Origin of the sequence: Chromatium okenii, from assembly GCF_002958735.1 — a bacterium.
Lineage (GTDB): Bacteria > Pseudomonadota > Gammaproteobacteria > Chromatiales > Chromatiaceae > Chromatium > Chromatium okenii_A.
In genome coordinates this window covers 760,001-875,343 of the sequence record NZ_PPGH01000037.1, presented here as the reverse complement: position 1 = coordinate 875,343, position 115,343 = coordinate 760,001, and the positions used below count along the sequence as shown (strand labels likewise).

Here is a 115,343-nt window from a genome sequence, read left to right as displayed (position 1 = left end):
ATCATTGAGCGCGTGACCAAAATACAGCTCCGCTTGCAGCCGTTTCTCAATCGTCCACACCGCGCCCACGCCGATTGACCACAGATCGCCGTCGCGTTCCGAATAATGACCGTGATCCCACGCATTGCCGACATCGGTAAAGACTGCGAGTTGCAGCAGTTGTTTGGCAGCAAAAAACTTGACACCTTCCCAAATGGGATGCCGCACTTCTGCTGAGGCGGTGTAACCGTTATCGCCAACCAGTTGATTTTCCCGATAACCGCGCACCGAGCCGGCACCGCCAATCGAAAATTGTTCCAGCGCCAGCAGCCGTTCACCCGCCAATTGCAGACTGCCGCGCACGATCATTTGCGTTCCGTGCTGGGTCAATTGCCGGACGTATTGCCCTTGACCGAGCCAAGCGAGAAAGCGGCTGTCGGGCGTGTTGCCAGCGTGAATCGTGGCATCCAGCGCGTCCATCCCGTAGCTGAACACCGAGCGCAGCGCAAACGCCTGTTGCGTCAATCGCCGCGAATACTCCTGAGATAGCCGCAGCGCGGTGACTTGGCTTGCGCCGTTGACCACGCCTTCCGAAAACGAAAAGGGCTCGCCGAGCAGATGCGTGGTGTTCTCGGCGTGACTGAGTTGCGCACCGAGCCGCAAAGTGCTTTGCAACGTGTGCCAGAGTGGATGCGACACGTCCACCATCAGCCGTTCGGTGGCGCTGTCAATCGCCAAATCCGCCAGCGGTTCCTCAATCAACGACGCATCGTTGCGTTCATAACGCAGCGCCAGCCGCGTGTCTCGCGCCGTCAATGGCAATGACCAACTGATGCTGCCCTCGCGCCCGTCGCCCTCGTAACCGTGACCAAGATTGAGATCAAGCGCGTCGCCGAAGCCGGTCAAATTGCGCACCGTGCCGGTCAGATAAGCGCGTTCTGCGCCGGTGCTGGGCGGGCGATGGTTATCGGTGCGCAGCGCCACATCCCACGCTCGGGCGCGAGTGACGGCGAGATCAAGCACGGCGCTGGCTGGCGCGGCACCCGGCAGCAGCGTCCCTTTCAATTGGGCAATGAGCGGGTCTTGCAGCAGCAGTTGGAAATGGTCTTGTAATTTCAAGCGGTTAAACGGCGCAGTCGGATCGGGCTGGAGGCGTTTGGTGAGATAAGACGGGCGCAATCGCTCCTGTCCGCTGACGCGAATCTCGGTGAGTTGTCCGGGGATGATCTGGAAAATGAGCACGCCGTCAGCGAGAGTTTGATTGGGTTTGATCACAACGCCGCTGTTGATAAAGCCTTGATCGACATAGTGTTTCGTTAAGCGATACCGCAGCTCCTCGACATCCGCCAGCGTCACCCGTTGACCGATGGCTGGCGCGACGATGGCGTTCAGTTCGGTTTGCGGCAGCGCTGCGCCGCCCTCGAATTGAACTTGGTTGAGGAGAAATCCCCCCTGCCCCCCTTTTTCTAAGGGGGGAGTTGAAAAGCCCCCCTTTAGCAAAGGGGGGTTGGGGGATTTAGATTTTCCACTGCCCCGCTGGTCGCCAGTGGCAACCACAGCAGCGCCAGCCAGATAACGCATAACTGTTTGTTCATTAAAGTGATCCTCGCGGCAAAGGGCGGATTATTCGGGCGCGTGATTCAAAATCCGATCCAATCGTGCTCCGCCCAGCGAGACGGCGACCGGGGCGCTGGAATCGACGGGGACGCCGCCGTTGCCGCGATCAATCAGCGAGCTGGCGAGTGAGCCGTTCACCATGCGGCAAATATCGGCAAGCAAATCATTGGGATCGCCAAACGGCGCAGACGGCGGCACGACACTGGCGCTGATGTCGAGATTGAGCGCGAGGATGTTGATATTGCCCTGCTCGCCGCCGGGCGCGGCAGCTTGAATGATGTTGCGATTGTTGCCAGCGATAAAGGTTTGGCGTTCATTGCCACCGACGGCGAGCAGCCGCTGGCTGGCAATTAGCGTGTCGGAATTGACGCGAATATCGCCGCCTTTTGCGCCAGTGCCGCCGGTATTGGCTTGGATAAAACCGCCTTCGAGAATGAGATATTTGGGGTTCAAAAGAATATCACCACCATTGCCAGTATTCGCAGAAGTGGTGATTTGACTATTGCGAAGCCACAAATAACCGCTATCAATTTGAATGGCGCTGGCAGGAACATTGCTGCTGCTTTCAGAAGTGATGAAGCTGTTATTTAATTTGAGTTGGTTGGCGGTGACGTGAATGAAACCGTCGGCGCGAGCAGTAGATGGATCGGGTAGGGTTTGCAATGCAGCAATACTAATTTGTGCGCTGTTGTTAATAGTTAATTCATCAGCAATAACGTTGATATTACCGACATTGCCGGTTGCTGATTCGAGAGCGCGACTAGAAATTAGGCTATTCGTGCCATCAAGCAGCAAATCACCAACATGAAGAGTAACGGTTCCGGCATCACCAACCGCCCAAGCATTGGTTGAAATCGCCGCGCCATTGCGCACCTCTAATAGACCGTCAATGTTCAACGTGACGGTTCCCGCATTACCAATTGAGGTGGAATACGCATCGCTATAAATGGTGGTGATCGAGTCAGTCGCACCGCCACCATCTAATTGCGCTTCTTTTGCGATAATTAAGACATCTCCGGCTTCACCAGTGCTCCAAGTACTGGTTGAAATTTTTGCACCGTTGAATACTTTCAATAAACCGTTAACGTTTAAATTCACGGCTCCGGCATTGCCGGCTGAACCGATATTAGCGCTGCTCATCACTGCACTGAATTGACCATCAAGGCGCAATTCGTCGGCTTGTACCGTCACCGTTCCTGCATTACCTGTTCCACCAAAAATACTACTACTGATTTCTGCTCCATTCAGTATTTCTAATAAACCATCAATGTCTAAACTGACTGTTCCGGCGTTTCCATTTGAACCAAATTCCGCAGTACTACCAATACCGATTAAATGACTTAAGTTACCATCAGCATCAAGTCGCATTGACTTGGATTTTACAACAATAGAGCCAGCGTTACCAACAGAATAAGTACTGGTGCCAATTGCTGCGCCGTTAAGCACTTCAATTGATCTGTTAATCGTCAAATTAATTGACCCGGCTTGACCTGTTGATCCGGGGTAAGCCGCACTGTTCATTCCGGTAAACCAGTCAGGTTTTTCAGTACCATCAACCCGCAAATTTTCAACCATTACGTTAATGGTTCCAGCGTTACCTGCGCCCATTGAGAAGGTTGTGATTGCTGCACCATCAAATACTTCGAGCAATCCAGACAGCGTTAAATTAATAGTGCCCGCATTACCATTGGAACCGGGATAAGCGTTGCTTGTAATACCAGAACAATAGCCAAATGAATGACAACCCCCAATTCGTGCATTTTTAGCGGATATAAATAAAGAACCAGAATTGCTATCTGAAAAAGTGCCACTTAAAATTAACGCACCATTGAGCACTTCTAATAAACCATCAACTGCCACGATCATGTCTCCAGCTTGACCGGTGGAGCCGATTCCGGCGGCAGTTCCTAAAAAAGCCTGAACGCCATCTAATGATAAATTACCAGCCCGTACAGTAAATACACCAGCATTACCTGATCCAACTGTTGAACTTGATAGACTGCCGCTATTTAGCACAGACAACGTATTAGTAACAGTCACACTGAGATTTCCGGCGTTACCGCTTGCATTAGGTGTGACTTCAGTAGCAATTCCGGCGATGAACTCTGCACCACGATAAAAGATATTCACTCCTTCACCATCCATTAAAAGTTCATTCGCATTTACAACGACCATACCGCCATTGCCAGCACCAAAAGTTGAGCTTTCAATTCCAACAGCTCCGCGCATTTCAAGCATTCCATCAACCGTAATTGATACTCCGCCCGCCGCGCCGGTTGCCTCCGGTTCAACTTCACTCATTACTCCAGTTAGCGTTTCTGCGCCATCTTGACGAATCGTTAAATCGCCAGCGTGTACGCGCACACCGCCAGATGCTCCATTTGCAAAACTATTACCTTGAACACGAGTAGCGGACAGTGTGAGCGCGTTAGCAATTGATAAATCAACACCGCCAATTGGATTTGCAGCGCCTTGATTATCTGCTGCGAGCGTGGATTCAATTAAATCCGCACTTCCCGCCCGTACCACCACCGCTCCGCCACCATCGCCGCTCGTTTCAATCCGCGCATTTTTTACCGTCACCTTGCCGCTGCCCGGCGTCGCCGAAGGTTGATTAACGGCAACTGCTTTGCCCGTTTTGCCAACAGATTCAATGCGAATTGTTCCGCCCGGCGCAGTCATTTTTGCTGGTTTATCAACGCTGCCAGTGATCGTGACATCGCCACCGCTCAACGTCATTTGCTTGCCAGCTTTAACGCTCAACTGGCTGCCGTTGACGGTCAGCTTCGCCGGTTGCGGCGACAGAAAACCGAACGATTCGGGCGCAGCAACCGTCAACGAACTACTCGCCGAATCGCGGGCGCTGTAACGGCTGCCGTCAGAAAAGCGCACCTCGTCGGCAGTGCTGAGATGCAGCGCAGCGGGCACGTCAACGCTGGCATTTGCGCCCATCACCACGCCGGACGGATTGATGAGATAGACATCCGCCTTGCCGACTTTCGAGCGCAACTGCCCGTCAATGTTGGAAGTTTTGCCGCCGGTGACACGGCTGATGACGTTTTGGATTTTATCGGGGCCGGTAAAGGTCGCGCTGTGACCGGTTGGAATATCAAACTGCTGAAAACTATGAAATAAATTGCTGCCGCGAGTGCTGCCGAGTTCTGCACCGATTTGCATGTCTGCACCGGTGAGCGTTTGACGCGGCCCGACGGAGCCGTCGGTGGTGATTTGAGCGAGACAAATTGAAGTGCTGAACAACGCGATACCGAATGAAACAACGCATAACTGTTTGTTCATTAACGTGATCCTCGCGGCAAAGGGCGGATTATTCGGGCGCGTGATTCAAAATCCGATCCAGTCGTGCCCCGCCCAGCGAGACGGCGACCGGGGCGCTGGGATCGGCAGGAACGCCGCCGTTACCGCGATCAATCAGCGAGCTGGCGAGCGGCCCATTCAAAGTCTGGCAAATATCGGCAAATAAATCATCAAGATCGCCAAACGGCGCAGCCGGCGGCACCACGCTTGCGCTGATGTCGAGATTGAGCGCGAGGATGTTGATATTGCCCTGCTCACCGCCGGGCGCGGCGGCTTGAATGATGTTGCGTCCGCCAGCAGTGAAGGTTTGGCGTTCATTGCCACCGACGGCGAGCAAGCGTTGGCTGGCAATTAGCGTGTCGGAATTGATGCGAATATCGCCGCCGCGAGCGCCGCTGGCAGCAGTGTTGGCTTGAATAAATCCGTTCTGCAAAATGAGATTGTTTGGCGTGAGCACGATGTCGCCGCCGTCGCCGTTTTGACCTTCGGCGGAGGTGGTGATTTGACTATCGCGCAGCCAGAGAATGTCGCCGTTGATGGTGATTAAGCCGGCGTTGGCGGCGAGAGATTCGGTGGTAATGCGGCTGGCGGCATTCAAACGCAGGTCGGCTGCGTTGATTTGAATCGCAGCAGCAGGGACGTTGCCGGTGCTTTGGGCGGTGATGGTACTGGCGTTGAGTGCGAGCGAGTCGGCGTTAATTTGAATGCGCCGATCCAGCGGTAATGTCGGATCGGCGACGGTTTGCAGCGCGGCGATGCTAATTAGTGCGTTGTCGGTGAGAGTGATGGTATTGGCGGCGATGTTGAGATTGCCAACTCGTCCGCGAGCGGATTCGAGAGCGCGGCTGGAAATCAAGCTGTTAGCGCCTTCAACTCGCAGGTCGCCAGCTTTTACGGTGACAGTTCCGGCATCGCCAATTGCCCACGCATTGGTTGAAATCGCAGCGGCATTGCGCACTTCTAACGACCCGTCTGTGAAAATCGCCTGATTCTGATCCAAGTAGTATTCTGTCGCAGGGCGTCTACCTTGGTCGCCGAAATTTTTCGTAGCGACTTTAAGAACACTGAATTCACTGAGTTTTTCTTTGTTGCTCTTAATGAGCTTACGGATCATGCGCGGATCAGCGAACCCAAGTCGTTTGGCTAGGTCGATGTCACGAATGCGGAGTTCGCCGTTGATTGGCGTGAGGGTGAGAGTGTTGTTAGTTTCCATGACGGATAACCTCTTAGATGTCAAGACCCGAGAGATTGTAGACCTGTTTTTTGAAGCGTTCAGGTTCCTTCTGTTGCCAGTTTTTCAACGCTTGCACCGGTGACACATGTCCAAGGGCTTTTTGGGGTATCTGATGGTTATACATCTGCACATAATGGTGCAGCGTTTTTTCTAAATTCTTTGCAGAATCAAAGCGCGTCGTCGCCACCACCTCGGCAATCCGTCCGTTAAATCGCTCGACCATTCCGTTCGTTTGCGGATGCGAGGGCGGAATTAGGCGATGCTCAATCTGGTGTTCTTTACAAACTAAATCAAAGCGATGGCGACCAGTCGGTTCGCGTTCGCCGGTAGCGCAGAAACGATCCGTAAACTCCTTGCCGTTATCGGTCAATACCTTTTCCATCTTAAACGCGGCAGCAGCGATCACTTGCTGGAGAAACGCACTGGCGTTGGCAGCAGTTTTCTGAGCAAAAACCTTGGCATAGACCCAGCGCGTTGCCCGATCAATGGCGACAAAAAGATAGCGATGGGCTTGTTCATCCGGCATCTTAGGGAGGTATTTAATATCAATGTGGATAAAACCGGGCGCGTAATCTTTGAACTTTTTAGGTGGTTTTTTCGCACCTTCTTCTTTTGGAATCAATTCCTTAAGGTTAGAGACGTGGTGGCGACGTAAACAACGCTGTAGCCCTGAGCGCGACACCTCAGGGTTAAAACAGGTGCGCAGCACGACCAGCAAGTCATCGATGGGTAGCAACAACGTCGTGCGTAACTCCACTGCGATCAATTCTTCCAATGGTTTCAAAGTGGTATGCAGATGATGTGGACAATGAGACGCATCGTCAGTGGTCTGGCGGTAACGCCATTTGCGCACCGTCGCTCGATTCAGATGATATTCGCGGGCGAGTTCACGCTCAGATTTAGTGGAATGTTGCAGTTCACGCCGGATCGCGGGAGTTGTGCGAGCATTTTTGTGTAAATTCAAGTTCATAGCATCAATTCTCCTCTGAGTGCCCAACCGATTGGGGATGTAGGGCGCGGTGGTGAATGTCCGTGATGACGCCTTGCAAAGCCTCTCGTGCTAAAAACAGAGGGTAGCTGCGTTGCGGAATATAATCATACGGTTCCTGACACTTAGATTTGTTTCGACGCAATAGTTTGTCCAGATCGACTCGGACGGCAGGGAGGATCGAAACGGCTCTAAGTTACCGCGTGGCTATTACTGATAGCTCAGATATTTACCACACTCCCAGCGATTAAAAAATCTTGAAACCGTTGGGTATAAAAAACCGCATGTCTGACGAGTGCGGAATCCGCTTAGAGAGGTTTCGATTCCTCTTGCAAAAAATAAAAACACAGATAGAGCAGTGGCGTCAAGCAATTATTATTAACCGTGATTTAAATGCCGCTTGTGAATATAGCGCAATTCAAAACAATGCTTTTTGTGAATCATTCTTTGATGCCAACGCTGCCTTTTTGAAATTCAAACCGCCAGCAGCAAGATCGGGATAACGTGGGCGTTCGCTGCCATTCAATAATCCTTCAATCGTGAGGATTTGCAAGCGAGGATAACGTTGATCTGAGAATGCTGGCGTTTCATAAAAACCCGTTCCAGTCGCTTCAATTAACATCGGTTTTGTGGGCGGAGCGAGCGTGATAAATAAACCAATTGCTGCCTGTTCGCGGGTGACGACATGCGCCAAATCACGAATCATGGCAACACTGACATTTTCGCCACCTTTTACGGATACAACAATTTTATTCACGCTTTGCTTGTCATCCTGAAAAAAGATCAACCCGTCAATACCACCATCAGCACCTTTTTTCTTACCTTGAAATGGCTGCGCATTTACCAATGAACACGCCCACCATTGGAATTGATATTTATCGCGGGCAGCAAGATTACGCGCTCCCTCAAGGTCTTTTGGTGTGCCCTGAACATCAAAAGTAATGCTGGGAAAACTGTCACGCAATCGCTTTTCAATCAACGTGATTGCTAAATGCGTGATGTCAATTCCAATCCATTGCCGATTGAGACCATGCGCAGCATGAATTGCCGTACCGCAACCACAAAACGGATCAAGAATGACATCGCCTTCATTGCTGCTGGCGCGAATGATCCGCTCCAATAATGCCAGCGGTTTTTGTGTTGGATAACCCAACCGTTCTCCACCAGCAGGATTGATGTCATCCCAATTATTTTGTAATGGAACGCCGGGCATTTCATCAAGATAACGCTTATAAGCCGGCACTGTATTTGGTTTTGTTTGCACAATGCGTCCTTGTGCAATCAGTTGATCCATATTTTCTTTTGAATAGCGCCAACAACGTATTACACCCATCACCTCATAACTGGGATGACCTGTTGCTGCGCCACCGGGACCGGTTAAATTATCCAAGCGATAAACGCGCCCTGTTTCTGCTTCAATGTGACGATATGAGCGTTTAAGATAGTCTTCGCTATACGGCGTAAACAGCCAGTTCCATGTCCATTCGTTGGATTTTGTATAAAAATAAATCACATCACGAATGTTGCCATATTGTTTGCGTCCTTGTTTCGCGTCGCTATGCGCACTGGAGCGTTTCCAACTAATTTCGGTGCGGAAATTACCTTTTCCAAAGACTGCATCCAATAAGATTTTCAAATAGTGCGACGCAGTCGGATCACAATGTAAATAAAGCGAGCCAGTGGGTTTTAAGACGCGATGCAGTTCTAATAAACGGCTTGCCATCATAATGAGATATGCCATCATGTCATTGCTGCCGAGAAGTTTGCGCATTGCACCTAATAACTCAGTGACATTGGCATTCGATTGGAGAAGAATATCCGCCATTTCATGCTCGGCTTGTTCGCCCCAATGCCAAGTGTCTGTAAAGGCTTCAATCTGCGCGTGGCTATCGTGACTTTTTGGCGATTTGAATAACACATTATAATTAGCATTGGAATTAAACGGCGGATCAAGATAAATGAGATCAACCGATTCAGTTTCCAAATGCTCACGCAAAATGTTGAGATTATCGCCAAAATAAAGGGTATTCATTATTAATAGGCTCAGAGTTCAAAACGGCAATTGAAAGGCGTTCAATTTGTCCACCACAGCCCAGCGCCACAGCCCGGCGTTTCCTCAATTTCAATTCCATCGAGCGCAGGCAAAACGCTGGCAATTTCTCGCCGAATCCAGTGCGCCAATTCAATAGGATCGGCATTTGTTAATTGCGGCAATTGATCGGCCGATGATGATCGAGCTGGCGATAAACCGGCGTAAACAAGGTTTTAACGTCGCCATAATCGACCGTCCAACCCAGCACTGCATCCAACGGCGCACTGAGCAACAGCCGCAACAAATAACTGTGACCGTGCAACCGTCGCCGACCGTCGCCAGCCGGCGCATCGGGAAATTGCACTGCACTTTCAAAGCGTTGCTCTTTCCAAATGCGGAATTGTTGCCCGTCATAATGACAACCGGCGGTCGCGGTTTCGCACACCGTCACGCGGCGCAGCGTCGGCAATTGCGGCGCGAATCGTTGCCACAGCCACTGCGCCAGCAATTCGCTGGTCGGATTTTCTAAACCGGAAATGTCGTTGAGACAGGCGTGATGCAGTTCGGCGTGAAGCGGCTGCCACAGCGCATCAAGGTTATTGAACAAATCCCCCCAACCCCCTTTGCTAAAGGGGGGCTTTTCAATCTCTTTGCGAAAAGGGGGCTTTTCTCTTCCTCCCCCCTTTGAAAAAGGGGGTGCGGGGGGATTTCTCAACATGCACAATCACTTCAAAACCATGACCGTGCATTCGTCCGCATTGATGCCCAGCCGGAACGTTTGGCAACGATGCGCTGCTTCAAAGCGCCAGCGTCGCCACAATTCAATTTCCCCGCGCTCGCTCACCACCGCGCCTTGATCGGCAGTGCTGTCCACGCCGAGCTGCACCAGACCGGGCAGCGCCAGCCGCTCGCGCAGCCACATCGCCAACGCTGCATCATTCGGCAATGGCATGATTTCATTCAAATCGCAGTAATTCAGTGCGGCGACCTGCTCGGTCAACGCGGCGCTTAATTGCCCAGTCGCTGCGCCCGCAAATTGCGCCCAATCGGCTGGCAACTGCGCCCGCAGTCGCGCTGTAAAACTGTGACCATGCCGCCGTCGCGCCGGATGTCCGTCGGGCAAATTCGGCAATTGCCGCGCAGCGTGAAAAGTGGCATTCGCAAAATAAAATAGCTTGTCAGTCATCAACTTATCTCAAAAAGCAGCGGTTAACAGTGGATCGGAAACACCGGCTTCGGCAAATCCGCGAGCGCGGAGTAAACAGGAATCGCACTGTCCGCACGGGCGACCAGCGGGATCGGGATCGTAGCAACTGCACGTCAATCCATAATCAACGCCCAGCGCCATGCCTCGGCGAATGATGTCGGCTTTGCTCAACTCGAGCAGCGGCGCATGAACGCGAAAATGTGCTCGCCCTTCCACTGCCGCTGCCGTGGCTAAATTGGCCATTTGCTCAAACGCAGCGAGATACGCCGGGCGACAGTCGGGATAACCGGAATAATCCAGCGCGTTCACGCCGATAAAAATCGCCTCTGCGCCAAGCACTTCCGCCCACGCCAGCGCGAACGATAGAAAGACCGTATTCCGCGCTGGAACATAAGTGATGGGAATTCCGCTGCTCATCGCTGCCGTGTCGCGTCCTTTCGGCACGGTTAAATCAGCAGTCAATGCCGAACCGCCAAACCGCCGCAAATCAATTTCGGCGATGACATGTTCCGCCACGCCCTGCGCCGCAGCGACGCGACTCGCCGCAGCGAGTTCAATCACGTGCCGCTGCCCGTAGCGAAACGACAACGCATAAGGTGTGAAACCTTCCGTTTTAGCGATTGCCAGCGTCGTCGCTGAATCCAAGCCACCGCTCAAGAGCACGACTGCGCTCGTCTGTTTTCCGCGTGGTGTTTGCGCCACAATTAAATCCTTCCTAACCAAGTTATTCATGCTAAAAAATCAATGACTATCAAAACGATTCGCGTTTGGGATCTGCCCACGCGCCTCACCCACTGGCTGCTGTTTTTACTGGTGACGGCAGCGATGGTGACCGGATTATCCGGCGGCAATCTGATGGAATGGCACGGGCGCATTGGGCTGGGCATTTTAGGACTGCTGACTTCCGCCTGATCTGGGGCGTCATCGGTTCGACTTACGCCCGATTCCACCAATTCGTGCGCGGCCCGCAGCCATTCGCGCCTATCTGCGCGGCGACTGGCGCGGCGTTGGTCACAATCCACTCGGCGCATTATCGGTGCTGGCGCTGCTCGGTGCGCTGCTGCTGCAAACTGCCAGCGGCTTAATTGCCAACGACGACATCGCATTTAATGGACCGTTATATCCGCTCGTGACCTCGGCACTCAGTGGACAAGCCAGCGCCCTGCATCGAGAATTTTTCTGGTTGATCAGCGGCTTGGTTGGATTGCATCTCGGCGCGGTGCTGTTTTATACGCTGGGACGCGGCACATCGCTGATTCGTCCGATGTTGACTGGCTGCGTTGTGGTTGACGATTCGGCAGTACCAGCAGCGACTGGTGGCGGATGGTTGGCGTTGATTATCGCCATTGCTGGCGCGGCGCTGGTGGTGTGGCTGGCGAGTGGCGGAATGTTGACTGCTGCGCCGGTGCACAGCGTACCGAGCTGGTAAACACACAACAAAAAGGCCGCCCGCGTGGGCGACCTTCACAAGCAAAATCAAGCACTTTTTCGATCAATCGTCATCGTTGGCGCGAAACTTCTCGTGACAGTTTTTGCACGTTTTGCCGAGATCACCGAATGCGGTTTGCACTGCATCCTTGTCGCCTTCCGCCGCCACTTCAGCGAGGTTTTCTGCTGCATCGACGAACTCACGAGCAAGGCGTACTACTTCTTCGCCATTCTCTGGTTTGAATAGTTCTGGCTTGGCAAGAGTTTTATGTCCACCGACAGCTTGATCTGTGCCGGGTCCAAATAATGCGCTCATGCCGGAATTGGCAATGGCAGCAATTACATTGGCAGCATTGGCAACCTGATCTTGGTTGAATTCACCTTGCAGATTGCCTTTGATTTTGATCATGTTCCACGCCATGAAGCTGTAACCAGCCTGACGAAATTCAATCTGATCTTCGGGTTTGAGATCAGCAAATGCGGGAGTCACGAGCATGTAAGTCAAAACGCCGATAGCGGTACTGGCAAGCACTCGATTCATGGAAAAAACTCTCTGGTGATGATTTGATAAGGAGCCACAAGATTAGGGCAATCTGCGAGCGCATCAAAGGACTATCGCTTGAAAATTCCCACAACCACTGGGCGGGCTGCCGATGAATAAGGCTTTAGCACTCGTCGTCGATGACGAGGTCGATATTCTTGATCTGCTCAAGATCACGCTCAAAAGAATGGAAGTGCAGGCGTTGACTGCATCGACGCTGCCGAAGCGCGGCAGCAATTGGAGCGTAATCGGTTTGATTTATGTTTAACCGATATGAACCTGAGCGACGGTTCGGGGCTGGAACTGATTCGTACATCAGCGAGCACCATCCGCAGCTTCCGGTGGCGATGATTACCGCGCACGGCAACATGGAATCGGCAGTGCTGGCGATGAAAGCGGGCGCGTTCGATTTCGTCGCCAAACCCGTTGATTTGCATTGTTGCGGCGATTAGTCGGCTCGGCGCTCAAATTGCGCGGACGCAGCGGCGCGAGTGATGGCGAAGTGCAACTGCTCGGCGATTCTCCGCGATGGAGCAAATTCGGCGGTTAATCAACAAGCTGGCGCGGCATCAAGCGCCAGTGTTCATCACCGGCGAAAGCGGCACCGGTAAAGAATTGGCGGCGCGACTCATTCACGCGCAAGGTCCGCGCAGTGAAGGGCGTTTTGTCGCAGTCAATTGCGGCGCGATTCCGTCGGAATTGGTGGAAAGCGAATTGTTCGGGCATAAAAAAGGCAGCTTCACCGGCGCGATTGGCGACAAAGAAGGCTTGTTTCAGGCTGCCGAGGGCGGAACGCTGTTTCTCGACGAAGTAGCGGATTTACCGCTGCTGGCGCAGGTCAAACTGCTGCGGGCGATTCAGGAAAAGCGGGTGCGTCCGATTGGAACCCAGCGCGAAGTGCCGGTTGATGTGCGGATTATCAGCGCCAGCCACCGCGATCTGAACGTTGAAGTGGAGCAAGGGCGATTTCGGCAAGATTTGTTTTATCGCATCAATGTCATCGAGTTACGAATGCCGGCGCTGCGCGAACGTCCGCAAGATATTCCGCTGCTCGCCGCACAGATTCTGCGCCGACTCGCGCCCGCACCGGATGGCGAAACAGCAGCATTGACATTGACATCCGCTGCGATTGCCGCGCTGCAACAGCAATCGTTTCACGGCAACGTGCGCGAATTGGAAAATATCTTGGAGCGAGCAATTGCGCTCGGTGACGGCGATCTGATTGATATTGATGATCTTTATTTGAAAACTGCGCCGATTGAAGAAATCCCCCCCGGCCCCCCTTTCAAAGGGGGGAGTTAAATCCCCCCGGCCCCCCTTTTTCAAAGGGGGGAGGAAGAAACGCCCCCGTTTGGAAAAGGGCACGAAAAGCCCCCCTTTAGCAAAGGGGGGTTGGGGGATTTGATGAAACCGGGCGGTTAGAAGGATTTAAAAATTTCAATCACGCCGCCGCTGCCCAAGCTCTCGGCATCAGCGAACGTTCATTACATTGGCGTTTGATCGCGCTGGGTCTCGAACCACGCCCAGCGCCAGCAGCATCAACTCCTCAAATAAAAGGAAATAACCTTGTCTGACCGTGATCCTTTTGTGGACTGGATGCGCCATGCCACGCCGTATATTCACGCGCATCGTGGTCGCACTTTCGTCATCGCGTTCGGTGGCGAAGCAGTGGCAGATGCGCAATTTCCCAGCCTCGTGCACGACATCGCGCTGCTGCACGGCTGCGGCATTCGACTGGTGCTGGTGCACGGAACGCGCCCACAAATTGAGGAGCGGCTGGCGCAGCACGGCGCACAACTGCGTTATATCAATGGCTTGCGCATCACTGACGCCACGCATTGCGCTGCGTAAAAGAAGCAGCGGGCATGGTGCGCGTGGAATTGAGGCACTGCTGTCGCTCGGTCTCGCCAATTCGCCGATGGCTGGTGTGCATATTCCGGTCGTGTCCGGCAACGTCATCACCGCCCGTCCGCTCGGCGTGATTGATGGCGTGGATTACGGTCACACCGGCGCAGTGCGGCGCGTCGATCACGGCATGTTGCGGGCGTGCTCGATCAAGGCGCAGTGGCGCTGATGCCACCGCTGGGTTATTCGCCGACCGGCGAGGTGTTCAATCTCAGCGCAGCAGATGTTGCTCGCAGCACTGCCGTTGCGCTCAACGCCGATAAGCTGATTTTTTATTGGAAAATAGTGCTGAAACCGGCACGTCGCGTTTATTGCCGAATTTGCTGGCGCGAGAAGTAGACGCGCTGTTAACCAACGCCCGATCTGCATTCAGAAATTGCTGCCTGTTTACGCGCTGGCGCGGATGCGTGTCGTCACGGCGTGCGGCGCGTGCATTTGGTAGCGCGGCGACAAAATGGGGCGCTGCTGCGCGAACTGTTCACCCGCGACGGCAGCGGAACGCTCATTTCCGCTGAACCTTACGAAACGCTGCGCCCGGCGCATATCAACGATGTCGCCAGCATTTTGGAGCTGTTGCAGCCGCTGGAAGAACGTGGCGTGTTGGTGCGCCGCTCGCGGGAACGGCTCGAAACCGAAATTGACCGTTTCGTGTTGACCGAGCGTGATGGTTTGGTCACGGCCTGCGCAGCGTTATACGACTATCCGCAAGAAGGCATGGCGGAGCTGGCGTGTTTAGCGGTGCATTCCAATTATCGCGGAGCGCGACGTGGTGAACGGCTACTGGAACATTTGGAACATCAAGCGCGTACCCGTGAAATCAAACGATTATTCGTGCTGACGACGCAGACTGCGCATTGGTTTCAAGAACGCGGTTTTCAACCCGCTGGTTTGGATGCGCTGCCGATGGTCAAACAGGCGCTGTATAACTTTCAACGTCAATCTAAAGTGTTTATTAAATCACTGTGAATTGATGTGGCTTTTTTGTGCTAAAGTCTATATCTGAATTGTTGATATTTATTTTTTAATCAGCAATAGGTGCATTAGAAATCAATTTACTGGAGTTTTAAAATGGTACGTTTCCGTTTTTATGAGCAAATTGCAACAAACAACGATGATTTTCTTCCTGCGGCAGCACGTCAAACAACATTTGCTTTAGGTGGCAATGACACCATTATCGCGTCCAGCTTCACAGCAACTGATTTTAGTGATGGTCAATTTGTCGCTGGCGGTTTAGGAAATGACACCTATATCTCCGTTAAAAACTCAACTCTTGCTGTGATTGATACTGGAGGATTTGATAAGCTAGTCATCAACGACTATTGGTTGAACAATCCGAACGTTTATCTTGCAACGGTTGAGAATCAACATCTTTTTGCATATAACCTTGCTTCTGGACAAGAAGTTTTGATTGCTAACTGGCTTAGTGAAGCAGGACGAATTGAAGAGATACAACTTGCTGATGGCGTGTACTCATATTCACAAATACTTGACGCAATCACAAAAAGTTCAAATTTTGTAGAGAATTTGACGACTGCCGATCTCGTCGAAGCGAAGATATTACCAGCAGGCACCACTGCCGATGATCTTGCTGAGTTTTTTAATTACGTTATTGCGCGTGAATCGGAGCTTTCTGGAACGACCACGCCTGTTGTGACTGCGATCCCAATTGCTGTAGTTTTATCTCCAGCTCCAATCATTGAAATCGCTGGCCTTGATGATAATTTTTACTTGGTAAAATATCCTGATATTGCTGCAAGTGGTATGGATCCAGATTTACATTTTGCGACGTTTGGCTGGCAAGAAGGTCGTGATCCGAATGCGTGGTTTGATACCGATTGGTATTTAATGCAGAACCTTGATGTTGCAGCAGCCGGATTAAATCCACTCGAACATTATTGGGACTATGGCTGGAAAGAAGGGCGCAATCCTTCACCAACATTTAATACCAATGCGTATCTAACGGTTAATCCTGATGTAGCTGTAGCAGGCGTAAATCCTTTGGAACATTGGTTGTTTTATGGAGAATCTGAGGGGCGTCCATTAGGGTTTTAACATGATTATTTCAGTGCATTATTTGTGGTATCCGTTTGTATCACGTATTGCAGTTTTTTTTTGTGTGCTTTTGCTCGCCGCGCCCGTGCTGGCTGATGCGCCCGCCGCAAGCGCCACCACGCTGCCGACAACGGCTCAACTCACCGCCAAACTCACCGAAGTGCAGGCCGCCACCGGCTTGGATGAAACGGTCAAAGCGAGTCTGATTGAGCAATACCGGCGGGCGCAGTCAAATTTGGAAGACATCAATAATTTCAATGCGAAAGCAGCGGATTTCACCGAATCGCTGAAAACCGCACCACCAGCCACTGCGCTGCTGCTCAAACAACTGAAAAACGCGCCAGCGCCGACTGCCGTTGATCCCACGCTGGCGCAGTTGACGGCAGCGGACATCAATCAGCGATTAAGTCAGGTGCTGGCTGACGTGGCGCAGCAGGAAACAAATCTCAGCGAGTTTGAAAAACAGATTAATTCCAGTGTCGAACGTCCGGCGCAGTGCGGCTGCGTTTGACGAATTAAAACAACAGCTTGATCAGCTTGACGTGAAGCTGCATCAACCGACCGCCGCAGGTGAAGCGCCGGAATTGGCGCAAGCTCTGCGCTGGGCACTGGAAACTCAGCGCGAGGCGTGGTGGGCGGAAAGTCGAATGCTGGAGCAGGAATTGCTCAGTCAGGCAGTGCGTGAGGCGCTGTATAAAGCGCAGCGCGATCAAACGCACTGACGTTGCAGGGTTTGAAACTGCGGCAACAGGCACTGGAAGCGCAGCAAAATCAACGCCGTACCGCTGAAGCTGAAGCTGCGCAACGTGCTTCCGAGCAGGCGCAGCGTAAAGCGGAAAATAAAGACCCGCTGGTGCAGAAATTGACCCAGCAAAATGTGGACATCACTGATTCCATCGGGAAATTAGCGCAGCAGCTTGACGGGTTAAATCAAGAACTCAACGGCATGACCGCCGAGCGCAAACGGATTGAGCAAGGTTTTCGGAGTGCGAAACAGCGTCTTGATGCTGCCGGATTGAGTAAGGCGCTGGGACAAATTCTGCTGGATGATCGCCAGCAACTGCCAGATTTGCGCCAACTGCGTAAAACCATCAATGAGCGCGAAAACGACATTGCTGAGGCGACGCTGCGGCAGATTCATTACCGCGAGCAGGAGCGCCAGCTCCGCGATGAAGATGGTTATCTCACAACATTACTCGCTGCTGCATTGGGCGAATCGATAGACCCAAATGTTGACAGCCCCAACGCAGTACTGCGTAAACAACTCAGCTTGACTTTGGCACAACGTAAACCGTTGTTGGCGCAGGCACTGAAAGTTGAAGACGACTACATCCGTCAACTCAGCGAACTGAATTACGCTGCCGAGCAGGTGGTGCAAATTGCCACTGCTTACGATGCGTTCCTCGCCGAGCGGTTGCTGTGGGTGCGCAGTGCGCCAGCGGTCAGTTTGGACACGTTAACGGGATTACCGACGGCGCTGCTGTGGCTGGGATCGTGGAACGGCTGGCGCGATGTGGCGACCGTTCTGGTCACGCAAATTCCGCGCAATCTGTTATTTTGGTTGGAATTATTCGGCGTAATCCTGCTGTTTTGGAAACGCAGCGCGTTGCAACGGGCGATCCAAACCAGCGCCGTGCCGCTGCGTCAGGTGCACAGCGACCGCGTGTCATTCACGTTACACGCTCTGGGTTTGACGCTGCTCGTGGCGCTGCCGTTGCCGCTGTTGATCTGGCTCATCGGACAACAATTGCAAACGGCAGTGGAGGCGACAACCTTTGCCCGAGCGTTCGGCATGGCGCTGGTTGAGATTGCCTTTGGGCTGTATTACCTGCGGGCATTTCGCACGCTGTGCCTTCCCAATGGTGTAGCGGATCGACATTTCCGCTGGCGCAGCGACACGGTCAAACGGCTGCGGCGCGATTTCGACGGCTTTACTTGGTATGTCATTCCGGTGGCGCTGCTCACGGTGATGATTTTTCGTCACAACGATCCGTTTACACCAACAGCCTCGGTCGTCTGATGCTGGTGGCGAACATGATCGGATTTGCAGTGCTGTTTGCGCGACTGCTCAATCCTCAGCACGGAGTTTTGACGCCGCTACTGCTCGCCGCACCCACTGGCTGGCTCAACCGCCTGCGTTATCTGTGGTTTTTCGGCATCGTGGGCTTGCCGCTGGTGCTCGCAGGGCTGGCGTTGGTGGGCTACGTCTACACGGCCGGCGTGCTGTTTCAATCGCTGGTGTACCAAACATGGCTGGCGCTGGCGCTGGTCGTCATTCACCAATTGATTGTGCGCTGGCTCATGGTGGCGCGGCGACGGCTGGCGCTACAGGCGGCGCTTGATCGGCAAGCAGCACGGCGAGCACCGGCAGAAGTAGAAGAATTGCTGGAAACTCCCGAACCTGATTTAGCGGCACTCGATGAACAAACCCGTCATCTGATTAACGCAGCGATTTTTTTCAGCGCAGTTGGCGGCTTTTGGTTGACCTGGTCGGAAGTATTACCGGCGTTCACTTTATTTGAGCAATTCGCGCTCTGGCATTACAGCGGTGTAGTGGATGGGCAAATCCAGTTAATTCCCGTCACCGTCGCTGATGTTGGATTAGTGCTCGTAATTCTATTGATTGCGGTCATTGCCGCAAAAAATTTACCGGCGCTATTGGAAATCGTGCTATTGCAAAGTGATTCAGTCTCGGCGGGTGGACGCTATGCAATTAAAACACTGGTGCGTTATTTCATCATTGCCACTGCTTTTTTATTAGCGTTTAACGCCATGGGATTTAATTGGTCGCAAGTGCAATGGCTCGTCGCAGCATTGAGCGTTGGCATTGGTTTTGGGTTACAAGAAATCGTCGCCAACTTTGTGAGTGGTTTGATTATTCTATTCGAGCGCCCAGTGCGCGTCGGTGACATCGTAACCATTGGCGAAACTTCCGGCATCGTGACCAACATTCAAATCCGTGCTACCACCATTCGCAACTGGGACAAGCAGGAGCTGTTAGTTCCAAATAAGGAATTCATCACTGAACGGTTATTGAATTGGACGCTTACCGACCAGCAAAACCGAATTAGCATTCCGATTGGGCTTGAATATGGCAGCGACACACAATTGGCGCTAAGGGTATTAAAACAAATTGCCCAGAACAATGAGCGCGTACTTGATGATCCTGAACCCTTAGTCAGTTTTGATGGTTTTGCGGATAATGCCTTGACGATCACGCTGCGCTGTTATTTAGGAACTGTTGATGGACGTATTGACGTGATTACCGAATTACATCAAACGATTTATGAGACCTTTGCTGAACAGGGTTTAGTCATGGCATTCCCGCAACGCGAGGTGCATTTATCTGCTCGCCAACCGCTAGAAATCCATCTCCAGCGTTCACCGCTACCGCCCGCGGCAGCCTGAGTTATTCATTCAATTCATCGAATTCTGGGTCATCAAGCAGCTCGCGCAAGCGTTTGATTTCGCGCATGTGTTCAATGCGACGACGAATATCAAGGCTGGCTGCTTGTTGACTGCGTGATTCTTGATGGGTCAGCGGTGGAATACGCTCCACAACCTCCTGTCCATAGCTGTTTTCAGTATCTAACATGGTTTATACCTCAGTGGATAACGGAATCAAGATAGGCGGCGTATAACAGAAATTGCCGTCCATTAAAAGTAGTTTTTTGCGATTTAGTGAAGCGCAAAAGCCTCATTACAGTGAATTGTTTTGGAATGATTGCAGCGTGTTGTTGCAACATTAAGACGCAAAAACGCCGCCCGCAGGCGGCGTTTTCAACAGCATTTTCGAGCGCCGTTTTAGATATAAAGGCAGATATCGCTCTCGCCAGCGAATTCAAAAAAAGCTGCCGCACCAGCGTATTCTATGCCATCAATAAAGTTGTCTTTATCCATATCGAATAGATCAACAGTCATCTGGCACGCGACCATTTTCACTTCCGCTTCTTGACACAGTTCACGCAGTACTTCAAGACTGGCAACCCTTATCTTTCATCTTCTTTTTCATCATGGCCGTCATCATGGCCTGCATTCCCGGCAGCGCCAAACCGAGCACTGGAAACCATTTATCCATTCCCAGCGGCATGGGCATTCCTGGATTGCCCAGCGGCGTTACTTCTAATGCCAAATCCTTCTTCAGTAATTGCAGACCATAGAACGTGAAGAAGATTTGAACTTCATAGCCCAGCGCAGAAGCGGTAGAAGCTAAAATGAATGGCGGATACGCCCAATCTAATGAGCCTTTGGTGGCGATAATCGCTAGTTTTTTGGGTTCCATTGCGTCCTCCTCGCAAGTCGCAATTGCCTTGCGAGTTTATTATTAAAGGTTGATTCGGAATGCGCCGCAATAGAACGCGCTCAGGACTTTTTAATCAGGAAATGGAACTTGCCGCCTTCTTCTTTGGATTCCATCAATTCATTGCCGGTCTGCTTGGCGAAGGCATCAAAATCCTTCACTGAACCGGGATCGGTTGCCACGATGTGCAGCACCTGACCGCTCGCCATGGCGTTCAGGGTTTTTTAGCACGCAGAATCGGTAAAGGACAATTCAGCCACTTGCATCGAGTTCTTGATCAAAATCTGCCATTCGTTTTCTCCGGTTTGTGATTGATACGTTTTGTTAAACACCAAGACGCAGTTTTATAAATGAAATCAGCAAAGAAGGCAACTGAAATCAATTGCCTGCAATGCGTATTTCAAGCATCCACTGCGTCTTTGAAATCGCTCAGTCGTCAGCGCGTTGATAGGCATCCGCCATCTGCTTTTGAATGTTGGCGGGCACCGGATCGTAATGGCTCAATTCAATGCTGTAAGTGCCCTCGCCGCCCGTCAGCGCCTTGAGCCGCGCATCGTAGCCAGACAATTCCGCCAGCGGCACTTCGCCTTCAATCAGAATCCGCCCGCGACTTTGGGTTTCGCTGCCGTTGATGCGCCCGCGCCGTCCCGACAAATCGCCGGCCAAATCGCCCATCGCCGTGTCCTGCGCAGTGATGCGAATTTTAACAATCGGCTCCAAAATCACCGGCTGCGCTTTCAACACCGCGTCAACAAACGCCTTGCGCCCCGCAGTTGCAAAAGCGATGTCTTTAGAATCAACGGGATGGAATTTACCATCGTACACCGTGACCTTCACATCTTGCAGCGGATAACCAGCAATCGCGCCCTCATCAAGCACTTGGCGCACGCCTTTTTCAATCGACGGAATGAAATTGCCGGGAATCACGCCGCCGACCACTGCGTCGATAAATTCAAAACCCGCGCCCCGCGCATTCGGCTCCACCCGCAAAAACACCTCGCCGAATTGCCCGCGCCGCCGGTTTGCTTTTTGTGGCGATGATGCCCTTCCGCCTTGCCGACGATTGTCTCGCGGTACGGCACACTCGGCGGATGGGTTTCCACCTCAACGTGGAAATTCTCAGACAACCGCCGCAGCAACACGCGCAGATGTAGCTCGCCCAACCCGCGAATGATGGTCTCGTTCGCCGCTGCGTTGTGTTCAATGTGAAAACAAGGGTCTTCAGATTCCAATTTGTGCAGCGCGTCAGTCAATTTCTGCTCATCGCCGCGCTTGGTCGTGTTAATCGCCAGCCCAAACAGCGGTAACGGACATTCCAAACTGGCAAGGTGGAAATGATCCTCGTCGTGCGAATCGTGCAGCACTGCGTCAAAGTGAATGTCATCGACTCGCGCCACTGCGAGAATATCGCCGGGCACACCCTCGGCAACTTCAATCAATTCTGTTCCGTGCAACCGATACAAGTGATTGACTTTGAATGGCTTTCGCGCATTGCCGACGAACAGTTGCGCACCAGTGACGATGCGCCCCTGATGAATTCGAAATATGCCGAGCTTGCCGCGAAACGGATCGTTGATGACTTTGAACACATGCGCGACGACGTGTTGCTTGGGATCGGGCGTGACCGTCACCGGCTCCACCGCTGCGCCCTCGCCTTTCAAAAACGGCGGCGGATTGCCTTCGGACGGATTCGGCATCAGCCGCGCCAGAATCTCCAGCAATTCAGGAATGCCCGCGCCGGTCTGCGCCGAGACAAAACAGATCGGAATTAAATGCGTCTCGCGCAGCGCCTTCTCGAACGGATCGTGGAGCTGTTCGGGCGCAAGGTCTTGACCCTGCTCCAAATAAATCTCCATCAGCGCCTCGTCCACCTCAACGACTTGGTCAATGATGTGGCTGTGCGCATCCTCAACCGAGGTGAAATCCGCGCCAGCGCCGGTCGGCTGAAAAAAGCAATCGACCACGCGCTTGCCGCCATCGCTGGCAAATTGATCGGCAAACATTCCGCGCCAAAAGTCTCGCGGATTTGCTCGGTGAGCGCAGCGAGATCGACATCTGGCGCATCAATCTGGTTGACGATAATCAGCCGACACAAATTGCGCTTATCCGCCGCTTTCATCATGCGGATGCTCATCGGCTCAATGCCGGACTGCGCATTGATGACCAGTGCTGCTGTTTCCACTGCCGCCAGCACCGAAATGCTGCGGCCGAGAAAATCTGCTGCGCCGGGCGTGTCAATCACATTGATGTGCTTGCCAGCCGTATTAAAGCTAGTGATTGCGGCATCGAGCGAGTGTTGCAGCTCCTTTTCGAGTGGATCGAAATCGCACACCGTCGAGCCGCGAGCGATGCTGCCAGGCGCGGCGATGACGCCAGTCGCTGCCAGCAACGCCTCAACCAAGGTGGTTTTACCAGCGCCAGCGTGACCGACGAGGGCGATATTGCGGACATCCTCAGCGTTGTAATCAGACATCAGTAATCCTGTGCATGGTGCGATGAGTGAAACACAGGGCAAGCAGATTGCCCTGTAACCTGAAATGTGACCAAACGAAGTATACGGAATTGGTCGGGATTAAGGACGCACTCGGTCAATGGTGACGGCCACTGCTGCGGTGGTATTCGCTGCCAACGGCGCAGTTTCGCCTTCCAAATCGCCTGTTTGCGGCATCGCTTCGCCGCTGGCTGAAATCCGCGCTCCGACAATTACTTCCGAAAATGCTGATAAACGCAGTGCGGGCATCAGCGCCGAGCTGTCATCCAAAGTCACGGTTTGCGGCAAATCCTTCACGGTCAAGCGCACTGCGGCCAGCGGCATTGGCGGACCATTCGCAGCGCGAGCAAACACAAATACTGCTTGATCGGGCGAGGTTTGTGCTACCAGCGCCGGATCGAGTGTGACCGTGACCTGCAACGCTGGAGTGTTGTCGGCAGCGATGGGTTGTGCCACTGGCGTTTCCTGAGTGGCGCTGGCGCTGGTTTCCGTAACGGGCGCAGTCTCAGCGACGGTTGCAGTCGAAACCGGCGCAGTTGCCGCAGTGACTGGCGCATCTGCTGGCGCAACGGGCGCATCAGTGGTGGATTGCACGTCAGTGATTGGCGCGGGCGCAGGTTGTTCACTGAGGCGCTGTTTGGCCGCCGCGATCAATTCACCGAGATTTTTTGCTTCCTCTCCGCCCGGTTCTAATTCCGCCGCAATGCTCTGCCACATTTCCAATGCGCTTGATAATTGCCTTGCCGATACGCCACCACGCCGCGCAACCAACGCGCCGTCGCATTCGTCGGTTCGCGCTGCAACACCGCGTTAATCAATTCAGTTGGCGACCGCCAAATTGCTGCTGTCGCTGGTGACGACGAGCGATTCGGCATAAGCCAGCATCACTTCAATCTGCGTGGGCGCGAGCGCAAACGCTTTGGCAACTGCGACCAATCCACGCTCGCGGTTTTCCAACGCAAAATAGGTGCGACCGAGCATCAGCCAGCCGTCAACGCTGGCGGGATCGGCTTTCAACCGCTCTTCCAGCCGCTGCGCCAAGACATCCAATGACGGCGCATCCTGATCGTTTGTTGCTGCCGGAGTGCTTGCTGCCAGTTGCAATTGCGTGATGAGCGCCGGATTGCCGAGTAACCAATACAACCCCAGCGCCAGTGCCGGAATGCCGATACCCAAAATGGTCGCCAACACCGTTTCTCGCAAAATCCCCCCCTGCCCCCCTTTTTCTAAGAGGGGAGTTTCAAGCCCCCCTTCAGCAAAGGACTCAGAAAGCCCCCCTTTGGAAAAGGGGGGTTGGGGGGATTGATCCAAATCATGCAGCAGATCGCGTTCCAGATCGCGGCGAGCAGCAACATATTGATCTTGATCGAGAAATCCCGCGCTGAGATCAGCGTCCAATTCACTGATTCGCTGCTGAAACACTTCGAGATTAAGCGCGTCTTGTGCTGGCGCAGTCGCTAGCGGCGCAGGTCGCAGTAACGGCGGCAGAATGAATGCGAGCGCCAGCACGATCAGCGCAACAATAAGAATCCAGAACATTATCATTGAGTTAATCGCCGGTTTTGGTGAGAAGTTGCCGCAAACGCGCCTGTTCCGCGTCCGTTAAATCCTGTTCAGGCGCAGCTTTTTTGCGTTGCAGAGCGCGGAAAAGCAATACACCGCAAATTCCAATGAATACAAAAGGACCAAACCACAGCACATAAGTCGCAGGTTTTAATGGCGGTTCATACAATACGAAATCGCCATAACGAGCGACCAGAAAATCAATAACTTCAGTGCGACTTTTACCTTCACGCATCATTCGATAAATCTCTTTGCGCAAATCCTGCGCCACGCCAGCTTGCGAGCCAGCGAGTGATTCGTTTTGACACACTAAACAACGCAATTCGCCAATGAGATTATGAAATGCTTCCGTTTGCGCAGGGTCATCGAATGTGAATTGCTCCAACGTATAAGCCTGAACGTTGCCAATTGCCAGCGCAGCAGTCAATAATGCCGTTGCCAAAACGAATTTGAAATCACAGATGTTCATTTATTGATTCCGATACTGTTTAATAATCGGCAGAATTTCTTTTTCCCATACATCTCGATCAATTGGTCCAATCCGTTTGTGACGAATAATGCCCTGCGTATCCACCACAAAAGTTTCCGGTGCACCATAAACGCCCCAATTGATGCCAGCCTGATTGTCGGGATCAAATAGAATAGCAGAGTAGGGATCGCCAAATTGTTCGAGCATTTGCAACGCTTGGGGGCGCGTGTCTTTCCAATTAAACCCAATGACTTGAATATCATTCTCGCGGGCAATTTGCATTAATTCGCTGTGCTCCTGCCGACACGATGGACACCATGACGCCCATACATTCACCAGCGACATCTTGCCGCGCAAAATGTCCTGCGTCAGCATTTCATTTGCATCTTTTAATGATTGCAGCGTGAATGTCGGCGCAGGTTTATCAATCAATGGTGACGGCACTTTGCGCGGATCAAGTTGCAAACCGTAAAACAATAGCGCAGCTAACACGAGAAAAATCACTAATGGAATTAAAGCACGAGATGTAGTTGACATGAGTGGAAATCCTTCAATTCAAACAGTTGCTGGACAATTGGAACGATAACGGCGATCTGTCACGGTTAATACGCCACCGAGCGCCATTAAAATGCAGCCGAGCCAAATCCATCGCACAAAAGGTTTGTAATAAAGTCGCAATGCCCAATCACCGCTCATACCAATTGGTTCGCCGAGTGAAATATAAATGTCGCGCAGAAACCCTGCATCAATTCCCGCTTCAGTCATCGGCATTCCACCGGAAATATATTTGCGCTTTTCAGGATACAACCGCGTGATTTCATTTTCACCCTGATAAACGACGAATTCTCCACGAAAAGCAGTGTAATTCGGCCCTTTAACAACGTTAACGCCATTGAATTGAAAACGATGCCCAGCCGTTTCATACACGCCACCCGTTGCAAGCCGAATATCGGTTTCAGTGCCGCGATTAGAAACCAATGTCACACCGATAATAAACACTGCAATTCCGAAATGCGCTAACCACATACCGTAATAGCTAAGACTAGTATTCATCATGCTCGCAGTGAATCCACTGCCTTGTTTTAATCGAGCAATGAAACTAATGAGATGCGTCGCTACTAACCACGCAGCCAAACCCAAACCTAATCCAATGGCAAAATGGTTCAATTGCAAGGCAGCAACCAATACTCCAAATGCCAATGCGCCACCGATTGCGGGTAATAATCGCCGCAAATTGTCATGTTTCCAGCGCGTGAGCGGTCCGATCCCCATGGCTAAAATCAGCAATGGTGAGATGTAAATAAACATCGTATTAAACCAAGGGAAACCAACAGAAATTTTGCCCCAACCGGCTGCATCATAAATCAATGGCGCGAGCGTTCCAAATAATACCAATACTGCCAGCGTTGCCAGCAATAGGTTGTTTATCAAAAGAAAGGTTTCGCGTGATAGCAAATCAAAGCGTCCACCATCTGCAATGCGCGGTGCTCGCCATGCGTAAAGCGTTAATGAACCGCCGATAACGATGCAGAGAAAAATCAGAATGAATGCACCACGTGTTGGATCAGTTGCAAAGGCATGAACTGAAGTCAGTACACCAGAACGAACTAGAAAAGTGCCGAGCAATGACAATGAAAAAGCTGAGATCGCTAATAATACCGTCCAATTCTTAAATGCAGCGCGTTTTTCAGTCACTGCGAGCGAATGAATCAATGCGGTGCCAACCAACCAAGGCATAAATGACGCATTTTCAACTGGGTCCCAAAACCACCAACCGCCCCAGCCTAATTCGTAATATGCCCACCATGAACCGAGTGCAATGCCGAGGGTGAGAAATATCCATGCAACCATCGTCCAAGGGCGTGACCACCGCGCCCAAGCGGAATCGAGTTTGCCGCCAATCAACGCAGCAATTGCAAAGGCAAATGCGACTGAAAAACCAACGTAGCCCATATAGAGCATTGGCGGATGAAATGCTAAACCGGGTCTTGTAATAACGGATTAAGATCGCGCCCTTCAACCGGTATTGGAAAGATGCGATCAAAGGGATTAGAAGTCAGTAACATGAATAACAAAAAGCCAATAGCAACCATGCCTTGAACGGCAATGACACGAGAAATCATCGGTAATGGCAATTTACGACTAAACAGCGCCAACGCTGCGCCCCAGCCAGCTAGCATGAATACCCATAACAATAGAGAGCCTTCATGTGCGCCCCAAATTGCGGATATTTTGTATAGATCCGGCATCAGTGAGTTGGAATTGGTTGCGACATAAATAACCGAAAAGTCGTCGATTAAAAATGCTTGCAACAGTGCAAGAAAAGCAATGCCAATAAAGGTTAATTGCCCCCACGCCAACGGACGGGCAAAATTCATCCAAGTTACATTGCCGGTGAAAGAACCAATCAGCGGCACTGTTGCTTGCGTCACTGCAAATAATAGCGCGAAAATTAGCGCGAAATGACCGAGTTCAGGCATCATTATTTGCTTGCTCCATTGGACGGGGTTGCAGCATTCGTGACGCCTTCAACATGAGCAGTTTTCAACGTGCTGGCAACCTCTGGCGGAATGTATTCTTCATCGTGTTTTGCTAGTACTTCTTCAGCATAAAACACACCATCAGCACCCAATTTTCCTTTTGTCACCACACCTTTTCCTTCACTAAATAAATCGGGCAGGATGCCGGTATAAATAACCTTGACCGTTTTGGCATTATCAGTCACATCAAAATGAATCGTTAGGCTATCGGGTTGCCGAATTAAACTACCCTTTGTGACCAGTCCACCAAGTCGAAAAACATGATTCGGTGGCGCTTCATTTGCCAACACCTGAGACGGACTAAAGAAATAGGAAATGTTGCTTTTAAGCGCAGTAATTGCCAGTGTTGAAGCTGCACCAATACCGAGAATTGCTAAACCTACAAATACCAAGCGTTTCTGTCGTGCTTTCATTAATTTATTCGCTCCGAAATCACTGATTTGGATCAAGTTCACGCATTCTGTTTAAGCGGTTAAGCCGAATGAATAGCGCATGGCGTTGGGCGCGTAACTGCATCACTTCAATCACTAATAATAGTACCGCCATACCGTATGCGCCCCAAATAAAAAAGGCGTAACCACCCTGCGCAAAAAACTCACTCATTTTTGATCTCCACCCTGTGTTAAAAGCTCTCGAACCCAAATGCTATCTGCTTCACGGGTTAAAATGAGACTGCGCAACCGCATAAATGTGGTGGCAAATGAATACATCCAAAACGCCAAGCTCATCGTCAACATTGCGAATAAAATATTGCCGTCGATTTTAGTGAGATTAGATCGCTGATGCAGTGCCGCGCATTGATTGGGATCGGGACAATTGATTGACCAGAAAATTACCGGAACCATGACTAAACCAACGATGGCTAATAATGCAGAGGCGCGATCTGCGCGACGGATGTCATCAATCGCTGAATGCAGCGCCATGTATCCGATATACATGAAAAATAGCACCAATTCTGAGGTTAAACGCGGATCCCAATCCCAATAGGTTCCCCAACTGGGTCGCCCCCAGAATGCGCCCGTCCACAGTGCTAAAAAGGTGAATAATGCGCCCGTTGGTGCAATTGCTTTTGCCATCATAAATGACAGTCGGGTATTAAATATCAAACCAATCGCTGCCCATGCAACCATCACGAAATAAAGCCACATTGACATCCATGCTGAGGACACATGAATAAAGATGATACGGTAATACTCTTTTTGCGGATTGCTACCGCCGAGTTGATCGGTTGTTTGGAAAAATCCCCAATACAAACCGATCGCTAAAAGAATAAGCGTCAAGCCCCAAAATATCGGAATTAAGCGTCCGGCTAGGGAATAAAACGCGGGAGGAGATGCGAATTTGAACCAGTTAAGCGTCATGGAATTATTCTGCGTCGTGGTAATGAAAACCGAGCTTGCTGTAGTTTAGAACCGGATAGGTTGTAAGTTGTCGATGGCGTGATAAACGTGTGACCATCGGCAAGATGTTTTGTTTCTGATTTTTTTAAATCCTCAAAAATTGCTCGCAAATCGAAATTAAATTGCGCAGCATGTTTTTCTCTAATTGTTCTAATTTCATCAACAATTTCATCATTCAGCATCGCCTTCCTCTCCTAAAAGTTCTTCTGGTGTACAGATAAACGGTAAAGGTAATCCAATGCTTTCAAGGTAGATAGCAATGTTTCGTTGTATCTCTGGATTTGCGATATGTCGACAATTCCATGTTATCAAGTAATCAATGTGATACGCAGTTGCAAGCGCAATGTGAAGAGCATCTTCTGCTGCTTTAAGTGGAATAATTTGTTGTTCTAAAAGTGCTTCTGCTATTTGTAAAATATCTTCCGTAATCAATAGCAACGGAAAATCAGCAATACTTGCCAAACGTTTTTCTGCGGCAGAAGTATCACCAGCTTCGCATTCGCGCAAGACCAATTCAGAAACAAAAAGATTGTATTCAGATCGCCGTTCCCACCAAGCACAAGTAATCTGTTGATGTGCTGCGCCAAGAATTGTTTTGCTTGGACGCGCAGTGAGATAGCTGATGACAGATGTTTCGATATAAACCGAACGTTTTATGTGATTGATCATGTTTAGTTAGAGTTCCAACTTACTCAACCGAAATCCGCAATGCTGCTGCTGATGCGACCGGTGCAAAAATCAATGCCACCACCAGAAAAGCGCCCAGCAACGTAAGATACGGCTGCGTATCTGACAAATCGATAACACTCACTTCAATTGCGCCTGCGCCGTAGATCAAAACCGGAATATACAGCGGTAAAATGAGCAGTGATAATAAAATTCCGCCACCGCGCAGACCGAGCGTGAGCGCCGCACCAATAGCCCCAATTAAACTTAAAATTGGCGTACCAATGAGTAGCGCAAGCATCATCACGCCAATTGCGGTGTCGGTTAGGTGATATTGCATTCCAACCAGCGGCGCAATCAATACTAAGGGCAATCCTGTTAATAACCAATGCGCGGTAATTTTCCCCAGCACCAATAGCGCCAATGGTTGACCAGTTAATAATAATTGCTCCAAGGTGCCATCGTCATAATCTGCTGCAAATAATCGCTCTAGCGCCAGCATTGAAGCCAATAACGCGGCAACCCAGACCACGCCGGGACCGAGAATCTGCAAAATCTGCCGTTCAGTGCTGATGCCGAGCGGGAATAAACTGACGACAATCACGAAGAAAAACAAGGTCGTGAGAACATCAGTGCGGCGACGCAGCGCCAGTGTGAGGTCGCGGTGGAGGATGCACCAGAAACTGCGCAACATGTTGGTTTAATCCCCTAAATCCAGATGCGCGACCTGCCCAGAAGTCAGAGGCACGGCTTGGTGTGTGGTTAAAATCGCTAATCCGCCAGCGGCAATGTGGTCAGAAATCAACGTTTGTAGCAGTGCTACTGCGTCAACATCCAGCGCGGTGAAGGGTTCATCCAGTATCCACAGCGGCGCGGTGGACAACATCAGCCGCGCCAGCGCGACCCGTTTCTTTTGTCCTTGCGACAACATTCGCGTGGGTAAATCCTCAAATCCGGTCAAGCCAATGCGGGCGAGTGCTGCCCAAACGCTTGATTGTGAAATGGTATTTCCAGCCAGCGTAGCGGCGATGCTGAGATTTTCGATGCCGGTGAGATCGCCTTTGATGCCGTTGAGATGACCGAAATACAGCACTTCGCGCCGATAATCATCGCCGAGTTGCCGAATCGATTCGCCGCGCCATAACAATTCGCCGTGCTCGGGTGTGAACAAGCCGCAGAGTGTGCGCAACAGTGTTGTTTTTCCGCTACCGTTGCGTCCGCGCACATGCAGCAGCGTTCCGGCGCTGAGACTGAAATTCAGGTCGGTAAACAGTCGCCGATCACCGCGTCGGCATTCCAGTTGCGTCACCTTGAGCATGATGATTGAAAAGAACCTGATGAATTCACGAAAGAAAAGTTGATTGCGGACGCTGCCGAATCGTCCAACAATGATGAATGCGCGGATTGCGGGCGAAATCACGCGGCAGACTCGCTGCGCTGATGTCCTCAACTTCCAGTTCGGCGAGTGCGTCCACATCAATACGGAAGCGCCGGAGATTGTTGGAAAAAATCAACACGCCGTTCGGTTCCAACAGCCGCAACACCGAACGAATCAAGGTCACATGATCGCGCTGAATATCGAGCGTTCCAAACATGCGTTTGGAGGTGGAAAAGCTCGGTGGATCAAGAAAAATCAGGTCGTAACTGCGGCGACCGACGTGACTGTCAAGCCAGCGCAAACAGTCGGCTTGCACCAGTTCGTGCGCATCCAAATCAATGTCGTTTAACAGCAGATTATTTTGTGCCCAGTCCAAATAGGTGTTTGATAAATCGACGGTTGTGCTGGCGCTGGCTCCGCCGCGAGCGGCATAAACCGTTGCCGTGCCGGTGTAGCCGAACAGATTGAGAAAGCGTTTTCCTGCCGCGAGCCGACCGATTAACCCGCGCACGTCGCGGTGATCGAGAAACAAACCAGTGTCGAGATAATCCTCGAAATTGACGAGAAACCGATGTCCGCCTTCAGCAACTTCGTGAAACCGGCGCGTTTCCGCCAGCCGTTCGTATTGATTTGTGCCTTTTTGTGGCTGGCGCACTTTGAAAAACACCCGTTCGCTCGGAATATCAAGCACTTCCGGCATCAAACCCAGCGCTTCACGCAACCGATGCCGCGCTTTTTTCGGATCAACCGTTGCTGGCGCGGCGTATTCCTGCACCTGCACCCAGCGTTCACCGTCGCCCGCGTAAACATCCACCGCCAGCGCATATTCCGGCAAATCTGCGTCATAAATCCGCAAGCATTCAATCTGTGATTCGCGCTGCCATTTGCGCAGCGTTTTGAGATTTTTGGTGATGCGATTGGCGAGCATTTCCGCGCCAGCACTGCGTTCTTGCGCCGGCAGCGGACGCGGCTGATGACTGACGAAATAGCGCGGTTCGACTTGAAAATGCAGCAATTTGCATTCAATCGGGCCGTTGTAGAGCGTGTGCCGTTTGATCGCCCGCAAGCCCATGTGTTTACCCAAATCAGGGCTGCCGGTAAACACTGCTGCTCGCCAACCGATAAACCGTTCTTTCAACACTGCGCCGAGGCGGGCGTACAGCTCTGGCAATTCGTCCTCGCTGCCGAGCCGCTCGCCATACGGCGGATTGACCATCACCAGCCCTTCGTCTTCCTCGCGTCCGGGGAAACAATCGGCGAGTTCGCGCCGTTCAAAATGCGCCAGCCCCGCCAACCCAGCGCGTTCCAAATGATGCAGCGAAGTGCGAATCGCGTTGGGATTTTGATCATAACCACGCAGTGCGCCGAGGCGTTGCAGTCCGGCAGCGCGGCGAATGTGCGCCTCCGCCAGCAGCCGTTGCCACAGCGTTTCATCGTGTTGCAGCCAGCCGTGAAAACCGAACTGCTCGCGCAGCAATCCGGGCGCGATGTCGGCAGCGATCAACGCGCCTTCAATAATCAGCGTGCCGGAGCCGCACATCGGGTCAAGTAACGCTCCGCCCTGCGCGGCAATTTCTGCCCAGCCAGCGCGGAGCAGCAGCGCAGCGGCGAGATTTTCTTTCAACGGCGCGGCTGATCCGCTGTCACGATAGCCGCGCAAATGCAGCGATTCGCCTGATAAATCAAGGCTGATACTGACGTTGTCCTGATGCGCGTAAACATGAATCCGCAGATCGGGATCGTCCGCATCGACGCTGGGACGTTGTCCGCAGCGGCGCGTAAACCGGTCAGCCAGCGCATCTTTCACGCGCAGCACGGCGAAATGTGGATTGGTAATCCCCGGCAAATCGCCGTCAAACTGAATGGCGAAACGGTGCTCTGGCGTCAAATGTTCTTCCCACGCAATGTCGGCAGCAGCGGTATACAAATCATCCGGGCTGCTGGCGGGAAATTGACCGAGCGGAAGCAGAATGCGGTTGGCGATGCGCGACCATAAACAGGCGCGATAACCGTCTTCAATGCTGCCGGAAAAACGCGCTCCGCCACGAGTTTCCGTGGCATCACGCATTCCCAGCCGAATGAGTTCCTCGGCAAGCAAACTGCCCATGTGTTTCGGTGCGGAGGCAAAAAAGAGCTGCGAGGTCATGTGTTTAGGTATCAATTTTCAGTGGTCGGAATGGCATCAATCGTCTTTTTTGAGCAGAGCGGCGAGTGCCTCAAACGGATTATGCGTCGTGGTTTTAGTCGTGCTGCCCGGCGTTTTTCCACGTCCGGCACTCAACGCCGCGAGATGTTCTTCATATTTTTGGTGCTCGTTATCATGGCAGTAAATGCACAACAATTCCCAATTGCTGCCGTCAGCGGGATTGTTGTCGTGATCCATGTCCTTATGATGCACCGTCAGTTCCCGTAAATTCTCACGGGTGAAACTGCGAGCGCAGCGCCCACACACCCAAGCGTAAAGTTTCAGCGCCTGCTCGCGATAGCCCGCAGCGCGTTCCTCGCTGGCTTTGCGGGCATCAGCGACCACGCGGTCGAGTTTGGCATTGTTGATCGGTTTACCCGTTTTGCCGTGACGCGGAGAAGTGCTCATATAAATTCCTTGTAGTAGTCAATTTTCAGTGATTAGCCAGCAATATCCTCTATTCTATCCGTCTACTTCAACCTAACAAATGCCCCACTGCTGCCAAATGGCGTTATTTTATTCAGTGATTAAATCATTCAAAACGTGGATGCTTGTGAGCCGAATGCGTTTCACCCAATTGTTGCCTTTAGCATTATTGATAGCTGCCATTGTGACGCTAACGGCAGGTGGCATTGCCATCAATTTTAATCACCAGAAAGAAAGCGAGGCAGCGCGACTCAATAGCATTGTTGAATCCAAAGCGCGGCAAATTGCTGATTGGCTCAACGAACGGCGTGGAGATGCGCGTTTTATTCAAGAAAGCTATTTAGCAACTGAAATTGGTAGCAACATCGCTAAAACGCCAGTATTGAATAGCAATCTCATTGCACTTCTGAAAGCATTTGCGCGTGATAATGCGTTTCAAAGCATCAGATTATTAACCGCACAAGGCGAATCTATTTGGAGCTCTGTCAACTTACCAGTTGATACGCAATTGCTGACAGCGATACAGGAATGTATAGAAGAGCAACGCATTCGTATTTACGGACCTTATCGTGATGCACAAGGCAATTTACATTTAGATTTTATCACTCCGTTGCCAATTCGTGAGCAACAGCCTAATTTAGTCATCGTGCTGCATAGCAATCCAGTCGCTTATTTATATCCAACACTCCAAAATTGGCCAGTACCCAGCGCCACCGGCGAAATATTACTTGTGCGCCGCGAAGGAAATGAATTCATTGCACTGAATAATTTGCATCATCAACCTGATAGCGCATTAACATTAAACCTGTCATCCACCTTATTAAATTTCGTTGCAGCGCAAATTCCTATAGCTGCGCAATTGCCCAGTAATGCTATCGAAGGTATTGATTATCGTGGAAAATCGGTAATGAGCGTGGGGTTGATGGTTCCCGATACCGATTGGCTGCTCATTGCCAAACGCGATTTAAGTGAAATTGATAGCGAAGTCATTAGTAATGTAATTTGGATTAGTTTAGTCGGTTTGCTGGCGCTGTTAATGACCGTGACGGGAGCTTTTTTACTGCGTCAACGCGAGCAATTAGAAATTGCCGAATCAGTGCATGATGCGCAATTAGCGCGGTTAAAAGTACTCAATTTACTCGCTGATGAAATCGCACAACGGCGGGCGCTGATTGAGCAATCCCGCGATGGCATTCTGGTATTTGATATGGATCATCGCGTCATTGAAGGTAATCAGCGTATGGCGGATATGCTCGGCTGCACCACGCAAGAATTAATTGGAATGCGCAGTTGGGAGATGGACGCAGTCATGTCGGAGGAAATGATCCGTGAAAACTTTAATCCTTTTCCCCATCATGGTTTTGTATTTGAAACTCGTCATCGTCGCTGCGACGGTTCGGAATACCCAGTTGAAGTGAGCGCCAGCAGTGTCTTGTGGGGTGAGCAAAATTTTGTGCTGTGTATTTGCCGCGATATTACCGAACGTAAACAGATTGAATTGCAATTAGCGCAGGAGCGGGCGCATTTAGAAGATCGCGTGAATGAACGCACTGCGGAATTGCATCAGCAAAGTCAAGAATTGCGGGCAATCATCGACAATATCCCGCACATGATTTGGCTTAAAGATGTGAAAGGGCGTTTTCTCGTCGTCAATCAAACAATGGCAAATGTGGTTGGTGGCGCTGTTCAGGATTTACTCGGTCAAACCGATTTTGATCTCTGGCCAATGGAACTCGCCAAACGCTATCGCGCAGATGATCGCGCAGTCATCGCAATTCGGCAGCAGATGACGTTGGATGAACCCATTTTGCATGGAACCGAGATCGTCATTAGCGAAACTTTTAAGGCTCCAGTGCTTGATGCTGCCGGTAACGTATTGGGTACGGTCGGATTTTCGCGTGATGTGAGTGCGGCAAAAGAATTGGAGCGCGTCCGCGAGCAGGCGCGAGAAGCCGCAGAATCGGCCAATCGCGCCAAAAGCGCTTTCTCGCCAATATGAGCCACGAAATCCGCACGCCAATGAACGCGATTGTTGGCTTAACTTATTTGTTGCAACGCAGCAACATGATGCCAGAGCAAGTCGCACGTTTAGATAAAATTGCCGTTGCTGCCCAGCATTTACTGTTAATTATCAACGACATTCTTGATTTATCGAAAATGAAGCCGAGCGTTTGGAATTGGAACAAACCGATTTTGCGCTCACCGATATTCTCGATCACACCCGCTCGCTCATTTGACCAAGCGCAATTAAAAGGTCTGACGGTGACTGCCGACGCAGGCGACGTGCCGAATTGGTTACATGGCGATCCGACGCGCCTGCGCCAGAGTTTGCTGAATTTCGCCAGCAACGCAGTCAAATTCACCACCAGCGGCGGCGTGCATCTGCGCTGTTATCTCATTAAAGATGAAACACTTACTGCGCAGCAGCTCAAAGTGCGTTTTGAAGTCAATGACACGGGCATCGGTATTGCGCCGGAAGAATTGCCGCGACTGTTTACGCCTTTTGGTCAAGCCGACGTGTCCACGACGCGCAAACACGGTGGCACCGGTTTGGGACTGGCGATCACGCGGCGTTTGGCGCAATTGATGGGCGGAGATGCGGGCGTGGAAACTGCGCTCGGCTACGGCAGCACTTTTTGGTTTACCGCAACGTTGCAGCGCGGAAAGTCTGGCGCAATGCCAACACCAGCGGCAACGTCACAATTGACGAGCGAATTAGAACTGCGTCAATCCTGCGCCGGAGCGCGAGTGCTGTTGGCAGAAGACAACGCCGTGAACCGCGAAGTTGCGCTTGAACTGCTCGATGCAGTGGCGTTGGTGGCGGAAGTTGCAGAAAACGGACGCGAAGCAGTGGCGCTGGCGACCAGTCGGCGTTACGACCTCGTGCTGATGGACGTGCAAATGCCGGAAATGGACGGATTGGAAGCGACGCGCCGCATTCGGGCGCAAACGTTGCAGTCGGAATTGCCGATTTTGGCGATGACCGCCAATGCGTTTGAAGAAGATCGTCGCGCCTGTTTAGCCGCCGGAATGAATGATTTTGTCACCAAACCCGTTGATCCTGATGGATTATATCAAGCGTTGCTGCGGTGGTTGCCGCATCACGCAATCCCCGTTGGCGCAGTGATTGGAGCGGTCATTGGCTCGCCCATCAAACGCCCCTGCTCGGTCGCAATTGCGGGTTTAGACAGTCAACGCGGATTGCGAGCAGTGCGCGGTCAACGCCCGTTATATCTGCGGTTATTGCGGCTATTTGCGCAGGGACATGGCGAAGATTTAGAGCTATTAGACAGCAGCTTAACGGCTGGCGATCGATCTGGTGCGCAGCAATTGGTGCATTGTTTGAAAGGCGCAGCCGCAACGCTCGGCGCGGATCAGGTCGCGGCAACTGCAACCGCATTGGAAGCAGAATTAATACACAACACTGCGCTGGAATCGGCACAAATCGCTGCGTTAATTGAGCAATTGCGCAATGAATTGGACGCACTGATTAGCGCAATTACTGCGCTGCCGGATGTCGATGATTTATTGATTGACGATTTATTGACCAGCGAAGCGTGGAACGATTCTGCTGCGCTCGGTGCAATTAACATTGCGCATCCGTTAATTGCTGAATTAGACGCGCTGTTAGCGGAAGACAACACTCGCGCCGTGCAATTGGCGCGAGAATCTGCTGCGTTATTGCGAGCAACTTTGGGTGAAGCATTTAATCCAGTGATGTACGAAATTGAACATTTTAATTTTGAAGCAGCGCGAGCAGCATTGCGCATCAATACCTGTAACACACGCAGCTAATTTAATTGGCAGTGAAACAGTATTTTCTACTGACAACGAATAACTTTTACAACCGAGACCATTGTTTATGCACAATCCACTTCCTTTTCAAAGCGCAGTCATGCCCGAAGCGTTGCAGTTGAATAGTCCGCTGCAATTTCATTGTCACCCCGGCATCAGTTGTTTTAATGCCTGCTGCAAACGCGCTGACATTACGTTGGCACCTTATGACGTGCTGCGCTTAAAACGGCGTTTAGGTTTAACATCTACCGAGTTTATTCGGCAATTCACCGTTCCTTTTCAAATGGACGGCGATGGTTTGCCGGGCATTAAATTGAAAACGGATGACAATGGAACCTGTTTGCAATTGGCTGGCGATGCCGGTTGCGGCGTTTACAGCGACCGCCCGACGGTGTGTCGTTATTACCCGCTGGCGCTATTGACGCTGCGCGAAAAAGATTCCGCAATTGCTGAAGAACGCTATTCACTGGTGAAAGAAGATCATTGTCAAGGTCACAATGAACAGCGCGAACTTTCAATTGCGGAATATCGCGCCGAGCAGCATTGCGATGAATTCGATGCAAAAAACCGCGACTGGTATCAATTGGTCTTAAAAAAGAAATCGGCGGGGCCAGCCGTCGGGCGACCACCGCAATTGAGTTTGCAATTCTTTTTCATGGCATCTTATGACGGCGATACTTTTCGCCGTTTTGTCTTGAGTGACAATTTCCGCAATACCTACACCTTGCCCGCAGAGTTTTATACCGAAATTGAGCAAGACGACGAGGCGCTATTGGAATTTAGTTATCGCTTTTTGCGGCAAGTTTTATTTGGCGAGCGCACCATTCAAGAAATGGCAGATGCTTGGGAACAGCGCGTCACCGAGCGGCAGGAAGTGTGGGAAGCGCGGCGGCAAATTGAAATTGAACGCCGCGCTGCCGCTGAAGATGAGAAATATCGCGCCGATGGAAATGATGATTGTGGCTGCGCTGGTTAATTGCCATGACTGATATTGCCGCATTCACTGCGCATCTTCGCGTTCAATTAGATGCCACTGCTGCATTGATTGCCGCTGTTCAAAGCGACGCTGAGGTATTGGCGGCAACGGTTGCAGCAGCAACGCGCACTGCGGCAGCCATTCAACACGGCGGCACCTTATTTATTTGCGGCAATGGTGGCAGCGCGGGTGAAGCAACGCATCTCAGCGGCGAATTAATTGGGCCATTTCTGAATAAAACGCGGCGACCTTTACCTGCAATTGCGTTGGGATTTGATCCGAGCGCCAGCACCGCCATTGCCAATGATTTCACGTTTGATGCCATTTTTGCACGGCAATTAAATGCGCTGGCACGTCCCGGCGATGTGCTTTGGGCGCTATCAACGAGTGGACGTTCTGCCAACATTGTAAATGCGTTAAATGCGGCCACGGAGCGCGGTTTATTGACGGTGTTATTTACCGGCGCGGCGCATTCTGATTTGCCTGCCGCCGATATTGTTTTAGCGGTTCCATCCCGCGATACGCCGCGCATTCAAGAGCTGCATTTGGTGCTCGGTCATTTTATGTGCGAAATGATTGAGCGGTTGAGTGTATAAAACGGAGATGAAAAACTAACTATGGCAATTTGCAAGTATTTTTCTTTTAACTCTGTGGGGCATTGCGATGTTAATGCGATTTTCTGGATTGAAACGCTGGACAATGCTGACCGGTTTATTGGTCAGTACGCTGTTTTTTATCAATGCTGTTCATGCTGCTGGTTTGAATGACACCGGCATTACCACTTGCTCTAATGCCGACACCAACGGCTTGCCGTGTCCGGTCGCCGACTTCCCCGGACAAGACGCCGAATTCGGCAGCAACGGTTTTGATTTCACTAAATTGGATGCTGCTGGAAATGATTTGCCCGCCAGCGCGACAGATCACACTTGCGTCCGCGATAATGTGACCGGTTTGATTTGGCAAGTGAACATCAGTGATTCAACTTACACCTTCGACGAAACCGCTGGTTATGTAAACAACGTTAATGCAACTGGCTTGTGCGGATTTAATGACTGGCGAATGCCAAACCCAAAAGAATTATTAGGAATTGCCGATCAAAGTATTGTTTATCCCGATCCAACAATTGATACCAACTATTTCCCCAATACGGCAAGTGATTGGTTTTGGTCCGGTTTTCCGTATGCTGATAACTCGTACAGCGCGTGGTACGTGCATTTCGGCATTGGCAGCGCCAATTTCAACAATCGGGACAACGGCTACCACGTCCGGCTCGTGCGCGGCGGACAGTCTTTTGATTCTTTTGTTAATAACGAGGATGGCATCGTAACGCAGTCGAGCACTGGGCTGATGTGGGCTAAATGCAGTGAGGGTCAAACCGGCACGAATTGCACTGGTGATGCAATAACGATGAATTGGAGCACCGCTTTAACCGCCGCCAATAATTCTAATCGGGGTGGTTATGACGATTGGCGGTTGCCCAATACCAAAGAGTTGCAAGCCTTGGTCGATTACAGCCGCTATTTACCGGCAATTGATACTAACTATTTTCCGAATACGCCGAGTTCGTGGTTTTGGTCGAGTTCTCCGTTTCCCTACGTTTCGAACTACGCGTTAGGCGTGAATTTCGACGATGGCGACACCAACAACGCCAATCGGCACGACAGCAACAACCCCGTTCGTCTCGTCCGTGGCGGACAGTCTTTTGATTCTTTTGCCTTAACCGTCAACAAAACCGGAAGTGGTGCCGGTGTGGTAAAGAGCGGCGACGGTAAAATCAATTGCGGTTCCAATTGCAGCAGTGATTTTGAAAGTGGCAGCAGTATTATTCTTACTGCTACACCTGATACCAGTTCCGGTTCGACTTTTAGCGGTTGGAGCGGCGCATGTACTAATAAAACTGGCACTTGCACAGTGACTATGAGCGCAGCGCAAACCGTCACTGCGACGTTTACCGCCACCCACGCCGCCGGTCTCAACGACACCGGCATCACTACTTGCTCTAATGCCGACACCAACGGCTTGCCGTGTCCGGTCGCCGATTTCCCCGGGCAAGATGCTGAATTCGGCAGCAACGGTTTTGATTTCACTAAATTGGATGCTGCTGGAAATGATTTGCCCGCCAGCGCGACAGATCACACTTGCGTCCGCGATAATGTGACCGGTTTGATTTGGCAAGTGAAAATCAGTGATTCAACTTTCACTTTTGACCAAGCCACTGGTTACGTAAATAACGTCAATGCAACTGGTTTATGTGGCTTCAAAGACTGGCGAATGCCGGATATAAAAGAATTGATGGGAATTGCGGATCACGGAGAAATTTTGCCAGCAATTGATACCAACTATTTTCCGAATACGCCAGGTGATCTTTTTTGGTCGGGTTCTCCGGATGCCCGCGACTCGGACTACGCGTGGAGCGTGTATTTCGGTCATGTCGACGCCAACAACGGCGTCATTCGGGACGAATGCCACTTCGTCCGGCTCGTGCGCGGGGGACAGTCTTTTAATTCTTTTGTTGATAACGAGGATGGTACCGTAACGCAGTCAAACACCGGGCTAATGTGGGCTAAATGCAGCGAGGGTCAAACCGGTATTGGGTGCGTGGGTGATGCAACGGCGATGGATTGGAGCTCCGCTTTAACCGCTGCAAATAATTCGCGTCTGGGCGACCATAACGACTGGCGACTGCCCAACGCCAAAGAGCTGCAAGCTCTAGCGGATTACAGCCGCTACAGCCCCGCAATCGATACCAGCTATTTCCCAAATACGCCAAATTTGTGGTTTTGGTCGGGTTCTCCCGATGCCGACTACTCGGTCAACGTGTTTCCGTGGTACGTGGATTTCTATTATGGCTACGCCAGCAACGACGATCGGAGCAATGGCAACCACGTCCGGCTCGTTCGCGGAGCACTGCCTAATTTTTTTGATTTGAGCGTCAATAAAACCGGAAGTGGTGCCGGTGTGGTAAAGAGCAGCGACGGCAAAATCAATTGCGGTTCCAATTGCAGCAGCGATTTTGAAAGTGGCAGCAGCATTATTCTCACTGCTACACCTGATACCAGTTCTGGTTCGATTTTTAGCGGTTGGAGCGGCGCATGTACCAATAAAACTGGCACTTGCACCGTGAATATGAGCGCAGCGCAAACCGTCACTGCTAATTTCAATCTATTGCCCAGTTATAAACTGTCAATTAGCAAAAATGGCAATGGTGCTGTCACCAGTTCACCGGCAGGAATTAATTGCGGCACCGCTTGCAGTAAACAATTCACCAGCGGCACTGCCGTCACGCTTACCGCCAAAGCAGATACCGGCGGGACTTTTAGCAAATGGACGGGCTGCACTCCAATTGCCACCAATCCACTGCAATGCACATTTACGCTCACCAGCAATAAAACTGTGACCGCTGCATTTAATAATGGCGCATTGGGTGATCTTAAAATCACTGCTATTGCACTCACGCCAGCGTCACCGGCTGCAAATAGTATTTTTACCGCCAAGATCACGGTAAAAAATCAAGGCACTGTGACAGCAACCGGCGGTTATTTGGATGTGTGGGCGCATCAAACAGCGGTGCAAACGTGCGGCGCTCAAGCCGAATGGATTGAAATCGGTTCATTAGCTGCCGGCGCGAGCAAAACCTTAACGGTGAGTTTGCGGTCAAAAGGTACTGGCACTAAAACGCTCCGCGCTTTTGTTGATAGTTGGTGTCAAACGCCAGAAGCGGATGAAACCAATAACCAACTCACTAAAACTTATACGGTGAAGTGAGTTAAATCCTTAACCCCCTTTTTCCAAAGGGGGGCTTTTAACGCAAAGAGGTATAAAACCTAACGATAGAAATTTGCAAGTATTTTTCTTTTAACTCTGTGGGGCATTGCGATGTTAATGCGATTTTCTGGATTGAAACGCTGGACAATGCTGATCGGTTTATTGGTCAGTACGCTGTTTTTTATCAATGCTGTTTATGCTGCTGGTTTGAATGATACGGGCATTACCACTTGCTCAAATGCCGACACCAACGGCTTGCCGTGTCCGGTCGCCGGTTTTCCCGGTCAAGATGCTGAATTTGGAACCAATGGTTTTGATTTCACGAAATTAGATGCAGCGGGAAATGATTTGCCAACAACCGCCACCGATCACACTTGCGTCCGCGATAATGTGAGCGGCTTGATCTGGCAAGTAAAACTCAGTGATTCAGCTTACACCTTCGACCAAGCCGCTGGTTATGTGAATAACGTTAATGCAACTGGCTTGTGTGGATTTAATGACTGGCGGATGCCGGATATAAAAGAATTATTAAGCATTGCCGATCACAGCCGCCATTCACCAGCAATTGATACTAACTATTTCCCAAATACGCCAAGTGATGAATTTTGGTCAGGTTCTCCCTATGCCTTTTATTCGATCTACGTGTGGGACGTGGGTTTCTACGATGCTCATGTCGGTAACTACGGCAGTCAGTACGATAGTAGCCGCGTTCGTCTCGTTCGCGGCGGACAGTCTTTTTATTATTTTGTTGATAATAATGATGGAACTGTAACGCAGTCGAATACAGGGCTGATGTGGGCAAAATGCAGTGAAGGGCAAAGCGGCACGAATTGTACTGGCACAGCAAAAACAATGAATTGGAAAGCTGCATTAACTGCCGCCAATAATTTTAATCTGGGGGTTATAACGATTGGCGCTTGCCCAATGTCAAAGAGCTGCAAGTCTTAGTAGATTACAGCCGTTATAGCCCCGCTATTGATCCCAGTTATTTTCCGAATACACCGAGTTCAGGGTTTTGGTCAGGCTCGTCCACGTCTTACGCTGACGGCGCGAGCTACACGTGGCACGTGAATTTCGGCAATGGCAACGCCTACGGCGACAGTCGGGACGACATCAACTACATTCGGTTCGTGCGCGGTGGACAGTCTTTTGATTTAAGCGTGAATAAAACCGGCACAGGCAGCGGTATCGTCACTAGCAAAGACGGTCAAATCAATTGCGGTTCCAATTGCAGCAGCGATTTTGAAAGTGGCAGCAGCATTATTCTCACTGCTACACCTGATACCAGTTCCGGTTCGACTTTTAGCGGTTGGAGCGGCGCATGTACCAATAAAACTGGCGATTGCACCGTGACTATGAGCGCAGCGCAAACCGTCACTGCTAATTTCAATCTATTGCCCAGTTATAAACTGTCAATTACCAAAAGTGGCAATGGTACTGTCACCAGTTCACCGGCAGGAATTAATTGCGGCACCGCTTGCAGTAAACAATTCACCAGCGGCACTGCCGTCACGCTTACCGCCAAAGCGGATACCGGCGGGACTTTTAGCAAATGGACGGGCTGCACTCCAATTGCCACCAATCCACTACAATGCACGGTCACGCTCACCAGCAATAAAACTGTGACCGCTGCATTTAATAATAGCGCAGTGGGTGATCTTAAAATCACTGCTATTGCACTCACGCCAGCGTCACCGACTGCAAATAGTATTTTTACCGCCAAGATCACGGTAAAAAATCAAGGCACTGTGACAGCAACCGGCGGTTATTTGGATGTGTGGGCGCATCAAACAGCAGTGCAAACGTGTGGCGCTCAATCCGAATGGATTGAAGTCGGTTCATTAGCTGCCGGAGCGAGTAAAACCTTAACGGTGAGTTTGCGGTCAAAAGGTACTGGCACTAAAACGCTCCGCGCTTTTGTTGATAGCTGGTGTCAAACGCCGGAAGCGGATGAAGCGAATAACCAACTCACCAAAACTTATACGGTGAAGTGAGTTAAATCCTTAGCCGTTTTTAAATCCACACAACCCCCCTTTTTCAAAGGGGGCTTTTGATAGAGACATTTTTAGTGAGGTTGATACGATGCGTTTTTTGAATCCTAAAACCGATTACACGTTTAAGAAAATCTTTGGTTCTGAAACCAGCCATGAGATTTTAATCAGTTTTCTCAACGCAATTCTCAATTTGAGCGGTGCTGAGGAAATTATTGAAGTGACAATTATTGATCCCTATCAAGCACCCAAAATTCAGGGGCTAAAGAATACCTTTTTAGATGTCAAGGTGCGCGATCAAAGCGGGCATTTTTATATTGTAGAAATGCAGGTGCTAAATGTCGAAGGCTTCGAGAAGCGCGTGCTATACAACACCTGTAAAGCCTACGTAAATCAATTGGGAAAGGGTGAGGCTTATCGGCTATTAACCAGTGTCGTTGCGATTACCATTGCTGATTTCATCATGTTTTCAGAATTACAACAGGTAGTCAGTCAATTCCGTTTATCTGCCACTGAAAACCCAGCAATTTATCAGCGCGATTTAGAACTGGTATTTGCAGAATTGCCCAAGTTTGATTTAACCGAGGCAGAATTAAAAACTCCATTGGATCGCTGGTTTTACTTTTTGAAAACGGCAGAGAATTTAACCGCAGTACCGGAATCATTAGCTGTAGAACCCGCAATTGCACAGGCACTAGAATTAGCTAATCGCGCTGGCTGGAGTGAAGAAGAATTAGATGATGTTGAAAAGCGTGAGATGTGGTTAGAAGATCAACGCTATTTGCAGGAACAGGCGCATATTGCGGAACAACGCGGATTGAAAAAAGGATTGGAGCAAGGATTAGAAAAAGGGCGGATTGAAGGTGTGGCAACTGGAGCAACGCAGGCGAAAGCAGAAATGCTTTTACTATTATTACGCCAACGATTTGGTGCACTTCCTGCGGCACTGGAGACGCAAATTCAATCGGCACCAAGTGCGGCATTGGATGCGTGGATTGTACGAATATTAACTGCGACTGATTTAGCAGCAGTTTTCACTGATGAAGTGGCAGAATGAAATATAAAGACCTCCGCGATTTTATTACCCAACTGGAACAACGTGGCGAATTAAAACGCATTCGCGTTCCCGTTGATCCTTATCTCGAAATCACCGAAATCTGCGACCGCACTTTACGCGCTGGCGGTCCAGCATTGCTATTTGAGCGCCCAAAAGGTTCCGCTATTCCATTATTGGGCAATTTATTTGGTACGCCGCAGCGTGTCGCGCTTGGAATGGGTGAAGAATCGGTTAGTGCATTGCGCGAAGTGGGTAAATTATTAGCTTTTCTAAAGGAGCCCGATCCACCAAAGGGATTAAAAGCAGCGTGGGAAACACTGCCGATTTTCAAAAAGGTGTTGGATATGGCGCCGAAAATCCGCCGCAATGCGCCTTGTCAAGAAGTGAATTGGACTGGCGATGCCATCAATTTAGATCAATTGCCCATTCAACATTGTTGGCCTGGCGATGTTGGGCGCTTGATTACTTGGGGTTTAGTGATTACACGCGGACCAGAAAAAGCGCGGCAAAATCTCGGCATTTATCGAATGCAAGTGCTTGGTAAAAATCGCGTCATTATGCGCTGGTTATCGCATCGCGGTGGTGCGCTTGATTACCGTGATTTTCAACGGGCGCACCCCGGACAACCCTTTCCAGTTGCAGTGGCGCTCGGCGCTGATCCGGCGACTATTTTAGGCGCAGTCACACCAATTCCCGATACGCTGTCAGAATACGCATTTGCTGGATTATTGCGCGGCAGTCGCACCGAATTGGCGAATTGTCAAAACTCCGATTTGCAAGTGCCAGCCAGTGCAGAAATCGTATTAGAAGGACACATTTATCCGCATGATATGGCAGCAGAAGGGCCATTTGGCGATCACACGGGTTATTACAATGAAGTCGATCAATTTCCAGTATTTACTATTGAACGCATGACCACGCGCCGCGAGCCAATTTATCATAGCACCTATACCGGAAGACCACCGGATGAACCAGCAATTTTAGGTGTGGCATTGAATGAAGTTTTTGTGCCAATTTTACAAAAACAATTCCCAGAAATTACGGATTTTTATTTGCCACCAGAAGGCTGTTCGTATCGGCTAGCGGTGGTCAGTATTAAGAAACAATATCCAGGTCATGCCAAACGAGTGATGATGGGCGTATGGTCATTTTTGCGGCAATTCATGTATACCAAATTCGTGATTGTGGTCGATGATGATATTTGCACCCGCAATTGGAATGATGTGATTTGGGCAATGACCACGCGAATGGACCCGGTGCGCGATACGGTAATGATTGAAAACACGCCAATTGATTATTTAGATTTCGCTTCACCAGTATCTGGGCTAGGTTCTAAAATTGGTTTTGATGCAACAAATAAATGGGCTGGTGAAACGAATCGTGAATGGGGGCAACCGATTCAAATGGATACAGCAGTGCGTGAGCGCGTGGATCAAATCTGGAATACGTTAGGAATTAAATTGTGACGCCAAATAGTGCCTCACCATCTACTGTTAATCCGTAAGTTGTACATCAATGAGCCGGTGTTCACCAATTGCAGTAAGAGGTTTAATCCGCACCGGCAAATAATTTGGTGTATAACCAAAACGCACAGATGTTGGTGCTGCGTCTGCGCCTTCAATTAATACCGTCACCTGTTGTCCAATTTGCGCTGTTAATACTTGCTGTTTTAATTTTTGTGCCAGCATCTTTAACTCTTCGCTGCGCTGTTTTTTAATTGCTGCATCAATTTGATGTGGCAAAGTTGCGGCAATAGTTCCAGTGCGGGGCGAATAGTTGAAAATATGGACATGTCCAAACTGCGCCGACTCCACCAACTGCAATGTTTGTTGCCAATCAGCAACAGTTTCACCCGGAAATCCGACGATGATGTCGGTGGTCAGATTTAACCCTGGCACTTGCGCTCGCCCAATTTCAACTAACTTCATGAATTCATACGCTTTACAACGCCGACCCATGCGGCGCAGCACCGCATCTGAACCACTTTGCAGCGGCAAATGCAGATGTGGCAGCAAGCGCGAATTTGCAAATAATGCCCAAAAATCAATAGGTAAATCCCACGGCTCCAGCGAGCCAAGACGCAGGCGCGGAATCGTCGTGACTGCGAGCAGATGGGCGACCAGTGCCGTCAGATTATCGCCACAATCGCTGCCATAACCGCAGAGTTGCACGCCAGTTAATACTACTTCCCAAATTCCTACTTTTTGCAAGCGATTGATCAAATTAACGATTTCGGCGCGAGGACGGCTGCGTTCTACGCCGCGAGCCTGAGTTGTGATGCAAAAGGTACACTGATACCGGCAGCCGTCTTGTGCTTTGATAAAAGCGCGTTGTCGGTTGCGAGCAAACAACGGAGTGGCGAAATCGTCCCTAATTTCTTTTTTAGTGAGGAAAAAATGCGACATCACGAGATCAACCAGTTGATCTTTATCGCTATTTTTGATCAACAAAGTCACACCGCGCTCCTGCGCTAACGCAGTAGCTTCTAGCGTTGCCAAACAACCACTGACGATTAATTGCGCATTTGGGTTATTGCGCTGTTGTTGCCGCAATAATTGGCGTGATTTACGCACGGCTTGCGCCGTTACTGCGCAAGTGTTAATCACGATTAAATCTGCAGGTGCATTCTCGTTAACGATCTCAAAACCGTATTGATAAAAATCGTCTGCCCAATTTTCTAATTCGGCTTCATTAAGACGACAGCCAAGAGTTAACAATTTAATTTGTTTAAACATTAGGGTTTATTTGGAAGGCGGTCATGCAGTTTGAGTGGATGTATTTTACTATTAGCGTCAATTTTTACCTAAATTTTTAGGCAACACAACAAAAAACGCCTTCGGTTTCCCAATGGCGTTTGCTGATTAAACGTTGATACGTTGCAGAACAGGTTTCACAATTGATGATGCAGTACCGATAGCACTGAGGGATTTGTTTCAATGATCTTTAATAGCGCTCGCGCTGATCCGGCTGGACGTATACGACATTGTTCCCAGTGTTGCAGGGTTTCGCTTTGATGCCAATGAGATGAGCGAATTGATCTTGAGATAATCCAGTGCGCTCACGAATTGCTTTAACATCTGGCTCAGGGAATTCGTGCAGTCGTATTCCTGCCACCGTCTTGCATGTAACAACCCATATCTCGAACACTTTCTAGCAATTCATTAAATTGTGTGTTATTCATTTACGAGTTTCAATTTTGAGCGTGCGTTTTACCGCTGCAAAAATTACTGAAATGTGATTCATGTTTGGATTGCCGGAACTAAATAGTATTCGGTGTAAACTTTTGATTGGTTTGTGAATTTTTTGAGATAAAGATTCAAATCCAATCGTCGCATTTATTAGATCGCGCAAAACGAGTTTGGCGGTGTCGGATTCACCATTAAGAAATAGGTTAATAGCTTCATCGAATAACGCTTGCGCAAACGCCGGATCACTTTGCACACGAGCAACAACGGTTTCTTTGAAATGACGAGTGAGTGCCATAATTATTTTTTTTACGCATTTGCGACTTACACTGTTGGTAGTTTTCCCAAAGCATTACCGCTTGATCGATGTCCGGCTAATCGCTCCATGCTCCATGCTTCATCCTCATCTGGTTTCAGCCAATCTTCAGATAATGCGGCTTCTGCTAATAGCGTTGTCTCCATCGGCTCATTTAACAGCGTGAGCAAAGCGCGACCCATTGGAAGACGGTCACGCAGTTCGAGTGGATGCACTTGACCATTAGCGTCAATCTCTACCTCAATTGTTTGCAACATCACTTTAATTGACCTCGTAAATGAACAATGAAGTTGGCTGCTGTGATGCTTATCCTACCTAAATTTTTAGGCAACACAACAAAAAACGCCCCGGTTTCCCAAGGGCGTTTGATGGTTAAATGTTGGTATTATGGAAACAGCAGCAACCCAATTTACACGCCATATCAATCATTTTCTTTTGAATCTGTCTTACTTTTGAACTTTTGTCTTACTTTATACGCCAAGCCAGCAGCGCCACCAACGAACACCCCTATTCCAGTCCCAAGACCAGGTACGACACTGCCGACAGCAGCTCCAGCTATAGCTCCATTAGCAATAGATTTACCTGTTGGTGGCAACTTGTTATAGAGTTCTTTGAATACTTTCAGCACTTCTTCCTGTTTTTGCTTATCAACCATATAGATACCTATATTTAACACCTACAATCAAAAATGCTCTGATCAATAGGACAATCTGTTCTACAATCAGAGCACTACCTAGCGTTGGTAATCAGCTCACTTTATCTTGATAGGATAGTTTGTGATGACTGTATACCAATGCGCGTTGCTACTTATTGATTTCTTTATAGCAATCGTAAACTGCAGAATCCAAACTCTTGCCTTCCTTAACTTTTACACTGGTGCAAGCAATAAGGGTAGCCAACTTCATCCAACTTTCTGGATCATCAACCAATCGCTGTTTCTTCAAGGATGCCACAACTTCTGACTTACTGGCCATTTCAAATTCTCCCAATTACTATTTGTCTTGTGACGGATGCTAGGATAGAATCATCCCACTGAAGATAAAACCCACAAACACTCTACTTTTCCACTACTTTTAGGGGTATTTCATGCACATTCACGAAAAGCTCAAGGTGATGCGTCAATATAAAGGTTGGTCACAGGAAGAGATGGCGGAAAAGCTGGGTTATTCATTAAATGGCTACGCTAAAATTGAGCGCGGTGAAACAGATGTTAAAGTCGATCAACTCGGAAAAATCGCAAAAGCAATGGGTATGGATTTGCAGCAATTATTAAATTTGAACGACAAAAATGTATTTAATCTGGTAGAAAGTTGTAATCACAGCAATATCTCACATGGAAACATCGTTTTAACTGAGACTCAATGCGGTAATGAATTAGAAAAGGCGCTTTTATTATTGCAAGAGCGCGATAAAGAAATTGACAACTTAAAACAGCAAATCAGCCAGCTTAAACAGATCAATGTGCTGTTAGAAAAACACAATGCTAGCGGTTAAGCGTGTGGAATGCAGATTGCACTCCACACCATCTCTATTATTTCTCGCGGGAATACGGCCAAGCAGCAATGCCGCCTTCCATGACCTTCACATTATTCCAACCGTGCCCTTGTAAAATCGCCGCTACTTCATAACCACGCAAAGAAACACGACAGTACACAATAATTTCTTTGCTTTTATCCTGCGGCAATTCATGTAAACGGCTGCGCAATGCGCCCTGCGGAATTAACACCTCACCAATTCCTAACCGCAATTCTTCAAATTCGGCAGGTGTGCGCGTATCAATAATGAAACAATCCGCGCCGTGATCCACGCGCTGTTTCACTTCCGCAACTGAAATTCCCTGCATTCTTCCCAGCAGTTTATTTTCTAATGCCTGCGCTGCGGTAATCACATGATCCAGCGCCATTGAATACGGCGGCGCATACGGCAAATCGGCATTGACTAAATCCGTCACCGTCAATTGACCGCGCAGCGCCATTGCCACCGTTGCCACCCGTTTGCTTGCGTCGCCTGGTCCGATACACTGAAAACCCAGCACTCGCCCGCTTTTTCGATCCGCAATCATTTTACTAATCAGCAACTTGCCCTGCATATACGGCGGAATGTCCAAGCCCGCAATCATCACGGTTTCGATGTCCAATCCCAGCGCCAGCGCCCGTGTTGCACTTAAACCAGTGAAACCAACGGTGTAATCGAAAATTTTGCAAATGCCGGTGTGCGTGATGCCGGGGAATTTGGCGCTGCCTTCCGCGATCAGGTTTTGTCCAATCACGCGCCCTTGTAAATTGGCGATGTCGCCATAAGGAGCGCGGACTTTTTCGCCGGTAATCAACGAGGTGCATTCCACGCAGTCACCCGCTGCGTAAATGTCCGGGTCGGAAGTCTGCATGAATTCGTTGACTGCGATTCCGCCCGCTGCGCCGATGTCCAATCCCGCTGCCTGCGCCAGCGCGATGTTCGGACGCACACCGACCGCAACCACTGCCAATTGGCATGGCAGCTCGGTTCCGTTGTCGAGCTTAACGCCGGTGATTGCGCCGTTATCGCCGAGAAACGCCGCAACGCCATTACCAGTGATAATGTCGGCATCAAAACTGCGCACATGATTGGCGACCAGTAACGCCAAATCGTGGTCGAGAAACGGCAGAATCGACGGCATTTTTTCAATCACGGTCGTGTGAATGCCGGCCAAATGCAGCGCCTCGCACACTTCAAATCCAATTAAACCGCCACCGACAACCACTGCTCGCGTCGCCTGCTTTTGGTCACGAATCGCGCGAATTGCATCGGCATCACCGAGTGAATGCAGCGTATAAATTCCACTCAAATCTGCGCCAGCAATTGGCGGATATAACGCAGATGCGCCGGTTGCAATCACCAATTTGTCATACGCCAGCGTGGTTAATTCACCGGTCGGTACATGTTTACAAGTGACGGTTTTTGTATTGCGATCAATTGCCACTGCCTCAGTTAAAACTTTGGCTTCAATTCGTTTGGCGGCATTAAAAAAATTCGGATCGCGGACAATTCCTGCGGAGGTACAAATCAATTGATTGCGGTCATCAAACACGCCGCCGACGTAATACGGATAGCCGCAGGATGCCATTGATAAATCGGCTTCTTTTTGAATGATGGTGATGTTGGCGTGTTCATCCATTCGCCGCGCTTTGGCGGCAGCTTTTGGTCCGGCGGCGGAGCCACCAATGACGACGATATTGAGCGGTGGTGTAGACATGCAAAAACTCCAAAGACGTGATTGAGTGAAACACGCGCCGCATGGTGACGGCGCAGTGGCGGTCATTATGCGGCGGGTGTGACTGTGGAAGATTTGAAGATACGCAGTGAAGCACGAGTTTTTGCGGTGAGCGCGGCGTTATTCCGCAAGCGGTTCGGCATAACGCTCGGCGATGGAGCGAAATTCCTCGAATACCGTCAGAAACGCATCGACTACATCGGGATCAAAATGCTTGCCGCGCCCAGCAACGATGATTTCCAGCGCATCGGCAAATGGCATCGGCGGTTTATACACACGCGGCGAAATCAACGCGTCGAACACATCCGCCAGCGCCATCAACCGCGCAGCAATCGGAATATCGCTGCCAGAACGTCCTTCGGGATAACCGCTGCCGTCCCATTTTTCGTGGTGATAATGGGCGATGTCTTTGGCCAGCACGAGAAATTCGACTACGCGATCCGCGTCACGCTCGGCCTGTTCAATCGCATCGCTGCCGAGTTTGGCGTGGGTTTTCATCACTTCCCATTCGGCTGGCGTGAGTTTGCCGGGCTTGAGCAAAATCGAATCGGGAATGCCGACTTTGCCGATGTCATGCAGCGGTGCGGATTTGGTCAATTGGTCAATCACGCGGTCGGTGAGAAAGTCAGCGAATTGCGTATGACGTTGTAACTGCTGCGCCAGCGCCCGCACATACCGCTGCGTTCGCCGCAGATGGTTCCCCGTTTCGGGATCGCGGATTTCGGCGAGATGGGCGAGCGCATGAATACTCACATCCTGCACCACCAGATTTTCCTGCATCCGTCGCGCCAGCTCGGTTTCGAGATAAGCATTTTGATTTTTCAGCCAATCTCGCGCTTGTTTTAATTCCAACTGAGTGCGCACTCGCGCCAGCAAAATCGGCGGCACAATGGGTTTGGCGATGTAATCCACTGCGCCGACATCTAATCCCCGCAATTCGGCATCTGCGCTGTCCATCGCCGTCACGAAAATTACCGGAATTTCACGGGTCAACGGCTCGCGGCGCAGGCGCGTGAATACTTCATAACCGTCCATTCCCGGCATCATCACGTCGAGCAAAATTAAATCCGGCCACGGCGGAGTGGTGGCAATACGCAATGCCTTTTCGCCAGAGGTGGCGGCACGAACCCGATAATTGAGCTGCAACAATTCACTCAATACCGTGAGATTTTCCGGTGAGTCGTCAACAATCAGGATTGTCGGTAATGCCCCAACCAACATAGAGCCTCCATCAAATAGCGCGTTAATCGGCGATCTTGGTGCAATTGTATAGGTGTGAGGCAACCGTAATGTTGTCAATGACAATCCCGCTGCTGCTGCGTACCCTAGTTGCTAATTTACTTAACTTGGTTCAGGAATTATCAACACCGATGAAAATTATTCTCATTATTGGCGCTGCGCTATTGGCGCTCGCAGTCACTGCGCTGGCGGTTTTTGTGTTTATCGTGCAAAACGTTGAAACGCCGGTTTATCAAATCGTTATACAAGAGGAGCGTTTGAATTCGTGATTATCCACCGCTGGTGGTGCGGAAGTGACGCGAGAAGGAACACGCAAAGCGGCGTTACGAGCGGGGTTTTCTCCGCTGGCGGGTTACATTTTTGCCAAAGAACGGACGGGCGAGCGTGTGGCAATGACTGCGCCGGTGATTCAGCAACGCGATGAATCCATTGCGATGACTGTGCCGGTGACGCAAACGCAGAACGAAAATGGCGCATGGACGGTGCGTTTTATCATGCCGGCAGGTTATCGCCGCGACACGCTGCCTGCGCCAGCCAATGCGGAAGTGCAATTGCGCGATCTGCCGCCGCGTCATTGTGCAGTGGTGCGTTTCAGCGGTCGGGCAACGGATGAATTGATTGAAACGCAAGAGCTGGCGCTACGTGAGTGGCTCAAAGCGCGAGGTTTGAACGCGGTCGCAGCACCGATTTACGCTTATTACAACGATCCGTGGACGCCCGGTTTTTTGCGGCGCAACGAGATCATGGTTGATGTTGCATTGCCGACGCAGGAGAATCGCTAATGCCTTATTCTGAAAAGCCTTTTTCAACATCGAGTGTCGAAAACCGCGAGCCGATTTTGGCGGTGATTCAACCGCTGTTTCAACACGCGCATCGCGTGCTTGAAATTGGCAGCGGTACGGGTCAACACGCAGTGTTTTTCGCTGCAGCCATGCCGCATCTGATTTGGCAAACCAGTGAAATGGAAGACAATTTGCCGGGAATGCGGCTGTGGTTGGATGAAGCAGCGTTGCCTAATTTGCCACCACCACTGCTGCTCGATGTCGGTGGTCACTGGCCGCACGAAGTATTTGATGCAGTGTTTAGCGCCAATACTGCGCACATCATGTCCGCAGTTGATGTCGCCATTATGTTTTGCGGGATCGGTACGATTTTGACGCCCGGCGGGTTGTTTGCGCTGTACGGACCATTTAACGAAGGCGGACGTTTTACCAGTGAAAGCAATCAACAGTTTGATATGCGGCTACGCGCTCAAGACCCGCGCATGGGACTGCGCGATATTGACGATTTGCAAGCACTTGGCAATCAACACGGTTTACGGTTGGTCGCAAATCACACCATGCCGGTAAATAACCGTACTTTGGTATGGCAGCGCGATAGTTAATAAAATCAGTAGGATGTAGCAATTAAACTTGGCTACATCCTATTTCATCACCGCTTTTTTATAAATAACGCAATTGCGCTGCATTAAACGGCGTAGGCGTTAAACCAAGACGCGCAAAACCGTCGTTTTCATTGCACACATTCCCTTCCAACAGCATTTGCAATTGGTCGCGAGAAATCGGAAACCACGCATAACGATCCAGCAATCCCGCCATCGTTTGAATGGCAAATGCTGGCGCAGGAACCATCCATTTTGATTTGCCGGACGCAGCAGCGATGGTTTGTAAAATCGCTTTCCAACTGTATCGCTGCGCTCCGCATAGGCTGTAAGTCTGTGATTCAGTGCGGGTTTCGGTCAATGCCAGCGTAAACGCCGCTGCGACATCTTCGACACTGACCGGTGCCAATTCAAAACTACCGGCATTCAACGGCGATAAACCCTGATAAAACAATGGCGCAGGCAGCGGGCTGTCGATGATGTCCTGTTTGAGCTGGGAGCAAAATTCCATGCGTCCCTGCGGATCGCCAAAAATCACGGATGGGCGAAAAATCGTCCACCGCAATCCTGAGGCTTTAAGCGCCTGTTCTGCCTGATATTTCGTGCGCTGATACGCTGTTCCGTCAGCATGAATCCCGTTGGCGCTCATCAACACAAAGCGGTTGACACCAGTTGCCTGCGCAGCAGCGATGGTGTCCACCACGCCTTGATATTGCAGCGCCTCGAAGGTGATTCCTTGCGCTGGAAACTCACGCAGAATGCCGATGAGATAAATCACTGCATCTGCGCCAGTTAAGCATTCGTTTAATGCCGACGAATCAGCAACTTGTCCGTAAACCAATTCACATTCGCTGCGCAGCGCAATTTTACTGTCGCTGCCCGCTCGCACCAGCAGCCGGGGTGTGTGTCCGGCAGCGACGAGATGACGCACGAGATGAACACCGACAAAGCCAGTACCACCGATGATGGCTACTTTCATGGGATTGATCCTGAAGAGAGCTGAACTGAGGCAAACGTGGGGGTTGATGCGCGTCAGTCAATACAATGTTGGTATTGAAACGCAATGCGAGCATTTTAGGAGTTACGCAGTTATAGATGCAAGCTATTGATTTGATTGTCAGTAATAACGCTATTTTTACTGACGACTGACAACTTTTTTCAACTGCGTAACTCCTACATTTAATAACGGGCGAGTTGCGCTGATGCAGCGCAGGTGATTGGTGGTGCGGTGGCGGGGAGATTTTGACGCCGAGAACGGCGGATATTGCGGCGAGCGGTGGTGAACACTTCGAGAATTGCTTCGCTGGCAGTTTTGCGAGCATCTCGCACTACAATTTGGCAACCCGGACTGACTCGGGCACTGAGTTCGCAACGGACGCGATGACCGTGCAGCGGATCAAATTCTTCTTGGATGGTGATTTGAGCATCGATTTGTCCAGTAGGAAATCGAGCAGCAAATTTTTCGGCTTCGCTTTCAATCTGACGACGGATGTTGACATCCAATGCGAGCGTATCCCCGCCGATCTTCATTTGCATAACGTGAAATTCTCTAATAAGGCTCGGTGCCACAAACTGCGCAAAAACTGGGAGTGGCGACCGAATAAAACTGAGTGAGGAAGTGGAAAGCAGAAATTAGCGATGAATGAATCGCTGAGGATGCGCAACGACATCGCATCGAGCGCGGCGCAGATGATGGTGATATGCGGCTGGAAAAGCAAGAATAGAACTTGCGTTGCGGCATTTACTCGAATAACTCATTGAGTGCGCGTGTAAATTTTTTGTACGCATCCCAGCCATCACGATCCATCACTTGATCAATGACCCAACGATTTTCTGGCGCAGCGCCCATCAGCGTTTGAATTTCAAAGCCGAGATGACGCAGCAGCGCGTAGCTCGGTCCCTGTTCATCCCATTGAAATGCCGCATATTCGTCCGAACGAAGATTGAGGTACTCAATAAATGGCGTTCCGTAATCGCCTGCGCCGAGTAAATCCAGACTGTTGTCTTGAACGTGCTCGACTACTTTTTTTGCCAGCGCAATCATCAACATGCGGCGATCTTCGTCTGACAGCCGATCGTGAGACAGTCGATCAGCCGTTTGTAGCAAAAACACCAGATATTCTTGAATCACCAACAGGCGCTGCGCATCGCTGGCATAAGTAAAACGTTCGCAGTGCAAATTGATCGCCTGATCGAGCGCCAGCCGCCATGCAATAAACGCGAGCGCACTCGCAATTTCCGGCAGCGACCGTTCTCGCGCTTCATTTTGCCAATGGCTTTTGATCCGCAACGCCATGAGTGATTTCTATCCCAATTCGTGGTGATTAACGCGCATCTCGCGGCACGTGGTTGGTGATGCCAGCGCCAGTGTAAATTTGACGCGGACGAGCGATTTTGTTGCCAGTGCTGCTCGCCTGTTCCCACCAATGCGCAATCCAGCCCGGCAGCCGTCCAATTGAAAACATCACCGTGAACATGTTGGTGGGAATTCCCACTGCCCGCATGATGATTCCGCTATAAAAATCAACATTCGGATACAACTGACGGTCGATGAAATACGGGTCTTTGAGTGCGATTTCTTCCAGTTTGCGAGCGATATCGAGCAGCGGGTCTTGTACGCCGAGCGTGGTCAACAGTCGATCTGCGACATTGGCCAGCATTCGGGCACGAGGATCAAAGTTTTTATACACCCGATGCCCAAAACCCATCAGTCGTACCTTGCTATCCTTATCTTTTGCCATCCGCACGTAATCCTCCGGGCTGATGTGTCCCTGATAGATTTGCTCCAGCATTTCTAAAACTGCGACATTGGCGCCACCATGCAGCGGTCCCCACAATGCACACACCCCCGCTGCGCAGGACGCAAACAGATTTGCCTGACTGGAACCGACCATGCGCACTGTAGATGTTGAGCAGTTTTGCTCGTGATCGGCATGAAGTAGCAATACAAGATTGATCGCATCGCGTACCACTGGCTCACAAAAATGCTCGGCATAGGGTTGCGAGAACATCATGTGTAAAAAATTGGGTACATAACGCAATGCCGGATCGGGATAAATATAGGGCTGACCAATTGAATGCCGATAAGCGTAAGCAGCAATGGTGCGCACCTTACTAATTAAACCGGCAGCAGCAACGCGAAAATGATCTTCATTTTCTAATTCAAAAAATTCCGGGTGAAAACAAGATAATGCGTTAATCATGGCAGAAAGAATTGCCATTGGTGGAGCTGTGCGTGGAAAACCCTCGAAATGATGTTTCATGCTTTCATCGAGGTTAGCGCAGGTCGTTAAATCGGTTGAAAAAGTCTGATATTCTGCGTCATTTGGTAAATGACCGAAAATCAATAACCACGCGACTTCAACAAAATTCGGCGCTTGTTCAAATTGTTCGATGGGAATACCGCGATAACGCAGAATGCCTTTTTCACCATCAATAAATGTAATCGCACTCTGACAACTGCCGGTATTGCCGTAACCAGGATCGAGCGTGATATATCCAGTACGATTGCGCAGTTCTTGAATATCAATAGCGCGTTCGCCTTCTGAACCTTTGCAAATAGGGAATTGATAGGATTGATTCTCAATAATCAGAGTTGCTTCATCTGTCATCACTCAAACCTCCGAAACCACTTTATCGTAAAAACTCAAGAAATCATCAGGAGTTGCACCTTCACGCCATTCGATGGCGCTGCGTGGATGCTGATTCAATTGGCCGGTAATGTGATACGGAATTGATGGACCCCAATCGAGTTCTTTGCGCAGCGGCAATAAATGATTCTGAATCATCTCAATCACCGGGCGTAGATTGAATTTGGGATTGCGCAGGAAGCCGAGCAGAATTTCCGTGTTGCAATTGCCAGCGCCGCGTCCAAAACCATATAAAGTGGAATCAACGCGATTACAGCCGAGAATGATTGCCTCAATGGTATTCGCAAAAGCGAGTTGCAGATTGTTATGCGCGTGAATACCGATTTCTTTACCAGTACCCGCCAAGGCTTCTGAATACTTGTGATACAGCCGATCAACCTGTTCCCGATAGAGATAACCGAAACTATCCACAATGACCATCGTACTCGCTGGCGTCGGGGCAATGGCTTCCAAAACGGTATCAATTTCTTCTTCGGTAATACTGGAAACCGCCATTAAATTGGATGTTGCTTCATAACCCAATTCAGTGGCGTGATAAATCATATCCACTGCTTCCGAGACTTGATGGGCGTAATAGGCGACGCGAATTGTTGAGAGTACGCTATCAGCAGCAGGAATTAATTGGGTTTGCCAATCGCTTTTACCTGCATCAGCCATCACTGCCAATTTCAATCCAGTTTTCACTGGGTCGTGATCGCCGACGACACGCCGAATATCGTCTTCATCGCAATGACGCCACGCGCCGAATTTGTCTTTTGGAAATACCCGTGGCGAGTTTTTGTAGCCGATTTCCATGTAGTCGATGCCCGCTGCAACGCAGGTGCAATAGGCGGCTCGCACAAACTGGTCGCTGAATTGGTGAGCGTTGACGAGTCCGCCGTCGCGGATGGTGCAATCAAGCACTTTGAGTTCAGGGCGGAAGGTAATCCAAGGAGCTTTGTCGGACATTGCGCGGTTCTCTGAGTCAATGACGTGTTGAGTCATTTTGACCGCAAGGCGCAGTCTGAGCAAACATCCTGAGACGGCGCACTCAAAACGATGCAAATGCTGGGGTTTTTATGGTCAGCTCCATAGTTCAAATATAGAAACCACACTGCGCCAGCGTCAGCCACTTATAATGGTGTCAGCGTGTGCTCGCTAATTTGTAAACGCTTTTCATTTCATAAACTTAATAAGGAATTACCATGGCTATCCATGTTCCCACGTTCGTCAATTCCTCCGTGTTACTGCGGGGATTGCGACTGACTGTTGCAGCGTTACTCACCATGATGGTGAGTTTGCCCGTCGCATTTGCTGACGATACTGGCTTTTACTTTGAGACCATCAATCGCGGCACTGGCATGACTGGTGAAGCGCCACAAGATGAATTGAGCAAGACCTATTTGGCGAACGGCAAGATGAAGGTGACAAGTTCTGATCCGCAGGGTACGGACATGATTGTCGATCCAGCATCCGGCAACATGACCTTTCTGAATCACGCTGCCAAACAGTATTACCAGATCAATATCCAACGGGTTAAAGAAAGCATGTCGCAGCCCGGCATGGAGCAAATGCGGGCAATGGTCGCTAATACGAAAATCACCGTGACGGATACTGGCGAAACCAAAAAGATTGGCGACTGGGATTGCAAAAAGTATCTCGTTTCCAAAACCGGCATGATGAATATTGAGCAAGAAGTCTGGGCGACCGAGGCAGTGGATGTTGATGTCAGTCGCTTCACCGACATGATGAGTTTGTCTGGCGCTGATGGTTTGCTGGCCGGTTCGGCGGAAGGCAAGGCGCAGCAGGAAGAAATGGCTAAAATCAAAGGCTATCCCATTCTGACTAAAACGAAGATGCAGATGATGGGAACCGAAATGGAAACCGAAAGCGAAGTTAAGGTCATTCGCAAAGAAGTTATTCTCGCTGCAACATTTGACATTCCCGCTGATTACACTGAAAAACAAATGGAACCTGAATCGTCAGCAGATAGCGAAACGCCAGATGTTATTGAACCAGACGCAGTTGAAATGGGCAGCGAGCCAACGTCAGGCAGTGAAGTGATGAAAGATCAATGAGTAAACAACCGACACTTTTTTCTTGAGCATGATTGAGTAATGCTCAACTGCCAATCCGCAGACTAGCGATATCTATCAAAGCGCGTAATTAAGATATTACGCGCACCAACTCAGTACGGAACATGGTAAACCCGTATTCCTGCCCTAAGCATTTAATAAGGCAAAGGCTTAAAGTTGCTTTAGCCGTTCTCGAACATCAGCGGGTATTTGATTAACAAACCAATTTGCCCCATTCAATAAGTAACTGATAAAAGTAGATTCTTGCCACCAAGCAGCTGTTGGTAATGGTGTAAGCGCGGCAAGAAAAACCAGCATCGCAACAATAATCAATCCGCGCAGCATTCCAAATAGCAATCCAATAATATGATTGACGCGAGTTAAACCGACTTTGCTAATAACTTTGGTTGTAACTGTCGTCAAAATTGTACCGATAATTAAACCAAAAAACATTAGCCCAGTAAAAGCAATTGCAATGCGCAATGATGGCTGTGCAAGTTGTGTGCTGAGTAACTGGGCAACATCGCGGTGGAATAGCCAAGCTAATACTAGCGACATCATCCATGTAACAAATGATAATAACTCCCGCACGATGCCCGCATCCATCCGACTAGCGCAGAAATCATCACTAAAAGAATAATAGCATTATCAATCCAGTGCATTTCAATCCTCAAAATATCAAATGCGATGATTTATGGTTGTCGTTGAATAAACGTTTCCAGTTTCTGTTGATTTCGCAATTTAGATGCTGCGCGTTCAGCACTGGCACGACTTTTACTTGGACCAACCCGCACTCGATAATACTGTTTACCGCGTACTTCGGCTTTTTCAATAAAGGCAGCAAATCCAGCTTTACGCAGCTTATTTTGTAAATCTGCGGCAGTTTGTTCATTACCAAGACTTGCAACCTGAATTACCCAAGTTCCTTTTTGATCTGACTTTTTAGGTTTGGGTGTTGCAATAACTTCTTCAGGTTCCGGCGCTGGTTTTGTTTTTTTCGGTTTATTGGCAGTACGCGCCGGTGGCGATTTTGGAAAATCATCGCTGGTTGCCCGCGATGAAGTAGCACGTGATGGCTGCGGCGTCATATTTAATTCTGGAACAGCACCACCTGAATCAAAATCATCTGCTGCAATAGGCGCAGACCGAGTTTGAGTATCTGTTTCAACCGGTGGAGTGTTTTCAGTGTACTGATTATCAATAATTGGGTTATTATTTTCTGGTGGCGTGTCATTAACGAGAATATCATCAAGACTGGTATTGAATCGGGGTTCAGCCGGTGGCGTATTAACAACGACTGGCGGTGCAATTGATTTTTCTTCAAATAGCATGGGAACAAAAATCGCCGCTAATGCCACAATAGCGACCGATCCGGCTAAACGTTTTTTGGCACCTTCGCGCATCGTTTTGTCACCTAATTTGCGAGCGCATTCCCAATGAATGACGCAATAACATTCGTAGCTTAATCGTTGGTTTTATTCGCGCTGTCTATCGCTTAACTCATACCACGCAGCAATGAAGAAGCCAGCCAGATGCCGAGTGCAGTCATTGCTAATGAGCCACTTAAATGTGCCATAATTGCACCTAATCCCCACCAGTATTCACTCCGCGCCAGCAAATTGACTACTTCCGCCGAAAAGGTGGAAAAGGTGGTTAATCCACCGAGAAAGCCGGTAATGATGAATAGGCGAATTTCTGGTATCCAATTGGGATTTCGCGCAAAGCAGACAAGTGCAAATCCAATCAGTAAACCACCCAATAAATTGGCAGTGAGTGTCCCTAGTGGAATCGTTGGAAATAGCGGATTAAGACGGCTGCCGAGAAACCAGCGTAATAATGCGCCACAGCCTGCGCCAATAAACACTGAAATTGCTGAAAATGCGGTCATACCGTTATTCAGTGCGCTGGGCTTTTTCTTCTAAACCCGATAAGCCAAAACGCCGATCTAATTCAGCAAGCACTTGCTCTGGTTGTAAATTCTGCTGCGCCAGCAGAATTAAGGTGTGAAACCACAAATCAGCAACCTCATAAATAATTTTATCGGGGATGCCGTCTTTGGCTGCCATGACAGTTTCGGTCGCTTCTTCACCGATCTTTTTTAGAATTGCATCCAAACCTTTGGCATAAAGTTTGGCGACATAAGATGATGCAGGATCGGCAGTTTTACGTTCTTCGAGAATTGCTGCAAGACGTGTGAGAATGTCATTCATGGCATTTAATTCAAATAGAGTAAATAGTGGCGGGGTCTTTTAATACCGGTACGGTTTCAACCCAAACGCCGTTATCATCAAGTTGGCGATAAAAGCAATGATGACGCCCGGTGTGGCAGGCAATTCCGCCTTTTTGCTCCACTTCTAATAGAACGGCGTCGCCGTCGCAATCCAAACGAATTGCGTGCACAATTTGTTGATGAGCGGATTCTTCGCCTTTATGCCACAGTCGCTGGCGCGAGCGCGACCAATAGACGGCGTGACCGGTGCTGCGCGTGAGCTGCAACGCTTCTCGATTCATCCACGCCAGCATTAATACCGTACCACTGCCGCTTTCCTGCGCAATTGCTGCAATCAGCCCATCTTCATTCCAGCGCACTGCATTTAACCAAGTATCTGTTGTCATTTACTTTACCTGCTGCGGATTTAATTGATCAGCAAGTCGTTGTCCTTCAGCAAAATCTAACGTTCCTTCGTAAATCGCCCGCCCAGTAATTGCGGCAATGATGCCGCTGTCGGCTACTTCCGCCAGTGCTCGCACATCGTCAATGGTGGTAATGCCGCCGGAGGCGATGATCGGAATGCGTACTGCGGCGGCCAAGGCGCGAGTCGCTTCAACGTTGGGACCAGTCATCATGCCGTCGCGCCCGATATCGGTATAAATAATCGCGGCAACGCCATCATTTTCAAAGCGTTGCGCTAAATCGACGACCCGATGCGCGGTGATTTCTGCCCAGCCTTTAATCGCCACCAAACCGTTTTTCGCATCCAATCCAACCATGATTTGCCCGGGAAAACTGCGGCAAGCGCGAGTGACAAATTCCGGTTCGGTTACGGCTTGCGTGCCGATGATGCAATAACTGACGCCTGCGTCGAGATACGCGGCAATGGTGCGCTCGTCGCGGATGCCGCCGCCGACTTGCAACGGCAGCGTGGGATACGCAGCGGCAATCTCACGAATCGCTGCGCCATTTACCGGCTCGCCAGCAAATGCGCCATTGAGATCAACGAGATGCAATCGCCGCGCACCTTCGTTGACCCAGCGCCCAGCCATATCGACCGGCTGATCAGAAAAAATCGTTTCGTCGTCCATTCGCCCTTGGCGTAAACGGACGCAGCGCCCGTCTTTCAAATCAATTGCGGGAATTAACAGCATGACTTTAAGTGCTCGCAGGAATGAAAAATGGTGAGCACATCGCTCACAAACTGCCTTTAGTGGACGGCATGATGCCGGTCATACGCGGGTCTGGTTCAACTGCCATCCGCAACGCCCGCCCGAAGGCTTTAAATATGGTTTCTGCCTGATGATGGGCATTGTTGCCGCGCAGATTGTCGATGTGCAGCGTCATTCCGGCGTGATTGACCACACCCTGAAAAAACTCACGGAACAGTTCCACATCGAAATTGCCAATCATTTCGCGGGTAAAATCAACTTGATAGATTAAACCCGGTCGTCCTGACAAGTCGATCACCACCCGCGACAGCGCCTCATCCAATGGCACATAAGCGTGACCGTAACGGCGAATTCCGCGCTTATCGCCGAGCGCCGCAGCCAGCGCCAAACCGAGTGTAATTCCGAGGTCTTCGACCGTGTGATGCGCGTCAATGTGTAAATCGCCGACGGCGGTGATGTCCAGATCAAGCAGACCGTGACGGGCGATTTGGTCGAGCATGTGCTCTAAAAACGGAACGCCAGTTTGAAAATGTGCTTGCCCATTCCCATCGAGATCAAGGCGCAGATGGATTTGGGTTTCAAGCGTATTGCGCTCGATATGAGCGCAGCGGTGCGGTGTTTCGACGGTCATCGGCGCAGTGGTGAGTGGTCTGAAAAAAGGTTGTCGCATAGTATCCAATAAACTGCACTTTACTTAACATTGTAGGAGTTACGCAGCAATCGTAGGTTGGGTTGACGCAATCAAACCAACTGCAACATATGAAAAAACGACCTCGCTGGTGCAATGACAGTGCAATTCAATCACCGTGATATCGGTGTCAGTTGTTGGGTTGCCAACAGCGGCAACCCAACCTACGGTTACTCTTAGCTTTATTGCGCAATGTTCAAGAAAAAAGTATCGGATCAACATCCATTGACCAATGTAAATCTTTGCCGCGTTTTAGCTTTTGTAATACTCCACCCCACTGATTCAAAAACCGCTGTAGCCGCATTCGGTCAGCGCATTGCACCAATAACTGCGCGTGATAGCGCCCGACTCGTCGCACCAGCGGAGATGGCGCTGGACCGAGAATAAAAATGTGCTCGGTCTCAGGAAGCGCAAGCGCCAATCGTTTTGCCTCGCTTAAAAATTCCATTGGGATTAACGCATCAGTCGCATCCGCCCGCAGCAGCGCCAAATGTGTGAACGGTGGTAATTCCGTGTCTTCGCGCTCGCGCAACGCTTCGGCGACAAAACCGCGATAACCCGAACGCAGCAGCGATTGCAGCAGCGCATGTTCGGGATGACGGGTTTGCAAAATCACCCGCCCCGGACGCTCGGCACGACCAGCGCGTCCCGCTACTTGCATGATCAACTGCGCGGCGCGTTCGGGAGCACGAAAATCGCTGGCATACAGCACTCCATCAAGATCGAGAATGCCCACCAGCGTCACACGAGGAAAATCGTGACCTTTTGCCAGCATTTGCGTTCCCAACACAATTTGCACTTCGCCACGCGCCACCGCACTCAACAGCCGTTTCAATTCACCGCGCCGCTGCGTGCTGTCACTGTCGATGCGAGCGATGGTGGCATCTGGAAACAGCGGTTGCAGTTCTTCCTCCAACCGCTCGGTGCCGCGCCCGATCATGCGCAAATCAGCACTTTTGCAACTGGGGCAATGTTGCGGCACTGGCTGCACGCGTCCGCAGTGATGACACCAAAATTTACGCGGCGACAAATGCAGCGTCAGTCGTACATCGCACTGCGGACAATTGCCAATCCAGCCGCAGGCATGACAAATCAGCACTGGCGCATAACCACGCCGATTGAGAAACAGCAAAATCTGATTGCCTGCCGCCAGTTCCGTCTGCATTCGTTCGCGCAGCACCATCGACAATCCAGCCCGCAGCGGTTGTTGCCGAATATCGAGCAGACTGATTTTCGGCGGCTGCGCCACGCCAGCACGACGCGGTAATTGCAGCCAGTCATACCGCTGGCGCTGGGCGTTATGCAGCGTTTCCAACGCAGGCGTGGCGCTGCCAAGAATGATCGGACAACCGACCAACTGCGCCCGGCGCACTGCGACATCTCGCGCTGAATAACGAAAACCATCTTGTTGTTTCAATGACATATCGTGTTCTTCATCGACCACAATCAGCGCCAAACGCGGCAGCGGCACGAAGATCGCCGAGCGGGTTCCCAGCACCAGCGTCGCCGTGCCGAGCGCGGCTTGTTCCCAATTCCGAGCGCGGTCGCTGGCTTTGAGCGCCGAATGCAGCACCACCGTCACACCCGGCAAGCGCGAGGTAAAACGGGTTTGCAACTGCGGTGTCAATCCGATTTCTGGCACGATTACCAGCGCCTGCTGTCCGCTGGCAATCACCTGTGCAATCAACTGGATATACACTTCGGTCTTGCCGCTGCCGGTCACGCCGTCAAGTAAAAATGGTTGAAACCGACCGAGCGCAGCTTGAATCGCGTTGATCGCAGTAATTTGATCGGCGTTGAGTTCAAATCCCGCCTTTTTTTGATCAAATCCCCCCAACCCCCCTTTTTCTAAGGGGGGCTTTTCTTTCTCCCCCCTTTGGAAAAGGGGGGCGGGGGGATTGATCAATGGGCTTTTCCTCCCCCTTTGGAAAAGGGGGCTGGGGGGATTTAAGGGATTTTTTCCGCAAATGCGGCGGCAGCGCGGTAAACAGCGCCTCACCAATTGGATGTTGGTAATACGCAGCCGCCCAGCCAATCAACGTCAAATCCACTGCCGCGAGCAGTGGTTTTGCATCCAGCACTGCATCGACGCGCTTGAGTCGCGCCAGCGCGTGATCGCTATCCGCCGCAATTCCCATCAATATGCCCACGCGCTGGCGCGAACCAAAAGGCACGAGTAAACGCATTCCCGGCGTCCATTCCACCGACGCAACGTCAAGCGGTGGTAAATAATCAAACAGCGTCATCAGCGGAACATCAATCGCCACCTGTAAAATCACCATCGGTTCAATAGAAGCTGTCGCCGCAGCAGAGAGCTGAATAGCTGAATTATTATTTTCTTCAATCATTTGGGTTTCCGTATGACGCAATGGAACACGATTACTGATCACATTCGCAGTGCCACTGGCGCTCCATTTCAATTGCGCCATGAACGCGCCATCGGCGGCGGCTGCATCAATCGTGCGCACCGGATCAGCGATGGGCAGCGCACGTTTTTCGTCAAGCTGAATGCGGCAGCGCGATTGGCGATGTTTGAGGCGGAAGCAGCGGGATTGCGGGAATTGGCAGCCGCGCACGCGGTGCGGGTGCCGCAGCCGATTTGTGTTGGGGTGGCGGGTGAACAGGCGTTTGTGGTGTTGGAATGGTTGGAATTGAGCGGTCACGTTAACGGGGCGCAAGTCGGTCGGCAACTGGCGCAATTGCACCGCGCCAGCGCCGCGCAGTTCGGCTGGCAGCGCGACAACACCATCGGCGCAACGCCGCAGTTGAATACGCAAACGGTTGATTGGGTTGCATTTTGGGGCGAGCAGCGGCTGGGTTATCAACTCCAGTTGGCGGCTGCGCATGGCTACGGTGGGCAATTGCAAACCAGCGGCGAACAGTTGCGGCTGGCGCTGCCTGCGCTGCTGGATCATCAACCGCAGCCATCGCTGCTGCACGGCGATTTATGGGGCGGCAATCTCGGTGCGTTGGCGGATGGGCAGCCGGTGATTTTTGATCCGGCGGTGTATTACGGCGACCGCGAGGCGGATGTGGCGATGACGGAATTATTCGGCGGCTTTGATGGCGCTTTTTATGCGGCATATCGGGAAGCGTGGCCGCTGGCTGCTGGCTATGCAACGCGCAAAATGCTTTACAACCTGTATCACGTTCTCAATCACTTCAATCTGTTTGGCGGCGGCTATTTGCGACAAGCGCAGCAGATGATGGGGCAATTATTGGCGACCGTGCGCTAAGGTGACGCTGAAATGACGGATATGTTAAAACCTCTTCAAATTTGCGTGATTACGCTTAAAGTCGCCGTTTTAATGTCATTTTGAACTACGTTACCCCCTTTTTTACGATGCCCCGCGAACTTCTCATCCTCCGCCATGCGAAATCAGACTGGAGCAGCGATGCGACGGTTGATTTTCAGCGCCCGCTCGCCAAACGCGGCAAACACGATGCGCCCAAAGTCGGCGCGTGGCTGTACCGCGAAGGTTTGGTGCCCGATTACGTCATCAGCTCGCCAGCAAAACGGGCGCAGCAAACAGCAGAAATCGTCTGTAAACGACTGGATTATAAAAAGAAAAAGATCACGTTTGATGCGACGATTTACGCCGCCGAGCTGCCCGCATTGTTGGCGGTGTTGGCGCGTTGCCCCAGCACAGCCGGCACGGTGTTGCTCGTGGGGCACAATCCCGGTCTCGAAGAATTGCTGACATATTTGATCGGCGATGATCTTGATCTGCCCGCCGACGGCAAGCTCCTACCGACTGCGACCGTTGCCCGTTTAGAAATGCCCGCCACTTGGTGCGATCTCCGCGCCGCCAGCGCCCAACTCGTGTCGATTACCCGCCCGCGCCAGCTCTAAACCGCTGCTCCCAACGCAGCGGTTTTTCAGCATTATCGTTGTGTGATATTTGACATAGCGCGGGAGAAATGTCTGATAACTGACCACTAAAAACCACGCCATGCCCAGACAATTCTGCATATAACCTGCTTAAATGATAGCAATTTTATCACTTGGCGCAGCGTTTGCTGTTTAGATTTACAATGCTGTTTAGCGATCACACTCGTTATAACAACAATCACATTACCAACGATGGATCATTTCCATATGAACCTTCCTTATTTGCAGCAGCTCGCCGCCCAATCCGGCGGCATTCTGTATTTGATGCTCGCGCTGTTGACCTTGACTTTAACGGTGAGCGTCGAACGGGCGTGGGCGCTGCGCAGCATCACGCGGCACGGCGACCGCCTGATTGCTGCGTTGACGACGCTGCGCGATCACGATCATCTGCATTTGACACAACTGCGCGATCAGCAGCGCCGCTGCATCAAACCTTGCTGGCAACCACGCTGGCGCTGGAGCCAGAACAGGTGTTGGCAGATCGGCTGGATGAGGTGATTTTTCTGCACGTTCCGCTGCTGGATCGGCGGCTGTGGGTGCTGGATACGACGGTCACGCTCGCGCCGTTGCTGGGTTTGCTCGGCACCATCATTGGCATGTTTCACGCCTTTCAAGTGCTCGCAGCACCCGGCGCAGCACCTCATGCCGTGACCGGCGGCGTGGCGGAGGCGCTGGTGGCGACCGCTGCCGGTTTGCTGATTGCGGTGATCGGGCTGGTGGTGTTCAACGGCTTAAATGAGCGGGTGCGGCTGGCGGTGCATCAGTTGGAAACGCTCAAAATGATGTTGGTCAATCGCTTTGCAAAATCCCCCCAGCCCCCCTTTTCCAAAGGGGGGGAAGCGTGATGCGCTATTTCCAACGCCGCAAAGCGCGGATCGAAATCGTGCCGATGATTGACATCATGTTCTTTTTATTGGTGTTTTTTATCATGGTCACGCTCAACATGATTCCGGCGACCGGCATCGACAGTCGGCTGCCGGTCAGCACCAGCGCCGAGCGACTGGAGTCGCCGCAGGTGGTCATCAGTTTGGACGCGGCGGGCATCATCAGCGTGGAGCAGCAACCGCTGGCGCTGCCGCAATTGACGGCGTTGCTGCGCGAGCGCGGCGCGGAAACTCGCGTCGTGATTGCTGGCGCGGAGGCAGCAGCGGTCGGTGATTTGATCGCAGTGATGGATGCGTGTCGCGCTGCCGGAGTAACGCGGATCGGGATGGCGACGCGGACGCTGCCGCCGTGAATCGCGCCGCTGCAACATTGCCGAGCCTGCCGCTGTGGTTAGCGGCAATGATCGCGTTGGCGACCGAAGCCGCGCTGGTGACAGGGCTGGCGCAGTTGCCGTCGCTGCAAGTCGTCGCTCCGCCGCAAATTCCGATTGAAATCAGTTTCGTCGCTGCTCCCGCGTTGACCGAATCCGCTGCGGTTGAGGCGGTGAGTGGCATTTCTTCTGCGCCGCAAATCCCCCCGACCCCCCTTTTTCAAAGGGGGGAGATGAGATGGTTCCTGTTTCAAAGGGGGGAGATGAGGTTGCTCCTGCGCCAGCGCCGTTGCCCATTCCAATTCCAGAACTGACGCCGCCGCGAGTGCCGGTGGCGCTGGCTGCGGTGAAGCCAAAACCGAAGCCAAAGCTCAAACCCAAACCGAAGTTGAAACCGCTGCCGCAAGTGCAGCCGAAGCTGGCGCAGCAACCAAAGCCTGCGCCGCAGATCAAGCGTCCAGTGCGCCCGGCAGCGGTGGCGAAACCATTGATAAATCCCCCCAGCCCCCTTTTCAAAGGGGGAGAAATCCCCCCTGCCCCCCTTTTTCAAAGGGGGGAGAAGGAAAAGCCTCCGGTTGAAAAAAGCGCAGCAACTAAGCCCCCCTTTGAAAAAGGGGGGTTGGGGGGATTTAACGCTGCCGCTTATCTCAGCAATCCAGCGCCCGCTTATCCCGATGGCGCTCGCCGGTTGCGGCAGGAGGGCACGGTGCAATTGCGGGTGCTGGTCAGTCCGAGCGGCAGCGCCAGCGCGGTCAGCATTGCCAGCTCGTCTGGTGTCGCCAGTCTCGATCAAGCGGCGCTGCGAGCGGTGCAACGCTGGCGCTTCAAACCGCGCAGCGCGATGGGCTGGCAGTCGCAGCGACGGTGCAGGTGCCGATTCGTTCAAACTCAATTAACCCACAACCAGAGAAAATGTCATGCTAAACCTTGTTTTTCAACGCATAACGCAGCACTGGCAGCGGCGCTGCTGCTGACCGGCGCAGCGAGTCAAGCCGCTGAAGTGGTCGATATGGCGGGGCGGCACGTTCAACTCCCCGCGCAGATTGACCGCGTGTTTGCTGCTGCGCCGCCGGTCGTGCTGCTGATTTACGCGCTCAATCCCAACAAGTTGATTACGGTGAGTTTTCCGTTCAAACCGGAGGATGCGGCGTATATCACGCCCGCAGTGCTGGCGCTGCCACCGGTCGGGCGCTATCTCGGCGAAGGTTCGGTGCCGAATCCTGAGCTGCTCGCCCGCGCTGCGCCGCAACTGACGGTTGCGTGGGAGATGCCTTTTATTGATCGCAGCAAAGTTGAGCAGACTTTTCAAACACTTGGCACGCCGGGGCTGTTCGTGCATCTCGAACATCTGGCGGATTATCCCGCTGCGCTGGAATTGGTCGGCGCGGCAATTGGCGAGGAGGCGCGAGCTGCGGAATTGGCGGGCGTGATCCGCTCGGCGTTACAACGAGTGGCGGCAGCGGTGGGCGCGATTCCGGCGAGCGAGCGCAAACGGGTTTATTTCGCCGAGGGCGCGAGCGGTTTGTTGACGGAATGCGGCGATTCATTTCATGCCGAAGTCATCGCGCTGGCTGGCGCAGAAAACGTGATGACCTGTGAAAACAAGATGATGTGCGGGCGCGAGCCGACGACGTTGGCGCAAATCAAGGCGCTTGATCCAGATGTGATTGTGACGGATGACGCCAAATTTTTTGCCAGCGTGACGGCTGAAAATCCCCCCAACCCCCCTTTGGCAAAGGGGGGCTTTGATCCAACTTGGGCGGAATTGCGAGCCGTGCGCGAAGGGCGGGTTTATCGCGCCCCGACTGCGCCGTTTGATTGGATGGGGCGGCCGCCGTCATTTATGCGCGTGTTGGCGATGCAGTGGCTGGCTAACTTGTTGTATCCAGAACGGTTTGCGTGGGATGCCGCAGTCGAAATTCCGGCGTTTTATGCGCAATTTCTCGGTGTCAATCCGGCCAGCGTCAAGGTGGACGCGTTGCTGGGGCGCGACTGATTTTTGCGGCCATCCGTTATACCCATTTTGAGATCACGAACATGCCCAACTCAATACATAACAGGCGACTTTCCCTGCTCATCGCACTGCTGCTTGCCAATAGCGCGACGCTGGCCGAGCCGACAACGGCATTGCCGCTGGTGACGGTGGAGGCGGATGACGCGACCGCCGCCGCCGATCTCAGCGCGACGGCGACCGTGACGCGGCTCAACGCAACAACGGTGCGCGAAATGGCTGGCGCGGCGGCGTCATCGCCGTTCAAAGCGATTGCCAACACGCCGTCGGTGAATTTTCAAAGCGCCGATCCGCACGGCCTGACCGAGGTCGGTTTTCACGAAACGCTGAAAATTCGCGGCGTCGGGCAAACCGGCCCAGCGTCGTCGCGCAACATTGACGATCTGCCGCTGACCATCAATCCCGGCGGCAGCAAAGGCATTCTCGATTTGGAAAATGTGTCTGAAATCAGCGTGTATCGCGGCGCAGTGCCGGTTGGTCAGGCGCTCGGATTCAGCAATTTACCCGGCAAATTAAACTTGACGACTCGCGCTCCGCTGGCGACGGCGGCGACGCAATTCCGTTTGGAAGGCGGCAGCGATGATTTTAAGCGCCTATTTTTGCGGCAAGACAGCGGACAACACGGCATCTTTTCTGGTTTCGTATCGGCGAGTGAAAACCAAGGCGATCATTGGAAAGGGAATGGTGAATTCGAGCGACGTAATTTATTTAGTGGCATCGCTTTAGATGGCGGTGAAGCGTGGCGTATTGAATTATATGCTGGTGATAATCAAGATGAGCGGCACACTTATCGCTTTTTTGATTACGCAACCGCCAGCAATTTTGCCAATTTTGAGCGCGAGTGGTCGAATAATCCAGCGAGCGTTGATTATTACGATTATAACCGCCAACAATTCGAGGATCGGTTTATTTACGCCAATCTGCGTGGGCGCGTGGCTAATGAGATGCAGCTCTCTATTAAACCCTATTATCTCAATGAATCGGGCGATTATTGGTTTAGTTCCGTTAATGCGACTGACACCACAAAAAGCCGGGTGATTGATTGGCAAATTGACCACGATAACGCGGGCGTCGTCACGCAATTGGATTGGCAATTCACGCCAACGCAATTATTACAACCGGGCTTCTGGATACAACGACAACAGCCACCCGGTCCGCCATCTACGCAACAAAAATATCGCGCCACTGCCAGCGGATTAGTGTTTGATGGTTGGCAGGTATTAGCGGATAACGATCAACATCAATTGTTGTCGCCATTTTTAAGTTATTTGGGACAATTCAATGCGCTGAATGTGGAAGCCGGTTTGCGCTTTGTTAATCTGCGTTTAGGAGCACTCACTGCGTATAACGCGACGGGCGCAGCAGCAAAATTAACTGATGCTGATGCCGCTCGCGCAGCGGGTGGAATTGATGCAATGGCATCAGCGGCAGAAAAGAGCTTTGATGAATGGCTGCCGTATTTAGGTTTAACGTGGGCATTTAATCCAAACACCAGCGTTTTTACACGGCTGGGGCGCAGTTACGGTTTAGATGTGAATTTATTTCCCTATTACTACGCGCAGAAAACGTTATTTGCCAGCAAGGCGTCAGTTTTCAATCGCTGTGGGATCGTTTGGAATTGGAAACTGCAAATAACCTTGATCTTGGTTTGCGTCACGCACAAGGCAATTGGGATGTCGGTTTAACCACGTTTTATGCGCAGCATCAAAACAAACAATCGACAATTTATGATCCAACAATTGGCGTGCGTTACCCTTGGAATGTTGCCGATGCCGAGCGTTATGGAATTGAATTGGAAGGCAATTGGCGAATGACTCCAGCATGGCAATTCAACGGCAACTACACTTGGAATCGGTTTCGCTACAGTCAAGACCTTGCGCTATCTGCCGCTGCGGTGATTCCCAGCGAAGGAAAACAAGTGGTAGATACTCCAGAACACATGGCGAAATTAGGCATTCGTTATCAGCATGAACAATGGAATGTTGGTTTAGATGCGCGATATATTGGCGAACGCTACGGCGACGTATTAAATGCCGAGCGCGTTGATGCGGTAACGTTATTTGATATGACGGGACAATATCGGTTGCATCGTTCATTGGCGCTCACCTTAAATGTATTAAATCTGTTTGATAAGCAATACATTGGCCCAATTAGTGCTGCGGATGATGCGATAGCCAATTTTACTGCGGCACTCAATGGCGTTACCGGCAATGGTTCAACATATCAATACGGCGCACCGCGCACCTTTTTTGTTGGCTTATCAGCAGATTTTTGAGGCACTAATGCCATCTGCATTCTGTGTTTATGGTCATCACCGCCAATTGGCGCAACGCCATTGTTGCCCGAATTGGCGGGCACAATTGCCACTTGAATGGCGCGAGCAAGTCATCGCGCCCACTTCTTTTCGCGTGTTCCGTGAATACGAAATCCCAGCGCGACGCATTATTGGTTATGACAGCAACAATCAACCTTGCTATTGCGCCTATGATTACCGTTTAATTGATTTGCGCTCGGATGATGATGAAGAATTCTATACAGCATTGGCTTATGATGAATCGCTCGTGGCATGGCGACTGCACAATCAGCACTGGTTAATTTATCGCTGCGTTGGCGCATTTGATGAAAACGATCACGGTGAACAGCAATTGAGTGTTGCAGCGCAAATGCCGCGCTGAAATCGGGTTAAATATCGGTTAAACTCGTGCGCTCACTAACCTGCATAAGCGTTTCCCATGCCATCTCTTGGAATGAAATCAAAGATCGTGCCCTACAATTCTCGCGGGAATGGGCGGATGAGTGCTCAGAAGATGCTGAAGCCAAATCCTTTTGGGATGGGTTTTTTAATATCTTTGGCGTGAGTCGGCGGCGCATTGCCAGTTTTGAGCAGCGCGTTAAACAGATTGACGGACGCGCTGGTTATATTGATTTGCTGTGGAAAGGCAAGTTATTGGTTGAACACAAATCACGCGGCAAAAGTTTAGATCGTGCTCACGCGCAAGCGACCGATTATTTTCACGGCTTGAAAGAACGTGAATTGCCGCGTTATGTCTTGGTGTGCGATTTTGCCCGGTTTCGGTTGTATGATTTAGAAGAAAACGAACAGCATGATTTTTTATTGTCGGAATTAGTCAATCACGTTCATTTATTCGGTTTTATGGCAGGTTATCAAACTGTTGCCTATAAAGAACAAGACCCGATCAATATCAAAGCTGCCGAGCGCATGGGTTTATTGCATGACAAATTAAAAACAATCGGTTATGACGGTCATGCGTTGGAAGTGTATTTGGTGCGGCTGGTGTTTTGTTTATTTGCCGAACATACCGGCATTTTTGAAGTCAATCAGTTTCAAGATTTAATTGAACAACGCACCGCTGAAGATGGACAAGATTTAGCGCAATGGCTGGCACATTGTTTTGAAGTATTGAATACAGCGCACGAAAAACGTTTCACTCTTCTTGATCCGCAGCTTGCCGCGTTTCGTTATATTAACGGTCAATTGTTTGCCGAGCATTTACCCACTGCTGCCTTTGATCGGAAATGCGCGAGCTTTTATTGGAAGGGTGCGCTTTGGATTGGGGGCGGATTTCACCTGCAATCTTTGGCGCGTTATTTCAATCAGTCATGGACGCTAAAAATCGCCGTCATCTGGGCGCACATTACACCTCAGAAACGAATATCTTAAAACTGATTAAACCGTTATTTTTAGATGAACTGCGGGCTGAATTTGAGCGTGTGAAACGGCAGAGCAAAACCAATTTATTTGCGTTTCAAGAAAAGCTCGCCAGCTTAAAATTCCTTGATCCAGCTTGCGGTTGCGGCAATTTTCTGGTCATCGTTTATCGAGAATTGCGCTTGCTTGAATTGGAAGTGTTGCGGGCGCTATTTTGGGCGTCTAAAAATTTGTCAATTGGCGTTGAGCTTAACATTCGCTGCAATGTCAATCAGTTTTATGGCATTGAAATTGAGGAATTTCCAGCGCAAATTGCCCAAACGGCGCTGTGGCTTACCGATCATCAAATGAATCAAGTGGCTTCTCAGGAATTCGGGCAATACTATTTACGTATTCCGCTCACGCATTCCGCGACAATTCGTCATGGTAATGCGCTACAAATTGATTGGCGTGAGGTGGTGCCGCCAACGGAATTAAATTATATTTTAGGGAATCCGCCGTTTATTGGTAAAGCCTATCAAACACCTGCGCAAAAACAGGATTTAGCGCAGGTTTTCCATGATATTAAAGGCGCGGGCGTTTTAGATTTTGTTGCCGCGTGGTTTCGCAAAGCCGTTGATTATATGGCGGACAACAGCGCCGTAAAAACCGCATTTGTTGCAACAAATTCAATAAGTCAAGGTGAACAAGTCGGGCTGTTGTGGTCTGATTTATTAAAGCGCGGCGTTAAAATTAATTTTGCCCATCGCACGTTTCATTGGTCAAATGAAGCAAAAAGCAATGCAACGGTGGAATGCGTGATCGTTGGTTTTGCATTGTGTGATATAAAAGAAAAACAACTATTTGATTATAAAACAGTGCGATCTGCGCCATACAAAGTTGCTGTCAATCGTATCAATCCTTATTTAGTTGATGCGCCAGATGTTGTTTTAACTCATCGGCGCACTCCATTATCTGCTGCGCCGCGCATTGTTTTTGGATCAATGCCCAACGATGGTGGGCATCTGCTGTTTTCTGAAGATGAAAAGGAGCAGTTTTTAACGCTGGAACCACAAGCGGCAGCATGGATACGTCATTTTTCAATGGGCGATGATTTGATTAACGCAATTCCGCGTTATTGTTTATGGTTAGTTGATTGTCCATTAAGCGAAATCAAACAGATGTCTGCGGTGATGGCGCGAATTGAAAAAGTACGCCAGCATCGTTGCAATAGTCAGCGGGTAACGACCAATGCGTTGGCGAATTCTTCACATTTATTTGGCGAAATACGCCAGCCTACAACGCGCTATCTTGCGATTCCTTGCGTGTCATCCGAGCGCCGCGTGTATATTCCAATTCAATTTCTTCCAGCACATCATATCGCGGGGAATAAACTTGAGATGATTCCCAATGCGTCGAATTATCACTTTGGCATTTTAACCTCAATGATGCACATGGCTTGGGTGCGCACTGTTTGCGGTCGCCTTGGTAGCAGTTACAATTATTCAATCAATATCGTTTACAATAACTTTCCGTGGCCAGCATCAATCACTCATCAACAGCAACAGCGCATTGAAACCGCAGCGCAAACAGTGCTGGACATTCGCAATCAATTCCCAAACACGTCACTTGCTACACTATACGATCCAAATATCATGTCGCTGGAATTAGTCACAGCGCATCGCCAAGTGGATGCTGCCGTTGATGCGGTCTATTCTAAACAGAAGTTTAATGGCGACACCGAGCGCGTGGCTTTTCTATTCGAGCGGTATCAACAACTCACCGCACCCGTTGCTTCGTAAAAGCGACAACGCCGGAAACGGGTTTAATCCGATTTTTGTTGATTGCAGTTGACATTGATGCTGAAGGGAATGCGGCAATTTAAGGAAAAATAAACCATAGGCTTGACGCAATTAGCTTTCAGATATAACCTAATTTTACCGTTACACAACGGTCGGGATTAGAACACCGGAACTCCGGCGCATCAGCGCCACATTACGAATAGGCGCTATTTTTATGCCCATTCGTTTTGCGGGCTAAGTGAGGGAGCCGCAAGGCTCGCCGGTTCCCGGATACGGCAGTTCTAACCTCATTTAGCCCGCCTCATCATTTAGAACTGGTGACGGCGGTTTCCCATCTATCCGGAGACTGTTTATGCACAATCTCACCACACCTGCCATCACCATCGGCGAGATCACGATCCGCCAAGACGCCGATGGGCGCTATAGTCTCAACGATCTACACAAGGCTTCAGGTGGCGAACTGCGCTATCGCCCGAATTACTGGCTAGAAAATCAGCAGACACAAGACTGAATTGTCTAAGTCATTGATTTCAGTCACTGCCGGAATTCCGGCACTGGAACAAAATCAACCAGTTAAGGTTATCAACGGCGGCAACAAACCTGGCACTTACGTTATGCGTGAGTTGGTCTATGCCTACGCGATGTGGATCAGCGCCGCATTTCACTTGCAGGTCATTCGCACCTTTGATGCGGTTGTTACAGGTGTATTGCAACCCATTATTTCCGCATTACCCTATCAGCCAGCAATTGAGATTCAGATTGCTGAATTGGCGATGCGGACATTAAAAATGTCAGAGACCAGCAAGATTCGCCTGCTCGCGTCACTGTATGAAACGAAAGGCGTCGGATCGAGTTTTCTACCGGATTATGTCGATGAACCACTGGTCAGAGCAATTACTCCGCTATTGAAAGAGATCGGACATCCACTCGGCAGTCAAGTTGCCAAGAAGGTCAATCCCGCATTGGAAGCAATGGGTATTCTTCAACACCTGTCGCGCAAGGGTCGCAATAATGAGATTAAGTGGTTCTGGAACCTGACTGACGAGGGTTTGCAATACGGGCGCAATGAAACTAGCCCGAATAATCCCCGCGAGACTCAGCCGCTCTTTTTCGTGGAGCGTTTCCCTGAGTTATTAAAACGGTTGGAGGCATATATTGACTCCAACGCATTACCGGGAACCAACTCTCAATAATCGCCAACGCTGCATAAAACCCGCTCGCTATTGATGTAGTGAGCGGGTTTTTTATTTGAGTGATATAACAATTTGTTACGCTGTGTATTGATTCTGTCGTCGATGTTAAATTCACGCGTATGTGCCATTGGATGAAGCGTTATCATGGGACAATTCCACTATTGGAACGCTCACTGTTATTGGATTTTTACAAATTGATTCAACCTGTTGCGAGGTTTTTCCATGTCTCAAGATTCCTTTTTTACTTGGCCTAAACATTTTGCTTGGTCTGAGCATTTCGACACCTTGCAGCGCGTTTTGCTCACGCCGCAGCTTGAAACCGCACAACTTCAGCAAGTGCTGACCAGCGCCCGCCGTGAGGAGACTTTGCCGGTGGTGTGGCTGGTGGGCAAAACCCAAGCCGGTAAAAGCTCCATCGTGCGGGCGCTCACCGGTAGCGAACAGGCATTGATTGGCAACGGTTTTCAGCCCTGCACCCGCACTCTGGCTTATTTTGATTTTCCGGCAATCGCGCCGGTGGTGCGTTTTCTCGATACACGCGGGCTGAGTGAGGTGGCTTACGATCCGACTGAAGACCTGCGCTGGTGCGAATCGCAAGCGCATCTCCTGCTCGGCGTGATTCGTGCCAGCGATCCCAATCCCCAGCCGATTTTTGCCGCGCTGCGCGAGGTGCGCCAGCGCCATCCCGACTGGCCGTTGGTCATTGCGCAAACCACTTTGCACGATCTGTATCCCGATGACATGGAACATCTGCAACCCTATCTTTTTACGCAGGAACCTTGGCCAAACACGCTGCCGGCGGATTTGGGGCGGGCATTGCTGCAACAACGGCAAACCGCTGGAACCTTTGCGGGAGCTGCGCCGCATTGGGTGCCGGTCGATTTCACCTTGCCAGAAGACGGCTAGTGCATAGTAAATAAAAAGTTTACAAATACTAACAATTATCGATAATTGTATTCCATGAAATATGAATCTAGCAGAAAAGCAGCGTTAATACTGGGAGTGCACCCAAACACGCTTAGGAGAATGGCGAATGATGGAGAGATTGAAACCATCAAAATATCAGGACAACGAAAATACAACGTTGAATCCTATTTGGGCGCAATTGAGTCTGCTGTCATCTGTTACTGTCGCGTGTCTAGCGATAAACAAAAAGATGACCTTGACCGCCAAGTTCAATTCATGCGCAATCAATATCCACACGCAGAAATAATTAAGGACATTGGTAGTGGACTCAACTTCAAAAGAAAAGGACTTAACACCATTTTGGAACGCGCAATGCGCGGAACTCACATCACGCTTGTGGTTGCCCACCGAGACCGACTTGCGCGATTTGGACATGAACTCATTCGATTTATTATCGAGTCAAATGGTGGAAAACTCGTGGTTTTATCAGAAGACACACTCAACCACGAAGTCGAACTTAATCAAGACTTGCTCAATATCCTACACGTCTTCAGTTGTAGAATGCCTGGACTTAGAAATTACAAAAAGCAAGTTGCTCAAGCTATATCCAACCGCGCAGAACAGAGCGCAATTCAAGCAATGGATGAAAGTGAGCCGCTACGTTTATAACGCCACGATTGCCTTGTTACGCGATTATGAGGGAGCAAAGCCATCATGGATGGACATTAAAAAGATGTTCACCCGTTTATTGCCTGCATGGACAAAAGACACGCCTTTTCAAATTAAAGGCACTGCTATTAAAGATGCACACAACGCTTTTTGGAAAACGTGCAAAGCCAATAAAGGCAGTGGCAAACGGACGACCTTTCGCTTTCGTAGCCGCAAAGACCCGATACAATCCTGCTTTATTCCCAAAACCGCTATTAGCAATAAAGGTATTTACCCACAAGTCTCTGGCAAAGGTTTGGGTTATGCCGAATCTTTACCAGAGTCTTTTCGTGACTCGCGGCTGGTATGGAAAGCTGGCAAATTTTACTTAGCCGTCCCCACAAAACACCTTGTACCTTATGGCGAGAACCAAGCCCTTGGTGTGGTAGCGATTGACCCCGGCGTAAGAACGTTTGCGACTTTCTATTCAACTGATTCATGTGGCTTGATTGGCAGTGGCGATTTTTCACGCATTCAACGCATGGCGCATTACCTTGATGATTTGCTTTCCCGTGCAGCGAAAGCAGGGAAACAAAAAAAGAAAAGAATGTTGTTAGCGGGTTTACGAATGCGTCAAAAGGTGCAGAATCTAATTAATGAACTGCACCACAAAGCCGCGTTGTTTTTTGTAAAAAACTTTGATTGTATTCTGCTGCCCACTTTTGAAACTTCGCAAATGGTCGGTAGAGCAGGTAGAAAAATCAGAAGTAAAACCGTCCGCAATCTGTTGACCTTTGCCCATTATCGCTTTAAGCAGTTCTTGAAAAATAAAGCATTTGAGTATGGAAAAACAGTGTTAGATGTGTGTGAAGCGTATACCAGTAAGACTCACCCCGAAACAGGTGAAATAAAACAAGTTGGCGGGGCAAAAAGAATCCGATTACTCTCTGGAGAGTGGGTCAATAGAGATGTTGTCGGAGCGCGTAATATCCTGTTACGCGCCTTGGTAGATATACCCCACGTTTTTAACGTGGCAGTTAACGAAAGTTAAGAAAAATGTATCGGATATGATTCTCTGGGTCACGGCGGCACATTGCCCAGATCGCCAAACTGAACGGCAGATTCTCGACACTTTGCGGACGGCGCAAGTCCAGCATTTGAAACGAGCAGCGCCGCCGCTGCTGGTGGTCGTCAGCCACATCGACCGCCTGCGTCCGCTGCGCGAATGGCAACCGCCTTACGATCTCACCGCCGCTGCCGACGACCTGAAAACCATGAGTATTCAAACCGCTGTGAGCGCCTTGGCGACCGATTTAGAAGTGCCGATTGCTAACGTGATTCCGGTTTGTCTCGCCGAAGGGCGCACTTATAACGTTGACGATACCTTGTGGGTAACGGTGCTCAATCATTTAGATCGGGCGCAACGCTTGCGTTTATTGCGCTGTCAGGAAGCGCGTCATCCTGCGGAAAATTGGCAGCTACTGCGTCGCCAATTGGCTAATACCGGGCGCTTTTTGCTGGCGCTGCCCAAATAAATTAGACTGCAACACTGTTAAAAAAAGCCCCGTTATTACGGAGCTTTTTTAATTGCATAGTTGGATTTTGATTACACTATCGCGCTGCGGTTTTTTGCGAACGATTTAACAGCCAGTTCCGAATCCGAATCGCATCATTCGTTGTCGTTGAGCGCCCAGTGGCATCGAGCAAAACAATATGAAACCGCCGATCCCCAATGCGCGTTTGCATGACTAAACAATGACCCGCTTCATTGATAAAACCAGTTTTACTAATTTCGATATTCCATTCGGGATTTCTCACCAACGCATTGGTGTTGCGATATAACAACGATTGCCCATTTGCAAAAGGTCGCAATGTCGTTTCACCGGTAGATGTCGTTTTACGAATAAAAGGATAATTACCCGCTGCGCGTACCATTTTCACCAAGTCTTCAGCCGAAGAGCGATTCCGCGCATCCAATCCCGTTGAATCTGCAAAATAAGTGTCATACATTCCTAATGATTTCGCTTTACGATTCATAGCGCGAACAAATGCCGACGTTCCGCCTTGAAAAGTAGTGCGCCCTAGCGCATGAGCAGCGCGATTATCGGATGACATTAACGCTGCTGTGAGCATTTCACGCCGCGTTAATACTGCATCGCCAATGCGCAAGCGCGAGCTGCTATTCCGCAACCGATCACGATCATCTTCAATAATGCCAATTTGCGGATCAAGCGGTACTTTTGCATCGAGCACGACCATTGCGGTCATCAATTTAGTGACGGAAGCAATTGGTTTAATGAGTTTGGAATTTTTGGAATACAAACGATTGCCGTATTCATCCATTACCAATGCACTTACTGATTGTAAACGTAAATCAGCCCGATTCACTGGTGGCGGCGCGTTGTTACGCGATAGAGATGAAAGATCATCTGCTGGCATCATTTCTTCAGATGGCGAAAAGTCGTCCGTTTGCGCCAAATTCGCATTTTCGCGTTGCTGCGGCGCAGCGCAGGCGGCGCTACTGAGCACCAACGGACTTACCAACAACATGACAAGGAGCATTCGACCCTGCTCGCGTGGTCGAGATTTCAATAGGAAACGGGGCAGGGAACGCAGTATTTGCAACCTTGGCATGACAACAGCCTCTATGTTTTCGCTCATTAAAGGAGAATGTGTGATTATCGCATAGCCATACAAACGCGGCTCAAGGAGCGTTTGGCGTCGCAAAATGCACCATGCTTTGCACTTTGTTTCAACCTGAGAACTCCATCCGATGCGCACCAATTTACCCGTTACCAACATCGAACACCTGATGCGCGACGATCAATTGATCGTTTCCAGCACTGATCTGCAAGGTGTGATCACCCAGTGCAATCGTGATTTCGTTGAAATCAGCGGCTTCACTGAGGAAGAGCTGCTCGGCGCTCCGCACAATTTAATTCGCCATCCTGATATGCCCGCTGTTGCGTTTGAAGACTTGTGGAAAACGATTGAGGCGGGACATCCGTGGACGGGCATTGTCAAAAATCGCTGTAAAAACGGCGACTTCTACTGGGTTGAAGCAAACATTTCGGCGCTGCGCCAGCACGAAAAAATCACCGGCTACATCTCAGTGCGGCGCAAACCTAGCCGCGAGCAAATCGCCGCCGCTGAAGCGTTGTACGCTCGATTGCGGGCGGGCAAACCAGCGCAGCCGCTGCTGGCGCGAATCAAAACTTGGATCAACGAAATCTACATTACGCGGGCGCTGCCGGGCGGTCTCGCCTTTATTTCCGTGCTGTTCGTGGTTGCCATTGCGCTGTCGTTGTCGAGCTTGCAGCAGGCAACTGCGCAAATGCGGCGGATTTCGGAACAAACGCAGGTGCTGGAACAGGCTTATCACGATATGTACAACCATGGTCTGCAAATGACCGCCGCGATGCGTTATCTCCTGCTTGAACCCAAGGATCAACAGGCGCGGAACAATCTCACGCAATCGGGACAAATTTTTGCCGATGCACAGGAACAAGCACGGCGTGTTGCTGTGGATAATGCGTTGTTGATTAAGAACTTAGATGACATTGCTGCCGGGCGGCAACAGCATATCGCAGCGCAAACCCGCGTTTTGGAGCGAATAGACTCTGGGGATTTATTCGCCGCTAAAGTGATTTATAATCAAGAAGATAACACCATTTGGCGCACTTATCGGCGTTTCATTATTGATGCGTTCAATCAGGTGAGAAATGATGCGCAAAACGAACGTGACACGCTGATGGCTGCCGCCACTCGCGCCGAGCGTAATGCCATTGTTTTTTCGGTGCTGGCGATACTGACTGCGCTGCTGCTCAGTCTGTGGTTGGTGCGCAAAATTACGCGCCCGTTGAAAATGACGCTTGGTCATCTGGCCGCCATTTCTGATGGCAATTACCACAATCACATTGAAACCATTGATAAAGATGAACTCGGTTTGATGCTATTAGCGGTCAAATCGGTGCAAGCGCGATTGGACTACGATATTCAACATGCCAAGCGCGTCGCCCGCGAAAATCTGTGCATTCGTGTCGGTCTTGATCATGTGACGATGCCGGTCACGATCTCAAATGATCGCCATCAGTTGGTTTATCTCAACGCAGCGGCGCAGACCTTTTGGCGCAAGCTGTCAAATGACCTCGCCCGCCATCACCCTGATTTCAACGCTGAAAAAATGCTGGGCGCAAACCTTGCTGATTACTTTGAAGATGAGGAAACCCGCACGCTGTATCGCACCAGTTTGTCGGCTTCGCTCACCCTCAATACAAGTATCGGCGGACGGGATTTGCGGGTAACACCCAGCCCAGTGTTGGATGAATTCGGCGCTTATAGCGGGCGCGTGACGCTGTGGACAGATCGCACCACTGAGGTGATCGCTGAAAACGAGATTGCTGCCACGATCAAAGCAGCTGCGAGCGGTGATTTCACGCATCGCATTGAAATTGATGGTAAAGAAGGGTTCTTTTTGCAGCTGGCGCTGGGACTGAATCAGCTCATGGAAATCGTCGCCCATGGACTAACCGATGTGGCGAGCATTCTCAACGCCATTGCTCGCGGCGATCTGACGCAGACGATGAACGCCAATTACACCGGTACTTTTGGTCAGCTCCAACACGATACCAACGACACGGTGACGCGCCTGCGCGAAGTCATCGGCAATATCCTTGATGCGTCCACAATGATCAGCAACGCCGCTAAGGAAATCGCTGCGGGCAATACCGATCTGTCCAATCGCACTGAAGAGCAGGCCGCCAGCTTGGAACACACTGCCGGTTCGATGGAGCAAATTAATGCGACGGTCAAATTGAATGCGCAAAACGCGGGGCAGGCGAATCAACTCTCTCAAGATGCCAATACGCTCGCCATGCGCGGCGGCGAAATGGTGCAGCGCGTAGTGCAGACGATGGGTGCAATTCAAACGTCCAGTAAAAAAATCGCTGACATCATCAGCGTGATTGACGGCATTGCGTTTCAAACCAATATCTTGGCGCTTAACGCAGCAGTGGAAGCAGCTCGCGCTGGCGAACAAGGACGCGGTTTCGCAGTGGTCGCTGCTGAGGTGCGCAATCTTGCCCAGCGCAGTGCGCAGGCTGCTAAAGAAATCAAAGGCTTGATTGCGGATTCAGTCGCGCACGTTGAAAGTGGAGCGCAATTGGCAGGTCAAGCCGGCGGAACTATGAATGAAGTTGTGACCAGTTTTCGGCAAGTGGCAGTATTGATTGATGAAATTACTCGTGCATCGCGGGAACAAAGCGTCGGGATTGAACAGGTCACTTACGCAGTCGCCAAAATGGACGAGGTCACGCAGCAGAATGCGGCGCTGGTGGAACAGGCAGCGGCGGCGGCCGAAAGTTTGGAAGAGCAAACCGATGCTCTGTCTCAGGCGGTGGGAAGATTCAAAATTAAGGCGATCGAAGCATCGGCGCAGTCGTCTGCGGGAAAGATGCTGGAGTCAAAACCAATCATTCACGAGGATTGCGAGCGATTGGCGGGTTGTCCGTTTTTCAACGATAAAATGAGTGGTAGCGCAGCAACGGCGGCATTGTTCAAACAAAAATACTGTCATGGCGATAAAAATACTTGTGCGCGTTATTCCGTATTAATGGCGCTGGGAAAAGACAAAGTGCCCGCCGATCTTTATCCGCATCAAACCGAACGTCTGTCTGTATTGCTTGGAAACACGCATCACGCTGCGCGGTAAAGCGGATTCACACAATGAAGATTACGCAGTTGCAGATATAAACTATTGATGGTTGTCAGTAACCACGTTGTTTTTATTGATAACCGTCAATTGAAACCTTTTTTAACCGCGTAAATCTTACCGTCTAAAAAAGTGAGAAAACGCGTTATTTAATTCATCAACTGCGTTGCGCGTTACTCGTGAATTGAATTGCTGGCTTGATTGAAATAAACCTGTTGTTCTAATCGGTCGCAATTCAATTTAGTGCGTGATCGCACTCGGCAAGCTGGCGTCTATCAAGGAATAATCCACTTGCCGCATTACTGTAAGTGGCAGATAATGCCCCGTTTATTTGCGAAATCAACCCTGAATGACCATTCGGTCTTCCCTTCAGGTCGCACCCTTCCTTCTTGAGGCTCCAGCATGGACACCCCCGACACGAGCACCGGTTTCGGCGAACTCGGTCTTGCTCCAATCATTGCACAAACCGTCCGCGATCTTGGCTACGAAACCCCTACTGCGATTCAAAGCGAATGTATTCCGCACCTGCTCGCCGGCCGCGATTTGCTCGGTCAAGCGCAGACCGGAACTGGTAAAACGGCCGCTTTTGCGCTCCCACTTCTCAGCCGCATCGACTTTGAACTGCAACGCCCGCAAGTTCTGGTATTAACGCCAACCCGCGAGCTGGCGCTGCAAGTCGCCGAAGCATTTCAGGGTTATGCCAAAAACATCAAAGGTTTCAATGTTATACCGATTTACGGCGGTCAGGCTTACGGCTTGCAGCTCAGTCAACTGCGCCGCAATCCGCAGGTGATTGTTGGAACGCCGGGGCGCGTGATGGATCACATTCGGCGCGGCACGCTGGTGTTGGACGGCATCAAAACGCTGGTGCTCGACGAAGCCGACGAAATGCTCAACATGGGCTTTGCGGAAGATATTGACTGGATTTTCGATCAAGCCCCGAAGGAGCGTCAGGTCGCGTTGTTTTCCGCCACCATGCCGCCGGCGATTCGTCGCGTCGCCCAAGATCGACTGGTCAATCCAGTGGAAGTGCGTATTGCCTCCGCCTCGGCGACGGTCGATACCATCGACCAGCATCACTGCATCGTCACGCGCTTTCATAAACTCGACGTGCTCACGCGCATTCTGGAACTGGAACCCTTTGACGGAATGCTGATTTTTGTGCGCACCAAAAATGCCACGACCGAACTTTCCGACAAGTTGAAAGCACACGGTTTCGCTGCCGAGCCGCTCAACGGCGATATGAATCAGGACATGCGCGAGCGCACGGTAGAGCGCCTGAAACAGGGTCAATTGGATATTCTGGTCGCCACCGATGTTGCTGCTCGCGGACTGGATGTCGAACGCATCAGCCACGTTGTCAACTACGACATTCCGACCGATCCTTCTGCGTATGTGCACCGCATCGGACGCACCGGTCGCGCTGGCCGTGCCGGTCGCGCCATTTTGCTCGTTGAACCCCGCGAGCGCGGACTGCTGCGAGCGATTGAGCGGACGATTCGCCGCGATGTGCCAGCGATGGATCCGCCATCTGCGGCTGCGCTGAGTGAGTCACGGATTGATCGCTTCATCGCTGAAGTGCGCAAAACCATGACCGAGCAGGATTTAGATTTCTTCTATCGACTGCTGGCGCGAATTGGTCAAGAGCAGGAAATTGAGATGAATGACATCGCTGCGGCGCTGGCTTTTCTCAATCAGCGCGAACGTCCGCTCAACGTCAAGGAAGATTTACCGCGTCCAGCAGCGCCGCGTCGTGAATGGACAGAACGCCCGCCTCGCGCCGAAGGTCGTGACGAGCCGCGCCGTTCACCACGCCCGGAACGTGATGCTGCCGCTGGACGCGATGCTGGCGCTGCGCCGCGCCCTGAGCGCAGTCATGGACGCCGCGAGCAAGGCGATTTGGTGAGTTATCGGATTGAAGTTGGTCATCAGCACGGCGCAACGCCGCGTGAAATCGTCGGCGCGATTGCCAATGAAGCTGGTTTAGAAGGGCGTTATATCGGACGGATTGATATTCAAGAAGATCACTCCATTGTTGATTTACCGAAAGAAATGTCGCGGGAGGTCGTCAATCACCTCAAACGCGTATTTGTGCGCGGTCAGGCGCTGCGTATTGCACCCGTCGCCAGTGCTCATCGCCCTGCGACTGGGACGCCTTCAGAACGTCCACCGCGTGCCGCAAGTGAGACACGCCGTCCGCACCGTGAGAGCGATCACGACGCCAAGGGTGAGCCCGGATCACGCCGCAAACCGCGTGATTGAGTGAATTCACAACCGGCTGCCAAGCCGGTTTTTTTATGAGAAAAATCAATGAAGGTCGCAATTTTTTCTGATGTGCAGGCGAATCTTCCGGCGATGCAGATGGCCGCCACGCAAATGCTGGCGTGGCGTCCCGATCTGGTCATCATGGCTGGCGATCTGGTCAATCGTGGACCGAGCAGCTTGGCGTGTGTTGAATACTTTGACGAATTGCGCCGGTATCACGGCTGGCTGCCGGTCATGGGCAATCACGAATCGTGGATGCTGCGCTGCGCCAACAGTCCACCGAAAACCGGAATGGAAGAAGTGTTGCAGCGTTTCGCGGCATGGACCTATCAGCAGATTCAGCCACGCATGAGCGCATTGGAAAACTGGCCGGATCATCTGTGTTTTCACGGCGATCACGAACAAAGCTGGGTGCACGTCACGCACGCCAGCATGATCAGCAACCGTTTTGGGATCACCGCCAACATCACCGAAGAGCAAATTCACGACGCGCTGCCGCCAGACATCGCGCTGTTCGTTACTGCGCACACGCATCGCCCGATGCACAGCATTCTCAACGGCGTTCCCATTCTCAACGTCGGTTCAGTCGGCTCGCCATTTGATGGCGATGTGCGCGGCAGCTACGCCCGTTTGGAATGGCGCAGCGGGTGCTGGCATTCGGAAATCGTGCGGTTTGACTATGACCGAGTGCAGGCCGAGCGTGATTTTTGGGAGCTGGGATTTATCGACGGTGGCGGACCGGTTGCCCGCATTTTGTTTGAGGAATGGCGGCAAGCGCGACCGTTGATGTCACGCTGGCGCAATAATTACGAGCCAGCCGTGCTCGCTGGCGAACGCGATGCAAATGCAGCAGTCACTGCCTTTCTCGCGGAACACGGCTGAGGCGATTTAATCCAACACCAGCGACACCAAACCATCCGCCAATTTCGGCTCAAACCACGTCGATTTTGGCGGCATCACTTCACCTGCATCTGCCACCGCCATTTCACCGGAATCAACCCGCTTCACCAGCGCGTCTAAACCGCGAATTCCGCCAATAAAATCAATGCGATCATCGCGGCGCGGATCGTGAATGCCAAACAATGGCGCAATCACGTTATCTTGCAGCAAACTGACATCAAGCCGCGCTACCGGATCGTCGTGCGGAATTCGCGCTGGGTCGAGCGTCAACCGATACCAATGCCCAGCCAGATACATGCCAAATTCGGTCGGGCGGGAAAATCACTGCCAGAAAACCCTGATACGCAGTCGCTTCAACCGGATTCGCAGCGCGTCGCGCTGCTGCAACCCGTGATGCAGCAGCAGAACGATGATGACCGTCAGCAACGTAAAGTGCTGCGAGCGCGTCAAATGCGCCGGTTAATTGCGCGATCTGCGCGGCATTGCTGATCGTCCACAATTCATGGCGCACTCCGTCAGCAGCTGCAAATGTTCTATTCTGGCAATTTTTAACACTTGGCTGTGATTCAGATCACGCTTTTTTAGCAGACAAAAAAACAGCGCGTCGCCGCGCTGTATATTGCTAAAAGTGAATAACGGTTATTTGGCGCGGCGGGAAAAGCTAAAGCCCAATAAACCCAAACCTAATAATGCAAAAATACTTGGCTCTGGAACAGAAGTGCTCACATTACTAAATACAAACACATGGTCATTATAATCGCCTTGCAATACGTTATGCAGATCCTCAAAACCTACCAAGGTTCCAGCCGGAATAATGCCCTCACCAGCGAAGCTGGTTGAATAGATGTGATTCAAACTGTCAACATTCATTGACGCGTCAGAAAACCATGCTCCTACACCTTCCCAAGCATAATTTAGTTTGAAAACCAGATTATCTCCAGCAGTGACGTTACCAAAAAGGATGGAATCACCGAAACTGCTACCGTGGTTAGGTAAACCAGTTGCACCAAGTTGAACTCCGTTCACTAATAGACTAATAGTGCTTGTTGCCGCAGCTTCACTAAAATAAAAATAGGCGGAGATAGCGCCAGTAGTGGTTGCTGTGAAATTGTAATCTACGTCGTTATATGTGCCCGGAGTGGGATAGGAAATACTCGCAGCCACGCTACCGCTTGCAACAATACCCGCACAAAGAACTAATGCAGAAAAAATCTTGTTCATGATTCAAATACCTTAAATTGGAAAGTGAGTGATACAAATGATTCGTGCGAAAACACAACAGCAATTTGTTTGCCAAAAATAAAATATCTACTTTATCAACTGGTTATGCTGACTTGCTATGTGCGTGATATATTTCTGTAAATAATTCTAACACTTGGCTGAAGCAGTTTACAGTTAAATTCAATATAAACAGTTAATTAGCACTAAGAAGCAGTTGTAAAGCTAAAACGCTTCGATGTACAAAAATTGCGAATTTTTGACTGTATTATCACTATTTTAGTTGTTAAATGAGTTAGTTAAGGCACAATAGCTTATTACGAATACTTGTAAAAAAACCTGACACCGCCACGCTATCACCTAAACAATCATCCCATTACCTGCATCAGCCGCCGCCGAAAAATCACATCGTGCACGGGATGACCGCGCCGCTCGCCGTGTTGCTCAAAACTGGTCAACGGACGCGGTGCAAAATGCTCCGCGCCAGCTCAAACCACAGCGCTGCCGCTTTTTTGCGATCAGTCGCGTATTGAAATACGGTATCTGCAAGCGTTTTTGCAGAACATCAATTGATTCAAAACTCAATTTATTTTCCTGATAAAAAACTGCGCAGAATACGCCCCCGCGTATTCTGCGCCATTTAATTCAAGCCTGCGCTGCGACCAATCCCCGCAATTCTTCCAATGAATCAATCACTGCATCCGGTTGCGCTTCTCGAATATCCACGCCGTGATTGTAGCCATAGCTCATACAAATAATGCCAAACCCAGCCGCTCGCGCCGCTTTCACGTCCGTACCCGAATCACCAATCATCAACGCATCGGTTGGCGCGACGCCGAAATGCCGCGCCGCGTGGAGCAGCGGCATCGGGTCTGGCTTTTTGCGCGGCAGGCTGTCGCCGCTGACCACCAACCCGAAATAATCCCGAATGCCGACCTGCCGCAGCAGCGGTTCCGTGAACTGCGCGGCTTTGTTGGTGACGCAGCCGAGCGGATAACCGGCACTGCGCAGAAATTCCAGCCCCTCGCGCACGCCCGGATACAGCACCGAGCGGGTTGAGGTGTTCGCTGCGTACAGCGCCACAAAAATCGGATACGCCAGCGCGTAATCCGCCGGGTCTGGCTCGCCGTCAAGCTGACCGATGAGCGCCCGACACACCAGCCGCTCGACGCCGTTGCCGACCCACGTCCGCACCGCCGCTTCACCCCACGCCGGACGCCCCAATTGCTCCATCATCGCGTCCACGCAAAACGTCAGATCGGGAACGCTATCGACCAGCGTCCCGTCCAAATCACACAGCACCATTTTAGGTTGCAGCATCGTCAGCAATCCGACTCAACGACTCACCGTCGCCATTGCCGCTCGCATCTCTTTGATAATGCTGTCATAACGATGCGCATCGCTGGCGCTCGGCTTGCTGAAAATCCCCGAACCGGACACGAAAGTATCCGCGCCAGCCGCTTTCACCTCCGCGATGTTGTCGGCTTTGACGCCGCCGTCGATCTCCAGCCGAATATCAAACCCAGAGTTATCAATGATTTGCCGCGCTTGACGCAGCTTTTCAAAGGTCGCAGGAATGAAACTCTGGCCGCCAAAACCGGGGTTGACCGACATCAGCAAAATCATGTCCACCTTGTCCAGCACATAATCGAGATAACTCAATGGGGTAGCGGGATTGAACACCAGCCCAGATTTGCAGCCTTCCGCACGAATCAGTTGCAAGGTGCGGTCGATGTGCTCGCTGGCTTCGGGATGAAACGTAATGTAAGTCGCGCCCGCCGCCGCGAAATCGGGAATGATCCGATCCACCGGCTTGACCATTAAATGCACGTCAATCGGCGCGGTGACGCCGTGTTTGCGCAGCGCCTCGCACACCAGCGGACCGATGGTCAGATTCGGCACATAATGATTGTCCATCACGTCGAAATGCACGATGTCCGCGCCCGCAGCGAGAACATTGTCCACTTCTTCGCCGAGCTTGGCGAAATTTGCCGACAAAATGGAAGGTGCAATTAGGTCAGTTGTCATCGTGAAAATTCCTTATGAAATGGATGAGCTGCGGCGCTCAACTAACGCGACAGATCAATTGTTGGCTGGGTTTAAGAAAGCACGAAACTCTAACTGAATGGGCTGATATTTTCACCGCACCGCAGTCGTTACTGACAATGGCGCAGATGTTGCTGTTTATCGCAAATACGCATTTATTGAGGAAATACCGCACAGATGTCCACCATTCTCAACCGACTCGTGCAAGAAGTCGCCGCCGGCACGCTCGTGCCCTATCTCGGCGCTGGCGCATTAACCGGCGCAGTCGATCCCGTCACCGCTGCGCCGATTCCCGCCGACAGCGACAGCCTCATCATCGCCATGAATGACGGCAAACCAATGGCTCCGCGCCTGATGTGGGAATTTCCCCGCGCTGCGATGAATGTCGAACTCAAACGCGGACGCTCTGCCGTGCATCGTTTTTTGGAAACCACTTACAACCAGCGCACTTGGACGCGAGCGCCGCTGCACGATTGGCTGCAACACATCCGCCCGCCGTATGTCATCGACATCAACCGCGACACGCAACTGCAAGATTCTTATGCAGATATTCCGCACACCTTGATTCGCGGCATCGCTCGCACCGGCGGCACGGATTATCGTTTTCGGCTGCATCATTACGATGGCGAGCGTTATCACGAAATCAATCAACAAGCGATTGATTCGACGCTGCCAATTCTATTCAAACCAATGGGAAGTCCGCGTCCTGATCCGACTTATATTGCCTCAGATGCCGATTATGTGGATTACATCACCGAATTGATGGGCGGATTTGCAATTCCCGATGTGGTCAAAACGCTGCGGATTGGTAAACGCTATTTGTTTATTGGTTTGCGCTTTCAACGCGATACCGAGCGGATGATTATGTCCGACATGATTTATAACGCTGCAGCGTCACCAGCGGGCTGGGCGCTCATTCCAGAACCAACGGATAAAGAACGGCGCTTTTGTCAGAAAAAAGATGTTGTGATTATTGAAGCGGATGTCGCGGATTTGCTGACAATTTAAATCTTCCTACCCCCCTTTGAAAAAGGGGGGTTAGGGGGATTTAAAGCGGCAATGATTGTGGATTGATATACGCATCCAATCGCGCTAATAACTCAGGAAAACGCTCCACGAAAAACAGTGGCTGCGTCTCGCGGGGATTATTCGGGCTGGTTTCATTGCGCCCGTATTTCAAACCCTCCTCGGTCAAACTCCAGAACTTTTTAATCGTGTTGCCGGTGCTCTTGCGGGAAAGATGTTCCAGAATGCCCATTGCTTCCAATGCGGGATTGACCGTCTTGGCAACGTGATGAAAAAGCGGACTCCTCATCTCTTTCAATAGCGGAGTGATCGCTCTGACCAATGGTTCATCGACATAATCGGGAAGAAACGCGGAATTGATTTCCTTGCTTTTACAAACCACAGCATACATCCGAATCACGCTGGTATCTGATATGCGCAATGTGCGAGCAGCAGATTCAATAATCTGAATCTCAATAATTGGCTGATAGGGTAATGTATAAGCGTCAGGTTGAATGAATGGTTGTTGCAGAGTTGATGCAGCCGCAGCTTCAAGTTCCTGCCAGCGTCGTATCACCTTGAACCGTGCTTTGGCATCGTAGCCGGTCAACAGCGTGAGAGTGTGATCCTTATCAAGCCGGATGGTTGATAGGCGTTTTGTATGATCATCGAACTCAAACGTAACACACTGAATTTCCTGATAACGCAAATCTGCGTTATCAATTAAATCATATATTTGCGAAAGCATGACACGAATGTCGCGCAGAACATCAGCATGGCGCTTTCCGGTCAGTTCTGCGATCTCGCGGGAGGTCATCGTGATTGATGAGAGGATGTTTAGGTCTGACATGATGGTGTTTACCTTGAATTGCTTCTACACAAATTACCCAAAAATTTGGGCGGTCAGGAGGGTAGAAACGGCTCAAGGACACCGCTTGCAGTTTTTCAGGATTTACCCGTATAGCATGGCTGCAAACTCCCGACCAAAATCGGTTGAGTAAAATACCGCATGTCTAACAGGTACGGGTTCCGCCTTGAACGAGGTTTCTACGCCTTCCGCAATAAATAAAAACACGCCAACAAACCAATGTCAACCACTAAATCAATTCGCTTTTTCCCGCGCCAAATTCAACGTCAATAATCGCTGCAAAATCTCTGCTTCATTCAATTCTGCTGCGTTATTTTCCCAGCCATACGCTGCTGCAACAGCACAATCTAATTTCAAATGCGCATTCGCCAACCACGCTGGGCGCTCATTATAAAGATTCGTCAACGTGCGCTGTTTTAATTGCGCCGCGTATTCAGGTTTGGGAATGATCCGCTCAGGATAACCAGCGACAATTTCCGGCTGGCGTTCAATCCATTCTGGCGGATTTAACCAGTTCTCGCGCAGTTGATTAAGTTGAAATGCTGCCTCTGCAACGGCTTTCGCGTGAGATTGATATTCCGCCGCAACTATCGGAATGATTGCGCCACTATTCAATGTTTCAATTGCGCCGCCAGTATTTGCTGGCGTTAATCCAATTGGAAAAGGAAACGTTTCAAATGTGGTGCTCGGCGTATAACGCGGCGTCGCGCCTAAACTGGTTCCCATTCGCAACGACCATATTTCATGGAAACGCGAATGTAAAATACCGAATGTAGTGTCATCAGCGCGAGCAATAGCAACGGTTGCGCTATCCGGCAAAATGATCGTCGAAAAACAAACAAATAGTCGATATTTAGAGACTCGCGGAGTGCAAATATAGCGCGGCAAATCAATTAATGCTTCACGCATATCGGGACGTGGTCTTGTATACAGCCACCATTTCGCAGCAACAGTTTCACGACTGCTGCTGCGTTTGAATTTGACATGATTGCGCAGATACAAAAAAGGTTGCTCATAACCACAAGCCATCTGCTCTTTCATTTCAATGCCAAAATCAATAATCCATGTATCAGATGGACGGCGCGTGATGTCCATTCCGTTTACCCAAGGACGCATAACATCGCTATTCGGTTTACCGTGTAAATTTGATTCTTTTAACCATTGCCGCGCTAATTCACCGGCAATATCAAAACTGCCGCTTTTCTGTGTACCAATAAAACAGGTTCCACAATTACTTTTTAATGGTTTTGCCTGCGTCACATCCGATGCAGAATCAATTGAACCAGACGTTAAATCTGCATAAATTGCTGCAACTATTTCGCCATTCAAAACTGGCTTTAGTTCTGTTTTACCGAAACAAATTAAACTGACGCGCACTGCTGCGCCGCTGTTAATCCAAGGTTCATCTGACCATGCGTTAAAAATGCGCGTTGTCTTACAAATGCGTTCTAATACCTGACGATTTGCGCCGCCACGAATCGAATTGGTTGCCACCAAACCAACGGCTGTTGCTTTACTGAATTCAATTTGTGCTCGCGCCTTTTCAAACCAATACGTCACCAAATCTGCACCGCCGGGAATGCGCCCCTGATAACAACTGCGCAAGCGTTTAACGTATTCATCACCCATTGCACCGAGCATTCGTTTATCGCCTAAAAACGGCGGATTACCAACAATCACATCAGCGTCCGGCCAATTCGGTTCCAAACCATCCGCATTCACCACTGCATCACGTTGTTCAATAACATGAATCGTTTTCAAAATTGGATTTTTTGCCAGTGAAAAACCGTGATTCAACATCCATTGAATTTCACCAATCCACACCGTCACTCGCGCCAATTCTGCTGCATAAATGTTTAATTCAATTCCCAGCACATTTTCCGGTCCAACCTTGGGAAAACTAGCTGGCAAACCCAATCGCTCTGCATCTAAAATCACCTCGTGTTCTAAATCCTTCAAACCACGCAATGCCAATAATAAAAAGTTCCCTGAACCACAGGCAGGATCAAGCACTCGAAACTTTTGCAACCGAATGAGAAAATCACGGCAGTGTTTTTCAATTTTCCTTTTTGCCGCTGTCTCGGCGTTTCTAGCCTTTTTTCTTACAATTCTAATTTCTTCTGCCGACTCAGTGGTTAATGTCGTTGTACTCGCCGCTGCAATTGCCTTATTAACTTTGCTTTTTAACGCAGCAATTTTATCAACCAATTTTGCAATCGCTAGCTGTTGAGCACGCCACTCTTCGCGCAATGGATCAAGTACCACTGGATTGACCAAACGCATAATAGATGCAGCGTCCGTATAATGCGCACCGAGTTGTTCACGTTGATTTGGATCCAATCCGCGCTCAAATAACGTACCGAAAATACTGGGTTCAATGGCTGACCAATTTAACTCTGCCAATTTCCGCAATGTTTGCACATCAGTTCCGGTTAATGGCAACGGCGCAGCGGCATCAAATAACCCGCCATTAAACCAATCAATTTCTTCAGTACCGAATAAACCACCAGTTTCCATCGTATTAAATAAACTGGTGAGTGTTTGCGGCAAATTATCCGGGCGTTTTTGCGCTGCATCTAATAAGTTACTGAATAAATGATTGGTTAATAACCCAATATCATCAGCAAAAAAACAAAACAGTATTTGCTGGCAAAAATGCGCGACCTGCTGGGTATTATGACCACGTTCGCATAATGTTTGCGCCAATTCACCAAATTGTCGCGCTGCCGTTTCCGTTAATGCCGCAGTGGTGAGCGTGGGGCGCAACCGTTCTGGTTCACTAAATGCCCATTTTAATAACCGCAAATTGTCGGGATTGCGTAAATCATCCAACTGCAACACATATTCTTTAGAAACCGTTCCATTAAATGCGGTGCGTATAATAATCTGCTCCATATCGGAAACAATTAACAACGGCGGATTTTCTAATGCGGGAGCGTAGCGATGCAGTTGGACAAAGGCTTCATTCAAGTTGTTGCGTTTGCCTTTGTATTCCCAGCCAAAGCAATTGCGTTTCCACACATCCGCCCAGCCATCGCTGCCGGTGGTTTTTTTTGCGCCGCGTTCAAAGCAATAAAACGCGCCAACTGGATCAATTTCCGCTGGCGTTGGCTCATTTAATAATCGACACAAATCAATAAAATGCTCCTGTGAACCAGAGCGTTCTTTCAGGGTGGAGATTTGCCATTTAGCAATAAATTGTTCGGGTGTCATCAATATAATACTCTGGAATAAAACAATTGCTGCGCTGAATCAATACGCGATTTGCGCAGTGCAATACGACATTTTTCGCGGCAGTCGCAATCTGTGTTAGTACTCTTTGCAGGTCAAAGAGTATCTTTATCTGCTCGAAAAACCTTCACGCCATTATTAAACCATGACCATTAAACGCTTTAATACGCTCGCTGCTTGGCTGGATTGGCAAATCACGCTGCATCCGCAGACGATTGAATTGGGATTGGCGCGAGTCGCTGCCGTGTGGGCGCGGTTGTGTCCAACGCCGCTGTCATTTCCGGTGATCACGGTCGGTGGGACGAACGGCAAGGGTTCGTGCGTGGCGATGCTCGAAGCGATTGCGCAAGCTGCTGATTATCGAACGGTTTGTTACACATCGCCGCACCTGCTGCGGTACAACGAGCGCATTCGCTGCAACGGCGAACCGGCCAGCGACGACGCGCTGTGTGCTGCGTTTGCGCAGATTGATGCAGCGCGAGGCGAGATTGCGCTGACGTATTTCGAGTTCGGGACGCTGGCGGCGCTGGTGCTGGCACTGACCGAGCAGCCGGATTTATTGGTGTTGGAAGTTGGACTCGGTGGGCGATTGGATGCCGTCAACGTGATTGATGCGGATGTCGCAGTGGTGACGTCCATCGGGCGCGATCACACCGAATGGCTGGGCGAAACGCTCGATGAAATTGCCGTTGAAAAAGCTGGCATTTTTCGCGCTGGGTGTCCGGCAATTATTGGTCAACGTGACGCGCCAGCGGCGTTACGCGATACGGCGCTGCTGCAAGGCGCAATCGTGCAACAACTTGGCTACGAATTCGATTACGCGCCCGGCGATAACGGCTGGTGCTGGCGCGGGATTGGTGGCGAACGGCTGTCGTTGCCCTTGCCGGCGCTGCGTGGCGGATTTCAACGCAATAACGCTGCTGCCGCACTGGTAGCGTTGCGCAATCTGCACGAGCAGCGGCCGATTTCGCTCAACGCGATACGGCTCGGTTTGCAGCGAGCGCAGTTGCCGGGGCGATTTCAGGTGTTTCCGGGTGCGCCAACGTGGATTTTCGACGTGGCGCACAACGGCGCAGCAGCAGTCGCGCTGGCGAGCAATTTGCGGGATTTTGCGTGTCGTGGGCGCGTGTTGGCGGTCTTCGCAGTGCTGGCGGACAAGGAACCGGAAGCGATTGTCGAGTCGTTATTACCCTTTGTGGATCAATGGTTTCTCGCGCAGAGCGACGATGCGCGAGCGCTGCCGGTGAACGAATTGGCAAGCCGAGTGGAAGGGATATTGCGGGAACCGGCAGCGGGTTGTTTTTCGACGGTGGATGCTGCGTTGGATGCCGCAGAAACCGCCAGTGGTGTCGCAGATTGTGTGCTGGTGCTCGGTTCGTTTACGACCGTGAGTCGGGCGCTGGCGCGACACGCAGCGATTAACGGATAACACAAAACTGCGGGCTGGCGGGTGAACAGGCAGCGCGATCACGCACCAGCCGCACAAACCCAACATCCGATTCAGTACCGAAGCTAATTGCGCTGTGACCAAAATGCAGCATCCACGCGCTGTTTTCGTAATACGGCGCTGGCGTGGATGTCCAAAACCGCTCGGCTGGCGTGTTCGGAAAACTGACTGCGTCCAATTCGATGCCATAACAACGCGCTTCCACCAGTGAGGCTAATTCGGTTTGATCGGGCAGTCGCCAATCGGCATATCCGGCAAAAACCGTATGACGACCCTGCTGCATCGCGCTTTTCCACGTTAACAATCTTGGTTTACCGCGTTCGCAGCCCATGCCAGATAAACCTTCAACGCAGCGTTTCCACATCAAACCCGTATTCAAATCGCGCACTGTTCCATCTCGGTCGGTGATGAACCGGCTATCCGGGCGCGTGGCTGGCACTGCATCGCGGCAGGTTTGCGCAGTGACGGCTGGCGCAGCGAGCGCCAGCGTCATCGCAACAATCAACGCGATTGTTCGCGTCAATTGCGCCTGACGACTACTTTTTCCGCGCAGGATCATCGACTTCCCGTTTCGTTGCGCCCGCTCCTGACATGTTGGTCAACATGTTTTGGAACATATCCCACGACGCCAAACTGCCGCTCACATACGGCTGAAACAGTTTGATCGGATCGTAGCCTTCCACGCCGCCGGTCATCCGCTCCCGAATATCGTCCATGAGCTGACGCTGGAACGCTTCCACGTCCGGCAAGCCAAAGACTTTGCGGAATTCTTCGGGCGTAATGTCAAAATCAACGGTGACTTTCATCGGTTTCTCCGTGAAACGTGGTCAGAAAAAAAGTTGTTAATGATTAACAACCACTTGCCGCACTGCCGCGCACAATTGATCGAGTTGCGCATCGCTGATGATGTACGGCGGCATCAAATAAACCAAGCGTCCAAACGGTCGCACCCACACGCCCAGCTCCACGAAACGCGGTTGCAGCTCGCGCAACACCACCGGCTCGGTCAATTCCACCACGCCAATCGCGCCCAATACCCGCACATCAACCACATTCGGCTGGCTGCGACACGCCGCCAAACCGTTGCGCAATCGCTGTTCAATGCGGCGGATATTGGCTTGCCAATCATCAGCCAGCAGCAGCGCGATGCTGGCGTTGGCGACCGCGCAGGCCAACGGATTGCCCATGAATGTTGGTCCGTGCATGAACACGCCGGGATCACCGGCAGCGATGGTGTGCGCCACGCGCTCCGTCGCCAAAGTTGCCGCCAGCGTTAAATAACCGCCAGTCAACGCCTTGCCGACGGTCATCAGATCGGGCGCAATCCCCGAGTGTTCACAGGCAAATAAACGCCCGGTGCGCCCAAATCCGGTGGCAATTTCATCGGCGATCAACAGCACATCAAACTGATCGCACAGCGCCCGCACCTGCGCCAAATAGTCGGCGCTATAAAACCGCATTCCGCCTGCGCCCTGCACAATCGGTTCTAAAATCACGGCGGCTAATTCGTGCTGATGCTGCGCCAGCAATTCCGCAAATGGCGCGATGTCTTCCGGTGGACAGGATTCGCCAAATCGGCAGCGCGGCGCTGGCACAAAAATCTGTGGCGGCAGCACTCGCGCAAACAAGCGGTGCATTCCAGTGATCGGATCGCAGACCGACATCGCATTGAGCGTGTCGCCGTGATAACCGCTGCGAATGGTCAACAGCCGACATTTTTCCGCCCGCTGCTGCGCGACCCAAAATTGCAGCGCCATTTTGATCGCCACTTCCACCGCCACTGAGCCGGTGTCACACAGAAACACGTGTTGCAGCGGTTCGGGCGTTAATGCCACCAACGTTTGTACGAGCTGCAGCGCTGGCGCGTGAGTCAGTCCGCCAAACATGATGTGCGCCATTTGATCGAGCTGCGCGTGGGCAGCCTGATTGAGCACCGGATGGTTGTAGCCGTGAATCGCGCACCACCACGATGACATGCCGTCAATGAGCTGCCGCCCGTCCATCAACTCCAAACAGCAGCCATGCGCGGCGCGGATTGGATACACCGGATCGGTTGAAGACGGCGAGCTGTATGGATGCCAAGCGTGAGCGCGATCAATGGCGAGCAGAGCGGATTCAGTAAATGGCGGTTGCATTCAAATTTTCTCTGGTTGAAATCCCTGTTTCCTCTTTTACCAAGGAGATGGAAAACAAAAAGCCTGCTTTGATAAATCCCCCCCAACCCCCCTTTTCCAAAGGGGGGAGGAAGAAGAAAAGCCCCCCTTAGAAAAAGGGGGGTTGGGGGGATTTTGCTTTAACCGGTGTTGCGCATTCCGGCAGCAATCGCGTTGATTGAACGGAGCAGCGGATCAAGCCATTCTTCGCGCTTTTCCGCTTCTGCCTCTCCACGATAACGCCCCAGCGCTGCAACTTGCAGATAACTGAGCGGATCAAGATAACGATTGCGCCGCGCCAGCGAATACCGCAATTCTGGCGTTTCTTCCATCAATTCGCGCAGCCCAGCAACGTTGAGCACCTGCGTCAATGTGCGTTGATATTCCTCAGCAATTTTGCTGTAAATCATTTCGGCTTGGGCGCGATTTTCTGCCAGCCGCACGTATTCATGCGCAATGTGCAACTCGGCTTTGAACAACGACATCTGCGTATTCGACAACAGCGCCCGAAAATACGGCCATTCTTGATACATCCGCTGCAACTTCGCCAGCCGTTCCACGTCATTATTGCGATAACGTTCAATGGCATAGCCGATGCTAAACCACGCCGGCAGCGTGTGGCGCGATTGTCCCCAGCCGAACACCCACGGAATCGCTCGAATCGACGCCAGCGAACGATCCGCTTTGTTGCGGTGCGACGGACGCGAGCCGATGTTGAGCAACGCAATCGCGTCCAGCGGCGTGCATTCGTAGAAATAATCGAGAAAACCCGGCGTTTCGCGCACCAGTTGCCGATATGCCGCCTCACCGTATCGCGCCAGCTCGTCCATGATGCCGAGATAATCGTTGCGCTCGGCGACTGGCGGTTCAATCAGGCAGCGGCTGGCTTTCATTAAACCGCTGATTCCCATCGTTAATTCATAACGCGCCGTTTCTGGATTGGCGTAGCGATACGACAGCACTTCGCCCTGCTCGGTGAATTTGATTTGCCCGTGCACGGTATCGACCGGCTGGGCAAGGATCGCTTCGTGCGTTGGGCCGCCGCCGCGTCCGACCGTGCCGCCGCGCCCGTGAAATAACCGGCAGGCAATGCCGCAATCGTCCGCCAGCGCGATGATTTTTTTCTGCGCGGCAAACAGACTCCAACCCGACGCGAGAATGCCGCCGTCTTTGCACGAATCCGAATAACCCAGCATCACTTCCTGTTGATTGCCGGACGCTTTGAGCAGCGCCTGATAGGTCGGATGACGAAACAACGTGCCCATCACTTCATCAATCCGCGCTAAATCGTCAATGGTTTCAAACAGCGGTGAGATTTGAATCTGACAAAACCAGCCCTTTTGATCTTTACCGGCTAATCCCGCCAGCCGCGCCAGCAGCATGACTTCCATGACGTGACTGGCAGTGTGCGTCATCGAAATCACGTATTGCCCAAACACCTGTTCGCTGATCTCCGCCCGCATTCGCGCAATCACTTCAAACACTTCCAGCGTTTCGCGGGTTTCAGCGGTTAACGTGCTCTTTTCGATGACAAACGGATGCGGATGCGCAATCGCTTCTGCCAGCGCCAGCAGCCGCTGTTCTTCGGTAAAGGCTTGATAAAACGGTGCGCCTGCTTGCCGCGCAAACAGTTCGGTCACGGCTGCCGTGTGGCGAATGGATTCCTGCCGCAAATCGAGATGCACGAGATGAAAGCCGAAGGTCTCCGCCAGCCGAATCAGCGTTTGCAATAAACCGCCCGCAGCGTTGGCATCGCCGTGCTGCATCAGCGAATCGCGGATCAAATACAAATCGGCGAGAAAAGCGCGGTCGCTGGCGTAGCCTTTAGGCAAGGTGCTGGAATCGCGCCCATCCATCCGCGCCCGCAGCCGCGCCAGATTGGCGTTGAGGCGATGGCTCATCATGGCTAATTTACGGCGATACGGTTCGTGCAAAAAGCGCCGCTGGCTCTGCCCCATGATTTCGACCCAGTAATCTTCATCGGCATCGAGGCTGTCGAGAAATGCGGGTGAAACCTGACATAACGCACTGGAATGACTCAACATTCGCCGCAATACGCGAATGCGCTCCAGATACGCAGTCAACACCAATTCGCCGTGCATTCGCACCGCCAGCTCTGTGGTTTCCGGCGTGACCAATGGATTGCCGTCGCGGTCGCCACCGATCCACGAACCAAACCGAATGAAGCTGGGAACGCGAATCCCGTGCTTGCGCCATACGTCCGGCGCACGCTTTTTCCAAAAAGCGATACACCAGCGGCACGGCTTCAAACAGCGATTCCCGAAAGAAATACAGCCCTTGCCGCACTTCGTCGATCACCTGCGGCTTGTGAATCCGCACCTCGTCGGTTTTCCACAGGATTTGAATTTGCGTGAGAATTTCCTGCAACTTCTCTTCGATTTCCTCATCGTTGAGTTTGCGGCAGCGCAAATCCTGACCGACGAGAAAAATGCGGCGGAAGTTTTCGGAAATGGTGCGGCGTTTCGCTTCGGTCGGGTGCGCGGTAAACACCGGCACATAACGCAGATGCTCCAGCAGACTTTGCATCTGCCCGACGCTCACGCCATCGGTGGCAAGCTGGCGCACCGTGTCATCAAAGGAACCGACCCACGCCGTTCACCGTCAGCGATGCGCTCCATGCGCACCAGATGCGCATTGAGTTCCTCTGCGGTGTTGACCAATCCGAAATAAATCGTAAAAGCGCGAATCACTTCTGACAGGGTTTGCGCATCTAATCCTTCGATGCGTTTCATCAATTTATCGCGCAGTTCAGCATCTTCCTGCTCGCGCAATTGCATAAACCGTCGCGCAATCGCTCAACAATCACCAAGACGCGCTTGCGGCTGTGCTCGCGCAATACCTCGCCGAGCAGCGCAGTAAACAACTGCACATCGCGCTCCAGCGCCTGATCCTGTGGAATTTCATTCATTGGGACAACGCTCAATGCCAGCAGAGGCAGAAAATGGGCTGATGTACGCGGATACTAACGCGCTTGCGGCGGGGCGACCAAACGGCGGTGAAATTTAGAAAGAATAAACGTTAATTCAAAACGCTGTGAATTGCGTCAATAACCAGTTTTATCACTAATAAATTTGCTATTTTAAAGTGAATGAAAAACGATTAATGGCGGCGAATGTCATCCTTAATCGTTTTTCAACTTAACGCAATTCTTATTCAGTGCTATAAAATTTTATTTAATGATGGATGCAGACGATCTTAATCCGGTGTTTCGGCTGAATGGTATTCAAGGAGTTGAATAATCTGTTTTTCTTGTTGACCATCAGGATTAGTGCTGGTGATTAAAGATTTAACGGAGCGTCCAACATCAGGCGAATACCAAGAAATATCTTTCCCGATGATTGGTTTTCCTGTTTCAAGATCAATCACATTAGTTTGCGCAGTTATTTTTATTGCCCTAAAGGTTCCGGCGGGCACTGCCACTTGCTCCCAATCGCCAACTGTTGTACTGATACTGTGCTTTCTTTTCTTACCCGTTTTGATATTCGTTTCGATGCTGTCTTGACTCCAAGAATCACCTGTCGTTAGCGGAAATTCAAAGTATTTTAGAGGCGGGTTATACGTTAATCCCGATCCGTCTTTGCTTTTACTGCTTAAGAAATTCCATTCTGGCGTGTATTCCAGTTGACGGACGAAATCACTGGTGAGATTTTTTGAGTACAGAAGAATTTTTTTATTGGTGACAGATGCAACGATTCTTTCTGTTTTGTTGTTGATTTTGGAATTATTTGGATAAATAGATTCGTAAATATAGCGATCGCCAGATGTAACACTCGGCGCGTTGGCAACACTTTCATCTAGAGAATCAACTTTATTTTCGTCTTTCTTCCCTTTTTGATATGAATGATGGTCAGCAACTGGTGGTTCAATTGTATTTGATACCTGCTGTAATTTAGTGAGAGTAATAATTTTCCATTGATGATCAAGCCATTGTAATGGAATGCTGCCAGTGTATTCTCGAACAGAGGAATCCTTCGATTTTCCTTGAAAACGCACATTGACAATTGCCTGCTCGTTATCTGCATTGACCAAAGCAATATCGTTAAGGCGAACCCATTCGGTATTTTCCAATACTTTGCGTGTTTTATCAGTAGGATTTGCCAAAATGTGCATGACTTGAGTAATTTGATGACGATTCACGAATTCAAAATAAGATTGCACCGTTTCCAGTACTTGGGTTTTACGTTCCAATACCCGTTGGGTTTCCTGTTGTTGCGCTTCGGCTTGACGCGCTTCTTCGGAACGGCGTTGAGCTTCTTGTTGTTGTGCCTGCATTTGTAACAATGCTTGTTGAGCATTCTGTTCAATGAGTCGTTGCGCTTCGGTTTGACGTGCTTCTTCGGTACGACGTTCAGCTTCTTGTTGTTGCACCTGCATTTGTAACAATGCTTGTTGTGCATTCTGTTCAATGAGTCGTTGCGCTTCAGCTTGACGCGCTTCTTCGGTACGACGTTGAGTTTCTTGTTGTTGTGCCTGCATTTGTAACAATGCTTGTTGTGCACCGTAATTAATCAATCGTTGCGCTTCAGCTTGACGCTCATCTTCAGAACGGCGTTGAGCTTCTTGTTGTTGCGCTTGCCTTTGTAACAATGCTTGTTGTGCATTGTAATCAATCAATCGTTGCGTATCGTTGGTTTGCTGTGGATTAAATTTTTGAACTACATCTAAGACACCACCAATTACTCCAATAGTGCTAAACAAACCGCTTAAAATGATTAAACTTTTTCTAAAAAAACTCGTTTCGGTGGTCATTTTATTCGTCTCGTGCGTGATTAAAGAGGGAAATTGAATTTATCTGATCTAAGGGAACACTAATTTATTCTGCTGCATTATAGATACTATACTTAGAAAAAATTAAGAGTTCACAACAATGAAAGTTTGACGAAGACCAATTTTTTAAATTATTAGGACGTGAAGAAGATATTTCGATTAAGTATAGACTTCCTTTTCTGATTTGTCTTATTATTTAGAAAGCGTGCATTATTTTTGCAGTTGTAGAATCGACTGCTTATACCTAGATTCGGATATGGAACGAACATGGTTATGAAAGAATTATATCTCCATCCTACAAATCTGACAGACCTTCTGGGCGTTCTCCTAAACTAAACGACAAGGATTTATAAAAACTATGCTTTCAAAAAAGCCTAACTGGTTGGCGGAAGTAGTATCTAATCTAATTGATGTTTTTTAATTTCGCCTCAATCCAATCAACACCCTTACAGCCGAGTTCATATTCCGCCATATACGCCTTTTCAGCGTTTTTGACATCCGCACCAAACGGCGGATTTGTCGCAATCAAATCAAAACGCTCGGCTTGAAAACCATGATGTTTCGTGCCCGCCTCAATCACCGGCGGCAACGCTAAACCATCAAACGCCACGACATTCGTATGCCCGTCATCGTGAATAATCATATTCATCTTGGCGGTGCGAGCAATTGCCTCCGAGATTTCAATCCCGAATAGTTTGTGCTCTGCGAAATTATGCCAATGTTTATAATGATCTTGTGAGTCTTGTGAATAATGCGCATCAGCTTCACGGCGCACAGCATCGAGAAAATGCAATAAAAAACCACCGCTGCCGCAAGCCGGATCAAGCACCAATTGGTCATGGTGCAATGGCAAACTGTTGACAATAAACTGCACAATAGGGCGCGGCGTAAAATACTGTCCGAATTCACCGCGAAAGAAATCACCCATAAAGGTTTCAAGCGCCCGACCTTTACTGTCTAAATCGGTTTTATTGAAATGAATCGGCGCGAGATAGCCCACCACCGTTTGCAACTCAGCCGCCGTCAACCGAATGTCATCCTTAAACACTTCGGCATCTTTCAAGCGCCCTTTTTCATATAAGGCTTTAACTCGCGCCAATAACGCTTCTTTCGGTTCACCGGCACAGATTTGGAACTGATACGGTTCACCAATTTTGCGTAATTCCCGCTCGTCGCTAATTTTGCAAAAAATCAGCTTGCTTAATTCATCAAACGCTTCTGCTGGATTGCGTTTACCGCCCGCCCATAATGCGTCATGCGCTTTGCGGAAAATCTGCGTTAAGGTGTTCTGCTCGACAACTTCTAACTCAATGCCATCTACACCACCGCGTGTGAATTTCCAACTGTTCGCTTTATCCTTTCCAAAATGCGGAATATCTGCAATCCGATTAGCTTCTCGCTCCATTGAAGGAGAATTAGCCACATCAAAGAAATCTTCTTTTAATTCTGAAGTCACCCATAAAAACTGCGCTTTGATCGAGTTCGCATTCCCAAAACCCTGCTCAATCGCCTGCTTAAATTCTGCCTCAGAAATATCGGGCTGTTTGCATTCAACCACGATATGCGGCGTTTTCAGACCGTCATCGCTAAAAACGACAATATCTGCGATATTATTCGGCGTGCGATGTGGCACCTTCACTTCCAAATCAATTCTTTCTGGCGCATATCCATAATGCAGAATCAATTTGAGATACACCTGAGCGCGGACTTTTTCCTCTGGTTCGGAATAGCGATAATTTTTATTACAACTGCGATAATTGATATTCTTTTGCTTGGCATCGAATTGAATTAATCCCGGCGCTAAACCCGTTTGTAAACGCTGTTGAGATGTCACAGATTCAGTTATCCTAATTAACAAGTTGCGCGTTGAATGCACTGCCGCAGCAACACACAAAACCCCTATTTTTTCAATCTCTTGCGGACGCCCGCTCCCCGCGCCAGCGCCGCTACACGAAGCCCCCGCGCATGAAATCAGCGATTCACGACTTACTCCGTGCCGCCGTCGCCACGCTCGTTGCTGACGGTCAATTTGACGCCTCCACTTTACCGCTGCCGCAGCTTGACCGCACCCGCGACCCCGCGCACGGCGACCTTGCCACCAATCTCGCGCTGGTACTCGCCAAACAATTCGGCACCAAACCGCGTGAGCTCGCGCAGCAATTGGTCAACGCGCTGCCCACTTCGCCGGTGCTGGCGCGGGTGGAAATCGCCGGCCCCGGCTTTATCAACTTTTTTCTGACCGACACCGCTTATCACGCAGTCATCCCGCAGATTTTGACCACCGGCTGCAACTTTGGGCGCAGTCAGCACGGCGCAGGAAAACGGGTGCAGGTCGAATTTGTCTCCGCCAATCCGACCGGTCCGCTGCATGTCGGACACGGACGCGGCGCGGCGTATGGCGCAGTGGTCGCCGATTTGCTAGCAGCCATCGGGTTTGATGTCCACCGCGAGTATTACGTCAACGACGCCGGTCGCCAGATGGACATTCTCGGCACCTCGGTGTGGCTGCGTTATTTGGAGCTGTGCGGCGAAGATGTGCGGTTTCCCAGCAACGGCTACAAAGGCGATTACGTTTGGGACATCGCCGCCACGCTGCATCGTGAACACGGCGATGTGTATCGCGTTGAAACGGCTGAAGTATTCGCGGGAGTGCCGCTGGATGCGGCGAATGCTGACGAGCCAGCGCGTGAGGATGGCGACAAGGAAGCGCACATTGACGGCTTGATTGCGGCAGCGAAACGGCTGCTCGGCGACAACCGTTATCGCTATGTCTTTGAATTAGGTTTGAATGTCATTTTGGATGACATCCGCGCCGATCTCGCCAGCTTCGGCGTGGAATATCAGGAATGGTTTTCCGAGCGGTCGCTCACCGAGCGCGGCGCGGTCAATCGGGCGATTGAGCGGCTGCGCAGCGGCGGTCATTTATATGAACAAGACGGGGCGCTGTGGTTTCGCTCGACTGCGTTCGGCGATGAAAAAGATCGCGTCGTCGTGCGCGAGAACGGGCAGATGACCTATTTTGCCTCCGACATCGCCTATCACATGGACAAGCTGGAGCGCGGTTTTGAGCGCGTGATCGACATCTGGGGCGCAGATCATCACGGCTACATTCCGCGAGTGAAGGCGGCATTAACGGCGCTCGGCGATGACGTGACGCGGCTGGAAGTGTTGCTGGTGCAGTTTGCGATTTTGTATCGCGGCGGCGAAAAGGCGCAGATGTCCACGCGCTCCGGCGAATTCGTGACGCTGCGGCAATTGCGCAACGAAGTCGGTTGTGATGCAGCGCGGTTCTTTTATGTGATGCGGCGCTGCGAGCAGCATCTTGATTTTGATCTGGATTTAGCCAAATCGCAGTCGGCGGATAATCCGGTCTATTACGTCCAATATGCTCATGCGCGAGTCAGCAGCGTGTTGCGGCAGGCGGTTGAAAAAGGGCTGGCGCTGGAGCCGAGCGCGGGTGTGACCAACTTGGAATTGCTGACGACGGCGCACGAGCTGGCGCTGGTGCAGACGTTGAGCCGCTACCCGGAGCTGGTGGAAACCGCCGCGCTGCGAGCCGAACCGCACCAGTTGACGCAATATCTGCGCGAGCTGGCGAACGAATTTCACACCTATTACAACGCCCAGCAATTTTTGGTACCCGACGCGGCGCTGCGCGATGCGCGGCTGAAGTTGATTTTAGCAACGCGGCAAGTGCTGCGTAACGGCTTGAGTTTATTGGGCGTTTCCGCGCCGGAGTCGATGTAAATGGCAAAACCCGCAAGACCTGCAAAAAGTGCAGCGCCAAAACCTGCGCCGCCGTTGAAACGCAATCGGCAGCCGCGCTCCTGCGTGTGGTGGTTTCTGATGGGAATCACCGTTGGCGCAGTCGGCGGCAATATCATTTCCACGCGCCGCGCTGATCCTGCGGAGACCACGCCGGGCGCAGCGGTAGCGCGAGAATCAACGCCTGCGCCGGTGCAACCGACGTTTCAGTTTCCGCAATTGTTGAATGACACCAAAGTGGAAACGATTGATCGTCCACCGCCGCCATCTGCGCCACGTCCGCAACTGCCGCCGCCAGTGGAGGAACCGCCACCGGAAGATGTGGCCGCCGATATGCCAGATGAACCGCCGCCACAATCACGCAGTGGCGGCAGTGGTTTTATGGTGCAAGCCGGTTCATTCAAAAACACCGTGGATGCCGAGCGTCGCCGAGCGGAACTGGCGCGTTTGGGCGTGTCGAGCAATGTCCAAAAAGGAACGCTGCCGAATGGTCAGACCGCGTATCGCGTGCGTACTGGCGTTTACAGCACCCGTAAAGCCGCAGAACAGGCGCGAGATTTGCTCAAGCGCAACGGCAAGGATGCGGTCGCGTATCCGGTAAAATAAACCGCAATAACAGGTTGAAATAATGGACGAATTACTGCTGTTGAAGGCACTGATTTTGGGCGTGGTGGAAGGACTGACTGAGTTTCTGCCGATTTCCTCGACCGGACATCTCATCATCGTTGGCGATCTGCTCGGTTACACCGACGCGCAAAGCAAGGTGTTTAAGATCGTGATTCAGCTCGCAGCGATTCTGGCAGTGTGTTGGTTTTATCGCGTCCGCTTACTGGAAGTCGTGATCGGACTGTGGCAGCCGGGGCGCGAGCGGCGTTTTGTGGTCAACATTTTGATTGCATTTTTACCGGCGCTGGTGCTGGGCGTGTTATTTCATCACGCCATTAAAACCTATCTATTCAATCCGTTAACCGTTGCAGCGGCGTTGATCGGCGGCGGATTGGTGATTTTGTATCTGGAACATCGCCCACAAACACCGCGCTTTACGACGGTCGATGACATCAGCTGGCGCGAGGCATTCAAGGTTGGTTTGGCGCAAACGCTGGCGATGTTCCCCGGCGTTTCTCGTGCTGGCGCAACAATTATGGGCGGTCTCGTGTTCGGTTTATCCCGCCGCGCTGCAACTGAACTGTCGTTTTTTCTCGCTATTCCGACGATGCTCGCTGCGACGGTGTATGACGTGTATCAAGCACGAGCGATGTTGGTATTCGATGATGTATCGGTGTTTGCGGTCGGTTTCATTGCCGCATTTATTACCGCTATGCTCACTGTCAAAACACTGCTGCGTTATGTGTCTAATCACAATTTCATTGTGTTTGCGTGGTATCGCATTGGCTTTGGTTTGCTGGTGTTAATTACCGCTTATACCGGATTGGTGAATTGGAGTTGATATTTTTACCCGTGCTGTAGCGAGCAGCGCGGGCTGAAAAGTTTGCTTGAAATATCATTTTGCTGTTTACAAATGATGATGGCTTGCTGCAAAGCAATTTTTAATGGCAAAAGTAGTGCTGGAAATGCAATGAATAACTGCTGCATGGCGCGATGAGCAATTTTTGCGCGGAGTAGGTGCTTGATTAGTGATGTTGGGTTGGCAAAAGCAGTAAATCAAGCTACGCCGCTGCTTTTATTATACGTAGCTACCATATCCTGACATATTCAGAACCTTCCTTTTCTATAACAAAACCACGACTCCAATCTTGAGTTATTTCATCTCCAGATAAATGATAGCCGCCAGCTTGTTTTTCTGTGAGATTCCACATCTCACCGCTATCTGACCAAGAATATTTTGAGGTATCACCATCTGGCCACTTAATTATGAGCACCTGTTCTCTTTCAGCTTTTCCTTTAAAGTTAACGACATCTGGATGAGTAACTAATTCTTGTTTAACGATTACCTTACAGGGCTTGCTCGCTTTTTTCCCTTTATAAGCGCAATTAAAATAACCTGAACCGCCATTTCTAGTTATGTCTCTCAGATGAAAGTATGAGTCTTGTTGCGACCATGCGTTACTACCCAATAACGTACCAAATACAAAAAATAGTATCTTTGCTTTCATAAGGCACTAATTATTTATCCAGTTATAAAAAACTCTTACCCACTCGACTACCCTTACATTAAGTTGTTAAAACTCCGCTAAATTCATGTTCCAGTTGACTGAGTTTCTCCAAAATACGGGCAGCGTTCTGTTTCTGAAGACTGCGTAAATCTTTAATCGCTTGAGGTTTTAATTCGATCTTCATGCGCGATGTGTTTGATTTTGGATGTTACTGCTTTTAGCTAATGTCTTTGCGCATCGAGGTTGCTCCTTGCGGTACTTTAATTGCCGACAACGGTATCAGGTGCAGAAGCTATTTAGGTTCAGATTGATTAAATGTTGGGTTGCTAAAAGCAGTAAACCAACCTAAAAATTCACCTGCAAAGTCGCTGGCTTTGTGGTTTGCAGGTGCAACGGAAAATTACACCTCATTTACATCTACAAGTTTTCCTGTAACGTACTTATGTAGAACGCTTGCAATTAGTGTTTGATAAGGTATACCTTCTTCTAAAGCTCTGACTTGAATGTCTTTCAAATCGCCTAAGGAAAGTCTAATGTTTACACGTTGATCTTTAATTGCAGTTGCGCGTGCTGCTGCTTTAAATTTTTCTAATTTTATTTTGCTGACAACTGATTGAAACTCTCCTTTTTCAAAGGATTTTAGAATTTCTGCTTCAAAAATATCAATGTTTTCCATGTCAGTCACCTTTACTGAGATAATTTCTTGTTGCTTTCCTGCTTGGTATCACTGTTTTTAAAAAGTAAAATTCATCTTCCTCAACGAAAGGAACCAAATAAACGTAGTCATTATGTTCAACAACTAAAATTTTTTAGTTTGGATATTTTTCTGTATTTGGGTGTTTGAGAATATCCAGTAAACCGTCATTTTCTATTGATATTATTACATGTTCAAAGGTAATTCCTCTTTCTTCCTTGAGTAATTTGTTTTTTTCTGTGTTCCAGCGAAATGGCTTCATATATCAACTTCATATTATTGTGTGCCTTTTTTCAGCACATCAAATCTGATGCTGTGTTTTATATCGTTGGTTTTAGTTCGGAAATGATAGGTATAACGAAAAAGTTAAGAGGTGCCGTTGGTACGATGTTGCAGAATGAGCGCGGGGTTCAATGTTGCTAGTTGTCGGGTTGTTAAAAGCAACAACCCAACCTACGCTGCTAGATCAGGAGCAAGTTACGCATGAGTTAAAAATCTTTCCAAACCCACACGTGGTTTCGTCAATGCCATCTAGCGAATTATGTTCGGCAAAATACCCTGCAGGGCAAGGCTCACAAAAATCATATGACGAGCAAGACTTGCATTCGTCCTTAACCAGACTTCCTTTTTCTCTCCAATAAAGCATGTTCATGTTTTCTGCCCACAACGTGGAGAGGTTATCTTCGGTGATATTTCCGCACCCAAGCCTAAGTGCTGTGCATGGAATAATGTCACCTTCTGGCGAGATGGTTATGCTTCTGAACCCTGCATCGCAAGACCTTACGCGATCCTTGGTGATGGTTTGTCCGGCTTTTTTAAGCTCGATCAATTCTGAATAAAGAGCCACCGTTGGATCGCTTATATTCTTCATAAGCTCCTGTTTAGAAAAAACATTTATATTTTTTGTCTGGATCAACTTATTGTATGATGGTGTTATTTTGTATGCAAATTTAACATCCAAGCCAATTTCATCAGCAAGCTTCTTGATCCCTGCAGTCGAATCTTTGTTTGCAGCCATAATCGGAGCGTTTATAAAAACTGGAATATTGTTTTTAGCTAGTTTCTTTAGTGTCGATAAGGTATTGTCGAAGCTGCCTGGAAGTCTTGTGATGGCATCATGTACATCTGCAGTGTCAGAATACAGAGATACATAGATGGTTCTGACTTTTATATTCTTCAGAACCTGTATTGCATCATCATCAATCAGCGTTGCATTAGTCAGAATTGAAACAATAAACCCGTGACTGTCGGCTATCTTGAGATAGTCAATAAAGCCTTTCTTTAGGAAAGGTTCTCCACCAGTAAAATCTATTTGTAAGCAACCAAGCTGGCTTAGCTCAACACAAGTTCTTGTAAATAGGTCAATGCTCCAAGCCTCTCGCTTAGGGGATGGGCGGTAGCAATGAATGCAATCTTCATTGCAAGCTTCAGTCACCTCTATTGTTGCAGAGAGGGGTATCTTTTTTTCTGTAAAGTAGCTAAAAAATGACTCGTCGTTATGGCATTCTCTAATCGGGTCGTTTGGGCTGTTATTGTCGATAAACTGCCGCAAAAATAGTGCTATATCTTCTGAAACTATCGATTCTTTAACACCGTAAGTTGATGCAATGTTGGCTATATCAACAAACCCTTTACAGATAATGTCATTAACTGCAAGAGAGCCAATTTCGTCAAGAAAGAAATATTTATTGAGTTTGTAATCAATCCCATAGCCGACATCTCCTCTAAATCTAAAGGCTGATGTTTTTATACAGTTACGGACTCTGGTCGCAAGATTTTCGAGTTCCATATCTCTAGCTATATGGCAGATTGTTGATAATTCTGCATCCAAATGCTCAGTCCTTGGGAACGTAGCGCATTTGGTTGGGCGTACTTCATAGATAGAACAGCCGTCATTTGTCAGGAAAACACAGCCACTACTGTTTAAGTCAGACCTTATCGCAATGACACCATGCGCCAACTTGATATCAGTATCGACATACTGATCAATGAAGGATGCCGTAGAGAGATGCAGGTGGTTGCTGATGCTCTCAATGTCATCGTCTGACAAAACAGCATGTCCCCATTTGCAGCAACGTTGGCACTCTATGCAGTTCATAGAAAAAAGCCCGCAGTTGCGGGCTTTTTTTTACTGGGTTTTATACGTATTCACAAAACAGCATGAACCCATCTTGTGGGGGTTGGCACGGATGATTACCAAGGTAGGACGAGCATAGGTCTTCATTGGTGAACTCCAGAGGTTGGTTGTCGCATCAGTTATCCTGATGAAAATTAATTTTAGCTACACAACCCGTAAGAGTCAATAGTGGTCTAGGTTTATGGGGCGTGGTGAGATTAATTGATCCTCGGCGGCAAGCCTGTACGGTCGGCTACCAACCATTAGGCGGTAAAGCTAAAAGACATCTGCAGAGCGTAGACTGCACAAAAGAAAACCCCCGCCTCAATGAAGAAGCGGGGGTTTCAGATTAAGACCCTGGCAGTAACCTACATTCACATGGGGAGACCCCACACTAGCATCGGCGAGTCACCGTTTCACGACTGAGTTCGGGATGGGATCAGGTGGTTCCAGTGATCTATGGCCGCCAGGGAAAGCGGTTGATAGCGGATTAAAAGCTATCGAAATTTGGCGTAATCGTTTAATTAAACAGACAAGAAACAACGCACTTGGGTGTTATATGGTCAAGCCGCACGGTCAATTAGTATCGGTTAGCTGCATCCATTACTGGACTTCCACACCCGACCTATCAACGTTGTAGTCTTCAACGAACCTTCAGGGGCATCAAGTGCCCAGGGAGACCTCATCTTGGGAGGGGCTTCCCGCTTAGATGCTTTCAGCGGTTATCCCGTCCGTACATAGCTACCCGGCAATGCTTCTGGCGAAACAACCGGAACACCAGGGGTACGTCCACTCCGGTCCTCTCGTACTAGGAGCAGCTTCCCTCAAGTCTCCAACGCCCACGGCAGATAGGGACCGAACTGTCTCACGACGTTCTAAACCCAGCTCGCGTACCACTTTAAATGGCGAACAGCCATACCCTTGGGACCGACTTCAGCCCCAGGATGTGATGAGCCGACATCGAGGTGCCAAACACCGCCGTCGATATGAACTCTTGGGCGGTATCAGCCTGTTATCCCCGGAGTACCTTTTATCCGTTGAGCGATGGCCCTTCCATACAGAACCACCGGATCACTAAGACCTACTTTCGTACCTGCTCGACGTGTCTGTCTCGCAGTCAAGCACCCTTATGCCTTTGCACTCAATGCGCGATTTCCGACCGCGCTGAGGGTACCTTCGTGCTCCTCCGTTACGCTTTGGGAGGAGACCGCCCCAGTCAA

106 protein-coding genes, 2 rRNA genes and 10 pseudogenes (2 of these 118 running past the window's edge) are annotated in these 115,343 nt (G+C 50.4%); 50 read left to right on the top strand and 68 right to left on the bottom strand.

Translation table 11 applies throughout. The features are described 5' to 3' along the window. The 9 genes from CXB77_RS16020 to queC all read right to left on the bottom strand — a co-directional run. Positions 1–1,560, bottom strand: the 5' portion of a protein-coding gene (locus CXB77_RS16020; RefSeq protein ID WP_105074633.1) for a ShlB/FhaC/HecB family hemolysin secretion/activation protein. It extends 69 nt beyond the left edge of the window; the window shows 1,560 of its 1,629 coding nt (coding positions 1–1,560); the start codon lies at positions 1,558–1,560; its stop codon lies beyond the left edge, outside the window. 42 nt (positions 1,561–1,602) lie between these two features. Further along, positions 1,603–4,893, bottom strand: a complete 3,291-nt coding sequence (locus tag CXB77_RS16015) for a filamentous hemagglutinin N-terminal domain-containing protein (RefSeq protein WP_105074632.1) — start codon at positions 4,891–4,893, stop codon at positions 1,603–1,605. Positions 4,894–4,921: 28 nt separating this feature from the next. Next, entirely contained in the window at positions 4,922–6,124 is a 1,203-nt protein-coding gene (locus CXB77_RS16010; RefSeq protein ID WP_105074631.1) for a hypothetical protein, read from the bottom strand. A gap of 13 nt (positions 6,125–6,137) precedes the next feature. Then, positions 6,138–7,115, bottom strand: coding sequence for an IS481 family transposase (locus CXB77_RS16005; protein WP_105074630.1), 978 nt, complete (start codon positions 7,113–7,115; stop codon positions 6,138–6,140). A gap of 436 nt (positions 7,116–7,551) precedes the next feature. Continuing rightward, positions 7,552–9,165 (bottom strand): DNA methyltransferase, encoded by a 1,614-nt coding sequence (locus tag CXB77_RS16000; protein ID WP_105074629.1) that lies wholly within the window; start codon positions 9,163–9,165, stop codon positions 7,552–7,554. 41 nt (positions 9,166–9,206) lie between these two features. Further along, on the bottom strand, positions 9,207–9,347 hold the full coding sequence (locus CXB77_RS19925) for a hypothetical protein (protein WP_172452709.1): 141 nt from the start codon (positions 9,345–9,347) through the stop codon (positions 9,207–9,209). Then, positions 9,335–9,883, bottom strand: a complete 549-nt coding sequence (locus CXB77_RS15995; RefSeq protein ID WP_242445782.1) for a 6-pyruvoyl trahydropterin synthase family protein — start codon at positions 9,881–9,883, stop codon at positions 9,335–9,337. The genes CXB77_RS19925 and CXB77_RS15995 overlap by 13 nt, the downstream gene beginning before the upstream one ends. Positions 9,884–9,889: 6 nt before the next feature. Beyond that, positions 9,890–10,351 carry a 6-carboxytetrahydropterin synthase QueD gene (locus tag CXB77_RS20560; RefSeq protein ID WP_146108851.1) on the bottom strand — a complete coding sequence of 154 codons (462 nt, stop codon included), beginning with the start codon at positions 10,349–10,351 and terminating at the stop codon, positions 9,890–9,892. A gap of 9 nt (positions 10,352–10,360) precedes the next feature. Next, positions 10,361–11,074, bottom strand: a complete 714-nt coding sequence (gene queC, locus CXB77_RS15985; protein WP_242445781.1) for a 7-cyano-7-deazaguanine synthase QueC — start codon at positions 11,072–11,074, stop codon at positions 10,361–10,363. A 42-nt stretch (positions 11,075–11,116) separates the two neighbouring features. Between queC and CXB77_RS24075 the strand changes: the two genes are divergently transcribed. Together CXB77_RS24075 and CXB77_RS24070 are read left to right on the top strand one after the other, a co-directional pair. Continuing rightward, entirely contained in the window at positions 11,117–11,284 is a 168-nt protein-coding gene (locus CXB77_RS24075) for a hypothetical protein (RefSeq protein ID WP_347338160.1), read from the top strand. 124 nt (positions 11,285–11,408) lie between these two features. Beyond that, positions 11,409–11,801, top strand: coding sequence for a cytochrome b/b6 domain-containing protein (locus CXB77_RS24070; protein ID WP_347338159.1), 393 nt, complete (start codon positions 11,409–11,411; stop codon positions 11,799–11,801). Between the two features lie 63 nt (positions 11,802–11,864). On the opposite strand, the gene CXB77_RS15975 is transcribed toward CXB77_RS24070, so the two are convergent. Then, on the bottom strand, positions 11,865–12,341 hold the full coding sequence (locus tag CXB77_RS15975) for a c-type cytochrome (RefSeq protein ID WP_105074626.1): 477 nt from the start codon (positions 12,339–12,341) through the stop codon (positions 11,865–11,867). A gap of 112 nt (positions 12,342–12,453) precedes the next feature. Between CXB77_RS15975 and CXB77_RS15970 the strand changes: the two are divergent. The 7 genes and pseudogenes from CXB77_RS15970 to CXB77_RS24785 form a co-directional block, all read left to right on the top strand. Beyond that, positions 12,454–13,595: pseudogene (locus CXB77_RS15970) on the top strand (sigma-54-dependent transcriptional regulator); the annotation flags it as partial. A gap of 342 nt (positions 13,596–13,937) precedes the next feature. Continuing rightward, a pseudogene (argA, locus tag CXB77_RS15965) lies at positions 13,938–15,212 on the top strand (amino-acid N-acetyltransferase). 102 nt (positions 15,213–15,314) lie between these two features. Then, on the top strand, positions 15,315–16,298 hold the full coding sequence (locus CXB77_RS15960) for a hypothetical protein (RefSeq protein WP_105074625.1): 984 nt from the start codon (positions 15,315–15,317) through the stop codon (positions 16,296–16,298). A 1-nt stretch (position 16,299) separates the two neighbouring features. Then, positions 16,300–16,809 (top strand): hypothetical protein, encoded by a 510-nt coding sequence (locus CXB77_RS22410; RefSeq protein WP_277949419.1) that lies wholly within the window; start codon positions 16,300–16,302, stop codon positions 16,807–16,809. Continuing rightward, positions 16,775–17,020 carry a hypothetical protein gene (locus CXB77_RS23300; protein ID WP_277949418.1) on the top strand — a complete coding sequence of 82 codons (246 nt, stop codon included), beginning with the start codon at positions 16,775–16,777 and terminating at the stop codon, positions 17,018–17,020. The genes CXB77_RS22410 and CXB77_RS23300 overlap by 35 nt, the downstream gene beginning before the upstream one ends. A 224-nt stretch (positions 17,021–17,244) precedes the next feature. After that, a pseudogene (locus tag CXB77_RS22405) lies at positions 17,245–18,776 on the top strand (mechanosensitive ion channel domain-containing protein); the annotation flags it as partial. A gap of 294 nt (positions 18,777–19,070) precedes the next feature. Further along, positions 19,071–19,706 carry a mechanosensitive ion channel family protein gene (locus CXB77_RS24785; RefSeq protein WP_431520754.1) on the top strand — a complete coding sequence of 212 codons (636 nt, stop codon included), beginning with the start codon at positions 19,071–19,073 and terminating at the stop codon, positions 19,704–19,706. A 1-nt stretch (position 19,707) separates the two neighbouring features. Here the strand turns inward: CXB77_RS24785 and CXB77_RS15950 are convergent, their stop codons facing one another. Then, complete coding sequence (locus CXB77_RS15950; RefSeq protein WP_105072550.1) at positions 19,708–19,893, bottom strand: PA3496 family putative envelope integrity protein; 186 nt, start codon at positions 19,891–19,893, stop codon at positions 19,708–19,710. A gap of 86 nt (positions 19,894–19,979) precedes the next feature. Between CXB77_RS15950 and CXB77_RS19920 the strand changes: the two genes are divergently transcribed. Then, positions 19,980–20,207 (top strand): hypothetical protein, encoded by a 228-nt coding sequence (locus CXB77_RS19920; protein WP_172452650.1) that lies wholly within the window; start codon positions 19,980–19,982, stop codon positions 20,205–20,207. Here CXB77_RS19920 and dsrE2 read toward each other — a convergent pair. From dsrE2 to CXB77_RS15870, 17 genes and pseudogenes are all read right to left on the bottom strand, one after another. Continuing rightward, positions 20,103–20,580, bottom strand: a pseudogene (gene dsrE2 / locus CXB77_RS15945) (sulfur carrier protein DsrE2). The gene CXB77_RS19920 and the pseudogene dsrE2 overlap by 105 nt on opposite strands. 80 nt (positions 20,581–20,660) lie before the next feature. Continuing rightward, positions 20,661–20,889: pseudogene (locus CXB77_RS15940) on the bottom strand (sulfurtransferase TusA family protein). 138 nt (positions 20,890–21,027) lie between these two features. Further along, positions 21,028–23,071, bottom strand: a pseudogene (gene fusA, locus CXB77_RS15935) (elongation factor G). 99 nt (positions 23,072–23,170) lie between these two features. After that, positions 23,171–23,806, bottom strand: coding sequence for a c-type cytochrome biogenesis protein CcmI/CycH (locus CXB77_RS22395; protein WP_242445778.1), 636 nt, complete (start codon positions 23,804–23,806; stop codon positions 23,171–23,173). A gap of 102 nt (positions 23,807–23,908) precedes the next feature. After that, positions 23,909–24,628, bottom strand: coding sequence for a c-type cytochrome biogenesis protein CcmI (gene ccmI / locus CXB77_RS22390; protein WP_242445777.1), 720 nt, complete (start codon positions 24,626–24,628; stop codon positions 23,909–23,911). A 10-nt stretch (positions 24,629–24,638) separates the two neighbouring features. After that, on the bottom strand, positions 24,639–25,121 hold the full coding sequence (locus tag CXB77_RS15925) for a cytochrome c-type biogenesis protein (RefSeq protein ID WP_105074624.1): 483 nt from the start codon (positions 25,119–25,121) through the stop codon (positions 24,639–24,641). Next, positions 25,122–25,658, bottom strand: coding sequence for a DsbE family thiol:disulfide interchange protein (locus CXB77_RS15920; RefSeq protein WP_105074623.1), 537 nt, complete (start codon positions 25,656–25,658; stop codon positions 25,122–25,124). Between the two features lie 18 nt (positions 25,659–25,676). Continuing rightward, positions 25,677–27,604: pseudogene (locus CXB77_RS15915) on the bottom strand (heme lyase CcmF/NrfE family subunit). Then, positions 27,604–28,074, bottom strand: a complete 471-nt coding sequence (ccmE, locus tag CXB77_RS15910) for a cytochrome c maturation protein CcmE (RefSeq protein ID WP_105074795.1) — start codon at positions 28,072–28,074, stop codon at positions 27,604–27,606. Before ccmE ends, CXB77_RS15915 begins: the two are co-directional and overlap by 1 nt. 19 nt (positions 28,075–28,093) lie before the next feature. After that, positions 28,094–28,264 (bottom strand): heme exporter protein CcmD, encoded by a 171-nt coding sequence (gene ccmD / locus CXB77_RS15905; RefSeq protein ID WP_105074622.1) that lies wholly within the window; start codon positions 28,262–28,264, stop codon positions 28,094–28,096. Further along, on the bottom strand, positions 28,261–29,022 hold the full coding sequence (gene ccsA / locus CXB77_RS15900; protein WP_105074621.1) for a cytochrome c biogenesis protein CcsA: 762 nt from the start codon (positions 29,020–29,022) through the stop codon (positions 28,261–28,263). Before ccsA ends, ccmD begins: the two co-directional genes overlap by 4 nt. Continuing rightward, entirely contained in the window at positions 29,019–29,243 is a 225-nt protein-coding gene (locus tag CXB77_RS15895) for a hypothetical protein (RefSeq protein WP_105074620.1), read from the bottom strand. The genes ccsA and CXB77_RS15895 overlap by 4 nt, the downstream gene beginning before the upstream one ends. Beyond that, positions 29,233–29,730 carry a type II toxin-antitoxin system VapC family toxin gene (locus CXB77_RS15890; protein ID WP_242445776.1) on the bottom strand — a complete coding sequence of 166 codons (498 nt, stop codon included), beginning with the start codon at positions 29,728–29,730 and terminating at the stop codon, positions 29,233–29,235. The genes CXB77_RS15895 and CXB77_RS15890 overlap by 11 nt, the downstream gene beginning before the upstream one ends. 19 nt (positions 29,731–29,749) lie before the next feature. Further along, the gene (gene ccmB / locus CXB77_RS15885) at positions 29,750–30,421 is read right to left on the bottom strand and encodes a heme exporter protein CcmB (RefSeq protein WP_105074619.1); all 672 of its coding nucleotides are present in this window, start codon (positions 30,419–30,421) and stop codon (positions 29,750–29,752) included. A gap of 6 nt (positions 30,422–30,427) precedes the next feature. Beyond that, entirely contained in the window at positions 30,428–31,045 is a 618-nt protein-coding gene (gene ccmA / locus CXB77_RS15880; RefSeq protein ID WP_105072385.1) for a cytochrome c biogenesis heme-transporting ATPase CcmA, read from the bottom strand. A gap of 25 nt (positions 31,046–31,070) precedes the next feature. After that, positions 31,071–33,251, bottom strand: a complete 2,181-nt coding sequence (gene rlmKL, locus CXB77_RS15875) for a bifunctional 23S rRNA (guanine(2069)-N(7))-methyltransferase RlmK/23S rRNA (guanine(2445)-N(2))-methyltransferase RlmL (protein ID WP_105072384.1) — start codon at positions 33,249–33,251, stop codon at positions 31,071–31,073. A 36-nt stretch (positions 33,252–33,287) separates the two neighbouring features. After that, positions 33,288–33,698, bottom strand: coding sequence for a YajD family HNH nuclease (locus CXB77_RS15870; protein ID WP_105072383.1), 411 nt, complete (start codon positions 33,696–33,698; stop codon positions 33,288–33,290). 154 nt (positions 33,699–33,852) lie between these two features. On the opposite strand from CXB77_RS15870, the gene CXB77_RS15865 reads away from it, so the two are divergent. The 9 genes from CXB77_RS15865 (at position 33,853) to ubiD (ending at position 46,766) form a co-directional block, all read left to right on the top strand. Further along, positions 33,853–35,715, top strand: a complete 1,863-nt coding sequence (locus CXB77_RS15865; RefSeq protein ID WP_172452708.1) for a PAS domain-containing protein — start codon at positions 33,853–33,855, stop codon at positions 35,713–35,715. Between the two features lie 20 nt (positions 35,716–35,735). Further along, positions 35,736–37,511, top strand: coding sequence for a hybrid sensor histidine kinase/response regulator (locus CXB77_RS15860; protein WP_242445775.1), 1,776 nt, complete (start codon positions 35,736–35,738; stop codon positions 37,509–37,511). Between the two features lie 67 nt (positions 37,512–37,578). Continuing rightward, positions 37,579–38,487 (top strand): YkgJ family cysteine cluster protein, encoded by a 909-nt coding sequence (locus CXB77_RS15855; protein ID WP_105074616.1) that lies wholly within the window; start codon positions 37,579–37,581, stop codon positions 38,485–38,487. A 5-nt stretch (positions 38,488–38,492) separates the two neighbouring features. Then, positions 38,493–39,083, top strand: coding sequence for a D-sedoheptulose-7-phosphate isomerase (locus CXB77_RS15850; protein WP_105074793.1), 591 nt, complete (start codon positions 38,493–38,495; stop codon positions 39,081–39,083). 73 nt (positions 39,084–39,156) lie between these two features. Beyond that, positions 39,157–42,252, top strand: coding sequence for a DUF1566 domain-containing protein (locus CXB77_RS15845; RefSeq protein WP_172452707.1), 3,096 nt, complete (start codon positions 39,157–39,159; stop codon positions 42,250–42,252). A 117-nt stretch (positions 42,253–42,369) separates the two neighbouring features. Next, on the top strand, positions 42,370–43,200 hold the full coding sequence (locus tag CXB77_RS15840; RefSeq protein WP_172452706.1) for a DUF1566 domain-containing protein: 831 nt from the start codon (positions 42,370–42,372) through the stop codon (positions 43,198–43,200). After that, entirely contained in the window at positions 43,170–44,246 is a 1,077-nt protein-coding gene (locus CXB77_RS15835; RefSeq protein ID WP_105074613.1) for an InlB B-repeat-containing protein, read from the top strand. Before CXB77_RS15840 ends, CXB77_RS15835 begins: the two co-directional genes overlap by 31 nt. An 88-nt stretch (positions 44,247–44,334) precedes the next feature. After that, positions 44,335–45,300: an Rpn family recombination-promoting nuclease/putative transposase gene (locus CXB77_RS15830; RefSeq protein WP_105074612.1), complete on the top strand. Its 966-nt coding sequence runs from the start codon at positions 44,335–44,337 to the stop codon at positions 45,298–45,300. Next, entirely contained in the window at positions 45,297–46,766 is a 1,470-nt protein-coding gene (gene ubiD, locus CXB77_RS15825) for a 4-hydroxy-3-polyprenylbenzoate decarboxylase (protein ID WP_105074611.1), read from the top strand. Before CXB77_RS15830 ends, ubiD begins: the two co-directional genes overlap by 4 nt. A 27-nt stretch (positions 46,767–46,793) precedes the next feature. Here the strand turns inward: ubiD and mtaB are convergent, their stop codons facing one another. From mtaB to CXB77_RS19915, 5 genes are all read right to left on the bottom strand, one after another. Continuing rightward, positions 46,794–48,035 carry a tRNA (N(6)-L-threonylcarbamoyladenosine(37)-C(2))-methylthiotransferase MtaB gene (mtaB, locus tag CXB77_RS15820; RefSeq protein ID WP_105074610.1) on the bottom strand — a complete coding sequence of 414 codons (1,242 nt, stop codon included), beginning with the start codon at positions 48,033–48,035 and terminating at the stop codon, positions 46,794–46,796. Positions 48,036–48,477: 442 nt separating this feature from the next. After that, on the bottom strand, positions 48,478–48,783 hold the full coding sequence (locus CXB77_RS15810; RefSeq protein WP_105074609.1) for a transcriptional regulator: 306 nt from the start codon (positions 48,781–48,783) through the stop codon (positions 48,478–48,480). Positions 48,784–48,809: 26 nt separating this feature from the next. Further along, a complete protein-coding gene (locus tag CXB77_RS15805; protein ID WP_105074608.1) occupies positions 48,810–49,058 on the bottom strand; it encodes a hypothetical protein in 249 nt (82 codons plus the stop codon). Positions 49,059–49,222: 164 nt separating this feature from the next. Then, positions 49,223–49,456, bottom strand: a complete 234-nt coding sequence (locus CXB77_RS15800) for a hypothetical protein (RefSeq protein ID WP_105074607.1) — start codon at positions 49,454–49,456, stop codon at positions 49,223–49,225. Between the two features lie 148 nt (positions 49,457–49,604). Beyond that, positions 49,605–49,775, bottom strand: coding sequence for a hypothetical protein (locus tag CXB77_RS19915; protein ID WP_172452705.1), 171 nt, complete (start codon positions 49,773–49,775; stop codon positions 49,605–49,607). Between the two features lie 136 nt (positions 49,776–49,911). Between CXB77_RS19915 and CXB77_RS15790 the strand changes: the two genes are divergently transcribed. Next, positions 49,912–50,295: a helix-turn-helix domain-containing protein gene (locus CXB77_RS15790; RefSeq protein WP_197711082.1), complete on the top strand. Its 384-nt coding sequence runs from the start codon at positions 49,912–49,914 to the stop codon at positions 50,293–50,295. Positions 50,296–50,332: 37 nt separating this feature from the next. On the opposite strand, the gene CXB77_RS15785 is transcribed toward CXB77_RS15790, so the two are convergent. Next, entirely contained in the window at positions 50,333–52,033 is a 1,701-nt protein-coding gene (locus tag CXB77_RS15785) for an FAD-dependent oxidoreductase (protein ID WP_105074604.1), read from the bottom strand. Positions 52,034–52,171: 138 nt separating this feature from the next. Continuing rightward, a complete protein-coding gene (locus CXB77_RS15780; protein WP_105072369.1) occupies positions 52,172–53,272 on the bottom strand; it encodes a response regulator in 1,101 nt (366 codons plus the stop codon). A 68-nt stretch (positions 53,273–53,340) separates the two neighbouring features. Here CXB77_RS15780 and CXB77_RS22385 point away from each other — a divergent pair, with 68 nt between their 5' ends. The 3 genes from CXB77_RS22385 to CXB77_RS15770 are packed head-to-tail and all read left to right on the top strand — an operon-like array spanning position 53,341 to position 54,674. Continuing rightward, complete coding sequence (locus CXB77_RS22385) at positions 53,341–53,559, top strand: hypothetical protein (protein WP_242445774.1); 219 nt, start codon at positions 53,341–53,343, stop codon at positions 53,557–53,559. Between the two features lie 24 nt (positions 53,560–53,583). Further along, entirely contained in the window at positions 53,584–54,072 is a 489-nt protein-coding gene (locus CXB77_RS15775) for an SOUL family heme-binding protein (protein WP_242445773.1), read from the top strand. Continuing rightward, positions 54,072–54,674, top strand: coding sequence for a DUF938 domain-containing protein (locus tag CXB77_RS15770; protein ID WP_105072368.1), 603 nt, complete (start codon positions 54,072–54,074; stop codon positions 54,672–54,674). Before CXB77_RS15775 ends, CXB77_RS15770 begins: the two co-directional genes overlap by 1 nt. 58 nt (positions 54,675–54,732) lie before the next feature. Here CXB77_RS15770 and CXB77_RS15765 read toward each other — a convergent pair whose 3' ends face one another. The 5 genes from CXB77_RS15765 to CXB77_RS15745 form a co-directional block, all read right to left on the bottom strand. Beyond that, entirely contained in the window at positions 54,733–55,650 is a 918-nt protein-coding gene (locus tag CXB77_RS15765; RefSeq protein ID WP_105072367.1) for an NAD(P)H-binding protein, read from the bottom strand. Positions 55,651–55,850: 200 nt separating this feature from the next. Continuing rightward, entirely contained in the window at positions 55,851–56,207 is a 357-nt protein-coding gene (locus CXB77_RS15760; protein WP_105074603.1) for an HPF/RaiA family ribosome-associated protein, read from the bottom strand. 205 nt (positions 56,208–56,412) lie between these two features. Next, positions 56,413–56,967, bottom strand: coding sequence for a hypothetical protein (locus CXB77_RS15755; protein ID WP_105074602.1), 555 nt, complete (start codon positions 56,965–56,967; stop codon positions 56,413–56,415). A 28-nt stretch (positions 56,968–56,995) separates the two neighbouring features. After that, positions 56,996–58,282, bottom strand: a complete 1,287-nt coding sequence (locus CXB77_RS15750; protein ID WP_105074601.1) for a citrate synthase — start codon at positions 58,280–58,282, stop codon at positions 56,996–56,998. 3 nt (positions 58,283–58,285) lie between these two features. Beyond that, complete coding sequence (locus CXB77_RS15745; protein WP_105074600.1) at positions 58,286–59,269, bottom strand: aldolase catalytic domain-containing protein; 984 nt, start codon at positions 59,267–59,269, stop codon at positions 58,286–58,288. Between the two features lie 236 nt (positions 59,270–59,505). Between CXB77_RS15745 and CXB77_RS15740 the strand changes: the two genes are divergently transcribed. After that, positions 59,506–60,378 carry a DUF4412 domain-containing protein gene (locus CXB77_RS15740; protein WP_105074599.1) on the top strand — a complete coding sequence of 291 codons (873 nt, stop codon included), beginning with the start codon at positions 59,506–59,508 and terminating at the stop codon, positions 60,376–60,378. Positions 60,379–60,546: 168 nt separating this feature from the next. Here CXB77_RS15740 and CXB77_RS15735 read toward each other — a convergent pair whose 3' ends face one another. From CXB77_RS15735 to CXB77_RS24780, 9 genes are all read right to left on the bottom strand, one after another. Then, the gene (locus tag CXB77_RS15735; protein WP_105074598.1) at positions 60,547–60,981 is read right to left on the bottom strand and encodes a CvpA family protein; all 435 of its coding nucleotides are present in this window, start codon (positions 60,979–60,981) and stop codon (positions 60,547–60,549) included. Positions 60,982–61,067: 86 nt separating this feature from the next. Beyond that, entirely contained in the window at positions 61,068–61,778 is a 711-nt protein-coding gene (locus tag CXB77_RS15730; RefSeq protein ID WP_105074597.1) for an SPOR domain-containing protein, read from the bottom strand. Positions 61,779–61,870: 92 nt separating this feature from the next. Continuing rightward, complete coding sequence (gene crcB / locus CXB77_RS15725) at positions 61,871–62,263, bottom strand: fluoride efflux transporter CrcB (protein ID WP_105074596.1); 393 nt, start codon at positions 62,261–62,263, stop codon at positions 61,871–61,873. Positions 62,264–62,267: 4 nt separating this feature from the next. After that, complete coding sequence (locus CXB77_RS15720) at positions 62,268–62,585, bottom strand: phosphoribosyl-ATP diphosphatase (RefSeq protein WP_105074595.1); 318 nt, start codon at positions 62,583–62,585, stop codon at positions 62,268–62,270. Positions 62,586–62,595: 10 nt separating this feature from the next. Further along, positions 62,596–62,991: a phosphoribosyl-AMP cyclohydrolase gene (gene hisI / locus CXB77_RS15715; protein ID WP_105074594.1), complete on the bottom strand. Its 396-nt coding sequence runs from the start codon at positions 62,989–62,991 to the stop codon at positions 62,596–62,598. Then, entirely contained in the window at positions 62,992–63,741 is a 750-nt protein-coding gene (hisA, locus tag CXB77_RS15710) for a 1-(5-phosphoribosyl)-5-[(5-phosphoribosylamino)methylideneamino]imidazole-4-carboxamide isomerase (RefSeq protein WP_105074593.1), read from the bottom strand. 43 nt (positions 63,742–63,784) lie between these two features. Continuing rightward, positions 63,785–64,390 (bottom strand): imidazoleglycerol-phosphate dehydratase HisB, encoded by a 606-nt coding sequence (hisB, locus tag CXB77_RS15705; protein WP_105074792.1) that lies wholly within the window; start codon positions 64,388–64,390, stop codon positions 63,785–63,787. Between the two features lie 253 nt (positions 64,391–64,643). After that, positions 64,644–66,353: a primosomal protein N' gene (locus CXB77_RS15700; RefSeq protein WP_431520745.1), complete on the bottom strand. Its 1,710-nt coding sequence runs from the start codon at positions 66,351–66,353 to the stop codon at positions 64,644–64,646. Next, complete coding sequence (locus tag CXB77_RS24780) at positions 66,271–66,795, bottom strand: hypothetical protein (protein WP_431520744.1); 525 nt, start codon at positions 66,793–66,795, stop codon at positions 66,271–66,273. Before CXB77_RS24780 ends, CXB77_RS15700 begins: the two co-directional genes overlap by 83 nt. A gap of 12 nt (positions 66,796–66,807) precedes the next feature. On the opposite strand from CXB77_RS24780, the gene CXB77_RS15695 reads away from it, so the two are divergent. From CXB77_RS15695 to CXB77_RS15630, 18 genes and pseudogenes are all read left to right on the top strand, one after another. After that, positions 66,808–67,683 (top strand): fructosamine kinase family protein, encoded by an 876-nt coding sequence (locus tag CXB77_RS15695; protein WP_105074592.1) that lies wholly within the window; start codon positions 66,808–66,810, stop codon positions 67,681–67,683. Positions 67,684–67,790: 107 nt separating this feature from the next. Further along, entirely contained in the window at positions 67,791–68,300 is a 510-nt protein-coding gene (locus CXB77_RS15690) for a SixA phosphatase family protein (RefSeq protein WP_105074591.1), read from the top strand. A 246-nt stretch (positions 68,301–68,546) separates the two neighbouring features. Further along, positions 68,547–68,837, top strand: a complete 291-nt coding sequence (locus tag CXB77_RS22375; RefSeq protein ID WP_242445772.1) for a hypothetical protein — start codon at positions 68,547–68,549, stop codon at positions 68,835–68,837. Further along, entirely contained in the window at positions 68,774–69,184 is a 411-nt protein-coding gene (locus CXB77_RS22370; protein ID WP_242445771.1) for a MotA/TolQ/ExbB proton channel family protein, read from the top strand. The genes CXB77_RS22375 and CXB77_RS22370 overlap by 64 nt, the downstream gene beginning before the upstream one ends. Continuing rightward, a complete protein-coding gene (locus tag CXB77_RS15680) occupies positions 69,184–69,576 on the top strand; it encodes an ExbD/TolR family protein (RefSeq protein ID WP_105074590.1) in 393 nt (130 codons plus the stop codon). The genes CXB77_RS22370 and CXB77_RS15680 overlap by 1 nt, the downstream gene beginning before the upstream one ends. Then, a complete protein-coding gene (locus CXB77_RS19350) occupies positions 69,573–69,908 on the top strand; it encodes a hypothetical protein (protein ID WP_172452704.1) in 336 nt (111 codons plus the stop codon). Before CXB77_RS15680 ends, CXB77_RS19350 begins: the two co-directional genes overlap by 4 nt. Next, entirely contained in the window at positions 69,833–71,590 is a 1,758-nt protein-coding gene (locus CXB77_RS15670; protein ID WP_172452703.1) for a TonB family protein, read from the top strand. The genes CXB77_RS19350 and CXB77_RS15670 overlap by 76 nt, the downstream gene beginning before the upstream one ends. Before the next feature lie 41 nt (positions 71,591–71,631). After that, entirely contained in the window at positions 71,632–73,290 is a 1,659-nt protein-coding gene (locus tag CXB77_RS23295) for a TonB-dependent receptor domain-containing protein (protein ID WP_172452702.1), read from the top strand. Then, complete coding sequence (locus CXB77_RS23290) at positions 73,224–73,880, top strand: TonB-dependent receptor domain-containing protein (RefSeq protein ID WP_172452701.1); 657 nt, start codon at positions 73,224–73,226, stop codon at positions 73,878–73,880. The genes CXB77_RS23295 and CXB77_RS23290 overlap by 67 nt, the downstream gene beginning before the upstream one ends. Positions 73,881–73,887: 7 nt before the next feature. Continuing rightward, the gene (locus tag CXB77_RS15660) at positions 73,888–74,280 is read left to right on the top strand and encodes a hypothetical protein (RefSeq protein ID WP_146108848.1); all 393 of its coding nucleotides are present in this window, start codon (positions 73,888–73,890) and stop codon (positions 74,278–74,280) included. Between the two features lie 26 nt (positions 74,281–74,306). Next, positions 74,307–75,287: a type IIL restriction-modification enzyme MmeI gene (locus CXB77_RS22360; RefSeq protein ID WP_242445770.1), complete on the top strand. Its 981-nt coding sequence runs from the start codon at positions 74,307–74,309 to the stop codon at positions 75,285–75,287. Next, a complete protein-coding gene (locus CXB77_RS15655; RefSeq protein ID WP_242445769.1) occupies positions 75,227–77,056 on the top strand; it encodes a class I SAM-dependent DNA methyltransferase in 1,830 nt (609 codons plus the stop codon). Before CXB77_RS22360 ends, CXB77_RS15655 begins: the two co-directional genes overlap by 61 nt. Before the next feature lie 352 nt (positions 77,057–77,408). Further along, a complete protein-coding gene (locus tag CXB77_RS23285) occupies positions 77,409–77,567 on the top strand; it encodes a KilA-N domain-containing protein (RefSeq protein WP_197711081.1) in 159 nt (52 codons plus the stop codon). A gap of 13 nt (positions 77,568–77,580) precedes the next feature. Continuing rightward, complete coding sequence (locus tag CXB77_RS15650; RefSeq protein WP_197711080.1) at positions 77,581–78,249, top strand: KilA-N domain-containing protein; 669 nt, start codon at positions 77,581–77,583, stop codon at positions 78,247–78,249. Between the two features lie 222 nt (positions 78,250–78,471). Further along, positions 78,472–79,155 (top strand): GTPase family protein, encoded by a 684-nt coding sequence (locus tag CXB77_RS15645; RefSeq protein ID WP_105074586.1) that lies wholly within the window; start codon positions 78,472–78,474, stop codon positions 79,153–79,155. Positions 79,156–79,209: 54 nt separating this feature from the next. Further along, a pseudogene (locus CXB77_RS15640) lies at positions 79,210–79,734 on the top strand (IS607 family transposase); the annotation flags it as partial. 70 nt (positions 79,735–79,804) lie between these two features. Next, positions 79,805–80,854: an RNA-guided endonuclease InsQ/TnpB family protein gene (locus CXB77_RS15635; RefSeq protein ID WP_242445768.1), complete on the top strand. Its 1,050-nt coding sequence runs from the start codon at positions 79,805–79,807 to the stop codon at positions 80,852–80,854. A gap of 16 nt (positions 80,855–80,870) precedes the next feature. Beyond that, complete coding sequence (locus CXB77_RS15630) at positions 80,871–81,338, top strand: GTPase family protein (RefSeq protein ID WP_197711078.1); 468 nt, start codon at positions 80,871–80,873, stop codon at positions 81,336–81,338. Between the two features lie 76 nt (positions 81,339–81,414). On the opposite strand, the gene CXB77_RS15625 is transcribed toward CXB77_RS15630, so the two are convergent. Continuing rightward, a complete protein-coding gene (locus CXB77_RS15625) occupies positions 81,415–82,365 on the bottom strand; it encodes a serine hydrolase (protein ID WP_242445767.1) in 951 nt (316 codons plus the stop codon). Positions 82,366–82,576: 211 nt separating this feature from the next. Here CXB77_RS15625 and CXB77_RS23280 point away from each other — a divergent pair, with 211 nt between their 5' ends. The 3 genes from CXB77_RS23280 to CXB77_RS15610 all read left to right on the top strand — a co-directional run bounded on the left by CXB77_RS23280 (position 82,577) and on the right by CXB77_RS15610 (position 88,660). Further along, positions 82,577–85,513, top strand: a complete 2,937-nt coding sequence (locus CXB77_RS23280) for a methyl-accepting chemotaxis protein (protein WP_105074583.1) — start codon at positions 82,577–82,579, stop codon at positions 85,511–85,513. Between the two features lie 402 nt (positions 85,514–85,915). After that, positions 85,916–87,775 carry a DEAD/DEAH box helicase gene (locus CXB77_RS15615; RefSeq protein ID WP_105074582.1) on the top strand — a complete coding sequence of 620 codons (1,860 nt, stop codon included), beginning with the start codon at positions 85,916–85,918 and terminating at the stop codon, positions 87,773–87,775. 48 nt (positions 87,776–87,823) lie between these two features. Beyond that, the gene (locus tag CXB77_RS15610) at positions 87,824–88,660 is read left to right on the top strand and encodes a metallophosphoesterase family protein (RefSeq protein WP_105074581.1); all 837 of its coding nucleotides are present in this window, start codon (positions 87,824–87,826) and stop codon (positions 88,658–88,660) included. Between the two features lie 6 nt (positions 88,661–88,666). On the opposite strand, the pseudogene CXB77_RS15605 reads toward CXB77_RS15610, so the two are convergent. From CXB77_RS15605 to rpe, 4 genes and pseudogenes are all read right to left on the bottom strand, one after another. Continuing rightward, positions 88,667–89,201, bottom strand: a pseudogene (locus CXB77_RS15605) (DUF1015 family protein); the annotation flags it as partial. A gap of 116 nt (positions 89,202–89,317) precedes the next feature. Beyond that, entirely contained in the window at positions 89,318–89,899 is a 582-nt protein-coding gene (locus tag CXB77_RS15600; protein ID WP_105074580.1) for a PEP-CTERM sorting domain-containing protein, read from the bottom strand. A gap of 642 nt (positions 89,900–90,541) precedes the next feature. After that, on the bottom strand, positions 90,542–91,216 hold the full coding sequence (locus CXB77_RS15595; RefSeq protein WP_172452700.1) for a phosphoglycolate phosphatase: 675 nt from the start codon (positions 91,214–91,216) through the stop codon (positions 90,542–90,544). A 15-nt stretch (positions 91,217–91,231) separates the two neighbouring features. Further along, on the bottom strand, positions 91,232–91,924 hold the full coding sequence (gene rpe, locus CXB77_RS15590) for a ribulose-phosphate 3-epimerase (protein WP_105074579.1): 693 nt from the start codon (positions 91,922–91,924) through the stop codon (positions 91,232–91,234). Between the two features lie 195 nt (positions 91,925–92,119). Here rpe and CXB77_RS15585 point away from each other — a divergent pair, with 195 nt between their 5' ends. Next, positions 92,120–92,950, top strand: coding sequence for an SIR2 family protein (locus CXB77_RS15585; protein WP_105074578.1), 831 nt, complete (start codon positions 92,120–92,122; stop codon positions 92,948–92,950). 40 nt (positions 92,951–92,990) lie between these two features. On the opposite strand, the gene CXB77_RS15580 is transcribed toward CXB77_RS15585, so the two are convergent. Together CXB77_RS15580 and CXB77_RS15575 are read right to left on the bottom strand one after the other, a co-directional pair. Beyond that, positions 92,991–93,797: a Rha family transcriptional regulator gene (locus CXB77_RS15580; protein ID WP_105074577.1), complete on the bottom strand. Its 807-nt coding sequence runs from the start codon at positions 93,795–93,797 to the stop codon at positions 92,991–92,993. 252 nt (positions 93,798–94,049) lie between these two features. Beyond that, positions 94,050–97,028 carry a class I SAM-dependent DNA methyltransferase gene (locus tag CXB77_RS15575; protein ID WP_105074576.1) on the bottom strand — a complete coding sequence of 993 codons (2,979 nt, stop codon included), beginning with the start codon at positions 97,026–97,028 and terminating at the stop codon, positions 94,050–94,052. Between the two features lie 163 nt (positions 97,029–97,191). On the opposite strand from CXB77_RS15575, the gene folC reads away from it, so the two are divergent. Continuing rightward, a complete protein-coding gene (gene folC, locus CXB77_RS15570; RefSeq protein ID WP_105074575.1) occupies positions 97,192–98,475 on the top strand; it encodes a bifunctional tetrahydrofolate synthase/dihydrofolate synthase in 1,284 nt (427 codons plus the stop codon). On the opposite strand, the gene CXB77_RS15565 is transcribed toward folC, so the two are convergent. From CXB77_RS15565 to CXB77_RS15540, 6 genes and pseudogenes are all read right to left on the bottom strand, one after another. After that, positions 98,465–99,016: a DUF1566 domain-containing protein gene (locus CXB77_RS15565; protein WP_242445766.1), complete on the bottom strand. Its 552-nt coding sequence runs from the start codon at positions 99,014–99,016 to the stop codon at positions 98,465–98,467. The two genes, folC and CXB77_RS15565, sit on opposite strands and share 11 nt — an antisense overlap. Before the next feature lie 13 nt (positions 99,017–99,029). After that, the gene (locus tag CXB77_RS15560) at positions 99,030–99,299 is read right to left on the bottom strand and encodes a DUF6489 family protein (RefSeq protein ID WP_105074574.1); all 270 of its coding nucleotides are present in this window, start codon (positions 99,297–99,299) and stop codon (positions 99,030–99,032) included. Positions 99,300–99,335: 36 nt separating this feature from the next. Next, a complete protein-coding gene (bioA, locus tag CXB77_RS15555; protein ID WP_105074573.1) occupies positions 99,336–100,628 on the bottom strand; it encodes an adenosylmethionine--8-amino-7-oxononanoate transaminase in 1,293 nt (430 codons plus the stop codon). A gap of 158 nt (positions 100,629–100,786) precedes the next feature. Beyond that, positions 100,787–103,575 (bottom strand): annotated as a pseudogene (gene ppc / locus CXB77_RS15550) (phosphoenolpyruvate carboxylase). Positions 103,576–103,862: 287 nt separating this feature from the next. Beyond that, the gene (locus tag CXB77_RS15545; protein ID WP_105074572.1) at positions 103,863–105,416 is read right to left on the bottom strand and encodes a hypothetical protein; all 1,554 of its coding nucleotides are present in this window, start codon (positions 105,414–105,416) and stop codon (positions 103,863–103,865) included. A 421-nt stretch (positions 105,417–105,837) separates the two neighbouring features. Then, positions 105,838–107,268 carry a restriction endonuclease subunit M gene (locus CXB77_RS15540; protein WP_105074571.1) on the bottom strand — a complete coding sequence of 477 codons (1,431 nt, stop codon included), beginning with the start codon at positions 107,266–107,268 and terminating at the stop codon, positions 105,838–105,840. A 131-nt stretch (positions 107,269–107,399) separates the two neighbouring features. On the opposite strand from CXB77_RS15540, the gene argS reads away from it, so the two are divergent. Genes argS through CXB77_RS15525 form a run of 3 tightly spaced genes read left to right on the top strand, consistent with a single transcriptional unit; the run spans position 107,400 to position 110,646 of the window. Continuing rightward, a complete protein-coding gene (argS, locus tag CXB77_RS15535) occupies positions 107,400–109,181 on the top strand; it encodes an arginine--tRNA ligase (RefSeq protein ID WP_105074785.1) in 1,782 nt (593 codons plus the stop codon). Beyond that, positions 109,182–109,805 (top strand): SPOR domain-containing protein, encoded by a 624-nt coding sequence (locus tag CXB77_RS15530; RefSeq protein WP_105074570.1) that lies wholly within the window; start codon positions 109,182–109,184, stop codon positions 109,803–109,805. It begins immediately after the preceding gene. 22 nt (positions 109,806–109,827) lie between these two features. After that, positions 109,828–110,646 carry an undecaprenyl-diphosphate phosphatase gene (locus CXB77_RS15525; protein WP_105074569.1) on the top strand — a complete coding sequence of 273 codons (819 nt, stop codon included), beginning with the start codon at positions 109,828–109,830 and terminating at the stop codon, positions 110,644–110,646. 247 nt (positions 110,647–110,893) lie between these two features. Here the strand turns inward: CXB77_RS15525 and CXB77_RS15520 are convergent, their stop codons facing one another. The 6 genes from CXB77_RS15520 to CXB77_RS15490 form a co-directional block, all read right to left on the bottom strand. Continuing rightward, a complete protein-coding gene (locus tag CXB77_RS15520; RefSeq protein WP_105074568.1) occupies positions 110,894–111,313 on the bottom strand; it encodes a hypothetical protein in 420 nt (139 codons plus the stop codon). 400 nt (positions 111,314–111,713) lie between these two features. Next, a complete protein-coding gene (locus tag CXB77_RS15510) occupies positions 111,714–111,989 on the bottom strand; it encodes a hypothetical protein (RefSeq protein WP_105074567.1) in 276 nt (91 codons plus the stop codon). A gap of 133 nt (positions 111,990–112,122) precedes the next feature. Further along, positions 112,123–112,269 carry a hypothetical protein gene (locus CXB77_RS24065; protein ID WP_347338158.1) on the bottom strand — a complete coding sequence of 49 codons (147 nt, stop codon included), beginning with the start codon at positions 112,267–112,269 and terminating at the stop codon, positions 112,123–112,125. Between the two features lie 204 nt (positions 112,270–112,473). Then, positions 112,474–114,105 carry a radical SAM/SPASM domain-containing protein gene (locus CXB77_RS15500; protein ID WP_105074566.1) on the bottom strand — a complete coding sequence of 544 codons (1,632 nt, stop codon included), beginning with the start codon at positions 114,103–114,105 and terminating at the stop codon, positions 112,474–112,476. Between the two features lie 373 nt (positions 114,106–114,478). Further along, positions 114,479–114,594, bottom strand: a 5S ribosomal RNA gene (gene rrf / locus CXB77_RS15495). A gap of 88 nt (positions 114,595–114,682) precedes the next feature. Further along, a 23S ribosomal RNA gene (locus CXB77_RS15490) occupies positions 114,683–115,343 on the bottom strand (it continues 2,229 nt past the right edge of the window).

What these genes read in the sequence shown, in the direction of transcription:
- CXB77_RS16015 (WP_105074632.1), bottom strand. Translation starts at nt 4,893, where the DNA reads ATGAACAAACAGTTATGCGTTGTTTCATTCGGTATCGCGTTGTTCAGC.
- CXB77_RS16010 (WP_105074631.1), bottom strand. Translation starts at nt 6,124, where the DNA reads ATGGAAACTAACAACACTCTCACCCTCACGCCAATCAACGGCGAACTC.
- CXB77_RS16005 (WP_105074630.1), bottom strand. Translation starts at nt 7,115, where the DNA reads ATGAACTTGAATTTACACAAAAATGCTCGCACAACTCCCGCGATCCGG.
- CXB77_RS16000 (WP_105074629.1), bottom strand. Translation starts at nt 9,165, where the DNA reads ATGAATACCCTTTATTTTGGCGATAATCTCAACATTTTGCGTGAGCAT.
- CXB77_RS15995 (WP_242445782.1), bottom strand. Translation starts at nt 9,883, where the DNA reads ATGTTGAGAAATCCCCCCGCACCCCCTTTTTCAAAGGGGGGAGGAAGA.
- CXB77_RS20560 (WP_146108851.1), bottom strand. Translation starts at nt 10,351, where the DNA reads ATGACTGACAAGCTATTTTATTTTGCGAATGCCACTTTTCACGCTGCG.
- CXB77_RS24075 (WP_347338160.1), top strand. Translation starts at nt 11,117, where the DNA reads ATGACTATCAAAACGATTCGCGTTTGGGATCTGCCCACGCGCCTCACC.
- CXB77_RS15975 (WP_105074626.1), bottom strand. Translation starts at nt 12,341, where the DNA reads ATGAATCGAGTGCTTGCCAGTACCGCTATCGGCGTTTTGACTTACATG.
- CXB77_RS15960 (WP_105074625.1), top strand. Translation starts at nt 15,315, where the DNA reads ATGGTACGTTTCCGTTTTTATGAGCAAATTGCAACAAACAACGATGAT.
- CXB77_RS22410 (WP_277949419.1), top strand. Translation starts at nt 16,300, where the DNA reads ATGATTATTTCAGTGCATTATTTGTGGTATCCGTTTGTATCACGTATT.
- CXB77_RS24785 (WP_431520754.1), top strand. Translation starts at nt 19,071, where the DNA reads ATGGGATTTAATTGGTCGCAAGTGCAATGGCTCGTCGCAGCATTGAGC.
- CXB77_RS15950 (WP_105072550.1), bottom strand. Translation starts at nt 19,893, where the DNA reads ATGTTAGATACTGAAAACAGCTATGGACAGGAGGTTGTGGAGCGTATT.
- CXB77_RS22395 (WP_242445778.1), bottom strand. Translation starts at nt 23,806, where the DNA reads ATGTGGCAGAGCATTGCGGCGGAATTAGAACCGGGCGGAGAGGAAGCA.
- ccmI (WP_242445777.1), bottom strand. Translation starts at nt 24,628, where the DNA reads ATGTTCTGGATTCTTATTGTTGCGCTGATCGTGCTGGCGCTCGCATTC.
- CXB77_RS15925 (WP_105074624.1), bottom strand. Translation starts at nt 25,121, where the DNA reads ATGAACATCTGTGATTTCAAATTCGTTTTGGCAACGGCATTATTGACT.
- CXB77_RS15920 (WP_105074623.1), bottom strand. Translation starts at nt 25,658, where the DNA reads ATGTCAACTACATCTCGTGCTTTAATTCCATTAGTGATTTTTCTCGTG.
- ccmE (WP_105074795.1), bottom strand. Translation starts at nt 28,074, where the DNA reads ATGAAAGCACGACAGAAACGCTTGGTATTTGTAGGTTTAGCAATTCTC.
- ccmD (WP_105074622.1), bottom strand. Translation starts at nt 28,264, where the DNA reads ATGAGTGAGTTTTTTGCGCAGGGTGGTTACGCCTTTTTTATTTGGGGC.
- ccsA (WP_105074621.1), bottom strand. Translation starts at nt 29,022, where the DNA reads ATGACGCTTAACTGGTTCAAATTCGCATCTCCTCCCGCGTTTTATTCC.
- CXB77_RS15895 (WP_105074620.1), bottom strand. Translation starts at nt 29,243, where the DNA reads ATGCTGAATGATGAAATTGTTGATGAAATTAGAACAATTAGAGAAAAA.
- CXB77_RS15890 (WP_242445776.1), bottom strand. Translation starts at nt 29,730, where the DNA reads ATGATCAATCACATAAAACGTTCGGTTTATATCGAAACATCTGTCATC.
- ccmB (WP_105074619.1), bottom strand. Translation starts at nt 30,421, where the DNA reads ATGTTGCGCAGTTTCTGGTGCATCCTCCACCGCGACCTCACACTGGCG.
- ccmA (WP_105072385.1), bottom strand. Translation starts at nt 31,045, where the DNA reads ATGCTCAAGGTGACGCAACTGGAATGCCGACGCGGTGATCGGCGACTG.
- rlmKL (WP_105072384.1), bottom strand. Translation starts at nt 33,251, where the DNA reads ATGACCTCGCAGCTCTTTTTTGCCTCCGCACCGAAACACATGGGCAGT.
- CXB77_RS15870 (WP_105072383.1), bottom strand. Translation starts at nt 33,698, where the DNA reads ATGAGCACTTCTCCGCGTCACGGCAAAACGGGTAAACCGATCAACAAT.
- CXB77_RS15865 (WP_172452708.1), top strand. Translation starts at nt 33,853, where the DNA reads ATGCGTTTCACCCAATTGTTGCCTTTAGCATTATTGATAGCTGCCATT.
- CXB77_RS15860 (WP_242445775.1), top strand. Translation starts at nt 35,736, where the DNA reads ATGAACGCGATTGTTGGCTTAACTTATTTGTTGCAACGCAGCAACATG.
- CXB77_RS15855 (WP_105074616.1), top strand. Translation starts at nt 37,579, where the DNA reads ATGCACAATCCACTTCCTTTTCAAAGCGCAGTCATGCCCGAAGCGTTG.
- CXB77_RS15850 (WP_105074793.1), top strand. Translation starts at nt 38,493, where the DNA reads ATGACTGATATTGCCGCATTCACTGCGCATCTTCGCGTTCAATTAGAT.
- CXB77_RS15845 (WP_172452707.1), top strand. Translation starts at nt 39,157, where the DNA reads ATGCGATTTTCTGGATTGAAACGCTGGACAATGCTGACCGGTTTATTG.
- CXB77_RS15840 (WP_172452706.1), top strand. Translation starts at nt 42,370, where the DNA reads ATGCGATTTTCTGGATTGAAACGCTGGACAATGCTGATCGGTTTATTG.
- CXB77_RS15830 (WP_105074612.1), top strand. Translation starts at nt 44,335, where the DNA reads ATGCGTTTTTTGAATCCTAAAACCGATTACACGTTTAAGAAAATCTTT.
- ubiD (WP_105074611.1), top strand. Translation starts at nt 45,297, where the DNA reads ATGAAATATAAAGACCTCCGCGATTTTATTACCCAACTGGAACAACGT.
- mtaB (WP_105074610.1), bottom strand. Translation starts at nt 48,035, where the DNA reads ATGTTTAAACAAATTAAATTGTTAACTCTTGGCTGTCGTCTTAATGAA.
- CXB77_RS15810 (WP_105074609.1), bottom strand. Translation starts at nt 48,783, where the DNA reads ATGGCACTCACTCGTCATTTCAAAGAAACCGTTGTTGCTCGTGTGCAA.
- CXB77_RS15805 (WP_105074608.1), bottom strand. Translation starts at nt 49,058, where the DNA reads ATGTTGCAAACAATTGAGGTAGAGATTGACGCTAATGGTCAAGTGCAT.
- CXB77_RS15800 (WP_105074607.1), bottom strand. Translation starts at nt 49,456, where the DNA reads ATGGTTGATAAGCAAAAACAGGAAGAAGTGCTGAAAGTATTCAAAGAA.
- CXB77_RS19915 (WP_172452705.1), bottom strand. Translation starts at nt 49,775, where the DNA reads ATGGCCAGTAAGTCAGAAGTTGTGGCATCCTTGAAGAAACAGCGATTG.
- CXB77_RS15785 (WP_105074604.1), bottom strand. Translation starts at nt 52,033, where the DNA reads ATGTCTACACCACCGCTCAATATCGTCGTCATTGGTGGCTCCGCCGCC.
- CXB77_RS15780 (WP_105072369.1), bottom strand. Translation starts at nt 53,272, where the DNA reads ATGTTGGTTGGGGCATTACCGACAATCCTGATTGTTGACGACTCACCG.
- CXB77_RS22385 (WP_242445774.1), top strand. Translation starts at nt 53,341, where the DNA reads ATGTTGTCAATGACAATCCCGCTGCTGCTGCGTACCCTAGTTGCTAAT.
- CXB77_RS15770 (WP_105072368.1), top strand. Translation starts at nt 54,072, where the DNA reads ATGCCTTATTCTGAAAAGCCTTTTTCAACATCGAGTGTCGAAAACCGC.
- CXB77_RS15765 (WP_105072367.1), bottom strand. Translation starts at nt 55,650, where the DNA reads ATGAAAGTAGCCATCATCGGTGGTACTGGCTTTGTCGGTGTTCATCTC.
- CXB77_RS15760 (WP_105074603.1), bottom strand. Translation starts at nt 56,207, where the DNA reads ATGCAAATGAAGATCGGCGGGGATACGCTCGCATTGGATGTCAACATC.
- CXB77_RS15755 (WP_105074602.1), bottom strand. Translation starts at nt 56,967, where the DNA reads ATGGCGTTGCGGATCAAAAGCCATTGGCAAAATGAAGCGCGAGAACGG.
- CXB77_RS15750 (WP_105074601.1), bottom strand. Translation starts at nt 58,282, where the DNA reads ATGACAGATGAAGCAACTCTGATTATTGAGAATCAATCCTATCAATTC.
- CXB77_RS15745 (WP_105074600.1), bottom strand. Translation starts at nt 59,269, where the DNA reads ATGTCCGACAAAGCTCCTTGGATTACCTTCCGCCCTGAACTCAAAGTG.
- CXB77_RS15740 (WP_105074599.1), top strand. Translation starts at nt 59,506, where the DNA reads ATGGCTATCCATGTTCCCACGTTCGTCAATTCCTCCGTGTTACTGCGG.
- CXB77_RS15735 (WP_105074598.1), bottom strand. Translation starts at nt 60,981, where the DNA reads ATGGATGCGGGCATCGTGCGGGAGTTATTATCATTTGTTACATGGATG.
- CXB77_RS15730 (WP_105074597.1), bottom strand. Translation starts at nt 61,778, where the DNA reads ATGCGCGAAGGTGCCAAAAAACGTTTAGCCGGATCGGTCGCTATTGTG.
- crcB (WP_105074596.1), bottom strand. Translation starts at nt 62,263, where the DNA reads ATGACCGCATTTTCAGCAATTTCAGTGTTTATTGGCGCAGGCTGTGGC.
- CXB77_RS15720 (WP_105074595.1), bottom strand. Translation starts at nt 62,585, where the DNA reads ATGAATGACATTCTCACACGTCTTGCAGCAATTCTCGAAGAACGTAAA.
- hisI (WP_105074594.1), bottom strand. Translation starts at nt 62,991, where the DNA reads ATGACAACAGATACTTGGTTAAATGCAGTGCGCTGGAATGAAGATGGG.
- hisA (WP_105074593.1), bottom strand. Translation starts at nt 63,741, where the DNA reads ATGCTGTTAATTCCCGCAATTGATTTGAAAGACGGGCGCTGCGTCCGT.
- hisB (WP_105074792.1), bottom strand. Translation starts at nt 64,390, where the DNA reads ATGACCGTCGAAACACCGCACCGCTGCGCTCATATCGAGCGCAATACG.
- CXB77_RS24780 (WP_431520744.1), bottom strand. Translation starts at nt 66,795, where the DNA reads ATGATTGAAGAAAATAATAATTCAGCTATTCAGCTCTCTGCTGCGGCG.
- CXB77_RS15695 (WP_105074592.1), top strand. Translation starts at nt 66,808, where the DNA reads ATGACGCAATGGAACACGATTACTGATCACATTCGCAGTGCCACTGGC.
- CXB77_RS15690 (WP_105074591.1), top strand. Translation starts at nt 67,791, where the DNA reads ATGCCCCGCGAACTTCTCATCCTCCGCCATGCGAAATCAGACTGGAGC.
- CXB77_RS22375 (WP_242445772.1), top strand. Translation starts at nt 68,547, where the DNA reads ATGAACCTTCCTTATTTGCAGCAGCTCGCCGCCCAATCCGGCGGCATT.
- CXB77_RS15680 (WP_105074590.1), top strand. Translation starts at nt 69,184, where the DNA reads ATGCGCTATTTCCAACGCCGCAAAGCGCGGATCGAAATCGTGCCGATG.
- CXB77_RS15670 (WP_172452703.1), top strand. Translation starts at nt 69,833, where the DNA reads ATGGTTCCTGTTTCAAAGGGGGGAGATGAGGTTGCTCCTGCGCCAGCG.
- CXB77_RS23295 (WP_172452702.1), top strand. Translation starts at nt 71,632, where the DNA reads ATGCCCAACTCAATACATAACAGGCGACTTTCCCTGCTCATCGCACTG.
- CXB77_RS15660 (WP_146108848.1), top strand. Translation starts at nt 73,888, where the DNA reads ATGCCATCTGCATTCTGTGTTTATGGTCATCACCGCCAATTGGCGCAA.
- CXB77_RS15655 (WP_242445769.1), top strand. Translation starts at nt 75,227, where the DNA reads ATGGACGCTAAAAATCGCCGTCATCTGGGCGCACATTACACCTCAGAA.
- CXB77_RS23285 (WP_197711081.1), top strand. Translation starts at nt 77,409, where the DNA reads ATGCACAATCTCACCACACCTGCCATCACCATCGGCGAGATCACGATC.
- CXB77_RS15645 (WP_105074586.1), top strand. Translation starts at nt 78,472, where the DNA reads ATGTCTCAAGATTCCTTTTTTACTTGGCCTAAACATTTTGCTTGGTCT.
- CXB77_RS15630 (WP_197711078.1), top strand. Translation starts at nt 80,871, where the DNA reads ATGATTCTCTGGGTCACGGCGGCACATTGCCCAGATCGCCAAACTGAA.
- CXB77_RS15625 (WP_242445767.1), bottom strand. Translation starts at nt 82,365, where the DNA reads ATGCTCCTTGTCATGTTGTTGGTAAGTCCGTTGGTGCTCAGTAGCGCC.
- CXB77_RS23280 (WP_105074583.1), top strand. Translation starts at nt 82,577, where the DNA reads ATGCGCACCAATTTACCCGTTACCAACATCGAACACCTGATGCGCGAC.
- CXB77_RS15615 (WP_105074582.1), top strand. Translation starts at nt 85,916, where the DNA reads ATGGACACCCCCGACACGAGCACCGGTTTCGGCGAACTCGGTCTTGCT.
- CXB77_RS15610 (WP_105074581.1), top strand. Translation starts at nt 87,824, where the DNA reads ATGAAGGTCGCAATTTTTTCTGATGTGCAGGCGAATCTTCCGGCGATG.
- CXB77_RS15600 (WP_105074580.1), bottom strand. Translation starts at nt 89,899, where the DNA reads ATGAACAAGATTTTTTCTGCATTAGTTCTTTGTGCGGGTATTGTTGCA.
- CXB77_RS15595 (WP_172452700.1), bottom strand. Translation starts at nt 91,216, where the DNA reads ATGCTGCAACCTAAAATGGTGCTGTGTGATTTGGACGGGACGCTGGTC.
- rpe (WP_105074579.1), bottom strand. Translation starts at nt 91,924, where the DNA reads ATGACAACTGACCTAATTGCACCTTCCATTTTGTCGGCAAATTTCGCC.
- CXB77_RS15585 (WP_105074578.1), top strand. Translation starts at nt 92,120, where the DNA reads ATGTCCACCATTCTCAACCGACTCGTGCAAGAAGTCGCCGCCGGCACG.
- CXB77_RS15580 (WP_105074577.1), bottom strand. Translation starts at nt 93,797, where the DNA reads ATGTCAGACCTAAACATCCTCTCATCAATCACGATGACCTCCCGCGAG.
- CXB77_RS15575 (WP_105074576.1), bottom strand. Translation starts at nt 97,028, where the DNA reads ATGACACCCGAACAATTTATTGCTAAATGGCAAATCTCCACCCTGAAA.
- folC (WP_105074575.1), top strand. Translation starts at nt 97,192, where the DNA reads ATGACCATTAAACGCTTTAATACGCTCGCTGCTTGGCTGGATTGGCAA.
- CXB77_RS15560 (WP_105074574.1), bottom strand. Translation starts at nt 99,299, where the DNA reads ATGAAAGTCACCGTTGATTTTGACATTACGCCCGAAGAATTCCGCAAA.
- bioA (WP_105074573.1), bottom strand. Translation starts at nt 100,628, where the DNA reads ATGCAACCGCCATTTACTGAATCCGCTCTGCTCGCCATTGATCGCGCT.
- CXB77_RS15545 (WP_105074572.1), bottom strand. Translation starts at nt 105,416, where the DNA reads ATGACCACCGAAACGAGTTTTTTTAGAAAAAGTTTAATCATTTTAAGC.
- argS (WP_105074785.1), top strand. Translation starts at nt 107,400, where the DNA reads ATGAAATCAGCGATTCACGACTTACTCCGTGCCGCCGTCGCCACGCTC.
- CXB77_RS15530 (WP_105074570.1), top strand. Translation starts at nt 109,182, where the DNA reads ATGGCAAAACCCGCAAGACCTGCAAAAAGTGCAGCGCCAAAACCTGCG.
- CXB77_RS15525 (WP_105074569.1), top strand. Translation starts at nt 109,828, where the DNA reads ATGGACGAATTACTGCTGTTGAAGGCACTGATTTTGGGCGTGGTGGAA.
- CXB77_RS15520 (WP_105074568.1), bottom strand. Translation starts at nt 111,313, where the DNA reads ATGAAAGCAAAGATACTATTTTTTGTATTTGGTACGTTATTGGGTAGT.
- CXB77_RS15510 (WP_105074567.1), bottom strand. Translation starts at nt 111,989, where the DNA reads ATGGAAAACATTGATATTTTTGAAGCAGAAATTCTAAAATCCTTTGAA.
- CXB77_RS24065 (WP_347338158.1), bottom strand. Translation starts at nt 112,269, where the DNA reads ATGAAGCCATTTCGCTGGAACACAGAAAAAAACAAATTACTCAAGGAA.
- CXB77_RS15500 (WP_105074566.1), bottom strand. Translation starts at nt 114,105, where the DNA reads ATGAACTGCATAGAGTGCCAACGTTGCTGCAAATGGGGACATGCTGTT.